The 115,343-nt window shown below is 62.0% G+C and carries 103 protein-coding genes and 1 pseudogene (1 of these 104 running past the window's edge); 69 read left to right on the forward strand and 35 right to left on the reverse strand.

Annotation, left to right across the window (positions count from 1 at the left end):
* From DMP11_RS00005 to DMP11_RS00065, 13 genes are all read left to right on the forward strand, one after another.
* Window positions 1-1,525 (forward strand): transcription antitermination factor NusB (locus DMP11_RS00005; protein WP_123184447.1); only part of this gene is annotated, 1,525 nt, incomplete at its 5' end.
* Window positions 1,526-1,657: 132 nt separating this feature from the next.
* Window positions 1,658-2,242 (forward strand): helix-turn-helix domain-containing protein, encoded by a 585-nt coding sequence (locus DMP11_RS00010; protein WP_123184448.1) that lies wholly within the window; start codon window positions 1,658-1,660, stop codon window positions 2,240-2,242.
* Window positions 2,243-2,350: 108 nt separating this feature from the next.
* Window positions 2,351-4,105: an AMP-binding protein gene (locus DMP11_RS00015; protein WP_123184449.1), complete on the forward strand. Its 1,755-nt coding sequence runs from the start codon at window positions 2,351-2,353 to the stop codon at window positions 4,103-4,105.
* Window positions 4,098-4,820 (forward strand): nucleotide-binding protein, encoded by a 723-nt coding sequence (locus DMP11_RS00020; RefSeq protein WP_123184450.1) that lies wholly within the window; start codon window positions 4,098-4,100, stop codon window positions 4,818-4,820. The genes DMP11_RS00015 and DMP11_RS00020 overlap by 8 nt, the downstream gene beginning before the upstream one ends.
* A gap of 43 nt (window positions 4,821-4,863) precedes the next feature.
* A complete protein-coding gene (locus DMP11_RS00025; protein WP_123184451.1) occupies window positions 4,864-5,070 on the forward strand; it encodes a 4Fe-4S binding protein in 207 nt (68 codons plus the stop codon).
* A 4-nt stretch (window positions 5,071-5,074) separates the two neighbouring features.
* On the forward strand, window positions 5,075-6,151 hold the full coding sequence (locus tag DMP11_RS00030; protein WP_123184452.1) for a 3-methyl-2-oxobutanoate dehydrogenase subunit VorB: 1,077 nt from the start codon (window positions 5,075-5,077) through the stop codon (window positions 6,149-6,151).
* A 2-nt stretch (window positions 6,152-6,153) separates the two neighbouring features.
* On the forward strand, window positions 6,154-6,984 hold the full coding sequence (locus DMP11_RS00035; RefSeq protein WP_123184453.1) for a thiamine pyrophosphate-dependent enzyme: 831 nt from the start codon (window positions 6,154-6,156) through the stop codon (window positions 6,982-6,984).
* 1 nt (window position 6,985) lies between these two features.
* Complete coding sequence (locus DMP11_RS00040) at window positions 6,986-7,522, forward strand: 2-oxoacid:ferredoxin oxidoreductase subunit gamma family protein (RefSeq protein WP_123184454.1); 537 nt, start codon at window positions 6,986-6,988, stop codon at window positions 7,520-7,522.
* A gap of 1 nt (window position 7,523) precedes the next feature.
* Window positions 7,524-8,075, forward strand: coding sequence for a helix-turn-helix domain-containing protein (locus DMP11_RS00045; RefSeq protein WP_123184455.1), 552 nt, complete (start codon window positions 7,524-7,526; stop codon window positions 8,073-8,075).
* A 126-nt stretch (window positions 8,076-8,201) separates the two neighbouring features.
* On the forward strand, window positions 8,202-9,875 hold the full coding sequence (locus DMP11_RS00050; protein ID WP_123184456.1) for an AMP-binding protein: 1,674 nt from the start codon (window positions 8,202-8,204) through the stop codon (window positions 9,873-9,875).
* A gap of 278 nt (window positions 9,876-10,153) precedes the next feature.
* On the forward strand, window positions 10,154-11,068 hold the full coding sequence (locus DMP11_RS00055; protein ID WP_235869340.1) for an EamA family transporter: 915 nt from the start codon (window positions 10,154-10,156) through the stop codon (window positions 11,066-11,068).
* A gap of 265 nt (window positions 11,069-11,333) precedes the next feature.
* The gene (locus DMP11_RS00060; protein ID WP_235869363.1) at window positions 11,334-12,143 is read left to right on the forward strand and encodes a SulP family inorganic anion transporter; all 810 of its coding nucleotides are present in this window, start codon (window positions 11,334-11,336) and stop codon (window positions 12,141-12,143) included.
* A gap of 133 nt (window positions 12,144-12,276) precedes the next feature.
* Window positions 12,277-13,338 (forward strand): nucleoid-associated protein, encoded by a 1,062-nt coding sequence (locus DMP11_RS00065; protein ID WP_123184458.1) that lies wholly within the window; start codon window positions 12,277-12,279, stop codon window positions 13,336-13,338.
* Window positions 13,339-13,344: 6 nt separating this feature from the next.
* Here DMP11_RS00065 and DMP11_RS00070 read toward each other — a convergent pair whose 3' ends face one another.
* Together DMP11_RS00070 and DMP11_RS00075 are read right to left on the reverse strand one after the other, a co-directional pair.
* Window positions 13,345-14,661, reverse strand: a complete 1,317-nt coding sequence (locus DMP11_RS00070) for an MFS transporter (RefSeq protein WP_123184459.1) — start codon at window positions 14,659-14,661, stop codon at window positions 13,345-13,347.
* Window positions 14,662-14,883: 222 nt separating this feature from the next.
* The gene (locus DMP11_RS00075) at window positions 14,884-15,927 is read right to left on the reverse strand and encodes a threonine aldolase family protein (protein ID WP_123184809.1); all 1,044 of its coding nucleotides are present in this window, start codon (window positions 15,925-15,927) and stop codon (window positions 14,884-14,886) included.
* Window positions 15,928-16,656: 729 nt separating this feature from the next.
* On the opposite strand from DMP11_RS00075, the gene DMP11_RS00080 reads away from it, so the two are divergent.
* The 17 genes from DMP11_RS00080 to holA all read left to right on the forward strand — a co-directional run bounded on the left by DMP11_RS00080 (window position 16,657) and on the right by holA (window position 34,981).
* Window positions 16,657-17,259: a hypothetical protein gene (locus DMP11_RS00080; RefSeq protein WP_123184460.1), complete on the forward strand. Its 603-nt coding sequence runs from the start codon at window positions 16,657-16,659 to the stop codon at window positions 17,257-17,259.
* A gap of 2 nt (window positions 17,260-17,261) precedes the next feature.
* Window positions 17,262-17,639 (forward strand): helix-turn-helix domain-containing protein, encoded by a 378-nt coding sequence (locus DMP11_RS00085; protein WP_123184461.1) that lies wholly within the window; start codon window positions 17,262-17,264, stop codon window positions 17,637-17,639.
* 219 nt (window positions 17,640-17,858) lie between these two features.
* Window positions 17,859-18,449, forward strand: coding sequence for a bifunctional pyr operon transcriptional regulator/uracil phosphoribosyltransferase PyrR (gene pyrR, locus DMP11_RS00090; protein ID WP_123184462.1), 591 nt, complete (start codon window positions 17,859-17,861; stop codon window positions 18,447-18,449).
* A gap of 3 nt (window positions 18,450-18,452) precedes the next feature.
* Window positions 18,453-19,397, forward strand: a complete 945-nt coding sequence (locus DMP11_RS00095; protein WP_123184810.1) for an aspartate carbamoyltransferase catalytic subunit — start codon at window positions 18,453-18,455, stop codon at window positions 19,395-19,397.
* Window positions 19,381-20,673, forward strand: coding sequence for a dihydroorotase (locus tag DMP11_RS00100; RefSeq protein ID WP_123184463.1), 1,293 nt, complete (start codon window positions 19,381-19,383; stop codon window positions 20,671-20,673). The genes DMP11_RS00095 and DMP11_RS00100 overlap by 17 nt, the downstream gene beginning before the upstream one ends.
* A 184-nt stretch (window positions 20,674-20,857) precedes the next feature.
* Window positions 20,858-22,231, forward strand: coding sequence for a glutamine-hydrolyzing carbamoyl-phosphate synthase small subunit (gene carA, locus DMP11_RS00105; RefSeq protein ID WP_123184464.1), 1,374 nt, complete (start codon window positions 20,858-20,860; stop codon window positions 22,229-22,231).
* On the forward strand, window positions 22,231-25,461 hold the full coding sequence (gene carB / locus DMP11_RS00110) for a carbamoyl-phosphate synthase large subunit (RefSeq protein WP_123184465.1): 3,231 nt from the start codon (window positions 22,231-22,233) through the stop codon (window positions 25,459-25,461). The genes carA and carB overlap by 1 nt, the downstream gene beginning before the upstream one ends.
* 75 nt (window positions 25,462-25,536) lie before the next feature.
* Window positions 25,537-26,328: a dihydroorotate dehydrogenase electron transfer subunit gene (locus DMP11_RS00115; RefSeq protein ID WP_123184466.1), complete on the forward strand. Its 792-nt coding sequence runs from the start codon at window positions 25,537-25,539 to the stop codon at window positions 26,326-26,328.
* Window positions 26,328-27,260 carry a dihydroorotate dehydrogenase gene (locus DMP11_RS00120; protein WP_123184467.1) on the forward strand — a complete coding sequence of 311 codons (933 nt, stop codon included), beginning with the start codon at window positions 26,328-26,330 and terminating at the stop codon, window positions 27,258-27,260. The genes DMP11_RS00115 and DMP11_RS00120 overlap by 1 nt, the downstream gene beginning before the upstream one ends.
* Window positions 27,254-27,994 carry an orotidine-5'-phosphate decarboxylase gene (pyrF, locus tag DMP11_RS00125; RefSeq protein WP_123184468.1) on the forward strand — a complete coding sequence of 247 codons (741 nt, stop codon included), beginning with the start codon at window positions 27,254-27,256 and terminating at the stop codon, window positions 27,992-27,994. Before DMP11_RS00120 ends, pyrF begins: the two co-directional genes overlap by 7 nt.
* Before the next feature lie 249 nt (window positions 27,995-28,243).
* On the forward strand, window positions 28,244-28,552 hold the full coding sequence (mihF, locus tag DMP11_RS00130; protein ID WP_123184469.1) for an integration host factor, actinobacterial type: 309 nt from the start codon (window positions 28,244-28,246) through the stop codon (window positions 28,550-28,552).
* A 6-nt stretch (window positions 28,553-28,558) separates the two neighbouring features.
* The gene (gene gmk, locus DMP11_RS00135) at window positions 28,559-29,134 is read left to right on the forward strand and encodes a guanylate kinase (protein ID WP_123184470.1); all 576 of its coding nucleotides are present in this window, start codon (window positions 28,559-28,561) and stop codon (window positions 29,132-29,134) included.
* 3 nt (window positions 29,135-29,137) lie between these two features.
* Complete coding sequence (locus DMP11_RS00140; RefSeq protein WP_123184471.1) at window positions 29,138-29,398, forward strand: DNA-directed RNA polymerase subunit omega; 261 nt, start codon at window positions 29,138-29,140, stop codon at window positions 29,396-29,398.
* Between the two features lie 2 nt (window positions 29,399-29,400).
* Complete coding sequence (gene thiI / locus DMP11_RS00145) at window positions 29,401-30,612, forward strand: tRNA uracil 4-sulfurtransferase ThiI (protein WP_123184472.1); 1,212 nt, start codon at window positions 29,401-29,403, stop codon at window positions 30,610-30,612.
* Window positions 30,613-30,921: 309 nt separating this feature from the next.
* On the forward strand, window positions 30,922-31,647 hold the full coding sequence (locus DMP11_RS10570) for a ComEA family DNA-binding protein (RefSeq protein ID WP_123184473.1): 726 nt from the start codon (window positions 30,922-30,924) through the stop codon (window positions 31,645-31,647).
* Window positions 31,634-33,964 (forward strand): DNA internalization-related competence protein ComEC/Rec2, encoded by a 2,331-nt coding sequence (locus DMP11_RS00155; RefSeq protein WP_123184474.1) that lies wholly within the window; start codon window positions 31,634-31,636, stop codon window positions 33,962-33,964. The genes DMP11_RS10570 and DMP11_RS00155 overlap by 14 nt, the downstream gene beginning before the upstream one ends.
* 45 nt (window positions 33,965-34,009) lie before the next feature.
* Entirely contained in the window at window positions 34,010-34,981 is a 972-nt protein-coding gene (holA, locus tag DMP11_RS00160) for a DNA polymerase III subunit delta (protein WP_214646976.1), read from the forward strand.
* Window positions 34,982-35,538: 557 nt separating this feature from the next.
* Here the strand turns inward: holA and rpsT are convergent.
* Window positions 35,539-35,796 (reverse strand): annotated as a pseudogene (gene rpsT / locus DMP11_RS10465) (30S ribosomal protein S20); the annotation flags it as partial.
* Window positions 35,797-36,212: 416 nt separating this feature from the next.
* On the opposite strand from rpsT, the gene DMP11_RS00170 reads away from it, so the two are divergent.
* The 8 genes from DMP11_RS00170 (at window position 36,213) to DMP11_RS00205 (ending at window position 45,894) form a co-directional block, all read left to right on the forward strand.
* Entirely contained in the window at window positions 36,213-36,653 is a 441-nt protein-coding gene (locus DMP11_RS00170) for a hypothetical protein (protein WP_123184477.1), read from the forward strand.
* A 26-nt stretch (window positions 36,654-36,679) separates the two neighbouring features.
* On the forward strand, window positions 36,680-38,482 hold the full coding sequence (gene lepA / locus DMP11_RS00175) for a translation elongation factor 4 (protein ID WP_123184478.1): 1,803 nt from the start codon (window positions 36,680-36,682) through the stop codon (window positions 38,480-38,482).
* Window positions 38,483-38,811: 329 nt separating this feature from the next.
* Window positions 38,812-39,819: a tRNA dihydrouridine synthase DusB gene (gene dusB, locus DMP11_RS00180; RefSeq protein WP_123184479.1), complete on the forward strand. Its 1,008-nt coding sequence runs from the start codon at window positions 38,812-38,814 to the stop codon at window positions 39,817-39,819.
* A 116-nt stretch (window positions 39,820-39,935) separates the two neighbouring features.
* Window positions 39,936-41,048, forward strand: coding sequence for a radical SAM family heme chaperone HemW (gene hemW, locus DMP11_RS00185; RefSeq protein ID WP_123184480.1), 1,113 nt, complete (start codon window positions 39,936-39,938; stop codon window positions 41,046-41,048).
* A 137-nt stretch (window positions 41,049-41,185) separates the two neighbouring features.
* Window positions 41,186-42,196: a heat-inducible transcriptional repressor HrcA gene (gene hrcA / locus DMP11_RS00190; RefSeq protein ID WP_123184481.1), complete on the forward strand. Its 1,011-nt coding sequence runs from the start codon at window positions 41,186-41,188 to the stop codon at window positions 42,194-42,196.
* A gap of 70 nt (window positions 42,197-42,266) precedes the next feature.
* On the forward strand, window positions 42,267-43,415 hold the full coding sequence (gene dnaJ / locus DMP11_RS00195; protein WP_123184482.1) for a molecular chaperone DnaJ: 1,149 nt from the start codon (window positions 42,267-42,269) through the stop codon (window positions 43,413-43,415).
* Window positions 43,416-43,712: 297 nt separating this feature from the next.
* On the forward strand, window positions 43,713-44,615 hold the full coding sequence (locus DMP11_RS00200) for an RsmE family RNA methyltransferase (protein WP_123184483.1): 903 nt from the start codon (window positions 43,713-43,715) through the stop codon (window positions 44,613-44,615).
* Window positions 44,608-45,894 carry a MiaB/RimO family radical SAM methylthiotransferase gene (locus DMP11_RS00205; protein ID WP_123184484.1) on the forward strand — a complete coding sequence of 429 codons (1,287 nt, stop codon included), beginning with the start codon at window positions 44,608-44,610 and terminating at the stop codon, window positions 45,892-45,894. The genes DMP11_RS00200 and DMP11_RS00205 overlap by 8 nt, the downstream gene beginning before the upstream one ends.
* Before the next feature lie 112 nt (window positions 45,895-46,006).
* Here DMP11_RS00205 and DMP11_RS00210 read toward each other — a convergent pair whose 3' ends face one another.
* Together DMP11_RS00210 and DMP11_RS00215 are read right to left on the reverse strand one after the other, a co-directional pair.
* Window positions 46,007-47,161 carry a toxic anion resistance protein gene (locus tag DMP11_RS00210; RefSeq protein ID WP_123184485.1) on the reverse strand — a complete coding sequence of 385 codons (1,155 nt, stop codon included), beginning with the start codon at window positions 47,159-47,161 and terminating at the stop codon, window positions 46,007-46,009.
* Window positions 47,162-47,199: 38 nt separating this feature from the next.
* Entirely contained in the window at window positions 47,200-48,525 is a 1,326-nt protein-coding gene (locus tag DMP11_RS00215; protein WP_123184486.1) for a 5-bromo-4-chloroindolyl phosphate hydrolysis family protein, read from the reverse strand.
* 227 nt (window positions 48,526-48,752) lie between these two features.
* Between DMP11_RS00215 and DMP11_RS00220 the strand changes: the two genes are divergently transcribed.
* The 26 genes from DMP11_RS00220 (at window position 48,753) to hflX (ending at window position 78,844) form a co-directional block, all read left to right on the forward strand.
* Window positions 48,753-49,691 (forward strand): hypothetical protein, encoded by a 939-nt coding sequence (locus DMP11_RS00220; protein WP_123184487.1) that lies wholly within the window; start codon window positions 48,753-48,755, stop codon window positions 49,689-49,691.
* 20 nt (window positions 49,692-49,711) lie between these two features.
* Window positions 49,712-50,674, forward strand: a complete 963-nt coding sequence (locus DMP11_RS00225) for a PhoH family protein (protein ID WP_123184488.1) — start codon at window positions 49,712-49,714, stop codon at window positions 50,672-50,674.
* Window positions 50,675-51,154 (forward strand): rRNA maturation RNase YbeY, encoded by a 480-nt coding sequence (gene ybeY, locus DMP11_RS00230; protein WP_123184489.1) that lies wholly within the window; start codon window positions 50,675-50,677, stop codon window positions 51,152-51,154.
* 6 nt (window positions 51,155-51,160) lie between these two features.
* The gene (locus DMP11_RS00235; protein WP_123184490.1) at window positions 51,161-51,550 is read left to right on the forward strand and encodes a diacylglycerol kinase family protein; all 390 of its coding nucleotides are present in this window, start codon (window positions 51,161-51,163) and stop codon (window positions 51,548-51,550) included.
* Between the two features lie 28 nt (window positions 51,551-51,578).
* Window positions 51,579-52,490: a GTPase Era gene (gene era, locus DMP11_RS00240; RefSeq protein WP_123184491.1), complete on the forward strand. Its 912-nt coding sequence runs from the start codon at window positions 51,579-51,581 to the stop codon at window positions 52,488-52,490.
* A 142-nt stretch (window positions 52,491-52,632) separates the two neighbouring features.
* Complete coding sequence (locus DMP11_RS00245) at window positions 52,633-54,543, forward strand: PASTA domain-containing protein (protein ID WP_123184492.1); 1,911 nt, start codon at window positions 52,633-52,635, stop codon at window positions 54,541-54,543.
* A gap of 8 nt (window positions 54,544-54,551) precedes the next feature.
* On the forward strand, window positions 54,552-55,289 hold the full coding sequence (gene recO, locus DMP11_RS00250) for a DNA repair protein RecO (RefSeq protein WP_123184493.1): 738 nt from the start codon (window positions 54,552-54,554) through the stop codon (window positions 55,287-55,289).
* A gap of 219 nt (window positions 55,290-55,508) precedes the next feature.
* Complete coding sequence (gene rpsO / locus DMP11_RS00255) at window positions 55,509-55,796, forward strand: 30S ribosomal protein S15 (protein WP_123184494.1); 288 nt, start codon at window positions 55,509-55,511, stop codon at window positions 55,794-55,796.
* A gap of 138 nt (window positions 55,797-55,934) precedes the next feature.
* Complete coding sequence (locus DMP11_RS00260; protein WP_123184495.1) at window positions 55,935-58,130, forward strand: polyribonucleotide nucleotidyltransferase; 2,196 nt, start codon at window positions 55,935-55,937, stop codon at window positions 58,128-58,130.
* An 11-nt stretch (window positions 58,131-58,141) separates the two neighbouring features.
* Entirely contained in the window at window positions 58,142-58,909 is a 768-nt protein-coding gene (gene dapB / locus DMP11_RS00265; RefSeq protein ID WP_123184496.1) for a 4-hydroxy-tetrahydrodipicolinate reductase, read from the forward strand.
* Window positions 58,910-58,983: 74 nt separating this feature from the next.
* Window positions 58,984-59,874, forward strand: coding sequence for a 4-hydroxy-tetrahydrodipicolinate synthase (gene dapA / locus DMP11_RS00270; RefSeq protein WP_123184497.1), 891 nt, complete (start codon window positions 58,984-58,986; stop codon window positions 59,872-59,874).
* A gap of 327 nt (window positions 59,875-60,201) precedes the next feature.
* Window positions 60,202-61,869, forward strand: coding sequence for a ribonuclease J (locus DMP11_RS00275; RefSeq protein ID WP_235869365.1), 1,668 nt, complete (start codon window positions 60,202-60,204; stop codon window positions 61,867-61,869).
* A 58-nt stretch (window positions 61,870-61,927) separates the two neighbouring features.
* Entirely contained in the window at window positions 61,928-64,402 is a 2,475-nt protein-coding gene (locus DMP11_RS00280) for an FtsK/SpoIIIE family DNA translocase (protein WP_170155470.1), read from the forward strand.
* Between the two features lies 1 nt (window position 64,403).
* On the forward strand, window positions 64,404-65,558 hold the full coding sequence (locus DMP11_RS00285; RefSeq protein WP_123184499.1) for a helix-turn-helix domain-containing protein: 1,155 nt from the start codon (window positions 64,404-64,406) through the stop codon (window positions 65,556-65,558).
* 35 nt (window positions 65,559-65,593) lie between these two features.
* Window positions 65,594-66,091 carry a YajQ family cyclic di-GMP-binding protein gene (locus DMP11_RS00290; protein ID WP_123184500.1) on the forward strand — a complete coding sequence of 166 codons (498 nt, stop codon included), beginning with the start codon at window positions 65,594-65,596 and terminating at the stop codon, window positions 66,089-66,091.
* A gap of 11 nt (window positions 66,092-66,102) precedes the next feature.
* Complete coding sequence (rimO, locus tag DMP11_RS00295) at window positions 66,103-67,434, forward strand: 30S ribosomal protein S12 methylthiotransferase RimO (RefSeq protein WP_123184501.1); 1,332 nt, start codon at window positions 66,103-66,105, stop codon at window positions 67,432-67,434.
* Window positions 67,435-67,438: 4 nt separating this feature from the next.
* A complete protein-coding gene (pgsA, locus tag DMP11_RS00300) occupies window positions 67,439-68,578 on the forward strand; it encodes a CDP-diacylglycerol--glycerol-3-phosphate 3-phosphatidyltransferase (RefSeq protein WP_123184502.1) in 1,140 nt (379 codons plus the stop codon).
* A 316-nt stretch (window positions 68,579-68,894) separates the two neighbouring features.
* Window positions 68,895-69,947: a recombinase RecA gene (gene recA / locus DMP11_RS00305; RefSeq protein ID WP_123184812.1), complete on the forward strand. Its 1,053-nt coding sequence runs from the start codon at window positions 68,895-68,897 to the stop codon at window positions 69,945-69,947.
* Window positions 69,948-70,634: a regulatory protein RecX gene (locus DMP11_RS00310; RefSeq protein ID WP_123184503.1), complete on the forward strand. Its 687-nt coding sequence runs from the start codon at window positions 69,948-69,950 to the stop codon at window positions 70,632-70,634.
* 242 nt (window positions 70,635-70,876) lie between these two features.
* Window positions 70,877-72,538 carry a ribonuclease Y gene (gene rny, locus DMP11_RS00315; protein ID WP_123184504.1) on the forward strand — a complete coding sequence of 554 codons (1,662 nt, stop codon included), beginning with the start codon at window positions 70,877-70,879 and terminating at the stop codon, window positions 72,536-72,538.
* A gap of 102 nt (window positions 72,539-72,640) precedes the next feature.
* On the forward strand, window positions 72,641-73,627 hold the full coding sequence (locus DMP11_RS00320; protein ID WP_235869341.1) for an ATP-binding protein: 987 nt from the start codon (window positions 72,641-72,643) through the stop codon (window positions 73,625-73,627).
* 115 nt (window positions 73,628-73,742) lie between these two features.
* The gene (locus DMP11_RS00325) at window positions 73,743-74,045 is read left to right on the forward strand and encodes a stage V sporulation protein S (protein WP_123184506.1); all 303 of its coding nucleotides are present in this window, start codon (window positions 73,743-73,745) and stop codon (window positions 74,043-74,045) included.
* A gap of 19 nt (window positions 74,046-74,064) precedes the next feature.
* Window positions 74,065-75,420, forward strand: a complete 1,356-nt coding sequence (miaB, locus tag DMP11_RS00330) for a tRNA (N6-isopentenyl adenosine(37)-C2)-methylthiotransferase MiaB (protein ID WP_123184507.1) — start codon at window positions 74,065-74,067, stop codon at window positions 75,418-75,420.
* Window positions 75,421-75,428: 8 nt separating this feature from the next.
* Entirely contained in the window at window positions 75,429-76,409 is a 981-nt protein-coding gene (miaA, locus tag DMP11_RS00335) for a tRNA (adenosine(37)-N6)-dimethylallyltransferase MiaA (protein ID WP_123184508.1), read from the forward strand.
* Between the two features lie 47 nt (window positions 76,410-76,456).
* Window positions 76,457-77,368, forward strand: coding sequence for a diaminopimelate epimerase (gene dapF / locus DMP11_RS00340; RefSeq protein WP_211329055.1), 912 nt, complete (start codon window positions 76,457-76,459; stop codon window positions 77,366-77,368).
* Window positions 77,369-77,530: 162 nt separating this feature from the next.
* On the forward strand, window positions 77,531-78,844 hold the full coding sequence (gene hflX / locus DMP11_RS00345; protein WP_123184509.1) for a GTPase HflX: 1,314 nt from the start codon (window positions 77,531-77,533) through the stop codon (window positions 78,842-78,844).
* A gap of 164 nt (window positions 78,845-79,008) precedes the next feature.
* Here hflX and lexA read toward each other — a convergent pair whose 3' ends face one another.
* Window positions 79,009-79,650, reverse strand: a complete 642-nt coding sequence (gene lexA, locus DMP11_RS00350; RefSeq protein WP_123184510.1) for a transcriptional repressor LexA — start codon at window positions 79,648-79,650, stop codon at window positions 79,009-79,011.
* 343 nt (window positions 79,651-79,993) lie between these two features.
* Between lexA and nrdR the strand changes: the two genes are divergently transcribed.
* From nrdR to DMP11_RS00365, 3 genes are all read left to right on the forward strand, one after another.
* On the forward strand, window positions 79,994-80,440 hold the full coding sequence (nrdR, locus tag DMP11_RS00355) for a transcriptional regulator NrdR (RefSeq protein ID WP_123184511.1): 447 nt from the start codon (window positions 79,994-79,996) through the stop codon (window positions 80,438-80,440).
* A gap of 12 nt (window positions 80,441-80,452) precedes the next feature.
* Window positions 80,453-80,890 carry a dUTP diphosphatase gene (dut, locus tag DMP11_RS00360; protein WP_123184512.1) on the forward strand — a complete coding sequence of 146 codons (438 nt, stop codon included), beginning with the start codon at window positions 80,453-80,455 and terminating at the stop codon, window positions 80,888-80,890.
* A gap of 188 nt (window positions 80,891-81,078) precedes the next feature.
* Window positions 81,079-81,402, forward strand: a complete 324-nt coding sequence (locus tag DMP11_RS00365; protein WP_148041071.1) for a hypothetical protein — start codon at window positions 81,079-81,081, stop codon at window positions 81,400-81,402.
* Window positions 81,403-82,103: 701 nt separating this feature from the next.
* On the opposite strand, the gene DMP11_RS00370 is transcribed toward DMP11_RS00365, so the two are convergent.
* The 8 genes from DMP11_RS00370 to DMP11_RS00405 all read right to left on the reverse strand — a co-directional run bounded on the left by DMP11_RS00370 (window position 82,104) and on the right by DMP11_RS00405 (window position 91,121).
* The gene (locus DMP11_RS00370; RefSeq protein ID WP_123184514.1) at window positions 82,104-83,672 is read right to left on the reverse strand and encodes a helix-turn-helix domain-containing protein; all 1,569 of its coding nucleotides are present in this window, start codon (window positions 83,670-83,672) and stop codon (window positions 82,104-82,106) included.
* A 95-nt stretch (window positions 83,673-83,767) separates the two neighbouring features.
* Window positions 83,768-84,673 carry a 4Fe-4S binding protein gene (locus tag DMP11_RS00375; protein WP_123184515.1) on the reverse strand — a complete coding sequence of 302 codons (906 nt, stop codon included), beginning with the start codon at window positions 84,671-84,673 and terminating at the stop codon, window positions 83,768-83,770.
* 3 nt (window positions 84,674-84,676) lie between these two features.
* The gene (locus DMP11_RS10655; RefSeq protein ID WP_123184516.1) at window positions 84,677-85,288 is read right to left on the reverse strand and encodes a 4Fe-4S dicluster domain-containing protein; all 612 of its coding nucleotides are present in this window, start codon (window positions 85,286-85,288) and stop codon (window positions 84,677-84,679) included.
* Window positions 85,288-86,001, reverse strand: a complete 714-nt coding sequence (locus tag DMP11_RS00385; protein ID WP_161555253.1) for a TorD/DmsD family molecular chaperone — start codon at window positions 85,999-86,001, stop codon at window positions 85,288-85,290. Before DMP11_RS00385 ends, DMP11_RS10655 begins: the two co-directional genes overlap by 1 nt.
* Before the next feature lie 166 nt (window positions 86,002-86,167).
* Window positions 86,168-86,980, reverse strand: a complete 813-nt coding sequence (locus tag DMP11_RS00390; RefSeq protein ID WP_123184518.1) for a dimethyl sulfoxide reductase anchor subunit family protein — start codon at window positions 86,978-86,980, stop codon at window positions 86,168-86,170.
* The gene (locus DMP11_RS00395) at window positions 86,981-87,568 is read right to left on the reverse strand and encodes a 4Fe-4S dicluster domain-containing protein (protein ID WP_123184519.1); all 588 of its coding nucleotides are present in this window, start codon (window positions 87,566-87,568) and stop codon (window positions 86,981-86,983) included.
* Window positions 87,565-90,360, reverse strand: coding sequence for a molybdopterin dinucleotide binding domain-containing protein (locus DMP11_RS00400; protein ID WP_123184520.1), 2,796 nt, complete (start codon window positions 90,358-90,360; stop codon window positions 87,565-87,567). Before DMP11_RS00400 ends, DMP11_RS00395 begins: the two co-directional genes overlap by 4 nt.
* 74 nt (window positions 90,361-90,434) lie before the next feature.
* Entirely contained in the window at window positions 90,435-91,121 is a 687-nt protein-coding gene (locus DMP11_RS00405) for a hypothetical protein (RefSeq protein ID WP_123184521.1), read from the reverse strand.
* A gap of 266 nt (window positions 91,122-91,387) precedes the next feature.
* On the opposite strand from DMP11_RS00405, the gene DMP11_RS00410 reads away from it, so the two are divergent.
* Window positions 91,388-92,344 carry a prenyltransferase gene (locus DMP11_RS00410; protein WP_214646975.1) on the forward strand — a complete coding sequence of 319 codons (957 nt, stop codon included), beginning with the start codon at window positions 91,388-91,390 and terminating at the stop codon, window positions 92,342-92,344.
* A gap of 11 nt (window positions 92,345-92,355) precedes the next feature.
* Here DMP11_RS00410 and gluQRS read toward each other — a convergent pair whose 3' ends face one another.
* The 20 genes from gluQRS to DMP11_RS00505 all read right to left on the reverse strand — a co-directional run bounded on the left by gluQRS (window position 92,356) and on the right by DMP11_RS00505 (window position 111,854).
* The gene (gene gluQRS / locus DMP11_RS00415; RefSeq protein WP_123184522.1) at window positions 92,356-93,309 is read right to left on the reverse strand and encodes a tRNA glutamyl-Q(34) synthetase GluQRS; all 954 of its coding nucleotides are present in this window, start codon (window positions 93,307-93,309) and stop codon (window positions 92,356-92,358) included.
* Window positions 93,293-94,639 (reverse strand): phenylacetate--CoA ligase family protein, encoded by a 1,347-nt coding sequence (locus tag DMP11_RS00420; protein WP_123184523.1) that lies wholly within the window; start codon window positions 94,637-94,639, stop codon window positions 93,293-93,295. The genes gluQRS and DMP11_RS00420 overlap by 17 nt, the downstream gene beginning before the upstream one ends.
* Window positions 94,640-95,074: an ACT domain-containing protein gene (locus tag DMP11_RS00425; RefSeq protein WP_123184524.1), complete on the reverse strand. Its 435-nt coding sequence runs from the start codon at window positions 95,072-95,074 to the stop codon at window positions 94,640-94,642.
* Window positions 95,075-95,659, reverse strand: a complete 585-nt coding sequence (locus DMP11_RS00430; RefSeq protein ID WP_123184525.1) for an indolepyruvate oxidoreductase subunit beta — start codon at window positions 95,657-95,659, stop codon at window positions 95,075-95,077.
* Window positions 95,659-97,398 carry a thiamine pyrophosphate-dependent enzyme gene (locus DMP11_RS00435; RefSeq protein WP_123184526.1) on the reverse strand — a complete coding sequence of 580 codons (1,740 nt, stop codon included), beginning with the start codon at window positions 97,396-97,398 and terminating at the stop codon, window positions 95,659-95,661. The genes DMP11_RS00430 and DMP11_RS00435 overlap by 1 nt, the downstream gene beginning before the upstream one ends.
* 4 nt (window positions 97,399-97,402) lie before the next feature.
* Window positions 97,403-97,849 carry an FHA domain-containing protein gene (locus tag DMP11_RS00440; protein WP_123184527.1) on the reverse strand — a complete coding sequence of 149 codons (447 nt, stop codon included), beginning with the start codon at window positions 97,847-97,849 and terminating at the stop codon, window positions 97,403-97,405.
* Window positions 97,850-97,876: 27 nt separating this feature from the next.
* The gene (locus DMP11_RS00445) at window positions 97,877-99,307 is read right to left on the reverse strand and encodes a D-alanyl-D-alanine carboxypeptidase family protein (RefSeq protein ID WP_123184528.1); all 1,431 of its coding nucleotides are present in this window, start codon (window positions 99,305-99,307) and stop codon (window positions 97,877-97,879) included.
* Window positions 99,297-99,719, reverse strand: a complete 423-nt coding sequence (locus DMP11_RS00450; RefSeq protein WP_123184529.1) for an ACT domain-containing protein — start codon at window positions 99,717-99,719, stop codon at window positions 99,297-99,299. Before DMP11_RS00450 ends, DMP11_RS00445 begins: the two co-directional genes overlap by 11 nt.
* On the reverse strand, window positions 99,720-101,027 hold the full coding sequence (locus DMP11_RS00455) for a phenylacetate--CoA ligase family protein (protein ID WP_123184530.1): 1,308 nt from the start codon (window positions 101,025-101,027) through the stop codon (window positions 99,720-99,722).
* An 87-nt stretch (window positions 101,028-101,114) separates the two neighbouring features.
* Window positions 101,115-101,756: a CDP-alcohol phosphatidyltransferase family protein gene (locus DMP11_RS00460; protein ID WP_123184531.1), complete on the reverse strand. Its 642-nt coding sequence runs from the start codon at window positions 101,754-101,756 to the stop codon at window positions 101,115-101,117.
* A gap of 143 nt (window positions 101,757-101,899) precedes the next feature.
* The gene (locus DMP11_RS00465; RefSeq protein WP_123184532.1) at window positions 101,900-102,259 is read right to left on the reverse strand and encodes a 4Fe-4S dicluster domain-containing protein; all 360 of its coding nucleotides are present in this window, start codon (window positions 102,257-102,259) and stop codon (window positions 101,900-101,902) included.
* Window positions 102,260-102,265: 6 nt separating this feature from the next.
* The gene (locus tag DMP11_RS00470) at window positions 102,266-103,354 is read right to left on the reverse strand and encodes a hydrogenase large subunit (protein WP_123184533.1); all 1,089 of its coding nucleotides are present in this window, start codon (window positions 103,352-103,354) and stop codon (window positions 102,266-102,268) included.
* Window positions 103,354-103,908 (reverse strand): NADH-quinone oxidoreductase subunit C, encoded by a 555-nt coding sequence (locus DMP11_RS00475; RefSeq protein ID WP_123184534.1) that lies wholly within the window; start codon window positions 103,906-103,908, stop codon window positions 103,354-103,356. The genes DMP11_RS00470 and DMP11_RS00475 overlap by 1 nt, the downstream gene beginning before the upstream one ends.
* 8 nt (window positions 103,909-103,916) lie before the next feature.
* Complete coding sequence (locus tag DMP11_RS00480) at window positions 103,917-104,360, reverse strand: NADH-quinone oxidoreductase subunit B family protein (protein WP_123184535.1); 444 nt, start codon at window positions 104,358-104,360, stop codon at window positions 103,917-103,919.
* A gap of 10 nt (window positions 104,361-104,370) precedes the next feature.
* Window positions 104,371-105,243, reverse strand: coding sequence for a complex I subunit 1 family protein (locus tag DMP11_RS10470; protein ID WP_183621450.1), 873 nt, complete (start codon window positions 105,241-105,243; stop codon window positions 104,371-104,373).
* 12 nt (window positions 105,244-105,255) lie between these two features.
* Window positions 105,256-107,178, reverse strand: coding sequence for an NADH-quinone oxidoreductase subunit 5 family protein (locus DMP11_RS00485; RefSeq protein WP_183621449.1), 1,923 nt, complete (start codon window positions 107,176-107,178; stop codon window positions 105,256-105,258).
* A 268-nt stretch (window positions 107,179-107,446) separates the two neighbouring features.
* A complete protein-coding gene (gene nrfD, locus DMP11_RS00490; RefSeq protein WP_123184536.1) occupies window positions 107,447-108,340 on the reverse strand; it encodes an NrfD/PsrC family molybdoenzyme membrane anchor subunit in 894 nt (297 codons plus the stop codon).
* A gap of 5 nt (window positions 108,341-108,345) precedes the next feature.
* On the reverse strand, window positions 108,346-108,888 hold the full coding sequence (locus DMP11_RS00495; protein ID WP_214646974.1) for a 4Fe-4S dicluster domain-containing protein: 543 nt from the start codon (window positions 108,886-108,888) through the stop codon (window positions 108,346-108,348).
* Window positions 108,885-111,062: a molybdopterin-containing oxidoreductase family protein gene (locus DMP11_RS00500; RefSeq protein ID WP_123184537.1), complete on the reverse strand. Its 2,178-nt coding sequence runs from the start codon at window positions 111,060-111,062 to the stop codon at window positions 108,885-108,887. The genes DMP11_RS00495 and DMP11_RS00500 overlap by 4 nt, the downstream gene beginning before the upstream one ends.
* A 51-nt stretch (window positions 111,063-111,113) precedes the next feature.
* Window positions 111,114-111,854, reverse strand: a complete 741-nt coding sequence (locus DMP11_RS00505; RefSeq protein ID WP_123184538.1) for a 4Fe-4S binding protein — start codon at window positions 111,852-111,854, stop codon at window positions 111,114-111,116.
* 371 nt (window positions 111,855-112,225) lie between these two features.
* On the opposite strand from DMP11_RS00505, the gene DMP11_RS00510 reads away from it, so the two are divergent.
* Window positions 112,226-114,364, forward strand: coding sequence for an aldehyde ferredoxin oxidoreductase (locus DMP11_RS00510; protein ID WP_123184539.1), 2,139 nt, complete (start codon window positions 112,226-112,228; stop codon window positions 114,362-114,364).
* Between the two features lie 125 nt (window positions 114,365-114,489).
* On the opposite strand, the gene DMP11_RS00515 is transcribed toward DMP11_RS00510, so the two are convergent.
* A protein-coding gene (locus DMP11_RS00515) for a YdhW C-terminal domain-containing protein (protein ID WP_123184816.1) crosses the window boundary here: on the reverse strand, window positions 114,490-115,343 show its 3' portion. 826 nt of this gene lie beyond the right edge of the window; only the last 854 of its 1,680 coding nucleotides appear in the window; its start codon lies off the right edge, out of view — the gene reads right to left on this strand; its stop codon occupies window positions 114,490-114,492.

The raw sequence follows: 115,343 nt of genomic DNA on the forward strand, positions 1-115,343 counted from the left end.
GCCCAAGAAACCCCCCCGCCCCATCGCGGAGGGGCAGGAGGGCTATTACCGCGGCCCTGAAGAGCCCATTCGCCCCGGCGGCGCCAATGCGCGGCCCCATCAGCCGCGCATGACCGGCAAGCCGCCGGCCGCCCGGCCTCCGCGGCGCGACGGCAAAACGCCGCCCCGCCCCGTGCGTCACGCCACGCCGGCCCGCCGCGTGGCGCTGCAGGCGCTGGAGCGCATCCGCACCCGCGATGCCTTCGCCCAGGAAGTGGTGGATACGGTGGTGGACCGCAGCCAGCTGACCCCCGAGGACAAGGCCTTCGCCACCCGGCTGGTGCTGGGAGTGGTTTCCACCCGCGGGGTGTTGGACGAGATGCTTTACCGCTGCATGCGCACCCCCGACGACGCCCAGCCGGACGTTATGAGCGCCCTGCGCATCAGTGCCTACGAGATACTTTTCTTGGGCAAAGCCGACCATGCGGCGGTGGACCAAGGGGTGGAGCTGGCCCGGGATGTGGCCCCGCGCGCCGGCGGCCTGGCCAATGCGGTGCTGCGGCGCCTGGCCACCGTGGCTAAGGCCTTCCCCTTCGGCGACCCGAAAACCGACGACAGCGCCTTCGCCTTTTCCCAGGGCTTTCCGAAATGGCTGCTGGATGAAGTGCAGCAGTCCATCGGGGAGCAGGAAGGGCGCGTGTTCGCCCTGGCCAGCAACGAACCGGCGCCGGTGTACGTGGCGGTGAACGCCCTGAAGGCCACCGACGAGGAGATGTTCGCGCTGCTTGCCGCCGCGAAGGGCAACCCCCAGCAGGCATCGGCCGGCGGCATCACCCCGCCCGGCTGCTACCTGCTGGAAACCGGCCGCGTGCTGCAGGACGGCCGCGTGTCCCGCGCCCTCAACTTGGGCCACATCATCGTGTCCGACGCCTCTGCCCAGGCGGTGGCAACCTTGTGCCTGCCTGAGCAGCGCCCCGCCAGTTTGCTGGAGGTGGGATCGGGCCGGGCCACGAAAACCACCCTCATCCAAAGCGGCGCGAAGCGCAAGTACGGTCAGCAGATTGAGCGTTACGTGGCGGTGGACAGCTTCGCCTTCAAGGGGCGCATCTTGAAGGAACGGGCGGAAACCTGCGGATTCACCGTGAGCGACATGGTGGTGGGGGACGGCCGTCATCTGGAGGAGCTTCTGGGGGATGAAACCTTCGACGTGGTGTTCTTGGACGCCCCTTGTTCTGGTCTGGGCACCTTGCGGCGCCATCAGGACATCCGCTGGCGCATCAAGCCGGAAACCATCGAGGAAGACGCCCAGCTGGCTTCCGAGCTGCTGCAGAGCGCCGCGTCCAAGGTGGCCCCGGGCGGCCTTTTGGTGTTTTCCACCTGCACGGTAACCCGGCAGGAGAACGTGGCCCAAGTGGCCCGGTTCCTGGAATCGGAGGCGGGGCGGGGCTTTCGCATCGAGGAAGTGGAGGGGAAGGCCGGTTTCGCCAGCGAGCTGGTGCCCGGCGGCCCCGACGCTCACTTCGCCGTGAAGCTGCGCCGCGCCTGAGGTTTCCCTGCAAAAGCCCCGCGTGCGCCACTTCTCGCCGAAACGTTAACTGTTTTGAAATATAGTCCTCCTTTTCGGTAGGTAAAATAACCAACCCAGCTGAGACGAGTTGACGGGAAGGAGGCGCCGCTCATGGAGCCGAATATCAAAGAGGTGGCGGGGCGCATTCGCGTTCTGCGGGAAGATTTGGATTTGTCCATGCAGGAGATGGCCGACATCACCGGCCGCTCGGTGGCGGAGTACGCCGCTCAGGAATCCGGCGAACAGGACCTGTCCTTCACGTTCCTCTACAAATGCGCCGAGGCCTTCGGCGTGGATGTGATTGAGCTGCTCACCGGCGAGAACCCCCACCTGTCCGGCTATTCGCTGGTGCGGGCCGGGGAAGGGCTGTCCATCAAGCGTCGTGCCGGCTTCGAGTATCTGCACAAGGCCCCTCATTTCAAGAACAAGCTGGCGGAACCGTTCCTGGTCACCGCCCCTTACCTGCCCGAAGAGCAGGATGCGCCCATCCACCTGTCCCATCATGCGGGGCAGGAAATCGACTACATCATCTCCGGCCGCATGCGCTTTGCCTACGGCGACCACGTGGAAGAGCTGGAGGCCGGCGACATGCTGATGTACGACTCCGGCAAGGGTCACGGCATGATCGCTATCGGCGGCGAGCCCTGCGTTTTCATGGCCATAGTCATCAAGGCCCCCGATTCCAAAATTAGCTAGGCGCATTGGCGGTACTTCCGGCTCTGCGCCTTATAAGCGTCAACTTCCCCGGCCGCCTCGTTGCGGCCATTGCCCTATAGCCCAACTGATAAAGGAATCGAAACACCCATGAGAAAGATAAACGAGCGCTACGTGGACGAGGCCTATACCGAAGACGGGGTGCTTACCAAATTCGACATCAAAGCGCCCGAGAGCTTCAACTTCGCCTACGACGTGGTGGACGACATCGCCGTGAACGACCCCGAGCGCCGCGCCATGGTGTGGTGCAACCCGGAAGGGGAGCAGCACACCTTCACTTTCGCGGACATGAAGCGCTGGTCGGACAAAACCGCCAACTACCTGGCGGAAATCGGCGTGAAGAAAGGCGATTTCGTGCTGGTCATCCTGCGGCGCCACTACCAGTTCTGGTTCGTGGCCACGGCCCTGGCGAAGCTGGGGGCGGTGATGGTGCCCGCCACCTTCATGCTGAAGGAGCACGATCTGGTCTACCGGCTGCAAGGGGCCGACATTTCCACGGTGATTGCCACCGACGCCGGCGACATCGCCCAGGTGATCGACAACGTGGTGGACGAGTGCCCCAGCGTGAAACGGCTGGTGCTGGTGAACGCCGCCGGCGGTGGCCTCACTCCGCGCGACGAGGCGGGCCAGCTGCTGCCGCCAGAGGGCCAGATGGCCGGCCCGCAGCTTTCCGGCCCCGATGGGGTGTGCGCCCTGAGCGCGCCCCGGGAAGGCTGGCTGGACTTCAACGGCGGCGTGCGGGCCGCCTCCGAGCAGTTCGCCCCTGTGGCCACTTCCGTGTATGACCCCATGCTGATGTACTTCTCTTCGGGCACGTCGGGCAACCCCAAGATGGTGCTGCACGACGGCACCTACGCCCTGGGGCACCTGATAACCGCCAAGCACTGGCACAACGTGAACCCCGAGGGCATTCACTTCACCATCGCCGACACCGGCTGGGGCAAAGCGGTGTGGGGCAAGTTCTACGGCCAGTGGCTGATGGAAGCCTGCGTGTTCACCTACGACTTCGACCGCTTCGTGCCCGCCGACATCTTGGACCTGGTGAAGGAACACTCCATCACCACCCTGTGCTGCCCGCCCACCATGTACCGGCTGATGATGCAAGAGGACGTGGATTCCTTCGATTTGTCGTCGCTGGAATACTGCACCACTGCCGGCGAGGCGCTGAACCCGGATCTGTTCGACTTCTGGAAAGAGCACACGGGGCTCACCATCTTCGAGGGCTTCGGCCAAACGGAAACGCCGCTCACCATCGGCAACCTTACCAACACCACTCCGCGTTCTGGCTCGATGGGCCGTCCGGTGCCGCTGTACAAGGTGGAAATTCAGCGGGAGGACGGCAGCCGCTGCGATCCGGGCGAAACCGGTGAAATCTGCATCTGCATAAACCCCCATCCGGCCGGCATCATGAAAGAGTACTACCGCGACGCCGGGAAAACCGCCGCCGCCATGCACGATGGCTGGTACCACACCGGCGACACCGCTTGGTGCGACGAGGACGGCTATTTCTGGTACGTGGGCCGCAACGACGACGTGATAAAGTCCAGCGGCTACCGCATCGGCCCCTTCGAGATCGAATCGGTGATGCTGGAGCATGACGCCGTACGGGAAGTGGCCGTGACCGGCGTGCCCGACCCGGTGCGCAACATGGTGGTGAAAGCCACGGTGGTGCTGGCGGAAGGTTGGAAAGGGGACGAAGCCCTTACCCGCGAACTGCAGAAATGGGTGAAGAACAAGACGGCCCCCTACAAGTACCCGCGCATCGTGGAGTACGTGGACGAGCTGCCCCGCACCGTGAACGGGAAGATTCGCCGCGTGGCCATCCGAGAGGCGGACAATGGCTAGCCCTTCGGCTCCGGGGGCCCTGGCGGCCCTTCTGCCGGCGCCGGTCACGGTGGTGGCCGGCCATTACGGCGTGGGGAAGACCAGCTTCTGCCTGAACCTGGCGCTGCAGGCTGCCCGCGCGGGGTTTCGCACCGTGCTGGCCGATTTGGATGTGGTGAACCCTTATTTCCGCGCCACCGAGTACCGCGCCTTTCTGGAAGAGGCCGGCGTGGAAGTGGTGGCGCCGGTGTTCTCGGAGCGGGGGAGCAACTTGGACGTGCCCTCCCTGAACGGCGCGGTGGTGCCCGCCATCCAGGCGGCCCAGGCGGCGCCCGACCGGGTGCGCCTCATCATCGACGCCGGCGGCGACGACGCAGGGGCCACGGCGCTGGGCCGCTTCGCCCCGCTCATAGCCGCAGCGCCCTACCAGATGCTCTACGTGGTGAACAGCCGCCGCCTTCTCACGTCTTCGGCGCCGGAGGCGGTGGGCATTCTGCGGGAGATAGAGGCCAAGGCGCGCCTTTCCGCCACTGCCGTTGTATCGAACGCCCATCTGAAGGAAGCCACCGATGAAGATGTGGTAAAACAGGGATTGGATATGGCGGCGGCGGTGGCCCGGGAAGGGGGCCTTCCGCTTTTGGCCTACACGGTGCCGCCGGGGCTGGAAATGCTCCCCGTTGCGGGAGAGGCGCAGCCCTTTCCTTTGACCGTGACTGTTCGCGCCCCGTGGGAGTAGCGGGGCTTTCGGGAAAACTGGAAAGAGAGAGGAATCTTGCTTTATGGCACGAGTCGTCATTGACGAGGGCTTTTGCAAAGGATGCGGGCTGTGCACCGACGTGTGCCCTACGCGCATCTTGATGCTGGACCCTCACCGCATCACCCCCAAAGGTTACCATCCGGCCATCTGCACCGATGAGGAGAAGTGCACCGGCTGCTGCAGCTGCGCCCTCATGTGCCCCGATTGCGCCATAACCGTGGAAAGGTAGGGCAATGGAAAAAGTTTTGATGAAGGGCAACGAGGCCCTGGCGGAAAGCGCCATGCGCGCCGGCTGCCGGTTCTTCTTCGGGTACCCCATCACCCCCCAAACCGAGCTGGCCGCCTATATGTCCAAGAAGATGCCCAAGGTGGGGGGCACCTACCTGCAGGCGGAAAGCGAGGTGGCCGCCATTAACATGGTGTACGGCGCCAGCGCCGCTGGGGCCCGCGTGATGACCTCCTCCTCTTCGCCGGGGATTTCGCTTAAAGGGGAGGGCATTTCCTACATGGCCGGCGCCGATTTGCCCGGCGTCATCATCAACGTGCAGCGAGGGGGCCCGGGGCTGGGCGGCATCCAACCTTCCCAGTCCGACTACTTCCAGGCCACCAAGGCCACCGGCCACGGCGATTTCCAGGTGGTGGTGTACGCGCCTTCCACCGTGCAAGAGATGTCCGATATCGTGTACGAGGCCTTCGACGTGGCCGATAAGTACCGCACGCCGGTGATGATTCTGGCCGACGGCATGTTGGGCCAGATGATGGAGCCGGTGGTGCTGCCCGAGCCCAAGAATCCGGAGGATTTGCCCGCAAAGCCCTGGGCCTGCACGGGCCACGAGGGCAAGCGGGCCCACAACGTGGTGAACTCGCTGTACCTCACCGCCGAGGCTCTGGAGCAGCTGAACGTGGAGCGCTACCAGCGCTACGACCAGATAAAGGCCACCGAACAGCGGGCCGAGGCCTATCTCACCGAAGACGCCGACATCGTGCTGGTGGCCTTCGGCGCCAGCGCCCGCGTGGCCCGTTCCGCTGTGAACGCCGCCCGCGCCGAGGGCATCAAGGCGGGGCTTTTGCGCCCCATCACCTTGTGGCCGTTCCCGGCTGAGGCCATGGAGGCCACCATCGACAGCGCCAAGGAGTACCTGGTGGTGGAGATGAACATGGGGCAGATGGTGGAAGACGTGCGGCTGTGCGTGGAGGGGCGCCGCCCCGTTGGATTCTTCGGCCGTTGCGGCGGCATCATCCCCACGCCGGCCGAAGTGCTGGGCCAGATTCGCCAGATTCACGAGCGCCTTGCGGCGGAAGGGGAGTAGCCATGAGCGATAAGGAAACGAAAGTGGTGTTCGAGCGCCCCCATGCGCTGCTGCCCGTGGTGACCAACTACTGCCCCGGCTGCACCCACGGCATCGTGCACCGGCTGGTGGCGGAGAGCCTGGACGAGCTGGAAGTGGAAGGGCGCACCGTGGGGGTTGCCCCAGTGGGCTGTTCGGTTACCTCCTACGACTTCTTCGGCTGCGACATGATCGAGGCGGCCCACGGCCGGGCGCCGGCGGTGGCCACTGCGGTTAAGCGGGTGCATCCCGATCATGTGGTGTTCGCCTACCAGGGCGACGGCGATTTGGCCTCCATCGGCATGGCGGAAACGGTGCACGCCGCCACTCGCGGTGAGAACCTCACCATCATCTTCATCAACAACGCCATCTACGGCATGACCGGCGGCCAGATGGCCCCCACCTCCCTGCCCAACCAGGTTACCCAAACCTCTCCCTACGGGCGCGATGTGGCCACGGCCGGCTACCCCATCCGCGTGTGCGAGCTGCTCAGCTCCCTGGATGGCGTGGCCTACCTTGAACGGGTGACGGTGGACAGTCCCAAGAACATCCGCAAGGCCAAGAAGGCCATCAAGCGGGCTTTCCAAAACCAGATAGACAAGAAGGGCTATTCGCTGGTGGAAGTGGTGTCCACCTGCCCCACCAACTGGGGCATGACGCCGCAGGAATCCTTCGAGTGGATGCGCGAGAACATGCTGCCCTACTACCCGCTGGGCGTTTACAAAGACGTGGAGGCGGAGGGCTTTGCCAATGTGGCCGAAGCGGCGGCGGCCCGGGCGGAAGGCTGCCCCATCGCCCAGAAAGGACGGGAGTAACATGGAGCGCGAACTGCAAATACTCCTGGCGGGCTTCGGCGGCCAGGGCGTCCTGTTCGCCGGCAAGTGCATCGCCTATGCCGGATTGATGGACGGCCGCGAGGTGTCGTGGCTGCCCTCCTACGGCCCCGAGATGCGCGGCGGCACCGCCAACTGCTCGGTGACGCTCTCCGACGCTCCCATCGGAAGCCCGCTCATCACCGCCCCCAACGTGCTAGTGGCGCTGAACCAGCCCTCTTACGACAAGTTCGTGGACGAGGTGCAGCCGGGAGGCGTGATTATCGCCGACACCTCCATGATCGCCGATCTGCGCTTGCGCGACGATGTGGAGTGCTTCGGGGTTCCCGCTACCAAGATCGCCGAGGAAAACGGCCTGGGCAAAGGCGGCAACATGGTGCTTCTGGGCAAGCTGTTCGAGGTGACCAAGTTCTGCGATTGGGACACCCTCATGGAGGGGCTGCGCCACTGCATCCCCGCAAGCAAGGCTCACCTGCTGGACAACAACATCAAGGCCATCAAACTGGGAATGGAGGCATAGCATGGACAGCGATCTGCGCGAGATAGGCCTGCGCATCCAGGGGTTGCGGGACGCTTGCGACGTTACCGAACAGGAGATGGCCGACGAGCTGAAAGTGAGCCTGGAAACCTACCGCACCTGGGAGCAGACGGGGGCCGATGTGCCCATCTCCGCCATCTTCCACATGGCCCACAAATTCGGCGTGGACTTCAACGAGATTCTCACCGGCACCGCCGCCAAGCTGGACACCTACCATGTGGTGCGCCGGGGCCAGGGCAAAGAGGTGGACCGTTACCCCGGGTATTCCTACGATGATTTGGCCTGGCGTTACCAGAACAAGATCATGCAGCCGCTTTTGGTGGTGCTTGACCCGTCGGATGAGCCCGCGAAGCTGGTCACCCACGAGGGGCAGGAGTTCAACTTCGTGCTGGAAGGGTCGCTCACCCTCACCTTCGGCACGCAGGAGATAGTGCTGAACCAATGGGACAGCATTTACTTCAACCCCCAGTACCCCCATGGGCAGCGCTGCCATGGCGATGCCCCCTGCAAGTTCATCACCATAATCGCAGAGTGATCTGTTCCGCTGTTCTAGCGAACAGCGGAACAGCCCGGCGCTGCGAAGGCGCCGGGCGCCTTCTCGCTCGCTTGGCCGGGCCTGATGGGCGCTAAGATTTCAAAGGTTTAGGAAGTAACGTAGAAAATGGATCACATTCTTAAGAAATACTGCCCTCGCATCGAGTTCGATTCTTACGAGGATTTCCGGGACAATTTCCGCATCGAGGTGCCGGAGGCGTTCAACTTCGGCTACGATGTGGTGGACGAATGGGCCCGGGTAGAGCCGGAGAAGCGAGCGCTTCTGTGGTGCAACGACGCCGGGGAAGAGCGCACCTTCACCTTCACCGACCTCTCGCGCCTGTCGAACCAAACCGCCAACGCGTTCTCGAAGCTGGGCATCGGCAAAGGCGACGTGGTGATGTGCATCCTGCGGCGCCGGTGGGAGTACTGGGTAGTGGCGGCGGCCCTGTGCAAGCTGGGGGCCACTATCATCCCGGCATCGTTGCAGCTCACTAAAAAGGACATCGCCTACCGCGCCAACAGCGCCGACGTGAAGATGCTGGTGTGCGTGAACGACGACTACGTGTGCACCCAGGCCGAGCAGGCGCTGCCGGATTCCCCCACGGTGCAGAACCTGGTGATCGTGGACGGCCGGCGGGAGGGGTGGCTGACCTTCGGCGAGCTGATCGAGGGGGAGAGCGACCAATGGCAGCGCCCTACCGGAGAGGCGGGCGTCACCTCCAAGGACATCATGCTCATCTACTTCACCTCCGGCACCACCGGCAACCCCAAAGCGGTGTGCCACAACTTCGCCCATCCGCTGGGGCACATCATCACTGCCAAGTACTGGCAGCAGGTGAAGGAGAACCAGCTGCACATGTCGGTGACCGATTCCGGTTGGGCGAAATTCGGCTGGGGCAAGATTTACGGCCAGTGGATTGCCGGCGCCACCATTTTCGCCTACGACATGGACAAGTTCGTGCCCACCAAGCTGCTGCAGAAGATCCAGGATTACCGCCTGACCACCTTCTGCGCCCCGCCCACTATGTACCGTTTCATGCTGCAGGAGGACGTGGCCTCCTACGACCTTTCCTGCGTGGAGAACTTCGCCACCGCCGGCGAGCCGCTGAACGCCGAGGTGACCATCCAATGGGAGAAGCTGACCGGCAAGAAGATTCGCGAAGGCTTCGGCCAAACGGAGGGGCCGGTGCTGCTGGCCACCTTCCCGTGGGTGGAGCCGCGCCCCGGTTCGATGGGCAAGCCGTCGCCGCTGCTCAACATCAAGCTTTTGGACGACGAGGGCATTGAGGTGGAAGACGGCGAAGAGGGGGCCATCTGCGTGACCGGCCTGAAGGAGGCCTATCCGCCGGGGCTGTTCGTGGGGTATTTCCACGATGAGGAGAAGACCCGTGAGAGCGTGGGGGGCGAATACTATAACCTCCACGACATGGCCTGGCGCGATTCCGACGGTTACTGCTTCTTCGTAGGGCGCAACGATGACGTGATCAAGTGCTCTGGCTACCGCATCGGCCCCTTCGAGGTGGAAAGCGCCCTGGTGGAGCATCCGGCCGTAGTGGAGTGCGCCGTCACCGCCGCCCCCGACCCGGTGCGCGGCAACGTGGTGAAGGCCACCATCGTGCTGGCGCGCGGCTACGAGCCCTCCGGTGATCTTACCCGCGAGCTGCAGAATCACGTGAAGAAGACCACCGCCCCCTACAAGTACCCCCGCATCGTGGAGTACGTGGAGGAGCTGCCGAAGACCATCGGCGGCAAGATCAAGCGCAAGCTCATTCGCACGCAGGACGGCGCGGTAGACTAGGTTGGTTCCGGCGTTCTGCGAACGCCGGAACCCCTCGTCCGCTGAGGATTTCTGCGGCACCCGCCCTTGTCGTTCAGCGCTTTCCCTCACGGCCCCAAGGCCGCTCGGCCGCGCTTCGCGCCAATTGCGGGCACCGCAGAAACCCTCAGCTGCTGGCGTGGGCAGGGGTGTTTTGTGGGGGCTCTCGATTGCTGGCGTGGATCTGCGATGGGGGCTTTTGGTTGGCTTTTCGTAGGGCAGAGATTCTATCTCTGCCTTCTGGTTTTGGAAGGGGAACGGTGGAGCGCGGGCGGTTTTTGCGGGGGTGCTTGCTCTCACTTTCCGGGGCTGCCTTGTGGGGGCTTTCGGGGGCGTGCGCCCAGATGCTCTTCACCGATTACGGCGCAATCCCTGCCTTCGTCACCGGTTTTCGCACCCTGGCCACGGGGCTGCTGTTCCTGGCGCTCATCTTAGTGCGCTCTCGCCATAAACTGAAGCAGCTGCTCGCTGCGCCCCGCGATATGGGGTGGTTCGCCCTCTTCGGGCTGGGGCTTTTCGGCAGCCAGTTCTTCTTTGCGTTCTCGGTGGCCGCCACCGATGCCGGCACCGCTTGCGTTCTGCAGATGTTGAATTCCGTGTTCGTGCTGGCGTTCGTGTGCGCCGCCACCTGCAAGGCCCCCACGCTGCGGGAAGGGGCGGGCTTGGCTTTGGCCCTGGCCGCCACCGTGCTCATTGCCACCCAGGGCAGCTTTTCAAGCCTGGCCATCTCGCCTGCGGGGCTTGGGTGGGGGTTGGCCAACGCGCTGGCGGTGGCGGTGTACATCGTGGTGCCCCGACAGGTGGGGCTGTTCCAGCGCTACGGCAGCTTGTTCTCGGTGGGCATCGCCATGCTGCTGGCGGCCCTTCCCGCCAACGGGGCCATGGCGGTGCAGGCGGCGGCCGACCCATCGGTCTTCGGTTGCGTTGCCGCGTTCGACGGGCGGGCGTGGCTGGTGCTGGTGGCGGGCGTGACGCTGCTGGGCACTTTCGCCGCTTTCGCCCTGTACCTCACTGGCATCGCGAAAGCGGGCTCGGTGGCTGGCAGCCTTCTAGGCGCGGCCGAGCCGGTGAGCGCCAGCGCCATCGCGGCCCTGTGGCTGGGCACCGCGTTCACCGGCTGGGATTGGGGCGGCCTGGCGCTGATGCTGGCCATGTTGGCCTGCATGACCGTTTAGCGGTCCAGCGGGCGCGCGGTTCGCAGCTCGCCGACTGCCAGGGGCTTTTTCGCTGGTGGGCGCAGTGGCTGCCCTATAATCCATCTTCGTCTTTCGCGCCCCCGTCTCATCGTTTTTCGAATTGCGCGGCCCTTCGGCCCTGGCACGTTGCTGCCTGGGGCAAGGTGCGCTGCCGGGGCGTGGCAGCAAAAGGCGACGAGGAGATTCAACTGCGCAGGGAGAAGCATGCAGCGCGACAAGATAAAACCGTTACTGTTTGGAGCTGGTGGCCCAGGGCACCGGCAACATCGCGTCGGTGCTGTTCGGCGGCATTCCCGCCACCGGGGCCATCGCCCGCACGGCCGCCAATGTGAAAAACGGCGGCCGCACCCCCATTGCCGGCATCACCCATTCGCTGGTGCTTCTGCTGGTGCTGGCCTTTCTCATGCCCTATGCGGCCCTCATCCCCATGCCCACCATCGCCGCCATTCTGGTGCAGGTGGCCTACAACATGTCCGGCTGGCGCAACTTCGGCCACCTGTGCAAAACCGCCTCGAAAGGAGCGGTGGCCACGCTGCTCATCACCTTTGGCCTCACGGTGGCGGTGGGTTTGGTGGCGGCCATCGCCGTGGGCATGACCATCACCATCGTGCTGTTCCTGAAGATGCTCAGCGAGGAGACCGAGGTGAGCGGCTGGCAGTACTACTGCGACCAGAACTCCGAAGTCACCCACTTGCGCGAGCTGCCCAAGAGCGTGCGGGTGTACGAGATAAACGGCCCCATGTTCTTTGGCATGACCGACCGCATCACCGACATTTCCGTGAAATCCTTCACGAAGTACCTCATCATCCGCATGCGGGGCGTGCCGTCGCTGGATTCCACTGGCATGAATGCGCTGGAAAACCTGTATTCCTATTGTCGCAGCAACGGGGTTAACCTCATCTTCTCCCACGTGAACGAGCAGCCGATGAAAACCATGCGCCACGCCGGCTTCGTGGATTTGGTGGGGGAGGAGCATTTTTGCGCCAGCATCGACGACGCCATTGCCCATGCCCGTCAGCTTCTGGGGGAAGAGGAAGCGGGGCGCGAGGCTTAAGGATGCACGCGGCGGTTGCGGAGATTCGGCGGTTCGGCCGATTGCCGGGACGTGGGTCTTCGCGGAAGCGGACGGCCATTGGCTATAATGATTCGCCGTGTCTTTCGGCCAGGCTTTACGGAAAGGTATTCCCATGCGCATCAACAATGCGATTCTGCACGTGTTCGACTTTGTGTCGTGTGTGAACGTGTTTGCCCAGGTGGAAATGGATTTGGGCGACAAAACGGCGAAGCGCTACGTCACATCGCAGGCCCGTAAGGCCGTATCTAATTTGGAGAGCCATCGGGGCACCTTCGCCGAAAACAGCCTGTTCGCCCAAGAGCTGCGGGCCTACTTTCGGGGCGAGCGCGATTTCGTGGGCCTGTCCCAGCAGATCGGCGAGTTTTTGCTGGGAGAGCTGTCCCGCATGGAAAAAACCCCTTCCTGCGATTTGCTGGTGGTGGACTTCGAAGGGGACGTGGAGCAGGCGGTGCGGCCGATGACCGACGAGGAGGCAGAGGCGGCGTTTGAGGCCCAAGGCCAGCGTTACCTGGCCGTTTTGCTGCTGGAGAGCCGGCCGGTCTACATGCACGAAGTGGGCGCCACCGATTTCGGCGACACCGCCACCACTGTGAGCCGCCATCACGCCATCTTGCCCAACCCTTCCCAGAAAGTGGCTTCGTTCGCCCTGATAGAGGCCGACACCCTGGCGGTGCGCTTCTGTGACAAAGAGCGGGAGATCGCCGGCGAGAAGCGGCTGATCATCCCCGAAGGGCTGCTGCAATGCTCCATCGAGGCCTCCAGCAAGGAAGTTTTCGAGGCGGTGGCCACCGTGGTGGAGGAGGTGGCCGAAGAGTACGGCGCCAACAGCGCCGTTGCCGTGGCGAAGGCGAAGTCCTACGTGGCGGAGCGGGCCGGGGAAGAGGAGCGCATCGACGCCGCCGAGCTGGGGCGCGAGGTGTTCGCCGACGAGCCGGTGTGCCAGGAGCATTTCGCCCGCGCCGTGAACGAGGGGACTATCCCCGAGCAAGTGGTGGTGGAAAAAGCGGTGGCGAAGCGGGTGGCCAAGAGCCACAAGATTCGCACCGACACCGGCATCGAGCTCACCTTCCCTGTGGAATACGGCGAAAACCCGGAGTTCATCGAGTTCTTCAGCACCCCCGACGGCCGCATCGAGATCGCCCTCAAGAACATCGGCTCCATCGAGAACCGTTAGCGGCGCCTAGGGGCGGTCGAGTTTGCGAATGGAGGGCGGCAGATAGGCCACCAGGCCCAGGGCCAGGCACGCGAGGCCGTCCATCACGAAGAAGGGGGCGATGCCCACTGCCTCCGCCAAAATGCCGCCCAGCACCACGCCCACCGGCGTTGCGATGCCCATCATGGCCGTGAGCAGCCCCATGGCCCGCCCCATTTTCTCATCCGGCACATGGCGCTGGATGAGGGTCATGATGGGACCGTTGTACCAGGCGCAGGCCACCGCCATCGTTGCCACCAGCCCCACGAACACCGGAAATGCGCTTGGAGGCAGAAGGCCTATGATCGCCGTAACGGCGCCGGTGACCACACAAGCCACCGCTATCAGGGCCGCCAGTCGCTTTCCGCCGCCCCAGGCCATGAGCGCCGCAGACCCCACCACCATCCCAATGCCGAAGGCGGCTTCTGCGATGGAGGCCATGTAGCCGTCGCCGCCGAAGTGGCTGTAGGTGATGAGGGGGAACACCGCCGACAGGGGGCCGAAGATTACCATCGCCAGAGTTACCACTGCCATCAGCAGCCCTAGTCCGCGGGTTTTGCCGATTTCCCGCCAGCCGTCGAGCAGGTTTGCCAATGCACGCTGTCCTTCGACGGCGGGATCCACCACGGTGGGCACCTTCGCCAGCGCGAGCCCCAGTATGGCCGCGCAGGCGCCGGCGAAGTCCAGCAGCATGACGGAGGGGAAGCCCAGCGTAGTGTAGAGGAGAATGCCGAAAGCGGGGGCGCCGATGCTGGCCACCGAGTTCAGCAGCTGGTCAAGAGTGTTGATACGCAGCAAGTGCTCGTCAGGCACCAGCATGGGCATGGTGGCCATCATGGCGGGGCCGTGAAACGCCTGGCCTACGGCCCGGGCGAGGCAAATCGACAGCAACAGCGGCAACGACACTTCGCCGGCCATAATGAGAAGGGCGGCGGCAAGCGAAACCAGCCCTACGGCGCCATCGGCGACAATCATGATCAGCTTCCGGTTGTGCCTGTCGGCCACTAGACCGCCGAAGGGGGAGATGAGCCCGATGGGCAGCATCACGCAGGCGGTCATGATTGACAGCATGAGGGCGCTTTCGGTGGTCTCGGTGACGTACCACACCACCGCGTAGCCGGCGGCGTAGCTGGTAATCATGGAGACTGCTTGTCCGGCCCATATCACTGCGATGATGGAGAGCCATCGTTTTTGCAGTGGCAATCCGGCGGCGCTCAGCCTCTCAGCCGCGGGGGCTGAATGTGGAGTGCTAGACGCGGCGTGGCAGGTGCTGTCGGGCGAGGCATTGTGATTTGCATCGGGCATGGGTTCTCCGTAGTACAGGTGCGCTGGCAGATTCGCCGTATATTATCTGGTTGCATGCCCAGTTGCAAAAGCGCACTGCCGTGGCAAATGCGATTGCAACTGAAAGAATCCCCGCGCCTGTTGGTTGCGAAGGCGCGCGTCTGCAGCGCGTCGGTTGCTTTGCGGGTGGCGGGTATGATGCGGCGCAGTGACGACCCTTCGCGATGGGTGCTTCCTCGAACGCTAGCGGCGCCCAAGCTTTGCGACGGCCGTCACCAGGGCGTCCACTTCGCCGTCGGTGGTGCTCCAGCTGGTGCAGAAGCGGGCGATGCGTCCCCCTTGCGCGGTGGTGCCTTCAGGCTCGAACAGGAACCGCTCCCCGAGGGCCGCAGCCTCGCCCTCGGTCAGCACGGCGAACTGCTGGTTGGTGGGGCTGTCCACCAAGAGGGGGATGCCCACAGCCGCGAAGGCCCCCTTGATGCGCATCGCCTGCTCATCGGCTTTGCGCCCCAGGGCGAAGTACAGGCCGTTTTCCAGTAGTGCCTTGAACTGCACCCCCAGAAGCCATCCCTTCGCCAAAAGCGCCCCGTTCTGCTTGATGCTGGCGCGAAAGCCCTCGTCGAGGGCGGGGTTCGACACCACAAGCGCCTCCCCGAACAGCGCGCCGCACTTGGTGCCGCCGATCCAAAAGGCGTCGGTGAGTTCGGCGAAATCGGCAAGCGTCACGTCCGCCGTGCCCGCCCCCAGCCCGTAGGCCATGCGGGCGCCGTCCGCCACCAGGTACATCCCGAACTGGTCACAGACGGCCCGCAGCTCTTCCAGCTCGGATCTGCGGTAAATAGTGCCGTATTCGCTGGGGGAGGAGATGAAGGCCAGCCGCGGTTTGGTGATGTGCTCCTGCACGCCGCTGTCGCGGTAAGCCTCGGCGATTTCCCGCAGGGTGTCGGCAGTCAGCTTGCCCTGCACGTCGCAAGTGGTTTCTATCTTATGGCCGGTGCGTTCCACCGCGCCGGTTTCGTGAACGTTGATGTGGGCGCAGGTGGCGCTGACGGCGCTTTCCCACGGCCGCAGTCCGTGGCCGATGAGGGTGCAGTTGGTTTGCGTGCCGCCCACCAGGAAGTGCACGGCGGCATCGGGGGCGCTCGTCAGTTCGCGAATGAGACCTGCGGCTTCCCGGCAGGCATCGTCGGTTCCGTAGCCGGGGAAGCTCTCGCTGTTCGATTGCGCGATGGCTTCCAGCACCGCCGGATGCGCCCCCTGGTTGTAGTCGTTGTTGAACCGAATCACTGCTCCGCCTTTCTCATCCGCTTCGTTCGCCTTTTCTCGGCAGTTTTTGCCCGCCTCTTTGCGCGCAATCCACCGCAGCCGCAACGTCGTATCGCATAATAGCGCCCCCATACGCCCTCGCGTCCCACTATCCCGCATCTCTGCCCGTCCTTCCGCCTGGCGCATCGCTCTTCCGGCTAGCATATTGCTCCCCCCGTCTGGCGCCTCGCTCCTTTGGCCGCTATCCGACCAACTGGTAGCTGCGCGCTCCTTCGGATGGCAGATCGGATGGCGCCTCATCCGCTTCCTCCGTAAAATGGCTGGAATTGCCGCCAATTCCAGCCATTTTCGGTCTCAGGCTCGGAAAAAGGGACTGTTTTGCCAAACGTGAGCGCAATCATGGGGCGTTTTTTTGCAAAGTAATTCCGATTATTGTCGAAATATGATATAACCAATTTCATCATGGTTGGAATTGCCGTCACTTCCGACCATTTCAACATTTTACGAATTGAGCCGTGAATGCTAGGTATAGAGGCTTAAGGGATGGCTGTACGTGCCAAAGCCTTGAGAGCGTGGGCAGAACGAAAAAACACTCTCCTTCGACGTGCAACCAAATCTGTATCGAAATTCAATATATGTATTGATATTCGGTACATATGATGGTAGAGTGTTTTGTGCTTTAACCCTTCGGTTGTCGTAACTACGTCTTCAGGAGATGTGTTTACCATTAGGGCTTAAAAGGAGAAGCGAATGGCCTATTGCGCAGATACACGAAGCCGGCAATACGAGTGGGGCCCTGCCCAGAAGAGGCTTTGGCGATTCATCTATTTGGTATTGGGCACGGTAAAGTATTTCATGCTTTTGGTGAGTGTATCTTGCGCAATAGCCGTACTATATCTGTCTTTTTTCGCGGATGGTCAGATGGCAACAATCGCGCAATTTGCGGAATGGGGGATTATCGGGGCCTTGTATTCATCAATTGCGGGAGTTGTTGCCGGGCTTTTTTCCCGTGCGGAAACTTCTGGCGCCTTGTCGTTTCGGGATTGTGAGATTGCGCTCCGAAAGCTGGCCGCAGCCTTCATGATTTTGTTTGTGGCCGGGGTTGGATTTTCTCTCTGCGTGGCCGCCCTCTCCCCACAGGGGTTTCTTGGTCTGACAATCAGCATGCCCCTGATGGGGTTTCCCAGTAACGCGGTTTGGAGTGCCGTAATGGACCCGCTTCGAGGTGTTGAGGCGCCTGGACTTGCAGCAGTCGATTTATCTCCGCTTTGCATAGCTCTGGTATTATGGGCCCTGGCTTCGGTTTTTCGCTATGGGGCTTATCTGCAGATGGAGAAAGATTCGGTGGTTTAGCGGTGGCGATTGTGCTCTGCATCGATGAGATTATGGACGCCAAGGGCATTTCGGTAAGCGAACTCGCCCGCGAAGTGGGCATTTCTCGTGCAAATATGTCCAACCTCAAGTTCGGCCATGTTAAAGCCATCCGCTTCTCGACGTTGGATAGAATCTGCGATGTTCTGGATTGTCAGCCTGGGGAAATAATCAAGTTTGAAAAGAGCGAACCAGAAGCACCTCGGCTGCAAGATGGTTCGGCGCTGGACTTGGCTTTTGCTCCTCAGGGAGGGACGGGCGGTGACCTGCCCGCTGCATCTGAAGTTCCGATTTCGATGCTTGTTCCCGATGCTCAGTCTTCCGTTCGCCTTTGCGGGGAGCCTTTTGAAAATGGGGGTTGAAGCTGCGGGAAATGAGCGTATACTAGGCGCCGTCCTTTAAAAGCGGTACAGAGAGACCGACAAGGTAAGCGCCCAAGTGGCCCGAAGTCTATCTGCCTTGTCGTGTGCGACAGGGCTTTTTTATTGCCTGGATCGCAGCGGCGAGCGGGGCGGAAGCAACGGGGCCAAAGGCGCAAACGCGGTTTCGTCTGTACGCACTCGAACGTGAAAGGAGTGTGTATGAAAGACGGAAGGGTCAAATCCACGTGCATGGATTCTGACGAGATCGAGCGCGCCCTGACGCGCATGGCGCACCAGATTCTTGAAGCGAATCACGGCGCCGACAACATCGCCCTGGTGGGCATCGTCACCCGTGGCGACTTGCTGGCGGACAAGCTGGCGGAGCGCATCGAGGCCATCGAGGGGGTGAGCGTTCCCCACGGCAAGCTGGACATCAGCTTCTACCGGGACGACTTCGCCACCCACTTTGCCCCCGAGGTGCATTCCACCGACATCCCCTTCGACATCGACGGCATGACCATCGTGCTGGTGGACGACGTGCTGTACACCGGCCGCACCATCCGCGCGGCGCTGGACGCCCTCATGGACAACGGCCGCCCCGCCTCGGTGCAGCTGGCGGTGCTGGTGGACCGCGGCCATCGCGAGCTGCCCATCCGCGCCGACTACGTGGGCAAGAACGTGCCTTCCGCATCCGACGAGAACGTGCGCCTCTTCCTGGAGGAAGTGGACGGCTTCTCGGCGGTGGAGATTTTGGAAATGGCGCAGGGCCAGCGGGCCGGCGCCGCACCGGTTACCAACGGAGGTGAGTAGGGCATGGCCTTCAACCACAAGCATTTGATCGACATCACCCAGTATTCCGCAGACGACATCATGCTGCTGCTGGAAACTGCCAAGAACTTCAAGCAGGTGAACGAGCGCCGCGTGAAGAAGGTGCCCACGCTGAAGGGCTTCACCGTGGTCAACATGTTCAACGAGCCTTCCACCCGCACCCGCTCGTCGTTCGAGATCGCCGAAAAGCGCCTCTCGGCCGACAGCCTGAACTTCGGCGGCAGCTCCACCTCCACCGTGAAGGGCGAGAGCCTGGTGGACACCGTGGAAACCCTGTGCTCCTACAAGATCGACCTCATCGTGGTGCGCGACAAGCACGCCGGCGTGCCCCGCAAGATCGCCGACGTGTCCGGGGTTTCCGTGATCGATGCCGGCGACGGCAAGCACCAGCACCCCACCCAGGCGCTGCTGGACCTGTACTCCATCTGGGAGCGCAAGGGCAGCTTCGACAACCTGAAGGTTGCGGTGGTGGGAGACATCGGCCACTCCCGCGTGTGCGGCAGCCTCATCCCCGCGCTCAAGATCATGGGCTGCGATGTCACCGTGGTGGCGCCGCCCACGCTGCTGCCGGCCCGTCCCGACATCCTGGGAGCCGACCACGTGTCCAGCAACCTGGACGAGGTGCTGCCGGAGATGGACGTGGTATACATGCTGCGCATCCAGCGGGAGCGGCTGGAGGGCGCCCCGTACCCCAGCCTGCGGGAGTACAACATGCTCTACGGCCTCACCCAAAAACGCGACAAGCTGATGAAGCCGGACGCCTGCGTGTGCCACCCGGGCCCCATCAACCGCGGCGTGGAGCTGGACAGCTTCATGGCCGACCACCCGGAGCGCTCTATCATCCTCGACCAAGTTTACGCCGGCGTGCTGGTGCGCATGGCTGCCCTGTACCTGTTGCTAGGAGGTTCCAACGATGGCTTTGATGCTTAAGAACGCCCGTGTGATCGACCCCCAGGTGGGGCTGGACGAAGTGTGCGATATCCTGGTGCGCGACGGCCGCATCGTGGAAGTGGGCCACAACCTGACCATGGAGAAAGGCGTGGAGCGCGACCTTTCCGGAAAAGTGCTGGTGCCGGGCCTGGTGGACATCCATGTGCACCTGCGCGAGCCGGGCGGGGAGCAGAAGGAAGACATCGCTTCCGGCACCCGCGCGGCGGCCCACGGCGGATTCACGGCCGTGTGCGCCATGCCCAACACCGCTCCGGTAATCGACAACGCCATGGGCGTGGAATACGTGAAGGCGGTGGCGGCCGCCAAGGGCAAGGCCCGCGTGTACGTGGCCGGCGCCTGCAGCCAGGGGCTCAAAGGGGAGACCCTCTCCGAGATGGGCGACATGGTGGCCCACGGCGCCAGCGCCTTCACCGATGACGGCAAGGGCATCCAGGACGCCGGCATGATGCGCCGCGTGATGGATTACGCCTCCCAGTTCAACCGCGTGGTGATGGTGCACGCCCAGGACAACGGCCTGGTGGGGGACGGCCAGGTGAACGAAGGGGTGGCCTCCACCCGCCTGGGGATGCTGGGCTGGCCCGCCGAGGGCGAGGAGATTGAAATCGCCCGCGACATCGCCCTTTGCCGCCTCACCGGTTGCCCGCTGCACATCCAGCACGTGACCACCGCCCGCGGCCTGGATCTGGTGCGCGCCGCCAAGGCTGAGGGGCTGCCGGTTACCTGCGAGGTCACCCCGCACCATATGTTCCTCACCGAGGACGCCATCACCGACGAGTACCAAACCTGCTTCAAGGTGAACCCGCCGCTGCGCACCGCCGAAGACGCCGCCGCCCTGGTGGCCGGCGTGGCCGACGGCACGGTGGACTGCATCGTCACCGACCACGCCCCCCACACCGACTGGGAGAAGGACCGCGAGTTCGAACTGGCCCCCTTCGGCATGACCGGGCTGGAAACCTCGCTGGGCCTGGTGCTCACCCACCTGGTGAACGAGGGCGTCATCGACTTCAACCGCATGGTGGAGCTGATGGCGGTGAACCCCCGTCAGCTGATGCGGGACGAGCCGGTGAAAATCGAGGCCGGCTGCGTGGCCGACTTCACGGTGATCGATCCCGAGGCCAGCTGGACGGTGGAGGCGGGCGACTTCTATTCCCGCGCCAACAACTCCGGCTTTATCGGCGCGCAGCTGAAGGGCCGCGCCACCGACACCTACGTGGGCGGTTACGCCACCATGGAAGACGGCGTGGTCGTAGAGTAGGAAATTGGGCTCGCTGGCGGAAACCTCATCGGCGGGCCCTGCTTTTTTCCTATCATGTTTCCAGACCTTTTAAGGGCGGTACAGAGAGACCGACAAGGGAAGCACTTAGGATTTCAGGCTACTCGAACGCCCCGGTTTTCGGGGCGTTTTTTTTGCGGCTTGATCCTTGGGGAAAGGAAATGCATTGAGCGAAGTCTCGGAGCAACTGCTGAAGGGCACCACCAAAGAAGGGCAGCAACCGGCGGCCCTCATGTTGGAGGACGGTACCTTCTTCACCGGCACGGCCTGCGGAGCGACGGGGGAGGTGTACGGGGAGATTTGCTTCAACACCTCGCTGGAGGGGTACCTGGAAGTGCTCACCGACCCCTCTTACGCCGGCCAGATTGTAACCATGACCTACCCGCAGATCGGCAACTACGGCGTGAACCCGGAAGACGTGCAAGCGGCGCGGCCGGCCCTGTCCGGTCTGGTGGCCCGCGATGTGTGCGCTCATCCTTCCAATTGGCGCAGCACCGTGAGCCTGCCGGAGTTCTTGCGCCGCAGCAACGTGGTGGCCCTTGAGGGCGTGGACACCCGTGCCCTGGTGCGCCACGTGCGCGATAACGGCGCCATGCGGGCGGTGCTCTCCACCGACGACGTGAACCCGGAAAGCCTGCTGGCCAAGGTGCGCGCCAGTGCGCAGCTGGTGGGGGAGAATCACGTGCAGCGGGTGTCGGTGGCGGAAAAGCGCCAGGTGGGAGCCGAGCAACTGCCCAAGGGCCATGGCTTCGCCGTTGCCCCGGCCGCAAAGCCCCGCTACAAGGTGGTGGCCTACGATTGCGGCGCCAAGGAATCCATCCTGCACAACCTGGTGCGCTGCGGCTGCGACCTCATGGTGGTGCCCTGGGACACCCCGGCCGAAGACGTGCTGGCCATGCAGCCCGACGGCGTGTTCCTCTCCAACGGCCCCGGCGATCCGGAGGCGGTGGAGGGCACCTACAGCCAGGTGGAGAAGCTGCTGGGCAAGGTGCCGGTGTTCGGCATCTGCCTGGGGCATCAGATGATCGCCAAGGCGTCCGGCGCTGAAATCGAGAAGTTGAAGTACGGCCACCGCGGCGGCAACCACCCGGTGATGAACCTGCGCACCGGCCGCGTGGAGATTACCGCCCAGAACCACGGCTTCGGGTTGGTATGGCCCTCTTTGGGGCCGCTGGTGCCTGCTCTTTCCGGCGGCTTCCGCAACCATCAGCCCGACCTGCGCTTCTGGGCCCGCTCCCGCAAGGCGCCGGTGGTGGACAACCCTCGCTTTGGCCGCATCCAGCTCACCCATGTGAACTTGAACGACGGCACGCCGGAGGGCATCGCCTTCTTGGACATCCCCGCCTTCTCGGTGCAGTACCACCCGGAGGCATCCCCGGGGCCCACCGACGCCCATTACCTGTTCACCGCCTTCACGCGCCTAATGGACGGCCGCGAGGATTACCTGGACATCGACATCGCCGACGACCGCCTGGCCGGATGGGGCTTTGGCTCGGCCGACGGGGTGGACGAAGCCGCAGCCGTTGAAGGGAGGGCCTAATGCCCAAGCGCACTGACATCAAAACCATCTTGGTCATCGGCAGCGGTCCCATTGTGATCGGGCAGGCCTGCGAGTTCGACTATTCCGGTGCCCAGGCCTGCAAGGTGCTGAAGGCCGACGGCTACCGCGTGGTGCTGGTGAACAGCAACCCCGCCACCATCATGACCGATCCCGGTTTGGCCGACCGCACTTATGTGGAGCCCATCACCGCCCAGTTCGTGGAGCAGGTAATCGAGAAAGAGCGCCCCGATGCGCTGCTGCCCACGCTGGGGGGCCAAACTGGTCTGAACACCGCCGTCGAGCTGGCCCGCAGCGGCGTGCTGGAGAAGTACGGCGTGGAGATGATCGGCTGCGACCTGGCCGCCATCGAGCGGGGCGAAGACCGCAAGCTATTCAACGACTGCATGGCCGATCTGGGCATCGAAACGGCTCGCAGCGGCTATGCCTATTCGGTGGAAGACGCCCTGGGCATCGTGGCCCAGCTGGGGTACCCGGTGGTGCTGCGACCGTCGTTCACCCTGGGCGGCGCCGGCGGCGGCATCGCCCACAGCGAAGAAGAGCTGATCACCATCGTCTCCCAGGGCATCGAGCTGTCCCCGGCCGGCGAGGTGCTGGTAGAGGAGTCCATCGAGGGCTGGAAGGAATACGAGATGGAGGTGATGCGCGACCGCGCCGGCAACGGCATCATCGTGTGCTCCATCGAGAATCTTGACCCCATGGGCATCCACACGGGCGACTCCATCACGGTGGCCCCAGCCCAAACCCTCTCCGATGTGGAGTATCAGCGGATGCGCGTGGCTTCGCTGGCTATCCTGGAGAAGATCGGGGTGGAAACCGGTGGCTCCAATGTGCAGTTTGCCGTAAACCCCGACAACGGCCGCATGATCGTGATTGAGATGAACCCCCGTGTTTCCCGCTCTTCGGCGCTGGCGTCGAAGGCCACCGGTTTCCCCATCGCCAAGGCGGCGGCGAAGCTGGCGGTGGGCTATACGCTGGACGAGATCGTGAACGACATCACCAAAGCCACCCCCGCCTGCTTCGAGCCCTCCATCGACTACTGCGTGGTGAAGGTGCCGCGCTTCGCCTTCGAGAAGTTCCAGGGCACCGACGACACCCTCTCCACCCGCATGAAGGCGGTGGGGGAGGTGATGGCCATCGGCCGCACCTTTGAAGAGGCGCTGGGCAAGGCGCTGCGCAGCCTGGAGAACGGCCGCGAGGGCTTCGGGGCCGACAAGGCCTTCTCCCCCGAGCGCAGCGTGCCGGACGGGGAGGAGTTCTGCCGGCTGGTTGCCCGTCCCACCGCTGATCGCATCTTCTACCTGGCCGAGGCGCTGCGGCGCGGCTGGACGGTGGAGCAGCTGTTCGAGGCCACCCGCATCGACGAGTTCTTCCTCTCCCGCATGGCCGACGTGGTGGCGATCGAAGAGAACCTGCGGGGCCTGCGGCTGGAGCAGCTGGACGCTGACGCGCTGCGCCTGTGCAAGCGCTACGGCCTCTCCGATGCCCAGATAGCGCGCCTCACCGGCAGCGACGAGGCCACGGTGCGCACCTGCCGCAAGATGCTGGGGGTGGTGCCGGCGTTCAAGACGGTGGACACCTGCGCCGCCGAATTCGCCAGTTCTACCGCCTATCATTACAAAACCTACGATGCGGATGAAACCGAAGTGGCGCCGAAAGCGCGCCGCCGCGCCATGATCTTGGGGGCCGGCCCCAACCGCATTGGCCAGGGCATCGAGTTCGACTACTGCTGCGTGCACGCTTCCTACGCGTTGGCGGAAGCCGGTTTCGAGACCATCATGGTGAACTGCAACCCGGAAACCGTGTCCACCGATTACGACACCTCCGACAAGCTGTTCTTCGAACCGCTCACCTTCGAGGACGTGATGGACATCGTGGATGCGGAGCAGCCGGACGGCGTGGTGGTGACGCTGGGGGGCCAGACGCCGCTCAAGCTGGCGCACCAGTTGGCCCAGGCGGGGGTGCCCATCATGGGCACCAGCCCCGAGGCCATCGACCTGGCGGAAGACCGCGACCGCTTCTCCGCCATTTTGGACGAGCTGTCCATCACCTACCCGGCCGCCGGCATGGCCTCCACCTTCGAAGAAGCCTGCATCGTGGCCGACCAACTGGGCTTTCCGCTTCTGGTGCGCCCCAGCTACGTGCTGGGGGGCCGCGGCATGGGCATCGTTTACGACGGCGCCCAGCTGGAGAAGTACATGGCCGAAGCCGCCCGCATCACCCCCGACCATCCGGTTTACCTCGACCGCTTTCTGGAAGGGGCCGTGGAAGTGGACCTGGACGCCTTGTGCGACGGCGAGGAGGTGTACGTGGGCGGCATTCTGGAGCACATCGAGATGGCCGGCATCCACTCCGGCGACTCCGCCTGCTGCACGCCGCCTTTCGCCTTGTCCGAGGCGGTGCAGGACCAGCTGCGCTCCATCGCCCGCAGGCTGGCGCTGCGGCTGGGGGTGGTGGGCCTCATCAACATCCAGTTCGCCATCAAAGACCAGGTGATCTACATCATCGAGGCCAATCCGCGCGCCAGCCGCACGGTGCCGTTCGTGTCGAAGGCCACCGGCGTGCCGCTGGCGAAGGCGGCCGCCCGCATCATGGCGGGGGAGAAGATCGCCGACCTGAACCTGCCGCCGGACGACAGGCGCCTCGACCACTTCTCCGTGAAGGAGGCGGTGATGCCCTTCGGGCGTTTCCCCGGTTCCGATACCGTGCTGGGCCCCGAGATGAAATCCACCGGCGAGGTGATGGGCATTGCCCGCAACTTCCCCAGCGCCTTCGCCAAAACCCAGCTGGCCATCAGCTATGCGCTGCCGGAGCAGGGAAAAGTGTTCGTTTCGGTGTGCGACCGCGACAAGCGCGCCATCGCCTCCATCGTGCGGGACATCCAGCGGATGGGCTTCGACATCGTGTCCACCTCCGGCACCGCCCGCACGCTGGCGGCGGCCGGCATCGACTGCGAAGTGGTGAAGAAGGTGAGCGAGGGCGCCCCCAACGTGCGGGACATGATCGCCGGCGGCGAGATATGCCTGATGGTGAACACGCCTTTCGGCAACGCCACCCGTTCCGACGGTTACGAGCTGCGCACCGAGGCGGTGAAGCACGGCATCACCCAGGTGACCAACCTGGCCGGTGCCCAGGCCATGGTGGCGGGCATGGAGGCCGCCCGCGCCCGAAAGCTGAACGTAGTGGCCCTGCAGGATCTGCCCCAGTGGTAGCGGGCGCTTGGGCCAACCGGGCGACGGAGCGTGGTAGAATCGCCGCAACGGCGAAGAGAGGGGCGGAAGGCGAAGATGCTCTATAACGAAAGCGCGCCGATTCTGGCGAACGAGGAAGCGGGGTGCAACATCTGGCTCATGACCGTGGCGGCGCCCCAGATTGCGGCGGCGGCCCGGCCGGGGCAGTTCGTGCACGTGAAGGTGCCCGGCATGGAGGGGCACATCCTGCGGCGCCCCTTCGGGGTGTACGCGGCCGACGCGCAAGCGGGCACGGTGGACATGATGTACCAGGTGCTGGGGTTCGGCACCAACCACATGACCTCGCTTGCGCCAGGGGACGCGGTGGAGATGATAGGCCCGGTGGGGCGTGGCTGGCAACCGTCGGCCAACTGCAAAAAGGCGCTGTTGGTGGCCGGCGGGGTGGGCAGCGCCCCCATCCACCCGCTGGCATGCCAGTTGGCGGCTAAGGGGGCGGAGGTGGTGTCCATCTTGGGGGCCCAAACCGCCGAGGCCCTGGTGGCGCGGCAACGGTTCGAGGCGGCGCTGGGATGCGCCCCCCGCTGCTCCACCGACGACGGCAGCTTCGGCCGCGCCGGTTTCTGCACCCCGCTTGTGCAGGAGGCGCTGGATGAGGCGGCGGCTGCCGGTGCCCCCTTCGATTACGTGGCCTGCTGCGGCCCCGAGCCGTTGATGAAGCTGGTGGCTGCCATGGCCGAGAGGGCCGGCGTCATGTGCGAGGTGTCGCTGGAGCGGCGCATGGCCTGCGGCGTGGGGGCGTGCCTGTCGTGCGTGGTGGACACCACGGCCGGCAAGAAGCGGGCCTGCGTGGACGGGCCGGTGTTCCCTTCGACGGAGGTGGTGTGGTAATGGCGCGCAAACCGCGGCACACGAACGTGAATTTGGCCGTCAACCTGGGCGGGCTTCCCATGAAAAACCCGGTTACGGTGGGTTCTGGCACCTTTGGCGCCGGCATGGAGTACGCCGACTTCGTGGATGTGGCAGCGCTTGGGGCCGTCACCACCAAGGGCGTTTCCCTGAACGGCTGGGAGGGCAACGCAACCCCTCGCATCGCCGAGACGGCTTCCGGTCTGCTGAACTCCATCGGCCTGCAGAACCCCGGCGTGGCCCATCTGAAGGAAGTGGAATTGCCGTGGCTGGCGGCCCAAGGGGCCACTGCCATGGTGAACGTGTCGGGCCACAGCTTCGACGAGTACGTGGCGGTGATCGAGGCGTTGGAAGATGCGCCGGTGGCCGCCTACGAGGTGAACATATCGTGCCCCAACGTGGACGCCGGCGGCATGACCATGGGCTGCCACGTGCCCAGCGTGGAAAAGGTGGTGAGGCTGTGCCGCGCCGCCACCAAACGGCCGCTTATCGTGAAGCTCACCCCCAACGTCACCGACATCACCGAAATTGCTCGCGCCGCCGAAGCGGCCGGCGCCGACGGGGTGTCCCTTATCAACACGCTATTGGGGATGGCCATCGACGCCCGCACCCGTCGCCCTCAGCTGGCGCGCGTGGTAGGCGGCTATTCGGGCCCGGCGGTGAAGCCGGTGGCGCTTCGCATGGTGTGGCAGGTGGCCAATGCCGTCTCCGTGCCAGTGCTGGGCATGGGGGGCGTATCCTGCGGCACCGATGCGGTGGAGTTCATGCTGGCGGGCGCCACGGCGGTGGCAGTGGGCACCGCCAACTTCGCCAACCCCACCGCCACGGTGGACGTGATTGACGGCATCATTGATTACTGTGAGCAATACGGTGTGACCGACGTGAACGAGCTGATAGGAGCCTTGGAATGCTAACTGCCTTCGATTCCATTCCCGCCAAAGACCGCGTGATGGTGGCGCTTGACTGCGACTCTTGGGAGGCCATCGCGCTGGCCAACCAGCTGGAAGACCACGCCACGTGGCTTAAAATTGGCATGACGCTGTACTACGCCGAGGGCCCGGCCATCGTGAAGATGTTCAAGCGCCGCGGCTTCAAGGTGTTCCTGGACCTCAAATTCCACGACATCCCCCATCAGGTGGAAGGCGCCGCCCGCTCCGCCGCCGCTTCCGGGGCCGACATGATAACCATGCACACGGTGGGGGGCCGCGCCATGATGGAGGCGGCCCAGCGGGGAGCCGTGGCCGGGGCTGCCGAGTACGGCGGGGAAGTGCCGGCCACCGTGGGCATCACGGTGCTCACGTCCATGAGCCAGGAGATGCTTACCGAAGTGGGCATTCAGCGGCCCATGAATCAGCAGGTGGCCGCCATGGCCGTGCTGGCCCAGGATTCCGGCATCTCCGGCGTGGTGGCCTCGCCGCAAGAGGCGGCCGAGCTGCGGCAGATCTTGGGGCCGGACGCCTACATCGTAACCCCCGGCGTGCGCCCTGCCGGCGCCGCGTTGGGAGACCAGAGCCGCGTGGCCACTCCCGCCGAAGCGTTCCAGCGGGGCGCTTCCCACATCGTCATCGGCCGCCCCATCGTGCAGGCGCCCAACCCGGTTGCCGCCTTCGACGCCATCGCCGCCGAGCTTGAGGCCTGTGGCCTGTAAGTTGATACCGCTTATCCGATAGCCCCGCAGCCCTCTCGGGCGCCCGTGTGGGGCTATCGGCATTTGGGGTTACTTTGGCGCGTTTTGCCTGATGAGCGCTGGCCTTGCCGCAGCCGTTTTCCAGCGCCGCCGCGCAAGGGCGGGCGTCTATAATTTGGCTCGGAAACCGGGAAAAGGGCAAAATGAGGGCTGACGCTGGGAACTTTCGTGGTATCATCCCTGCTGCCGATGCGATAGAAGGAGAAATAAATGGCCATACCTCAACTCAGCGCCGAAGACCGCGCGCAAGCCCTGGAAAAAGCCAAGGCGGCTCGTATCAAGAGGGCTCAGGTTCGCGAGGACCTCAAGAACGAGAAGGTCACCCTTGCTGACGTCATTGCCATGAAAGACGATCCGGTTGTGGGCCGCATGAAGGTTTCCGCCCTCATCGAAACCATGCCCGGTTACGGCAAGGCCCGCGCCGAGAAGCTTATGAAAGAGCTGCAAATTGCGGAAAGCCGCCGTCTTCGCGGCTTGGGCGAGCGCCAGACCGAGGCTCTTCTCAGCCGTCTGGGCTAATCGTTCATGAGAACTGGCAATCTATTTGTCGTCTCGGGGCCATCAGGGGCCGGTAAGGGCACCCTGGTGGCCCGTCTTTTGGAGGCGGTGCCCGACAGCTGGGTATCCGTTTCCGCCACCACGCGCGCACCGCGGGCGGGGGAGGTGGACGGCGTTTCCTACTATTTCCTCGATCGCGACGAGTTCCTGCGCCGCGCCGAAACGGACGGCTTTCTGGAATGGGCCGAGTACGCGGGCAACTGCTACGGCACCCCCCGTTCCTCTGTGGAGCAGAAGATAGCCGAAGGCAAGCAGGTCATTTTGGAAATCGACGTGCAGGGGGCCTTTCAGATCAAGGATAAGATTCCCGAAGCGCACTTGGTTTTCATCGAGCCTCCTTCCATGGAAGTGCTGGAGGCGCGCCTGCGCGGCCGGGGCACCGAAGCCGATGACGTGATTGAAAAGCGCATGCAGGCGGCGAGGCTGGAGCTTTTCCAGAAAATGCGCTATGATAAGCGGCTGGTAAATGACGACCTGGATTCTGCTGTGGCGGAACTGGTCGATTACGTGAATGCCCAAGCCGAGAAACCGCAAGGATTGTAGAACATGAGTATCATCGAACCGAAGATCGACGAGTTGTTGGAGCGCTCCGACAACGACCGTTTCCTGCTGTGCGCCCTGGCCTCCAAGCGCGCCCACGACATCAACGACATGATGCGCGGTCAGCGCGATCGCGCCATCCAGCTGCAGACGGCAGTGGAGATTGCCCGCGCCGCCGATAAGAAGCCCCTTTCCATGGCGTTCACCGAAGTGGTGCGCGGTGAGGTTTCCTACGATCCTGCTTCCATCGACGTGAAGAATCACTAGGAATGGAAGCGTTCCAGCGAATTATCCTGGTTCACTACCACGAGATTGGGCTGAAGGGCCACAATCGCTCAACATTCGAGAAGCGCCTCCAGAAGAATCTTGAGGCGCTGCTTGTGTTATGGCCCGTTGTCACCGTCCATCGGGTGGCCGGGCGCCTGGTGGTGTTCCTGAAAGAGGGCACATCCTTTGAGGAGGCCTGCGCGGTAACCGACGCTTTGGTGCTCACCCCGGGGGTGGCGCGGGTGTCGTGCGGCTTCAAGTGCGCCCGCGACATGGAGGTTATCGGACGGGCGGCTCTGGATGCCCTGGCGGATGCCGGCCCGTTTGAGACCTTCAAGGTGCACGGCCGCCGCAACCATACCGACTTTCCGGTGGACTCCATGGCCATCAACCGTCAAATCGGCGAAGTGCTGTGCTTGGCCCATCCGGACAAGCGGGTGCGCATGAAAGACCCGGATGTCACCGTGAACGTGGAAGTGGTGCAGAACGCCGCCTACGTATATGCCCGGTCGGTGCGGGGCATCGGCGGTTTGCCGGTGGGCAGCTCCGGCAAAGCGATGTGCCTGCTGTCTTCCGGCATCGATTCGCCGGTGGCGCTGTGGCGCACCGCCCGGCGCGGGGCCACCTGCGTGGCCGTTACTTTTTCGGGGCGCCCCCAGACGTCGGACGCCGCCGAGTACCTGGTGGACGAGATTTGCCAAGTGCTGCAGAAAAACGGTTGCGTGGGGCGCCTGTACGTGGTGCCCTTCGGCGATTACCAGCGGGAGATTTCCCTCATGGCGCCCCCGGCTCTGCGCATCATCTTGTACCGGCGCCTTATGTTTCGGGTGGCGCAGGCGCTGGCCCGCAAAGAACGGGCCGGGGCGCTGGTGACCGGCGAGAGCCTGGGGCAGGTGGCCTCTCAGACCATGGAGAACATCGCCTGCACCAATGCCGTGGTGGACCTGCCGGTGTTCCGGCCGCTCATCGGCATGGACAAGTTGGAGATAATCGGCGATGCCCAGCGGTTGGGTACGTTCGAGATTTCCTCTCAGGACGCGCCGGACTGCTGCACGCTGTTCATGCCCCGGTCTCCGGAAACCCATGCGAAACTGTCCGTGGTGGAAGAGGCCGAGGCGCAGTTTCCCATCGATGAGTGGGTGGAAGAGCTGGTGGCCTCCGCCGAGCCCCATGATTACGCTTGCCCATCCTACAAGCCACCGAAAAGCCGATAGCGCCGATCAAGCCATTGATTTGCCCACCGCCCGCTGCTCTTGGGAGCGCGGGCGGTTTTTGTTGCGGCCGTCTGCCGGCCCCGTTTCGGCGCCTTGGCGTCGAGCAGGGGTGGAACGGCCGTTGAATATCCGGCGAATCGGGGCGGCGCCCATGGCGTCCGGCCGCAGCGCGGGCGCGTCTTTCGTGGCACGGATTCCGGGAAGGCAGGGGGCGCTTTTGCGGTTGCGCTGCAACCAGGCTGATGGCCGTTTGGCGCCCGGTTGGCGATTGCGGGCGCTAGCCTTTTCCCAAACGGGAAAGGAGCGGCTGTGGGTTTCATCGACGAAGTCAACCAGATGGATTTGGACAAGCGCCTGCGGGCCAGAGCGCCGCTGGTGGCAGTGGCGGCGATAGCGGCGATGCTGGTGGCCGCGGTCGGCTTGATGGGGGCCCTGCAGCCGCCGGTGGCGGTGGTGGGGGACGGGGATTTGGCGGCATCTGCGCCGGATTCTTCGGCGCCGCCCTCTGGCGATGCGCTGCCCGAGGGCGGGCAGGCGCAAGGGGAGGGGGCGGACGGTTCCGACGGCGCCGAGGATTCGCCCTCCATTATGGTGCACGTGGGGGGATGCGTGGCGGTGCCGGGAGTGTACGAGCTTGCGCCCGATGCGCGCCTGGACGATGCGGTGCGGGCGGCCGGCGGCATGACGGAGGAGGCCGCGCCGGATTCCGTGAACTTGGCGGCGCTTTTGCAGGACGGGCAGCAGGTGATAGTGCCCAGCGCCCGACAGGTAGAGGAGGGGCAGTGGGCCCAGGGGGGCGCCCCGGGCCAAGGGGAAGGCGGGGAGGCGGGCGGCGCTTCTTCGGGCCCCTTGAACGTCAATCGCGCCACCGCCGAGCAGCTGACGCAGCTCAACGGCATAGGGGACGCGCTGGCCCGGCGCATCGTGGCCGACCGCGACAAAAACGGGCCGTTCTCAAGCGTTGACGACCTTACGCGGGTTTCCGGAATTGGGGAGAAGAAGCTGGAGGGCTTCCGGGACGATGTGTGCGTTTGAGCTTACGGCCGACCTTCGCCGCCGTCCGCTGCGCCCCGCCCTTCCCCCCTTGCTGCTGATGGCCCTGGGCTTATGGGCCGCTGCCGCGGCAGCCTTCTCTGCGGGGCAGGAAACCGCGCCGCCGCTTGCCCCGCCCTTTGCGGCGGGCACGGCGCTGGCCGTTAGCGCTGCGGTTTTCGCCGCGAAGTTCCGCCGAATGTGGCCCTGGGCGCTGGTGGGTGCCGGTTTGGGGCTGATGCTGGGCTGTGCGGGGGCGGTGCAGGTGCATGGGGCGGCGGATTGGCTGGACGGGGAGACGGTTGCCTGCGAAGTGGAGCTTTTGGGGGACGCGACGGAGGGCGGTTACGGTTACAGCGCTCCGGCGGCGGCGACGGTGGAGGGACGCACGGTGAAGGTGCGCCTCACTGGCTTGGAGGAGCCGGTTTTCTGCGGCCAGCGGCTCTGCGGCCATTTCTCGTTCGCCCGGCCTTCCCCTGCAGCGGCCGCCTTCTATTGGCAAAACGGCTTCGCCCTGCGGGCGTTGGCCGACGATTTCCAGCCAAGCGAGGCCCCGGCGCCGAAAGGGTGGCTCATGGCGTTGCGCCAACGGGCCATCGAGGGCATCAGCGGCAGCGGCGCCCCCGGCGCCTCCCTCATTGTGGCGCTGGCCTGCGGGTGGCGGCCGGGCATCGCGGCAGAGGGGGCCTACGACCAGTTCAAATGGTCGGGCACTGCCCACTTGGTAGCGGTTTCGGGGGCCCATCTGGCTTTGGTGGCATTTGCCGTCGAGGCGCTGGCGAAGCGGGCCCGTTTGGGGCGGAAGGCGCGCACGGCCCTTCTATGCCTTTTGGTTGCGGTGTACGTGCTGTTCGCCGGCATGCCGGTTTCGGCGCTGCGATCGGCCTTCATGGTGGTGGCCGCCCTGCTGGCGGCCCTCGCCAAGCGGCGCGGCGCATCCCTCAACGCGCTGGGGATATGCGTTCTGGCCTTTGTGGCGCTGGAGCCCTCTTGCGCGCTTTCGGTGTCCTTCGCGCTCTCGGCCGGCTCCACGCTGGGCATCTTGCTGTTCTCCCAGAAGATTGCCTCCTGGTTCTGGTTCGTGCCGGAGCGCTTCTCCGAGGTGCTGGTGGCTCCGGTGGCTCTCACCCTGTCGTCCCAAATTGCAACCTTGCCTCTTGGATGCGCCTTGTTCTCCCAGTTCAGCACAGTGGCGCTGCCCTGCAACGTGTTGGCGGCTCCCTTGTTCGCGCCCGCGGTGATGGGCAGTTTGGCCTGCGCTGTGGCGGTGGCGCTGGCGCCGGCCGCAGCGCCGCTGTGCTGGTTGGCGGCTGCGGCCTGCACTCCGCTGCGGTGGCTGGTGGGGCTCTTCTCCGCTGTGCCGGGGGCCTGCGTTGCGGTTGACGTGGCGGTAGTGCCGGCGCTCGCCCTGTCGCTGTGCCTGGCCGCGATCCTTTACGGCTGCTGGCGCTGGGTAACGGGGCGGGTCGCCCTTGCGGCTGCAGCGGGTGCTTCCTTGGCGGTTGGGGCGGTTCTCTTCGCTCTTCCCCTGTTTACGCCCCCGCAGCTGGCAATGCTGGACGTGGGGCAGGGGGATGCGCTGCTTGTGGCAAGCCGGGGCCGCAACGTGCTGGTGGACACGGGCCAGGAAGACCGAATGCTGTTGGCCGCCCTGGCCCGCCACAACGTGCGGCATTTGGATGCGGTGGTGGTAACCCACAGCGACCGGGATCATTACGGGTCGCTGCCCGCCTTGCACCCCTATGTGGCCGTGGAAGCGGTGTACGCCCACGAAGGGGTGCTTGCCTGCCCGTGCGAAAACTGTGGGCTTTTCCGCGAGGCCGCTCAACAGCTGGGTTGCGAGGTGCGGGGGCTCAAGGCGGGGGACGCGATGCAGGTGGGGGATGTGACGCTCGAGGTGGTGGGGCCGCTGGAGTTTGCCAGCAGCGGGGGAAACGACGACAGCCTGTGCCTTTTGGGCACCGCCCCTGCGCGCCGAGCAGACGGCTGGCGCTTCCTTCTTACCGGGGACGCGGAGGCCCAGCCGCTCGCCAAGGCGCTTGCGGCCTTCGACGTCGGGAATCTGGACCTGGTGAAAGTGGGCCACCATGGCTCGAAGAACGCCCTTTCCGCGCCCATTCTGGAAGCGACGGCGCCAGAAGTGGGCCTTATCAGCGTGGGCGAGGGCAACAGCTACGGCCATCCGCACCCCTCCACTCTTCAGCTGCTGGAAGAAGCGGGGGCGCAGGTGCTGCGCACCGATGTGTGCGGAGACGTGACCGCTTCGTTTTCGCCGCAGCGCATCGAGCTGCGCATCCAGCAAGCCGGCGGCCCGGAATAGGTTTCCCCGCCGTCCTTAGGCCCCGATAGCGCTAAAATGACCGTCATGGCAAATGCGAAACAAACACAACCGCTCCTTCCGGCTTACCTGCTGGTGGGGGAAGACGCCCTGAAACGGGAAGCGGTGCTGAAGCGCCTCACTGTGCGCTGCGCCCAGCTGGGGGACCTCTCGTTCAATTCCGACGATTTGGACGGCGCCACCGCGAGCGGCGAGGCCATTGTGGCCTCCTGCAACACGGTGCCCTTCGCCAGCGACATCCGCATGGTGGTGGTGAAAAACGCCGGCAAGTTGCGCGCGGCGGACGCCGAGAAGGTGGTGGCTTACCTCAAATCCCCCAGCCCCACCACGGTGTTGGCGATGGATGCCGAAAAGCTTGCCAAGAACACCAAGCTGTACAAGGCCTTCGCGGCGGTGGGAAAGGACGCGGTAATCGACTGCGCCCCGCCCAAGCGCAAAGATCTGCCGGCAAAAGTGAGGGCCATGGCCATGAACCACGGCGCCACCATCACCCCCGGTGCCGCCAACGCATTGGTGGATTTGGTGGGCGAGGACACGGTGCGGCTGGACGGCGAGCTGAAGAAGATTGCGCTGGCCCATCGCGGCACCGAGCCCATTGGCGAAAACGAAGTGCTCTCCATGGTGGCCCGTACCTCCGAGGTGAAGCCGTGGGAATTCGACGGCGCCTTCATGGCGCGCGACTTGAAGCGGGCCATGCTGCTGCTTTCCCGCATGCCCTCCGTTTCCCCCCATGCGCTGCTGCCCCGCTGCGTGAATTGCCTGCGGGAGCTGATGGCCACCCAAGCGGTGATGGGCCGCGGCGGCGCGGCCGCCGTGGCGGCCGCCCTTAAGAAACAGGAGTGGCAGGTGAAAAGCCACCCTCAGTACGCCCGCCGCTTCACCCCCGAAGAGTTACGCCACGCGGTGCAAACCTCCTGCGAAGCAGAACGGCGCATGAAAAGCGGCGCCGATGCCATGGGCGCCTTCGTGGAGTGGCTCACCCAAACCCTGAGCCGCTAAAGCGCGTCGAAGGAGGCGTTCGTTTTTTGGCATGCGGCACTGTATATCTTTGCCGCGACCCCGCTGAGCTCTTGGGTGGTCGGGCATGCTCCCACCGAGCGAGTTCCGCACGACGCGAAAGTGCCCGTGGCACTTTCGCCAAAGCAGGACTGTTTGAGCGAATGGGGGGTATGCCCGACCACCCCACCCGGAGAGCTACAACTTTGCACGCGCTAAAGATAAACGTCCCCTCGGCACAAAAAAAACGACCCGCCGGTTGGCGGGTCGTTTGTGTTCGTTGGAGGCGAAAGCTATTCAGCGGCTTCCTCGGCAGGGGCCTCGGTCTCTTCAGCAGCGGCAGCCTCCGCCTCGGCCTTGGCGGCGGCAGCGGCTTCCTTGGCCTTGCGGTCGGCGGCCTTCTTCTCTTCCTTCAGCTGCTTCTCGCGGCGCTTGGCCTTCTCGGCGGAAGCCTTCTCCAGGGCGGCCTTGCGCTCGGCCTTGGCAGCGGCCTTCTTCGAGCCGGTCTTCTGGGCCTTGGGCTCGGCCTTCTTGTAGGCGGCGATGTCCTCGGCGGTGGCAACGGTGTTGGCCAGGGCCATGATGCCGCTTTTGCGGTTGGCGGCCTGGTTCTTGTGGATGACGCCCTTGCTGGCGGCCTTGTCCATCAGGCGGCAAGCGTGGCAGGCGGCGGCGTAAGCCTCGGCGCCGTTGCCCTCGGCCACCGCTTCGCGCACGCGGCGCACGGCGGTCTTCAGCTCGCTCTTCACCGCGCGGTTTCGCATGCGGCGCTTCTCATTGGTGATGATGCGCTTCTTCTGAGATTTGATGTTAGCCATTTCTCTTCCTTTTCTTGCGGGCCCTCGCGGGCGGGTTGGTCATCGTTGGCACGATGGGGCATGCTCGCGATTCCGCGCGAGACGCATGAGCGATGATTTCGTGGAAGGAAAAGAGACGAAGGCGAAGCGGTGTCTGCTTTGGCCCGGTTGGGCACTGCGGCCGCGGCCCGGAGGCAGGCGAACCTTGCAGGTGGAAGCGGTCAGGATTTTTCCGCCTCAGCGAGCGCCTTCACGCTCTTTTCCAGCCGTCCCATCTTTCGCGCAGCCTTGTCTGCAGATTGGCGATGAATTCATCGCGCATACGTACCGCTGGAATCACAATGCGATAGAATACCAAAGATTCGCGCTGCTGCGCAAAGTTTTTTCCAAACCTCCTTAAACGGGGGTTTGATTTCGCGAAAGGGAAGGAGCCTTTTGTGGCACCACTCAAGAAACTCATCGCCGCATCCGCCGTGTGCGCCCTGGCCGCACTGACCTTGGCCGGTTGCGGCAGCGGCGGCCATCAGGTAATCGCCTCGAACGAGGCCTGCTCCAACTGCCACTCTAGCGAGAAACCCCAGTTCGATGTGGCCCGGCCCACTGCTGGCGAAATCGTGGAATGCGCTCCGGGCACTCAGGTGAACGTGGCTACCGGCGGTAATACGGCGGTGCTCTGCAGCGTCATCTTCACCTCTGAAGACGGCGGCAGCTTCGTGCCGGTGATGGCCTCGAACCTTGGCAGCGCCGACACCTCCTTCACGGCCCAGGAGGGCGTGTGGGCGGTAGTGGCCGACGAGGGCGACGCCTCCCATGGCGTGGTTCTGGTGGTGAATCCCGGCACCGCTGCAGACGGCGCCGAAGTGAACATTCAGCTGTAACTGAGCCAGGAGCATTGCATTTACCTATGACCGATCTTTCCCATATCCGCAATTTTTCGATTATCGCCCACATCGACCACGGTAAGTCCACCATTTCCGATCGCATTTTGGAAATGACCGGCACGGTGGCCAAGCGCGACATGCAGGCGCAGCTGTTGGACTCCATGGACATCGAACGCGAACGCGGCATCACCATCAAAAGCCAGGCGGTGCGGGTGAACTATACCGCCGACGATGGGGAGACCTACCAGTTCAACCTCATCGACACCCCCGGCCATGTGGACTTCACCTACGAGGTGTCCCGCAGCCTGGCCGCTTGCGACGGGGCAGTGCTGGTGGTGGATGCCACCCAGGGGGTGGAGGCGCAGACGGTGGCCAACGCCATGCTGGCCATGAACGCCAACCTGGAGATCATTCCCTTCATCAACAAGATAGATCTGCCGGCCGCCGAGCCGGAACGCGTCAAGGGCGAGATCGAGGACGGCCTGGCCATTCCCGCCGATGATGCGGTGCTGGGTTCGGGCAAGACCGGCGATGGCATCCACGAGCTGCTGGAGGCGGTGGTGTACAACATCCCGGCTCCCACTGGCAACACGGAAGCCCCGTTGCGGGCGCTCATTTTCGACAGCTACTTCGACGCCTACCGCGGTGTGGTGGCCCTGGTGCGCGTGGTGGACGGTTGCATGAAGAAGGGCGACCGCATCCGCATGATAGCCACCAAGACCGAAACCCAGGTGGAGGAAGTGGGGGCGCGCCACCCGCAGGAGACGGCGCTGCCGTCGCTTTCCACCGGCGAGGTGGGGTATCTGGTGACCGGCCTCAAGGATGTGAGCCAGGTGAAGGTGGGCGACACCATTACGCTGGCGCAAGGGGGCGTGGACGAGCCGCTTCCCGGTTACCGCGAGGCCAAGCCCATGGTGTTCACCGGCCTGTTTCCCATCGAGGGCGATCAGTACGAGCCCCTGAAAGAGGCGTTGGAGAAGCTGTCGCTGAACGACCCGGCCCTGGTGTGGGAGCCGGAAACCTCCCATGCGCTGGGGTTCGGCTTCCGTGTGGGCTTCTTGGGGCTTTTGCACATGGAGGTGATCAAGGAGCGGCTTGAACGGGAGTTCGGCCTGGACCTTCTGGCCACTGCCCCTTCGGTGGAATACCACGTGTACATGAAGGGCGGCGCCATGGTGTCGCTCCATTCGCCCCAGGAAATGCCCGATCCCGGCTCCATCGAGCGGGTGGAGGAGCCCTACTTGAAGGCGAAGATCCTCATTCCCCCCGATTACGTGGGGGCGGTGATGGACCTCACGGTGGCCCGCCGCGGCACCTTCGTCACCATGAACTACCTCTCCCAGACCACCGTCGAGATGTTGTGGGAGATTCCGCTTTCCGAGTTGATCATGGACTTCTTCGACAAGCTGAAGTCCAACACCAAAGGCTATGCCAGCCTGGATTACGATTTCCTGGGCTATAAGCCTTCCGACCTGGTGAAACTGGATATCCTGCTGTCCGGCAAGCCCATCGACGCGCTCTCGTTCATCGTGCACAAAGACAAGGCCTACGACCGCGGCCGCGTGCTGTGCGACAAGCTGAAGGAGATCATTCCGCGCCAGATGTTCGAGGTGCCCATTCAGGCGGCCATCGGCGGGCGTGTGCTGGCGCGGCAAACGGTGAAGGCGAAGCGTAAGGATGTACTGGCGAAGTGCTACGGCGGCGATATCACCCGCAAGCGCAAGCTTTTGGAGAAGCAGAAGGCGGGCAAGAAGCGCATGAAGGCCATCGGTAACGTTGAAGTGCCGCAGGAGGCATTTATGGCGATTTTGAAAGTTGATGAGTAGCGGGTCACCCGATGGCTCTTCGCGGGGAGGGCGGTCGGGCACAGCCGCATTCGCTCAGACAGTCCTGCTTTGGCGAAAGCGCCACTGGCGCTTTCGCGTCGTGCGGAACTCGCTCGGTGCGGCCGCGCCCGACCGCCTGCCGCTTCTTTGGCGGGTGACCCGTTTGTCACCGCAGGGTTTTTCTCGCTCGCTTTGCTGGACCTAAGGAATTTCGCTATTCTGGTTTGGTGGTTGGCTCGCTCGGTGCGACCGCGCCCGACCGCGTGTCGCGTTTTGGCGGGTGAGCTGGGTGGATTGCCGGTTTTTCGGTTTCTAAGGACTGGAGGAATATGTCCTTTCTCGGATACGACGTTATTCTTGCCCCTATGGCGGGGGTGACCGATGTGGCCCTGCGGGCCCTTTGCCGCGAGCAGGGGGCCGATATATGCTTCACGGAAATGGTGTCCGCCAAAGGGCTTTCCTTCGCCAATGAAAAGACGCGGCACCTCTTGGCTCTGGCGCCGGGGGAGGACAAGGTAGCGGTGCAGCTGTTTGGCCACGAGCCGGAGGTGATGGCCTCCCAGGCGGCGTGGATAGAACAGGAGATGGGGGAGAGCCTGGCCTACTTGGACATCAACATGGGTTGTCCGGCCCGCAAGATCGTTTCCAAGGGAGACGGCAGCGCCCTCATGAAAACGCCGGATTTAGCGGCGGCCATCGTGGGCGCGGTGAAGGGTGCCGTGCAGCACCCGGTAACGGTGAAGTTCCGTCGCGGCTGGGGGCCCGACGAGGAGACGGCCCCCCAATTCGCGCGGCAGATGGAGGCAGCCGGCGCCGACGGCGTTACGGTGCACGGGCGCTTCGCGCTGCAGATGTACCACGGCAGCGCCGATTGGGACTGCATCCGCCGGGTGAAGGAGGCTGTGCAAGTGCCCGTATGCGGCAACGGCGATGTGAGAAGCGGTGCCGATGCGGTGGCCATGCGGCAGCGCACCGGCTGTGACGCTATGATGATAGCCCGCGGCGCGGAAGGGAACCCGTGGGTATTCTCCCAGGTGAAGGCCTCATTGGCGGGGAATCCCCAGCCAGCGCCCCCTACAGTGGTGGAGCGCATCGCCATGGCGCGGCGCCATGCCCAGCTGCTGCAGCAGCGGGAAGGGCGCAACATCGTGCGCATGCGTAAGCACGCCATGTGGTACGTGGCGGGGCTTCCCGGGGCCGCCAACGCCCGCGGCCGCCTGAACTATTGCTCTTCGCTTGAGGACTTCGATGCCGTTTTCGATGAGCTTCTGGAGGAAGCGCGCCTGCATGGGGCATACGGACAGCCCGATGCTTGCGCTGCCATGGGGAAGAGGTAGAATCTCTTCCTTGCATTTCCACCGTAGCAAACTTGGTTTGCGCGAATGGGCGCGCAGCTGGTTCTCGTAGGGCAGAGATTCTATCTCTGCCTGGCTCTCGACTGGGAAGGAGCCCCATGCCCCACGACCCTTACAAGGCCCTCTACATCCATATCCCCTTCTGCGTGAAGCGCTGCGGCTACTGCGATTTCTGCACCAGTGCCGTTGCCCGGGACGCCCCGGAAATGGACGATTACGTGGAGGACTTGGTGATGCAAATTTGCCGTAAGTCGAAAGAAGGGGAGCTGGGGGCGCTGAAGACGGTTTACATCGGCGGCGGAACCCCGTCCCACTTAGGCCTCTCCCGGCTCTCCAGCCTGCTGTACGCCCTTGCCCTCTCGATGCACCTCACGCCGGAAGTGGAGTGCACCATGGAAGCCAACCCCGAGAGCCTCACCGAGCGCATGGTGAACGACATCTGGGCCATGGGGGTGAACCGGCTTTCCCTGGGCGTGCAGTCCTTCGACGACGATGTGCTGGCCATCCTTGGGCGCGCCCATACGGCCCAAGAAGCCATCGATGCCGTCAAGATGGCGAAGGGGCGCTTCGAGAACGTGTCGGTGGATCTTATGGCAGGCATCCCCGGGCAGAGCGCCGAGAGCTTCATCCGCTCGGTTGAAACCGCCATTGAGCTGGGGGTCAAGCACGTGAGCGTGTATCCGCTGGCCATCGAGCCGGGCACCCCGTTTGACCGCGCTATCATGCGGGGGCAGATGGAAGAGCCGGACGAAGACGTTGAAGCGGACATGATGGAGGCGGCCAGGCGCATCTTGCAAAGCGCCGGGTTCCACCGCTACGAGGTGGCCAACTACGCGCTTCCCGGTTTTGAGTCGCGCCACAACAGTGCTTATTGGAGCGGCGTGCCCTACCTGGGGCTGGGCCGCAGCGCCACCACCATGACCCAGAACCGCGAGCGGCGCATGCGGGTGTGCGATGGCCAGGTGGTCGACGACCTGAATCCGGCCCAGATGCGGGCGGAGGACCTGATGCTGGCCATGCGGATGGCGCAGGGGGTGTCCTGTGGGCAATTGCAGGAGGCGGCGGAGCTGTTGCCGCAGGTGCCGCAGGTGTTCCAGCAGTTGCAAGAGCTGGGGCTGGTGGCGTGCGAAGAAGGGCGCTTCCGGCCCACCGAGCGGGGCTGGCTGTGTGGCAACGAGCTGTACGGCCGCATTCTCGACCTGGCGCCGTAGGGTTTCGCTGAGCGGATTGGGTGGAGTATTTCCAAAGCATTAGCACTCTTGGCCTAAGGCTGCTAAAATCACCTTCCAGAGAGGCGGCCCGGGCGGGCCGCGTTCATGCAGGCTTTTCGGAAGGCAAGGTGTTTCCCATGCTGTCAGACAGGCGCCAGCGAGTGCTGTGCGCGCTCATCGAGGAGTACATCCGCCATGCCATGCCCGTGGGCTCGCGCACCCTTACGGAACGTTATTCGCTGGGAGTGAGCCCTGCTACCGTGCGCAACGATTTGTCGGCGCTCGAAGAGGGTGGTTTCATTTTCCAGCCCCATACCTCCGCCGGCCGCGTTCCCACGGACTTCGGCTATCGCGCCTTTGTGGATGACTTGCTGGAGAACGATCTGCTGCAGGAGGAGAATCCGTATCCGGAGGTGGTGAGCCAGCTGCGCCAGAGGGCGCAGGAGCTGGACGAGCTGATGGAGCAGACCTCCGAGGCCCTAATGCGCCTCACCAACTGCCTGTCCATTGTGGTGGCACCTTCGCTGCTTTCCGCCCGCATTCGCCAGATATCCCTCATCTCCCTAAGTCCGCGCCGCGTTTTGCTGGTGGTGGTGAGCCAGGACGGCGAAGTGCTCAATCGCCAAATCGGCTTCGAGGAAGACGTGGATGCCCAGGATTTGGCCAAGGTGCAGAACCTCATGAACATGACGTTTTCGGGCAAGACCATCGACGACATGGGAACCGGGGCGCAGGAGGACATGTTCGCCTCGGTGCACAACCCCTTGTTTCAGGTGCTGCTGGAAGAGCTCATCGTTTGCGTTCGGGAATCCGACGATGGCCGGTCGCGGCGCACGGGGCTCTCTTCGCTCATGGCCATGCCGGAGTTCAGCAGCTCGTCTTCGCTTATGCCCCTCATGCGGCTGATGGAGCACGAGGACGTGCTGTGGTCGGCGTTGGACGGGGCCGAGGGGGAGGACGACCAATGCCTGGTGCGCATTGGCACGGAGAACCCCGTTCCCGAATTGTCAGACGTATCGGTGGTGGCCGGCCGCTACGGCCGCGGCGAATCGGCCGGCATCGTGGCGGTGATAGGCCCCACCCGTATGGACTACGGTTCGGTCATTCGCGCCGTTCGCGCCGCTCAGCAGGCGCTTGCGGACGGATAGGGGCCGAAAGCTATAATTGTCGGTCGGTCAAAGATAAGCGCAACAGCGACGAGAGAAGGTTTTAAGCCCCATGGCTAAAGATTTGTACGAAGTACTCGGCGTGGACAGGAACGCGTCGGAAGCGGACATCAAGAAGGCGTTTCGCCACAAGGCGCGCGAGCTGCACCCCGATGTGAACAAGGCTCCCGATGCGGAAGACCAGTTCAAAGAGCTGAACGAGGCCTACGATGTGCTGTCCGATGCCCAAAAGCGGGCCCAGTACGACCGCTTCGGCACCATTCCCGGAGCCGCTTCGGGCCCCGGTGCTGGCGGCTACGGCGGCGGCTACGTGGATTTCGAAGACCTGTTCGGCGGCGGTTTCGGCGGCATGGGCGACATCTTCTCCACCTTCTTCGGCGGCGCGGGGACCCAAGGGCGCCAGGTGCGCAAGAATGGTCGCGACATGAGCATCGGCCTGCGCATCACTTTGGAAGAAGCGGCTTCCGGCATCACCAAGGAAGTGGTGTACGACCGCCTGGCCCCGTGCCCCGACTGCGATGGCACTGGTTTGGGCGAAGACGGCAAGGAGGTTACGTGCAGCCGCTGCAACGGTCAGGGACGCATCGTCACGGTGCAGCACACCTTCTTGGGCGATATGCAATCGGCGTCCACCTGCCCCGAGTGCGGCGGCACCGGCACCACCATCGAGAACCCGTGCCCCGAGTGCAACGGGCAAGGCCGCGTTCCCGATCGCACCAAGCTTTCCGTGGACGTGCCCCAAGGGGTGCGTGACGGCCAGAAGATGCGCTTTTCCGGTTACGGCGAGGCGGGCATCCAGGGGGCGCCGGCCGGTGATCTGCTGGTCACCTTCCGGGTGCTGCCCCATGAGTTCTTCGAGCGGGACGGCGACGATCTGCACGCTCGGGTGACCATTGCCATGGTGCAGGCGGCGCTGGGGGCCGAAATCGAAGTGGACGGCATCCTGGAGGGCGAGACGGTGACGGTGCGCATCCCCGAGGGTTGCCAGCCCGGTCAAGTGGTGCGGGTGAAAGGCTGCGGCATGCCCCGCTTCAAGAGCGCTAGCAGTCGCGGGGATTTGTACGTGCACGTGAGCGTCCAGATTCCGAAGAAGCTGAACAAGAAGGAACGGGAGATTTTGGAAAAGTTCGCTCGGGAAACCGGCGACGAGGTGAGCGAAGGCCGCACCGCCTTCGAAAAGCTGCGGGACATCTTTAACTAGGCTTGGTTCCGCCGTCCTGGCGGACAGCGGAACTGCTCGTCCGCCGAGGCTCGCCCCTGTCGCCCCATCTTGACGCTCAGGCCTTTCCCTCGCGCACCAAAGTGCGCTCGGCCGGCCTTCGGGCCAATTTGGGGCACCTGGGAAACCCTCGGCTGCTGGTGTGGACCCGTGGTGTGCGGCGGCAGGATGGATGGACATGGCGGCGTTTAATTGGATTTCGTAGGGCAGAGATTCTATCTCTGCCTGATTTGCGGCATGATGTGGTTTCTTGCGGTCGTTGCGGTTAAGGGGGTTGCGGTGTCGCTTCCGCGGTTTTTCTTGGAGCAGCAGGTGGTTGCCGCTGAAGAGGATGCGGTGTTTCCGTTGCGGCTTGCCGCGGATGACGCCCGCCACGCGCGGGTGCTGCGGCTGGCGCCCGACGAGCACATTGCGGTGGTGGACGCCGACAGCGATTATTTCGAGTGCGAGATAGTTTCCTTCGATGATGCGCTGCCCCTGGTGCGCATAGCCCGTCATTTGGAAGCTCCCGAGGAGGGCCCCCTGGTGATGCTCTGCCAAGGGCTTGCCAAGGGCGACAAGATGGACGATGTGGTGCGCCACGCCACGGAGGTGGGGGTGAGCGCTTTCGTGCCTTTGGCATGCGAACGCTCGGTGATGAAGCTGGACGCCAAGAAGGCGGCATCCCGAACCGAGCGCTGGCGCTCCATTGCCAAGAGCGCGGCCATGCAGGCGGGGCGCCATCGGGTGCCCGAGGTGGCGACGCCGGCCACGGTGACCGAGTGCGCTGCCATGTTGGCGGGCGCCACGGCGGTGCTGGTGTGCTGGGAAGAAGCGCCTTCCACCTGCCGGCTTGCCGATGCCGTGCACGATGCGCTGGCGCAAACTCGCACTCCTGCCGCTGACGCCCGCATCGCGGTGGTGGTGGGGCCGGAAGGGGGGCTGACCCAGAAGGAAGTGGACCGGTTGCTGGCGGCCAACCCTCATGCGTCTTTGGTGACATTGGGTCCTTCCATCCTGCGCACCGAAACTGCCGGCGTAGTGGCCCCGGCCCTGGTGATCTATGAACTGGGCGGTTTGGGGAACGGGCCTGTCGCGGTGGAAGAAGATGTGCAGCTTGCTCCCGTGCCCGTGGCGGAGCCGCCGCTGGCGGCCCAGGGGTTCGCGGCCATGTTCGCCGCTCCGGGAGACTGCGATGACTGAGGCCGCCATCGATGTGCCGGGTTTGACCGGCACCACTTACGCCCTGGTTAACCTCGGGTGCAAGGTGAACCGGGTTGAATCAGACGGTTTCGAGCGTCTGCTGCAGCGGACTGGCTTTCGTCCCGTCGAAGACGGTGTGCCGGCCTCATTGGTGGTGGTGAACACCTGCACGGTTACCGGAGAGGCGGAGAAGAAGACGCGCAAGGCAGTGCGCCAGGCGCTGCGCAGCCATCCGGGGGCGCTGGTGATGGTAACCGGTTGCGCCGCTGCCATCTCCCCTGAAGTGTTCTCCCTGATGGACGGTCGGGTGCAGGTGGTGCCGAAAGCGGAAGCGGATTTGTTTTTGGGAAAGCTGTCCGCCGTTTCGGGCCATAAAGCTGCTTCGGCCGTTGCCCCTGCAGAGGGGCTGGCCGGGGCTTTCGACGGCCCTGCCGAGTTGTCCCGCACCCGCCGCGGCGTGAAAGTGCAGGACGGCTGCAACAACGCGTGCACTTATTGCATCGTGCACGTGGCCCGGGGCAAGGCCACCAGCCGCCCGGCCGATGAGGTGCTTCGCGATTCGCTGGCGTTGGCGGAAGGGGGCGCCGGGGAAGTGGTGCTTTCCGGCATCAACCTGGGGTCCTACGATTGGGAAGGCATGAAGCTTGCAGACCTGCTGTTGCGGCTCCTGGCCGCCACTGAGGGGCAATCGGTGCGTTTCCGCATCTCTTCCATCGAGCCCATGGACGTTGACGATGCCCTTGTCGAGCTTTTGGCCAATTCCGATGGCCGGGTGTGCCGCCATTTGCATCTGCCCTTGCAATCCGGCAGCAGCAAGGTACTTGGCGAAATGGAGCGCCCTTATTGCGCCGATGAATTCCTGCACCTGGTGGAACGGCTCTACCGGGCGTGCCCGACGCTTTCCCTGTCAACCGACATCATCGCTGGGTTTCCAGGGGAGACGGAGGCCGAGTTCCAGGAAACGCTGGAGATGGCTCGCGCCTGCCGCTTCTCGAAGATTCATGCGTTTCCCTATTCGCAACGGGAGGGCACGCCGGCCGCCGTCCGAGCCGACCAGGTGGCCCCAGAGGTGAAGACCGCCCGCGCCCGGCAATTGCGCCAGTTGGCCGCCCAGCTGCGGCGCGAGGACTTCGCCCGCCGCATCGGCACCGAGGAGTTGGCCGTTGTGGAAGAGCCCGGCCGCGCCTGCACCGAAAGCTACTACGAAATAGCAGTTCCCCAAGGCCTCAACCCCGGGGAACTGGCAAAAACAACAATCCCAGCAACCTTCCTGGCCTAGTCAGCCTGCCGCCCTAGGGGAATGCCTCCATGGGTGGAGGCATTCTTCGCGTTCTGTCTCATTCGCAGCAAATGTGGGAGGTTGTGTTCACGTAGCCTGAAAGCATCAAAGCTTAAGCGTTCACCTGCAGCAGTTTTTGCTTCAGTTCGGCTTCCATCTGCCGCAGCTGCACTTCGGCTTCGGCGCGTTTGGCGCGGCCGTCCTCCTGGATCTTCATCACTTCGTCGAAGGTCTGAATCAGGTTCTCGTTGGTGGCCTTCAAGGTTTCGATATCCACCACGCCCCGTTCGCTCTCGCGGGCCACTTCGATAGTGGACTGCTTCAGCTTCTCGGCGTTTTTCTTCAGAAGCTCGTTGGTCATGTCGGTCACAGCGGTTTGGGCCTTCAGAGCCGCTTCGTTGTTGGCCATGCCCAGCGCCAGCACCATTTGGCTTTTCCACAGCGGGATGGTGTTCACAAGCGTGGTCTGGATCTTCTCAATCATAAGCATCTCGTTGCTCTGCACCAGGCGAATCTGGGGTGCCATCTGCATGGCCACGGTGCGGGTGAGGTCCAAATCAGCCAGCTTCTTCTCGAAGCGATTGCAGGAGGCCTCCAGCTTCTGCACCGCCTCCGCATCCTCGGTGCGGCCGCTTTCCTTCGCCTTGGCCAGCAGTTCCTTCAAATCGGTGTTGCGCACTTCCTCAAGCCGCTTGCGGCCCGCCAGCAGGTACATGGTCAGCTCTTTGAAGTAGGCGAGGTTCAAATCATAGAGCTGGTCCAGCATCGCGGCGTCTTTCAGCAGCGTAACCTGATGGCCTTCCAGCGCCTTCACGATTTTGTCCACATTGGCCTCGGCCTTGTCGTAGCGGGCCTTCAGGGCGGTGAGGTTGTTGGCCTGCTTCTTGAAGAAGCCGAAGATGCCCTTCTCCTCCTCAAGGTCGAAGCTCTTGAGCTCGGTCACTACGCCGGCGATCAAGTCGCCCGCTTCCCCCAAATCCTGGGTGCGCACCTTCTCAAGGGCGGTTTCCGAGAAGCCGGCCATCTTCTGCTGCGCGCCGGCGCCGTATTGCAGGATCTGGGTGGTGTTGGACACGTCGATCTGCTGGGAGAAGGCGTCCACCTGGGCACGCTCTTCGGCGGACAGGGAGTCCTCCAGGGCGGGGGCCGCCAGCTCTTGCGGCTCCAGCACCACTGCCTCCACCGTGGCGGCGGCAGGCGGGGTGGAGGTGAGCTCCAGAGTAAGGGTGGGGGCGGGGATGGTGCTCACTTTCGTTTCGTCAGCCATAGGGATTCCTTTCTATGAGGCCGATGGGTGGTGCTCTTTTACTTGTCGGTGGGCTTGAACGGGCTTTCGGTGAGGCCCTCTTGGGCCAGCATCGCTTTCAGCACCGAGATGTCGGAGGAGACGTCCATCGACATGTCCTGGAACATCTCGTCCAGCTGCTTTTCGTAGGCCGCCTGCAGCACGTCTAAGGTCTGTTCGATTTCCTGGCGGGAAGAGGCGATGTTGCTCCCTTGCACCGGCTGCTCTTCCAGCGCATCGTAGGCGGTGAGCAGTTTGATGGTGGTGGGAAGGTAGATGTTGGTGAAGCGGGTCATGCCGTCGATGAGGGAGGGCTCTTCGGCGGCGCGGGCCAGAATGCGGCTCACCAGCTCTTCGATGGCCACGATTTTTCGGCTCACTTCCTCGTCGTCAATGGCCGCGTCCAGGTCTTTCATCTGCTGCACGTAGTGCTCGCCCTCCTTGAGGAAGGTCTTTTGGGCGTCGGTAAGCCGCGAGGGCTCACCGGTTTTGCGGGATGATGGGCGCGTCTGCTCTTCTTCCAGGCTCTTCTTGCGCCTCTGCGCCTCGTCCGCCTGCGCCTGCCGGTAGTAGTGGTAGGCATTGTCGGTGACCATGAGGCAGGTGGCGTTGTCGTCCAGGTGCCCTTGGGGCAAGCTGCCGTTTTTGATGAGCTTGCGGCAAAGTGCCGTAAGCTTGGCGGGGCTCTTCTGCATTTGGGCGGAGAGCTCTTGGATGGTTACCACCTCGCGGCTGCCGGTGATGCGCTTGATGGATTTCAGGGCGCTGCCGGCCCGCAGGCGATTGATGCCCGCCGCCAGCAGCCAAATGGAAAGCCCCAGGGCGATGAGCGGCGGCAGCAGGTAGTCGAAGAAATACTCGGGGGATTGCACGGCAATCACGGACATCAGCTCCTCCATCGCCACATTGGCGAAGCTGACAGTGAAGATGCCGCCCAGCGCCGACATCCACACCCCGGCGTTGCTCTTGCCCTTGACAGGGGTAAACCGGGCGTTGATGGCGCGGGTGCGGGCCGCTTTCGCGCGCTTTTCGGCGGCGGCCGCCTGCTGCTGGGCCGCAAGTTCCTGCTGATGGGCCAGCGCTTGGCGCATTTTCTCGGCCTTCTTGGCGCTGTGCTGCTGGTAGCTGCCCACTGCTTGGCCGATGGCACTGCCCAGCGCGCTGCCGCCGGCGGCCAGGCCTTTGCCCACCGTGTCGCCGATGCTGCGGCAAAGCTGCTCGAATTCCTCCGGGGTCATGCTGCCCGCGGGAGAGCCTTTCGGCTGCTCCGGTGCGAAGGGGGGCACCTCGTAGGTCCCCGACTCTTGCTGTTGGTTTCCGTTGGTTCCGTTTGCGGGTGAAGTCATGGGCGTCCTTTAATGCCATAGATGTGCGAAGAATTGCGTCCACTGCTGTGTTGGGGCACAGTCAGCCATCATACCATAGACCGATGGGGCTAATTCCGCGGCGGCCCGCTTGAACCGGCGCCGTTGCGACCGTTTTTGGTGGTTTGGGGGCGATGGCGCTTCCTTGCTGCAATCGGGGCCCTTAACGGGTAGAATTTCCCTACATATTATATAGCAAGGAGGGTGTTGTGATTACTTTCAGCTTCAAGCAGCTGCGCCAAGTGCGCAGTGGGTGCAACTCTGTCGCAGGACGTCTCGCCTGCGCGGTGGCGCTGGTGGCCGTTGCCATGGTGGCGGGGTGCTCGTCGCCGGAGGTGCCGGAAGCGCAGCCGGCCACGGAACAGGGGCAGCCCATGAGCCGCGACGGCGCTGCGCCCGAAGAGCACGTGGGGGAAACCAGCCGAGCCATGGTGATTGCCGTGGGGGAGCAGGTGCTGTTGGTGAACACTGAAACCCAGGCCCCCTATTACCCCACCATTCCCGAAGGCGGCCTGACCGACGTCGAGGGCGGGCCCATCTCCCCCGACCAACTGGCGGTGGGCAACGTGGTCGAGGTGACCGGCAACGGCATCATGCTGGAAAGCTATCCGGGGCAGTACCCCGGTGTCACGGCCATTCGGGTGGTGGAGCAGGGCAAGCCCGAAGACGCCCAGAAGTACCAGGCCCTCATCGATGAGCTGGCGGCGTCCGGCGCCACCGAGGGGGCGGTGCCCTTCGCTTCGGCCGCCTACCGCACCGAGACCGCCGACGCTTCGCTTCTGCTCGAGCCCGCGGGCTACACCTGGGAAATGCCGGACGGCACGGTGGACAGCCAAGAGCTCAATCTCACGGAGGCCGACGGCAGCGTCACCACCTCCTTAAACGATGCCCGCATTTCCGACAAGACCGACGTGACGGTGATGTTTGACGTTCCCGCCCAGGGGGTGGCGGTCACCCGCATGCCCCTGGCCGCCACCGCTTCCGGCCACGCGGTTGACGCCACGGCCGCTGAAGAGGCGGTGGAGTGCTTGCTCTCCGGTTCCGATGCGGCGTTTTCCATTCAACCGGACAGCCTGTACGTGGTGTCCGCCAACTTCGAGGCCGGTCAGGTGATATACGCTTTCGTAGCGCTGCCGCCCCGCTCCTAGCCTTGTGATACCATGGATTCATGACCAATACCACGCAAATCCTCATAACCGTGCCCCCCGAAGCGCCCATGGCGTCTGTGGTGGGGCAGGCCGATTGCCTCCTGCATCAGCTGCAGGAGGCTTTTAACGCTCGCATCACCGTGCGGGGCAACCAGATTGCCATCGATGGCGACGAGGTGGAATTGCAGCAGCTCACCGCCCTGTTCAGCGAGCTGATCAAGATGGCGCAGGAAGGGGAGGGGCCCACGGTGGATCATCTGGCCCATTCCATCGACCTGCTGCGCCGCGCCGAGTATTCCCCCTCGCTTCTGCGGGAGGACATCCTGCTCACTTACCGGGGCCGGGCCATTCGCCCCAAAACCGCCGGCCAGAAGCGCTACGTGGACGCCATTCGCCAAAACACCGTGACGTTTGGCGTCGGTCCGGCCGGCACCGGCAAAACCTACCTGGCCATGGCCATGGCGGTGGCGGCCCTGAAGCGCAAAGAGGTGGGGCGCATCATCCTCACCCGTCCCATCATCGAAGCGGGGGAGAACCTGGGCTTTCTCCCCGGCACTCTTACCGAGAAGGTGGACCCCTACATCCGCCCCCTTTACGATGCCCTCTACGACATGACCGACAGCGAGCGGGCCAACCAGCTCATCGAGTGCGGCACCATCGAGATAGCCCCGCTGGCCTTCATGCGCGGCCGCACCTTGAACGACAGCTTCATTATTTTGGACGAGGCCCAGAACACCAAGCCGGAGCAGATGAAGATGTTCCTCACAAGGCTGGGCTTCGGGTCGAAGATGGTCATCACAGGGGACATCTCTCAAACCGACCTCACCTTCGGTACTTCCGGGTTGGTGCACGTGCGCCCCATTTTGGAGGGCATGGGCGATATCGCCTTCTGTGATTTCACCGGCAAAGACGTTGTGCGTCATTCCCTGGTGGCCCGCATCGTGGCCGCCTACGAGGGCGCCCGCGGAAAGGAAACCGCTTAAATGGACATTCTGATCAGCTACGATTACCGCGAGGAAGACCTCAAGCCGTTGCCGCTGCGCGAGCTCACCCAGTTCGTGCTGGCCAGCGAAGGGAAGCCCTTCAACACCGAGGTGTCGGTGAGCTTCGTGGACAATCCGTCCATCGCGGTGCTAAACGAGCGGTTCCGCGGCATCGCGGGGCCCACCGACGTGCTGTCCTTCGAATGCGACAACGTTGAGGACGAGTGCTCTTGCCAGGAGCGGGAAGACCCCATCTACGAGCTGGGCGACGTGGTGATTGCGGCCGACGTGGCCGAAGCGCAAACCCACGAGTACGGCACCTCCTTCGAGGAAGAGGTGTCGCTTTTGCTGGTGCACGGGCTTTTGCACCTGTGCGGCTACGACCATATCGAAGACGACGACGCCGTTGTGATGGAGGGGCGCGAGAAGGAGCTGCTGGGGGCCTGGGCCGAACGGCGCCGCGCCGAGGCGGCGGAATAGGGCCGCATGGAGCAGCAGCCGTCCCCGAAAACGAAGATCACCCTTTCGCAGGCCTTCCGGTGCGCCGGCAGCGGCGTAATCGGTTGCGTGCGCACCCAGCGCAACATGAAGATCCACGTTGCGGCGGCCGTTGCCGTGGTGGTGGCCGGCCTGCTGTGCCGTCTTGCCCCCCTTGAGTGGTGCGCCGTGGCGCTGTGCATCGGCGCGGTTTGCACGCTGGAGTGCGTGAACACGGCCGTGGAGGCGGCGGTCGATTTGGTGACGGAGGAATACCACCCGTTGGCCAAAGTGGCGAAAGATTGCGCCGCTGGCGCGGTGCTGGTGGCTGCGGCGGCCTCGGTGGCGGTGGGGATGCTGGTGTTTGTCCCGGCTATTTGCCGGTTGTTAGGGCAGTAGCGGCGCGTTGGCGCCGAGGAGGAAGGGCATGCTTGTGACCGAGGAGTTTCGTTCCGGGTTCGTCACCCTGGTGGGGCGCCCCAATGCGGGGAAATCCACCCTGATCAACGCCATTATGGGCAAGAAGATCGCCATCACCTCTTCCACGGTGCAAACCACCCGTCATCGGTTCCGCGCGGTGCTGAACTGCCCCGACTTCCAAATGATCATGGTGGACACCCCCGGCCTGCACAAGCCGAAGGACGCGCTGGGGGAAGAGCTGAACACCTCCGCCCTCAAAGCGCTGGAGGATGTGGACGTGGCGGCGTTTCTAGTGGACGCCTCCAAGCCCATCGGCAAGGGGGACCGCTGGATTGCCGAGCAGCTGCAGCGCAGCTGCGCCAAGAAGATATGCGTGCTGTCCAAGATAGACCTCGCCGACGACCGGCAGATTTCCGCCCAGCGGGAGGCGGCCGAGCAGTTGGGGCAGTGGGATGCGATGGTAGCGCTGTCGGCGGTGACTGGCTACAACGTGGAGGCCTTCGTGGAGGAGGCGGAGCAGCTGCTGCCGCCGGGGCCGGCGTGGTTCCCCCGCGACATGGAAACCGACCAGCCGCTTGAGGTGATGATCGCCGAGTTCATCCGCGAGAAGATACTGCGCAGCTTCAACGACGAGATTCCCCATGCCATCGGCGTGGCGGTGGACGAGTTCGAATACGATCGCAGGAAAGACCTGTACCGCATCTTCGCCATCATCTACGTGGAGCGCGACAGCCAGAAGGGCATCATCATCGGGAAGAAGGGGCAGGCCATCAAGGCTATCGGCATCGAGGCGCGGGAAGATTTGGAACACCTGCTGGGGTGCAGGGTTTTCCTGGACCTGTCGGTGAAGGTGCGCAAGAACTGGCGCCGCGACGCGAACCAGATTCGCCGTTTCGGTTACGGGGACGGTGTGGCTTAGCTGCGCTGCCCTGGTGGCCATCGCAACAGCTCGGCGCTGCGGCGCACAGAGGTAAATTTTCGCTTTCGGTATACAGCGGCCCTTCAAGTGCGCGATTTTTCTCGTACAATATGAGCGACCATGCCAAGAGACGGGATGCTTCATGATCTGCCCCCAGTGCCATCAAGAAAACGAAGACAACGCTGCGGAATGCGCTCATTGCGGCGCCCCTTTGAGCGACGAGGGCTCCAAAGGGGCATCTCCCAGCGCGCTGATTTCCGAGTCGCTTGAGGAAGTGCGCTCCATGGCCGCGGTGCCGGAAGTGCTTGCGGCCGAAAAGATTCTAGGCGCTCAGGACAGCGGTGCCGAAGCCGCCGTTCGCAAGGAGAAGCTGGCCGAGGTGGTGCCCGAGCCGGTGGTGCCCTCTAAGGCTGGGCTTGCCACGCAGGTGCCGGTGCCCGAACCTCCGTCCAAAACAGGGCTTTCCGACAAGATTCCCGTTGTGGATGACGTTCCGGCGGTTTCCGAGGCCGCCCGCCTGAAGAGCAGCGGCCCCGTTCCGGCAGTGTACGTTGAAGAGTCCATGGCGCCATCGGTGGCCAAAGAGGCCGCCGAGCTGTTCGAGGGCTCCGATTACGATGAGCTTTCCGCCCCCGCCCTGGATTTTTCCGGACTGGAGACCATCGTGGATTCCAGCTACGTGCCGCCGGCCCCCAGCCGCACGGGTGACACCATGGAGATACCCGTTATCGAAGACGACGCTGCCCCCCGTGCCCGCCAGTTCGTGGGCGGAGACGACCCCAAACTGGCGAAGCAGCGCTCGAAAGAGCAGAAGAAGATAGACCGGGCCCTGGCCAAAGAGAAGAAAAAGAACGCCAAGGCCGCGAAGAAGGCGGCCGGCGCTGCGGCGGCCGGAGCGGTGGCTGCAACGGCGGTGGCGGCCGAGGCGGCCCATGCAGCTGAGGCGCCGGCTGCTGCAGCCGCTGCCGAGGGTGCCGCGCCCTCGCCCTGCGCGGCGCAGGCGGTCGAGAAGAAGGGCGATTCTGCTCCCAAGGCTTCTGCGGCTCCTCAAAAACCCGTTAGCGAGAAGGTCGCCTCAAAAGCGGCAGAGCCGGCGGCTCCCCGCAAGAAGTCGAAGGCGAAAGTAGTGGTGGTCTGCATTGTGCTGGTGGCCGTTGCCGCTGCAGCCGCCGCCGGGCTCACCTACCATTACGAGCTTTGGGGCGGCAGAACCATCCCCAGCGTGATGGGGCAGCCGGCGGCCGAGGCCCAGCAAACGCTGGAAGCGGCCGGTTTCGCCGTTACGGTGCAGCAGGAAAAGAGCGACGAGCCCGAGGGCATCGTGCTGGCCCAAAGCCCTGAGGGCCGCAGGGCCGAAGCGGGATCGCTCGTCACTCTCACGGTGTCGGTGAGTCGCACCGTCCCCGCCGTGGTGGGTATGAGCGCCGATAACGCCTTGGCGGCGCTGGCGGCCGAGGGCTACAGTGCCGTTTCCCAAACTGAGCAGAAATCTAACGAGGCCGCCGGCACGGTGCTGGCCGTTACCCCTGAGGCGGGCACCAAGGCTCCTACCACACAGGAAATCGCCCTTACGGTGGCCGTGCCCTTCACTGTGCCCGATGTGGTTGGCATGGACGGCGACCAGGCAAAAGAGGCGCTGTCGGCGGACTACGAGGTGGAGGTGCGCTACACCTACACCGAAGACGTGCAGCCGGGGTATGCGGTGAGCACCGAGCCTGAGGCAGGCTCCCAGTTGAATTCCGGCGAGACGGTGGTTCTGTACCTGGCGAAGTCTCGCGCCGCCGAGTGCGTGGCCTACGCCCAGGCCTACTTCAATTCCACCGACAAGTTCGTCATCGGCGGTGCCAATTACCGTATTGATCCGGCGAAGTTGACCATCGAGTACATCGGCGACGACACCATTCGCTACACCGTGTCTGCCATCGAGTACGGCAGCATTTTCGGCATCGTGGTGGAGAACAACGCCGCCGGTTGGCAGAACCTCACCGGCACCATTCGCTGGGACGATCAGGGCAACAACGTGGCCTCCGACCCCAGCATCAAGCGCGCCTAGGATAGGTTTTGGCGGGCCAGTCGTTTTGGGTGCGGGGGTTAGTGCTCCGCAAAACCAAGCTGGGGGAGTCCGACCTCATCGTTGAGCTTTTGAACGATGAGGGCTGCTTGGTGCGGGCCGTGGCCAAAGGCGCCCGCAAGCCCAAGAGCAGCTTCGCCAGCCGCCTGGAGCTGGGCAACTCGGTGGAGCTTCTGTGCGCTTCGGGGCGCGGCCTGGCTATCGTGCAGGAGTGCCGCCTGGTGAGCGCCCGCATGGGGCTGCGGCAAGATTACGACCGGTTGGTTTGCACCGAAGTGCTGTTGGAGCTTTTGTCCAAGTGCGCCCAGGAGGATTTGCCCCAGCCGAAGCTGCTGGCGATGGCTGAGGCGGCGCTGGATGCGCTCGCAGCGGCGCCGGCAGCGGCGGCTCTGGGGCTTTTGGCGGCCGCATTTTTGAAGGTGCTGGCCTTCGTGGGCCTGCGCCCCGAGCTACGCCGTTGCGTGGTGTGCGGGCGCCCTGCCGCCGGTGCCACCCGCTTTTCCGACTTCGAGGGGGGCGTGGTGTGCGCCGAGTGCGGTTCGCGGGTGGAGGCCCGCTTCTACCCGGCCGAGGTGCTCTCTGCCGCTGCCTTTTTGCTCCATACGCCGTTTGCCCAGATTGCCGAAGCACCGGTTGCCTCCGAGGCTGCCCGTGAAGTGCTGCAGATGGCCGCCTCCCTTGCCCAAGTGCACCTGGATTTCACCCTCCGCAGCCTGCGCATGCTGTGACCTTGCCTTAGCGGCCAGGGGCAAGTTGTGACCGGTTCGGGGAGATTTTTGCCGGTGGGAAACTTTTTCTTGTGGCTTTATGGGGGCGTCCCTATACTTTAACGGCTGCCCATTTGGCAGTGCGTCGATGCTTGGCTTTCACGGGCCACCCCATGAGGGCCCAGCTCTGACGATTTTGACATAAGGGCCACGGGCCCGGCATAGTTGAAAGGTGGAACAATGGCCAACAAAGACAGCATCAGCAAAGAGCGCACCGCTGAGCTCATCCGCGAATTCGGCAAGGACGAGCACGACTCCGGCAGCGCCGAGGTGCAGGTGGCGATCCTCTCCGAGCGCATCCGCAACCTCACCGAGCACCTGAAGGTGCACAAGAAGGACAACCACACCCGCCGCGGTCTGATGATGCTCATCGGTAAGCGTCGCGGCCTGCTGAAGTACATTAAAGAGCGCGACATCGACAACTACCGCGCCCTCATCAAGAAGCTCGGCATTCGCGACAACATCTAAGTTGAAACCGTCAAGGCCCGCAGGTAAGCGGGCCTTGCGTTTAGGGGGCCGAAACCTCCTGCGCCGGGCATCCGGTGCGAAGCAGTGAAGAAGCTCGGCGGCAATAGGGCCGGCGAGGCGAAGAGAAAGAAAAAGCATATGGAAAAAATCGTCGAATCCTTCGAGCTGTACGGCAAGGAATATCGACTGGAAACCGGCGAGCTGGCCAAGCAGGCCACGGGCGCTGTACTGGTTACCTGCGGAGAGACCTCCGTTCTGGTGACCGCGGTGGTTTCCAAACAGGAGAAAGACTACGACTTCTTCCCGCTCACCGTGGACTTCATGGAGAAGATGTACGCGGTGGGACGCATCCCCGGCGGCTACCTGAAGCGCGAGGCGAAGCCCTCCGACAAGGGCACCCTCACTGCCCGCATGATCGACCGCCCCATCCGCCCCGGCTTCCCCGACGGCTTCAAGCAAGAAGTGCACGTGGTGGCCACCACCTTCGTGGTGGACGGCCAGAACCCGCCCGATACCATCTGCGTCGCCGGCGCCAGCGCCGCGCTGCTGGTGGGCGGCGCCCCCTTCGACGGCCCTGCCGCCTGCGTGCGCATCGGCCGTAACAAGGAAACCGGCGAATTCATCGTGAACCCCACCTACGCCGAGCAGGAGAACTCCGACCTGGAGCTCACCATCGCCGGCACCGCCGACTACATCTCCATGGTGGAGGCCGGCGCCCATGAGATTTCCGAAGAGGACATGCTGGCCGCCATGACCTTCGGCCAAGAGGCCATCGCCGCCTTCTGCGAGAAGCAGGCTGCCTTCCTGGCGAAAGTGAACCCCGAGCCCATGGACTACACCATCCACGTGGCCGACCCTTGCGTGGCCGAGCGGGTGGGCGAGTACTACGACGCCATGGCCGCCGCCCTGAAAGACCCCGACAAGCTTTCCCGCATGCAGAAGGTGGAAGAGCTGAAGGCCGCCATCAAGGCCGACAGCTTCACCGAGGAAGAGCAAGCGGCCTGGGGCAGCGACATCGCCGCCGCCTGCAAGGCGCTGGAGAAGCGCGCCATGCGCCGCATGATCATCGAAACTGGCGAGCGCGTTGACGGCCGCACCCCCGAGGAGATTCGCCCCCTGTACATCCGCCCCGGCTATCTGCCCCGCGTGCACGGCTCCGGCCTGTTCCAGCGCGGCCAGACCCAGGTGATGTCGGTGTGCACCCTTGGCATGCTGAACGAATGGCAGCGCCTGGACACCATCGACCCCGCCGAGGGCAAGCGCTACATGCACCAGTACAACTTCCCGCCCTACTGCACTGGCGAGGTGGGCCGCATGGGCGCCCCGAAGCGCCGCGAAATCGGCCACGGCGCGCTGGCGGAGCGGGCGCTTCTGCCGGTGCTGCCCAACGAGGACGACTTCCCCTACGCCATTCGCGTGGTTTCCGAGGTGCTGGAATCCAACGGTTCTTCTTCCATGGCTTCCACCTGCGGTTCCACCCTGTGCCTGATGGATGCCGGCGTGCCGATTTCCGCCCCGGTTTCCGGTGTGGCCATGGGCCTTATCAAAGAGGGCGACGACGTGGTGGTGCTCACCGACATCCAGGGCATCGAGGACTTCCTGGGTGACATGGACTTCAAGGTGTGCGGCACCCCCAACGGCATTACCGCCCTGCAGATGGACAACAAGGCCAAGGGGCTTTCCGTTGAAATTCTGGCCCGTGCCCTGAAGCAGGCCCACGAAGGCCGCGCCTTCATTTTGGATGCCATGCTGGAGCAAATCCCGGCGCCCCGCGAGGAGATGCGCGAAACCGCTCCCCGCATCGAGACCATCAAGATCCCGGTGGACAAGATCCGCGACGTCATCGGCTCCGGCGGCAAGGTGGTGCGCGGCATCCAGGAGGAAACCGGCGTTTCCATCGACATCCAGGAAGACGGCACCATCCATGTGGGCGCCACCGACGGCAACGCCATGGAGGCAGCCAAGGCCATCATCCTGGGCATTGTGAAAGAACCCGAAGTGGGCGAGGAGTTCGACGGCGAAGTGGTGGGCATCAAGGACTTCGGCGCCTTTGTGAAGCTCACTCCCTCCAAGGACGGCCTCTTGCACATCTCCCGCGTGGCCCAAGGGCGCGTGGGCAAGGTGGAAGACGTGCTGAACATCGGCGATGTGGTGAAGGTGAAGGTCATCGAGGTGGACCCGAAGACCGGCAAGATTTCGCTGGATCGCCTGGACAAGCCCGAGGCCCCCAAAACCGAGGGCGGCGAGAAGCGCGAGCGCAAGGGCGATGAGGGCAAGGGCGAGCGCCGTCCCGGCATGGGCAGCCGCACCCCCCGTCGTTCCCATCGCGGTTAAGAGCGAAAGCGATGATTTCCGTTGCCGTAGCCGGATGCGCCGGGCGCATGGGCCAGCAAGTGGTAGCGGCGGTGAACGGGGCCGATGACATGCAGCTGGCCTGCGGCATCGACCCGGCGCTGCCCGCCGAGGACTTCCCAGTGTTCGCCACGGTGACCGAGGCCTTGGACGCATGTGCGGTGGACGTGCTGGTAGACTTCACCCGCCCCGACGTTGTGGCCGCCAATTTGGCGGAGGCGCTGCCGCGCGGCGTTGACTGCGTGGTGGGCACCACCGGCCTTTCCACGGAGAAGCTGGAGGAGCTCGCGGCGCTGGCCCCTGCCGGCACCGCGCTGTTCTACGCCCCCAACTTCACTACTGGCGCTGTGCTAATGATGGAGTTTTCCCAGGTGGCCGCCAAGTACTTCCCGCAAGTGGAAGTGATCGAGTACCACCACGAGAAGAAGTTGGACGCTCCGTCGGGCACGGCGGTGCGCACGGCGCAGCTGATTGCCGCCGCCCGCGAGGGGCAGCCCAGCGAGGCCCCCGGGCGCGAGACCGAAATCGCCGGGGCCGAGGGTGCCCGCGGCGCCCTTATCGATGGCATCCCGGTGCATTCGGTGCGCTCGGCCGGCTTTTCCGCCAGCCAAGAGGTGATTTTCGGGTCTTTCGGCCAAACGCTCACTTTGCGCCACGATTCGTGGGACCGCGGCTCGTACATGCCCGGTGTTCTGCTGGGCATCCGCTCGGTGGGGGAGCGGGAAGGGCTCGTGGTGGGGCTCGAAACCTTCATGGGTTAGCCCGCCGCACAAGGTATGGCATAATTTCCCGGGCAACCCCTGCCCGAGATTTCTCATATGAACAAGGAGCAACCATGGAAAACCTGCCCTTTGGCCGCATGATTACGGCGATGGTGACCCCCTTCGACGAGGCGGGCGAGTTGGACGTGCCGCGGGTCAAGCAATTGGCGGATCGGTTGGTGGTGGGCGGCAACGATGCCCTTATCATCAACGGCACCACCGGCGAGAGCCCCACGGTTTTCTATCCTCAGAAAATGGAGCTGTTCCGCGCCGTGCTGGAAGCGGTGGACGGTCGCGTTCCCGTGATTGCCAATGTGGGGGACAACTGTACCGCCGATACCATCGACTTCGCCCTCAAGGTGCAAGAGCTGGGCGTGGACGGGTTCATGTGCGTGGTTCCCTATTACAACAAGCCGCCCCAAGAGGGCATGTACCAGCACTTCGCCGCCATTGCCCGTGCGGTAAAGCTGCCCATCGTGCTGTACAACATCCCCGGCCGCTGCGTGGTGAACATGGAGGCGGAAACCACATTGCGCCTTGCGCGCGACTTTGAAAATATCGTGGCCATCAAGGAGGCATCGGGGCGCATGGAGCAAGTGGAGGCCATTGTGGCCGGCGCTCCTGAGGGCTTCGCGGTGTATTCGGGCGACGACTCCGCCACCTTGCCCATTATGGAGCGGGGCGGCGTGGGGGTCATCTCCACCATCGGCAACGTGGCGCCCGAGCGCATGCGGCAGCTGGTGTACCTGGCGGCGGAGGGCAATTTTGCCGAGGCGCAGCGGGCCCATGACCAGCTGCTCCCCCTGATGGAAGGGCTTTTCACCACTTCCAACCCCATCCTGGTGAAAGAGGCCCTGAAGCTGGTGGGCTTCCCGGTGGGGGGCGTGCGCCTGCCGCTGGTGAGCGCCACGCCGCAGCAATCGGCCGAGCTCAAGGCCATTATGGAGGCGGTGGGGGTTCTGTAGCCCCGCCGGCCGTCTGGCCTGACAACAGACACGAACATGGGGGAGCTGGGGCCGCATTTGCGCGGCCGGCTCCCGCATCCATATATAAGAGAGGACACTTCTGTGACCGAAGAGAACAAGAATGCCCCTGAAGAGGGGGGCAAGAACCTGCAGCGGCGCACTAAACGCCGCACCAGCACCTACAAGCACGTGAACATCGACCGGCAACGGCCCAAGCTCACCCGCGAAGGGGAGGGGGCCTCGACGAAAGAGGGGGCGCCGGCCCCGAAGAAGGAAGGTTCCGGCCAGCGCCAGAAGGGGCAGCAAAAGCCCAAGCGGCGGGCCAGTGTGAAGAAGGACCCCAATTCCGTGCTGCGGGTTATTCCCCTGGGCGGCCTGGACGCCATCGGCAAGAACATGACCGCCTTCGAGTGCGACGGCGACATGATCTTGGACGATGCGGGCCTGATGTTTCCCGACGACGACCATCCGGGCATCGACCTCATCCTGCCCGATTACACCTACGTGCTGGAAAACGCCGAGAAGCTGAAGGGCATCGTGGTCACCCACGGCCATGAGGACCACACCGGTTCGCTGCCCTACCTGCTGAAGGACCTGGGCGTTACCGTGCCCATTTACGCCACTAAACTCACCTTGGGGCTCATCGAGGGCAAGTTGGCCGAGCACCGCATCAAAAACGCCAAGTTGGTGGAGATCAAGCCGGGCGACCAGATTCGCCTCGGCTGCTTCGTGGTGGATTTCTTCGCTGTGAACCACTCCATCCCTGGTGCCGTGGGGGTGTTCCTGCAATCGCCCGCCGGCAATGTGCTGCACACCGGCGATTTCAAACTGGACCAAACCCCCATCGACGGGGTGCACACCGACTTCGGTGCCTTGGCGGAGTTCTCGAAGAAGGGCGTCGATCTGATGCTCTCCGACTCCACCAACGCCACCAACCCCAACTTCACGCCGTCGGAGGCGGAGGTGGGCAAAACTCTGTCCCAAATCATCTCCCAGGCGAAGGGGCGCGTCATCATCGCGTCGTTCGCCAGCCACATCCACCGCATGCAGCAGATTTGCGATGCGGCGGTGGCCAGCGGTCGCAAGGTGGTGGTGACGGGCCGTTCCATGATCCAGAACACCGACATCGCCCGCAAGCTGGGCTATCTCAATATTTCCGATAACGACCTCATCGACGCCTACGATTTGAAGGGCATCCCGTCGGACCAGGTGGTAATCATGTGCACCGGTTCGCAAGGAGAGCCGCTTTCGGCCCTGGCCCGCATCGCCAACGGCGAGCATCGCACCATCGACATCGAGCCGGGCGACACGGTTATCATCTCTGCCACGCCGGTGCCCGGCAACGAGAAGGCGGTCACCCGCGTCATCAATTCGCTGGCGAAAATCGGGGCCGATGTGTATGACAAGTCCCGCGCCCGCGTGCACGTGTCCGGCCATGCCGGTGCCGAAGAGCTGAAGATTATGCTGTCCATCGTGGCGCCGAAGGCCTTCATGCCGGTACATGGCGAGGCCACCCACTTGCGGGCCCATGCGGGCTTGGCCGAGGCCACCGGCGTGGCGCCCGAGAACATCTTCGTGCTGGAGAACGGCGAATCGCTGGAGCTCACCTCGAAGGGAGTGCGCTTGGGCGAGCCGGTGGAAAGCGGCGTGGTGTACGTGGACGGCCTTTCGGTGGGCGACACTTCCCAGGACGTGCTGGACGAGCGCACTAAGTTGGGCAATCAGGGCTTCGCCTCCATTGCCGCGGCCGTGAACCTGAAAACCTGCAAAACGGTGGGGGAGGTGCAGCTGGAGATGCACGGCATCACTGGCGGCGATGACTACTACCTGGCAGACGAGGCAGTGTCGGCCGTAAGGAACGCGCTGGGGCGCCAGCTGGCCAAGGGCGGCGGCGTGAAAGAGCTGCGCAAAGTGGCCCGCGATGCTCTGCTGTCCGTCCTTTGGGACCGTGCAAAGCAGCGCCCGATGGCCTGTGTGAGCATCATCGAAGTATAAGGTGTAGAATATCCCCTGCAAAACACAGCCCTAAACGTACTACTGCAAAGGAACTACCGTGGCTCGAAAAACAGCCTCCTCAAATGCCAAGAAGCCGGCTACGCGCAAGCCTTCCCAGAAGGCGCGCGCGGCGGCGCCGGCCAGCAACCAAGGCCCCCTCTTCGATCAGAAAACCCGCACCGACATCGGCGGCGTGGTGCTGATCGCGCTGGGGGTCATTCTTTTCATCGCCGCCATCATGCCCACTGAGGGGCTGGTGAGCGACTTTGCCGGCAACGCGCTGCGTATGTTGTTCGGCACCGGCGCCTATTTCGTGCCGCTTTTCCTGGTGGCCATCGGCTTTACCTTCGTGTGGCGCTTCGACAAGCAGCGCATGTCCATCCGGGTTTCGCTGGGGCTGGTGATCATCTTGGTGGCGGTGCTGTCGCTGTGCGCCCTTGCCACCCCCATCCCCACCGCTTCCTATGACGATTTCTTCCAAGTGGCCGCCCTGCAGTACCACGGCGGCTACTTGGGCGCGGCGGTGGCCTGGGTGCTCTGCGTGCTGTTCGGCCCCGTCATCAGCGCCATCATCTTGGTTGCCCTCATTGTTGTGGGGGTGATTGTCATCGGGTTTTCCCTCACCGACTTGCTGGAGCGCATCCGCGCGTACCGCGATGCCCGGACTGAAGCGCGGGAGCAGGAATTGGATCAGCAGGTGCCGGAATTCGCCCGCATCCGCCGCGGCCGCGACGGGCGCACCTTGCGCAGCCTGGACACCGAGCTTCCCATGCCTGCCGGCCAGGCCACCATGGTGGTGGGGGCCCCGGCACAGGAGTGCGCTGCCCGTGGCCGCCACAGCGGTGCCGCCCTGAAGACGGCGGTGCTGCCGCCTCAGAACTTCGAGCAGTCGCCGGTGGAGCAGCCGGCCCTTACCCGCCGTTTGAAGAAGGCCGACGACCCGGCGCCGCCGCGCAAGAAGGCGTCCGCCAAGAAGGCGGCCCCTGCCCCCGCTCCCGAGGCGGAAGCGTCCGGCGACGGGTTCCAGCTGCCCTCCATGAGCCTTTTGGAGTCGGGGGTTGGCAAACGTGGCGGTTCAACCCCTGAAGAGCTGGCGGAAGTGGGGGCCGAGCTGCAGGGCACCCTTGAGGATTTCGGGGTGATGGCCAGCGTTGTGGGCTGGGTGGAAGGCCCCACGGTAACCCTGTTCAAAGTGGATTTGCCCTCCGGCGTGCGGGTGAGCAAGGTAACCAACCTCACCGACGACATCGCCCTCGCGCTTGCCGCCCCCGGCGTGCGCATCTTCGCTCCCATCCCCGGTACCAACTACGTGGGCATCGAGGTGCCCAACCGCAAGCGCCAAACGGTGTACCTGCCCGACGTGCTGGCCGCCGCCGGCCCCGGCCCCTTGCAGGTGGCCATCGGCGAGGACGTGGAAGGCCATTCCATCGTGCACGACCTGGCCAAGATGCCCCACGTGCTCATCGCCGGCACCACCGGTTCGGGCAAGTCGGTGGAAGTGAACGCCATGATCATGTCCATCCTGCTGCGGGCCACGCCGTCGGAAGTGCGCTTCATCATGATCGACCCCAAGCGGGTGGAGTTCGCCCCCTACGAGGGCATTCCCCATCTGTACGTGCCGGTGGTAACCGAATGCCGCGAAGCTTCCAGCGCCCTTTCCTGGGCAGTGGCGGAAATGGAGCGGCGCCTGAAGCTGTTCTCCAAGTGCGGCGTGCGCAACATCATCTCCTTCAACGAGAAGGCCAAGGCGGCCCAAGCGGCCGATGAAGAGGCCCAGGCCAAGGGGGAGGAAGCTTCCGAGAATCCCTACGGCGAGCCGATTCCCTACATCGTCATCGTCATCGACGAGCTGGCCGACCTCATGATGAACGTGGGCAAGGAAGTGGAGTTCTCCATCAGCCGCCTGGCCCAGCTGGCCCGCGCCGCCGGCATCCACCTCATCATTGCCACCCAGCGTCCCTCCACCAACGTGGTCACCGGTCTCATCAAGGCGAACATCACCTGCCGCATTGGCCTTACGGTGGCCTCTGGCATCGACTCCCGCGTTATCCTCGACTCCACTGGCGCCGAGAACCTCATCGGCATGGGCGATTTGCTCATTTCCAAGCCGGAATACCCCAAGCCGGTGCGCGTGCAGGGGCCCTACGTGCCCGATGAGGAGATAGCCGCCGTGGTGGAGCACCTGAAGTTGCAAGGGGAGCCAGAGTACCACACTGAGATCCTTTCCACCAACGTCATGTCCGTGGGGGACACCTCCACCATGCCCGGAGGCGGCGGGGAAGACGACGATCCGCTGCTGTGGGAAGCCGCCGAAGTGGTTGTTTCCAGCAATTTGGGCTCAACTTCTGCCCTGCAGCGCCGTCTTAAAGTAGGCTATGCACGAGCGGGTCGCATTATGGACCAACTGGAAGAGAAGGGCGTGGTGGGCCCGGGCAACGGGTCGAAGCCGCGAGAAGTGTTGGTAGACGAATTGGAACTGGAAACGCTGAAGGCCTTCGAGGCGGGCGATTCCATGGCAGACGAGGAGTACTGACATGGGCAGGCAAGTGCCTTTTGGGGACATTCTCCGCGATGCGCGCGAACGTGAGGGGCTGGATTTGAACACGGCGGCGCGCAAGCTGCACATCCGCCCCGACATCCTGCGCGCCATCGAGGACAGCGATTTCGCCCGCATGCCCCCGCGCGGCTACACCCGCAACATGGTGAACGCCTACGCGCGGCTGGTGGGGCTGAACGCTTCCCAGATGTCCTCCCTTTACGCCGATCAGGCCTATGCTTTCGAGGTGGGCCGCAGCCGTTCCGACGAGCTGCGCCTTGACAGCCGTTCCCGTAGCGGCGCTTCCGGGCGGCCCTCGTCGAACCGCCCCCGCTCCGCGGCGTCTTCTTCTCGCTCCCAAGGGGGCTACAACGGCCGCACCGCATCGGGCCGGGGCATTTACGACGACCGTACCGACATGCAAGGGCGGGCCTATTCAACCCGTTTCTCCGGGGGGTCGCAAGGGCGCAGCGCCGGCTCTTGCCGCAATGTGTACGCCGGCGGTTCTGCGGCGTCGACTGCATCTAAACTGCCCTTCATCCTCATCGGCATCATTGTTTTGCTGATTCTCATCATCGTGTTGGTGCTGCTGTTCGGCAACAAGGGGCAGGCGGAAACGGACGTGCCCGAGAACATGCCCATCGCCGGCCTCACCAACACCGCCAACCCCACTCAAGGGGAAGCCGACCCCGCCCAGGCGGCACAACAGGCGGCCCAGGCGGCGCAGCCCAAAGTGGAAGAGCCGCCCACCAAGGCGGTGTTCACCTACGAGGTGCCCGAGGGGCAGTCCGCCTACATCGAGATTAAGGTGGGGGACACCACCAGTTACGATACCGCGTCCATTATTGAGGGACCCAAGGAAAAGTCCTACGATGTCACCGACACCCTTACCTTTGCCACTACCAGCCCCGATTCGGTGGTGCTCACCCTCGACGGCGAAGTGGTGAAGCCCACGGAGGCCCGCCAGGGCACCGGGGTGTACAACTACACCGTGAACTTCTCCGATATCCTGGCCCAATGGAAGGCGGACCATCCGGAGGCCGAGGACAACACCAAGAAGGACGACGACGCGGCGGCGGATGACACTGCCCCTGGCGGGGAGGGCTCCGGCTCTTCCGGTTCATCTGGCGACGGGTCCGCCTCCGCTCAGTAATTTGACGTTTACCAAGAGGAAGGTGCTGCATCGTCATGGCAAAAGAAGCAAGCTTCGACATTGTGTCCACCGTGGACATGCAAGAGGTTGATAATGCGTTCCAGCAGGCTAAAAAGGAAATAGCCCAGCGCTACGATTTGAAGGACTCCGGCGCTGAGATCACGCTCGACAAGGCCAAGGGGCAGGTGGGCATTGCCGCGCCGGCCGATTTCGTGGCCAAGCAGGTGATGGACGTGTTCGGTTCGAAGCTGGTCAAGCGTGGTATCGCGCTTTCGGCCCTCAGCTGGGGCGAGCCAGTGGCCGCTACCGGCGGCAGTGTTCGTCGCACCGGCACCGTCATCAACGGCATCGAGAAGGAAACCGCTTCCAAGATTTCCAAGGACATCCGCGACACCAAGCTGAAGTGCAAGGTGCAGATAGAGGGAGATAAGCTGCGGGTAACTTCCGCGTCTCGCGATACCCTGCAGGAGGTCATTGCCTTCGTGAAGGGCCGGGATTACGGCCAGCCGCTGCAGTTCACCAACTACCGCTAAGGCGCGCGTTCATGGCCGTTGAAATCGACGGGGGCGTCCGCGGCAAAGCGGTGGCGCTGATTACCATGGGCTGCGCCAAAAACGAGGTGGACAGTCAGCACATGACGCGGCGCCTCATGGCGGCCGGCTACCGCATGGAGGAAGACCCTTCCCGCGCCGACTGCATTATCGTTAACACCTGTTCCTTCATCCAAAGCGCCACCGAGGAATCGCTTGAGACGGTGTTCGAAGTGCTGGGGCTGGATAACGTGGCGGCCGGCGCTGCGAAGGTGGTGGTGGCCGGGTGCATGCCGGCCCGTTACGGCGCGCAGCTGGAAGAGTCGCTGCCGGAGGCCAACAGCTTCGTGCCCTGCAGCAAAGAAGACGATATCGCTGCCGTTGTGGACGGGCTTTTGGGGGTTGTGCGTGGCGAGGGAGACGAGCAGCCCCGCTACCAAGCCGCCGGGGCGCTTCCGGGCGAATACGGCACCTATGCCTACGTGAAGATTTCCGACGGCTGCGACCGCCGCTGCGCCTACTGCGCCATCCCCGCCATCCGCGGCGCTTATCACAGCTTTCCCTTCGCTGCAATCGATGGTGAAGTGAAGAGGGCCGTTGAGGGAGGGGCGGGGGAAATCTGCCTCATTGCCCAAGACACCGGCCGGTGGGGGCAGGATTTCGAGGAGCCGCTCTCGCTTGCCTGGCTGATGGACGAGTTGGCGGCCCGTTATCCGCAAACCTGGTTCCGCGTGCTGTACTTGCAGCCGGAGGGGGTTACCGACCAGTTGCTGGCGGTGATGGCGGCCCGCGACAACGTGTGCTCGTATCTGGACATTCCCCTCCAGCATGTGGACAAGGCCGTTTTGCGCTCCATGAACCGCGCCGGAAGCCGGGAGGCGTTCGAGGCGCTGGTGGAGCGCGTCCAGGCGGCAGTGCCCGATGTCACACTGCGCACCACGCTCATCGCCGGCTACCCCGGCGAGACGGAGGAGCAGTTCGAGGAACTGCTCGATTTCGCCGCCGCGGGGCTGTTCGATTACGTTGGGGTGTTCCCCTTTTCGCCGGAGGAGGGCACGACTGCGTGCGATTTGCCCGACCAATGGGAAGAGGCGGTGCGAATGGAGCGCGCCCAAGAGCTGCGCGACGTGGCCGACAGCGCCAGCTGCGCCAAGGTGGCCGAGCGCGTGGGGCGCAGCTTCCCCGTTTTGGTGGAAGGGCGCGAAGAGGACGGCCAGCTTTTCGGCCGCGCCATGTGCCAGGCGCCCGAAGTGGACGGGTGCACCTACCTCGTTTCGGGCGAGGTGGGGGAGAAGCGTACGGTGACCATCGGCGACACGCTTTTCTACGAGATGGAGGAAGAGTAATCTCATGGCCGGTTCCGCATCCGAAAAGCTCTGGACCCCTTCCAACATCATCACCGTGGCCCGCATTTGCCTGGTGCCGTTGTTCGTCATCGTCCTCATCACCCCTTGGCCGGAGTGGATGGGGCTCGAATTCATCACCGCGCAGCAGCAGAGCCTGCTTGCGGCGGCTATTTTCATTGTCATTTCCTGCACCGATTGGCTTGACGGCTATTTGGCCCGCAAGCGCAACGAGGTGACCGATTTCGGCAAGTTCATGGACCCCCTTGCCGACAAGATCCTCACCACGGCGGCGCTGTTGGCCCTGGTGGAGCTGAAAGTGCTTCCTTCTTGGCCCGTCCTCATCATCCTCACCCGCGAGTTCATCGTGGCCGGCGTGCGCATGGTGGCGGCCTCGAAGGGCGTGGTAATCGCCGCCAGCTGGTACGGAAAGGCCAAAACCGTCTTTCAGATCATCGCCATCGTGATGTTCCTCATCAAAGACGTGATGGTGTTTCCCAACGTTGCCGATTTCAACTACTTCTACGTGCTCTCATGGATCGTCATGGTGGTGGCGCTGGTGCTCACCATCGTGTCTATGATGGATTATCTGGTGAAGTCCCGCAGCCTGCTGGGTTTCAGTGACGGCGCCCAAAGCGCCCCTGGCCCTTCTGTGGCCCTGCTTCAGGAGCGCATTCGCGAGAAAGCGGCCGAGGTGGTGCGGATGGCGAGCGCAAGCGGCGTTACCGTTGCCACTGCCGAGAGCTGCACCGGCGGCTTGATTGCCGGGGCCCTCACCGAGGTGCCGGGCAGTTCGGAAGCGGTGCTAGGCGGCATCGTGAGCTATGCGAACTCGGTGAAAGAGGGGCAGCTGGGGGTGAGCGCCGAGGCGCTGGCCAGCGATGGCGCGGTCAGCGAGGCCTGTGCGCTGCAGATGTGCCAAGGGGCCCGAAACCAGCTGGGCAGCAGCTGCGCAGTGGCGGTAACCGGCATCGCCGGCCCGGGAGGCGCGGTGCCGGGAAAGCCGGTGGGAACCGTGTGGGTGGGCTATGCCGACGCTACCGGTGCTCGGGCCCAGCTGTGCCATTTCGAGGGGGACCGTCAGCAGGTGCGGCTGCAGACGGTGGAATTTGCCCTTGACTGCTTCTTGCGGCATCTTTCGTCTTAAGGCGGGTTTTTGGGGAAAATTTGGCGCACCGGCGCGGCACATCTGATGGGGCTACGGCGAATCGGCGGAGAACTCTTTTGGCGAGGGCGCCGAGAATCCGGCGAATAGCTTGGTGAGTTTTCCTTCCCGCGTGATGCATTCGGCGGGTTTTCCCGTGGGCGCGTTGATAGCCGTTTGGCGCCCTATTGGCGATTGCGGAACCTATCCTGAACCTATGACGGGCGTTGGGGAGAAATAGGAAGTTTCTTCTTGACTCCCAAACATGTGTTCGTATAATAGGAAAGGAATTTCAGTGAACGCGCAAGAAGGGATCCCCATGACATCCGACAAGGCAACCGCCCTGAAAATGACCACCGATCAAATCGAGTCGAAGTTCGGCAAGGGCTCTATTATGAAGTACGGTGACGGCGGGGTGGACCTGGCCGTGGCCGCCATTCCCACCGGTGCCCTTCCGTTGGATGCCGCTTTGGGCATCGGGGGCGTTCCGCGCGGCCGCATCATCGAGATATATGGCCCTGAATCCAGCGGCAAAACCACTCTGGCGCTGCAAATCTGCGCCGAAGCCCAGGCGGCTGGCGGCATCGTTGCCTACATCGACGCCGAACATGCCCTTGACCCGGTGTACGCGGCCCGTTTGGGGTTGGATATCAACGAAGTGCTCATCTCTCAGCCTGACACTGGCGAACAGGCGCTGGAGATTTGCGACATGCTGGTGCGCTCCGGCGCCATCGACTGCGTGGTCATCGACTCTGTGGCCGCCCTTGTGCCCCGTGCCGAAATCGAAGGGGAAATCGGCGACACCACCGTGGGCCTGCAGGCGCGCCTCATGTCCCAGGCCTTGCGCAAGTTGGCAGGCTCTCTGTCCAAATCCAACACCACCTGCATCTTCATCAACCAGCTGCGCGAGAAAATCGGCGTCATGTTTGGCAACCCGGAAACCACCACCGGCGGCCGCGCCCTCAAGTTCTTCTCCAGCGTGCGCATCGATATCCGCAAGTTCGATACGTTGAAAATCGGCCAGGACGCCGTAGGCATCCGCGTGCGTGCCAAGGTGGTGAAGAACAAAGTTGCCCCTCCTTTCCGCCAGGCGGAGTTCGACCTCATCTACGGCGAGGGCATTTCGAAGGAGGGCTGCGTGCTCGACATGGCGGTAGAGTGCAAGGTGGCCAAAAAGAGCGGTGCCTGGTACACCTACGGTGAGCAGCGGCTGGGCCAGGGGCGCGAAGCGGCGAAGCTAACCTTGAAGGAAAACCCCGAGCTTCGAGACGAGCTGGAGGCCAAGGTGCGGGAGGCTTACAACATCCCCATCATCGCGCCTGCGGCGGATGGCGAAATTAACGCCGTGCCCAAGCCGGCAAAGAAAAAGTAAATGGCCCAACTGTCTCAAATCAAGGAGCTTAAGGCCCGCATCGCTGAAATTGAAGCGGGCCGCACTTCCGCTTCTGCCGATGAGCGCGGTGGCTCCCTTGCCGGTGGCGCTGCGGCTGCAGCAGGGCTTTGCTCGCCTGCCCCGGGCGGGTGCCCTTCGGCGACCAAGGGGCAGGGCGGCGAGGGTTCGCCTTCCAAGTTGGCGGCGCAAGACGGAAAAGCCGAGAAGCTCAAAGATGCCGCCGGCGCCTATCAGCGCATCCTTCGCATTGTGGCAACTCGCGAGCAGTCCTCCGCCAAGGTGCGGGAGAAGCTGATTCGCGCAGAATTTCCGGCCGATGCGGCAGAAGAGGCGATAGAGAGGGCCCAGCGCCTCGGCGTGATCGACGATGCGCGCTACTGCGACGCCCTTATCCGCAGTGCCCTGCGAAACGACAAGGGCGTAGAGGGGGTGCTGCGGGAGGCCGCCTTCCTCGGGGTGAACCTCGAGGCCCTTGATTCCTACCAAGCCTATCTGGAAGATGGGGAGGAGGGGCAGCTGTCCCGCGCTCGTGCCTATCTGGAGGCTCATCCAGTGCGGTCGAAAAACCAGCGGGACGGGGCCTTCCGAAAGCTGGTGTCTCGGGGTTTTTCGGTTTCCGTTGCCTCGGCGGCCGCCCGTTCGGTTTACCCTTTTCAGCCAAGCTAGCTGAAGACACCGTCCTTCTGCGGTTGTTTGGTGTCTGCTGCGGCTCGGCAATGGACTCGCGAGCTCAAAGTGGGTTATACTGGTTCCGCTATGCTTTGAGCGCGCTATACCATATGGTATTTCATATATTTATTTTGAATATGGGATTTCTGCGGTTACCCGTGCTTGGAGCTGGCCTTTGGCCGGCTCTTTTTCGTATAGCCCAAATGAAATGACGAAAGCCCATTGAAAGGGGAAGCAAGGTGGAAATCGTTATTGCCGCCGTCCTCTGCCTCATTGTTGGTCTTGCTGGTGGTTTTGCTGTGTTTCGCCTGGTGGCCGGCAATTCTGCCAAGCAGGCATCCTCAGAAGCCTCTTCTCTGGTGGAGAAGGCCAAGTTGCAGGCAGAAACCATGCGCCGTGAGGCCAGTTTGGAAGCTGATTCACTGCGCCGCGAGGCCAGCTTGGAAGCCGAGACCATGCGCCGCGAGGCCAGCATCGTGGCCAAGGACCAAGCACTGAAGTACAAAGAGGAAATTGAAGCTGAGAACAAAGGGCGCCTAAAGGAAGCCCAAGATCGCATGCACGAGGCTCAGGAGCGCATGAAGGAAGCCCAAGAGCGCATGCGCGAAGTGCGTGATGCTGAGAACCGCGCCAATCAACGCGAAGAGTCCCTGGAGCGCCGCAGCGAATCGCTGGACGGCCGAGAGCGCCAGATTGACTCCATGCAGAGCCAAATTGAGAGTCGTGAGCGCGAACTCACCGTTGCCGAAGAGGAGATGGTGCGCCGTCTTGAATCGGTGGCCGGTATGTCGCCGCAGGAGGCCAAAGAGGAGATGCTTGAGGGCCTCCGCGACGAGCTCACCCATGAGTCGGCGGCTATCATCCGCGAGTCGGAAACCCGCACCCGCGCCGAGGCCGACAAGAAGGCCCGCATGATTCTGTCGCTGGCCATCCAACGGGTTGCTGCCGACCATTCCGCCGAGAACACGGTTTCGGCCATACACATTCCTTCTGACGACCTGAAGGGCCGCATCATCGGCCGCGAGGGCCGCAACATCCGCTCGTTCGAGCAACTCACCGGCACCAACCTGATCATCGATGACACGCCCGAATGCGTCACCATTTCCTGTTTTGATCCGGTGCGTCGTGAAATCGGGCGCGTGACCATGGAGAACCTTGTGGCTGACGGCCGTATCCATCCTGCCCGTATCGAGGAAATGTACGCCAAGGCAGTGGATTTGGTGGAGCAGCGTGTTGTCGAAGCCGGCGAGCAGGCTACTTTCGACACCGGCATCCATGATTTGCATCCCGATTTGGTGCACACCTTGGGCCGTTTGCGCTATCGCACTTCCTATGGGCAAAACGTTCTCAATCACTCGCTCGAGGTGGCTTACCTCAGCGGTGTGATGGCTTCCGAGCTGGGCCTCGACCCGGTTCCTGCCAAGCGCGCCGGCCTGTTGCACGATTTGGGCAAGGCGGTGGACCATGAGGTAGAGGGCTCCCACGCTGTCATCGGCGCCGATTTGGCCCGTCGTTTCGGAGAGCGTCCGGAAATTGTCCACGCCATCGAGGCCCATCACGGTGATGTGGAGGCCAACACCGTCTTGGATGTGCTGGTGCAGGCGGCCGATGCCATTTCTGCAGCCCGCCCCGGCGCACGCAAGGAAACTTTGGACGCCTACATCAAGCGCCTTGAGAAGTTGGAGGAGATTGCTAACTCCTATAAGGGCGTTGAGCGCACCTATGCCATCCAGGCGGGCCGCGAAGTGCGCGTCATGGTGGAGCCGGAAGTGGTGGACGAGGCCCAGTCGGTGGTACTTGCCCATGACATCGCCCATCAAATCGAAAGCGAGATGCAGTACCCCGGTCAGGTTAAAGTGGTGGTCATCCGCGAGAGCCGCGCGGTGGATTACGCCAAGTAGTTTTCCGGAATGGCACAGGGCAACCTCGAAAACTTCATTGCAGATGTAATGGGAGACGGCCACCTCCGAGTCGAACAGGACTTCGGAGGTGGCTTCGTTCGTTTGAAGACCTCCGAAGCGGAACGGCGCCAGGCGGTGCAGGACATCCGTTCTTCAGAGGACATTCTCATCGAAGTGCTGCGCAACAGCCGCGATGCCGGGGCAACGCGCATTTTCGTCGCCACCGGCAAGGAGGGCCCCCGGCGCTGCTTGCAGGTGATAGACGATGGCGCTGGTATTCCCGCCGCAATGCACCAGCGCGTTTTCGAGCCGCGCGTCACCTCGAAGCTGGAAAGCGCCCACTTGGACAAGTGGGGCATGCACGGCAGGGGCATGGCCCTTTATTCCATTGCCGTGAACAGCCAACTGGCTGAAATAACCGTTTCGCAGCCGCAGATGGGCACCTCGCTTCGAGTAGTTACCGACACTGCGGTTTTGGGGGAGAAGGTGGATCAGTCGGCCTTTCCGATGTTCGAGAAGCAGGAGAGCGGGGCCTATTCCATGAGGGGGCCTAAGAACCTGCTGCGCACCGCGGCGGAATTTGCACTGGAGCATCGCGGACAGGTGGAGGTGTATCTGGGCTCGCCGGCGGAAGTGTGTGCCACCTTGTACGCCTATGGGCTTGCGGCCGCCTCGCCGTCCGAGCGGGCCTTCGGCCGTCCGGAAGAGCGGCCCTACGTGGAGCGTCTGGGTTTTTGCGCCGATTCCGGCGATTTCGCGCGGGTGGCCTCTCAGATCGGGTTGGAAGTGTCCGAGAGAACCGCCCGCCGCGTGATGGACGGCGAGGTTCCCCCGCTGCCTTCTCTTTTGACGCGACTTCAGAGCGAGAGCTTCGCTTCTAAAGAGAAGCGGCCCGTTTCCCGCGCCTTCCGCAGAGATGCCCGCCGTCTGAAATTGGAATCCGAAGACCTTGCCATGTTGGCCCAGAAAGCGCGGGAGGCTTACCGGGAACTCGCGCCCCGCTACTTCCTGAACGAAGAGGTGGAGCCATCGGTGGCCTACGGCCCTCAAGCCATAACCATCACCATCCCCATTGAAAAAATGCTCTAGGGCGTCGCCGTTGTTGCCAGCGGCAGGGGCTAGTTTTACAATCGGGACAAGCAGAAAATACACTAAGCAATGCACTAGCAATTAAGCGTTAAACGAACTACGAAAAGGACTATTCATGGCCGAATCGCCTGCGGTTTCCGTTGAAACCGGTTGCCTTAAGGTTTCCTCTAAATCCTCTCCGGCTTCGGTGGCCGGTGCCATTGCCGGCATGATAAAGGACGGCAACACGGTGGATATTCAGGCGGTTGGCGCCGGTGCCGTCAACCAGGCGGTTAAGGCGGTTGCCATTTCCCGCGGTTTTCTTTCCCCGTGCGGCATCGAAGTGGTGTGCATCCCCTCGTTCGCCGACATCGTGATCGACGGCGAGTACCGAACCGCCATCCGCTTTTCCGTTGAGCCGCGCACGCGTCCGCTGTAGCGCGCCCGAGGAGCATACCGTGAATTCTCCGCTGAACAACACCACTTTTTGCCTGCACACCTTTGGCTGCCAGATGAACAAGCACGACTCGGAGCGGGTAGAGGGAATGCTGGAAGCGCTGGGCTCCCTGCCGGTTCAGTCGGTGGAAGAGGCCGACATCGTCGTCTTCCTCACCTGCTGTGTTCGCGAGGCGGCCGATACGCGCCTTTATGGGCAGGTGTCTTCGTTGAAAAACCTTCCGCTTCGCGATGGCTCGCCTCTGCGGCAGCGCATTGTTGCGGTGGGGGGGTGCATCGGGCAGCGGGACGGCGAGAAGCTGGTGCAGCAAATGCCCCACTTGAACGTGGTGTTCGGCACCCACAACCTGGCTTCTCTGCCCGGCCTGCTGGAGGTGGCCGCTTCCCAGGGCGGCCATCAGGTGGAAGTGCTGGAGGCTTCCGAGAACTTCAACGACCAACTTCCCTCCGTGCGCGAACAGGCCTGGGCCGCGTGGCTTCCCATCACCATCGGGTGCAACAATTTCTGCACCTACTGCATCGTTCCCTATGTGCGGGGGCGCGAGAAGTCGCGGCCGCTGGAGGACATTCAAGCGGAAGCGCAGGAGCTGGTGGGCCAAGGAGTGAAGGAAATCACCCTTCTGGGGCAGAACGTCAACTCCTATGGGCGCGACCTCTATGGCCGCCCCCGGTTCGTGGATGTGCTGGATGCTGTGGCCGAAACCGGCATAGAGCGCATTCGGTTTGCCACCAGCCATCCCAAAGACCTCACCGACGAGGTAATCGAGCGCTTTGCCACGCTGGAAAACCTCATGCCCTACCTGCACCTGCCGGCGCAATCGGGGTCGAACCGCATTTTGAAGGCCATGAACCGCCGCTATACCCGCGAGCATTATCTGGATTTGGTGCGCAAGGTGCGGGAAGCCTGTCCGGGCATCGCCCTTTCCACCGACATCATCGTCGGTTTTCCCGGCGAGACCGAGGAGGATTTCCTGGATACGCTGGCTCTGGTGCGGGAGGTGGGCTACAACCAGGCCTTCACCTTCATCTATTCGAAGCGCGAAGGCACTCCTGCGGCGGCGATGGAAGACGATACGCCGCGCGAGGTGATACAGGAGCGCTTCGACCGTTTGGTGGAGGCGGTGCAGGAGGGCGCTTACGCGGCCAATCAGGCTTTTCTGGGGACGGTGCAGCCAGTGCTGGTGGAGGGGTCCTCTAAGCGCGATGAGCGTCTCTTGGTGGGCAAAAGCCCCCACAATGTGACGGTGCACGCGCCGTTGCCGGAAGGGGTGAGCGCCGAGCAGCTGGCCGGCTCTACGGTGAACGTGCGCATCGACGAGGCCCGCACCTGGTATTTGTCCGGCAAGTTGGCAGAGTAGGCCTCGCGATGGCTGTCAGCGACGCAGGGGTGTCTGCGGGCTTCGGGGAACCGCTTCCGAAGCCGGTAGTGGTGATTGTGGGGCCCACCGCTTCGGGCAAGTCCGCTTGCGCCATCGAGGCGGCGAAACTGCTGGACGGTGAGGTGATCAGCGCCGACTCCATGCAGGTGTACCGGGGCATGGACATCGGCACCGGCAAAGTGGCTGTCGAAGAGCGGGAGGTGCCCCATTGGGGGCTTGATTTGGTGAACCCCGGCAAACCTTATTCGGCCGCCTTGTTCCAGGAATACGCCCGCCGTTGCATTCGCGATATTGTCGACAGGGGCAAAACCCCGATCCTCTGCGGCGGAACCGGTTTCTATGTGCGCGCAGTGATAGACGACTACCGTTTCCCCGCTGGCGAGCAGGTGGATAACCCGGTGCGGGAGCGCTACAACCGCCTTCTGGAGGCTCAGGGACCCCAGGCGGTTTGGAACCTGCTGCAGCAGAAAGACCCGGGCAGCGCGGCCCTCATCCACCCCAACAACAGCAAGCGAGTGGTGCGGGCGTTGGAGCTTTTGGAGGAGGGCGGTTCCTATCAAGAGCAAAAAGAAGGGCTGGCTCATATTCCGCAGGCGATTCCCGCAGTTCAAGTGGGGCTTTCGGTGGAGCGGCCTGTGCTGTACCAGCGCATTGACCAGCGGGTGCTGCAGATGCTCGAACAAGGTTTGGCGGAGGAAGTGAAGGGGCTTTTGGCTTCTGGCTTCCGCGAGGGGCTGTGCGCTCCGCAGGCCATCGGGTACAAGGAAATCGTGGAGGCCCTCGAGGGGCGCGCCACGATGGACGAGGCCGTTGCCGCCATTCAGCAGGCGACGCGGCGCTATGCCAAGCGCCAGGGCACGTGGTTTCGCCGCGACGGGCGCATTAACTGGATTGACGCTACGGCGGCCTCGCCTTCGCAATTAGCCCTCCAGGTGGCGGACATCGTTTCCGCTCATTCACACGCCTGAAACACAGCACTCCTATACTTGCCGAAAACGGCAGCAGGGAGGCGACTGTGGTAATCGAATTTGAAAAGTACAACGGCTTGGGCAACGATTTCATTTTCATCGACGGCACCGGGGAAGCGGTGGAATTGACCCCGCAGCAGGTGGGTTTTTTGTGCGACCGTCACTTCGGCATCGGCGCCGATGGGGTAATAGTGGTCCGGAAAGCGGACGGCGCCGACGGCTATATGCACTACATCAACAGCGACGGCTCTTTGGCCCAGATGTGCGGCAACGGGGTTCGCTGTTTTGCCAAGTACCTGGTGGATCACGGGATGGTGGATGCTTCCAGCGGTCGATTGCTGGCCATGACGTTGGCCGGGCCGCGCCCCATCGCCTTCGACGTTGACGACGAGGGAAAGATGACGGTGGCCGCGGTGGAAATGGGCCAGCCGATTCTCGAACCGGCCGAGGTGCCCTGCCTTTTGCCCGGCGCCTCGCTCGGCCGTTTGGGAACCGTCGCTTGCGAACAGGCCATCGACAGCCCGTGGGGACCGTTTGCTTTCACCGCCGTTTCGATGGGTAACCCTCATGCGGTGTGCTTCGTTGACGATTGGCAGGCGCTTGACGATGGCCTGTTCACCGATGCGGAGCGCAAGGGCTTGGACACGCTGCGCATTGACGAGGTGGGAGCATGGTATGAGTCCCATGGGGCCTTTCCCCAAAAGACGAATGTGGAGTTTGCCGAAGTGATCCCCGAGGGCGTGCGCATGCGCGTCTTCGAGCGTGGTTGCGGCGAAACGCTGGCTTGCGGCACTGGAGCTTGCGCGACGGCGGTGGCCGCCTGTCTCACGGGCAGGGCCGAACGTTCCGTAGTGGTAAGCCTTAAAGGGGGAGCGCTGGCCATCGAATGGGGAGAGGACGGCGTTGTGCGCATGACCGGCCCCGCAGCGTTTGTGTTCTCGGGCACAATCCAGCTTTAGGCGCCGCCCGAGGCAAGGGCTGTGCTATTATTGCCCCCGGTTGTTCGCGGAGGTTCAGAAAGGGGCTGTTGCTCATGCGCTTTGTCGACTAAGCGGGCCATTGTTTTGGCGCGCAGATGCCTGAACATTTCCACTAGTCGTCCCATGTAAGGAGCATGCCCCATGACTGAATATCAATCCGTTATCCAGAAGGGACCGGCCACTTCCGCCGCCGAACAGCGAGAGCGAGCCGTGCTGGTGGGGGTCGATCGCCCCGGCCTCTCTTGGCCCCTGGATTCCTCTTTGGCGGAGCTGGCCCGTTTGGCCGATACCGCCGGCGCCGAAGCGGTGGCGGTTACCACTCAAAAGCTCTCTTCCCCCAACCCGCGCACCTTCGTGGGAAGCGGCAAGGCGGAAGAGATTGCGCAGTTGGCCCGCGAGAACGATGCCGATGTGGTCATTTTCGACGATGAGCTTACCCCTTCGCAGCAGTCCAACTTGGAAAAGGTGATGGACAAAGACGTAAAGGTCATCGATCGGACGGCCTTGATCCTTGATATCTTCGCCCTTCATGCCACTTCCCGCGAAGGGCGGCTGCAGGTTCGCTTGGCGCAGAACCAGTACCTTTACCCCCGTTTGCGCGGCATGTGGGCCCACTTGGCGTCTAACCGCATGGGCGGCGGCGTGGGTTCCCGCTTTGGCGAAGGCGAAAGCCAGCTGGAGGTGGACCGCCGCATGGTGCGCAACCGCATCACTTCGATTCGGCGTGAGCTGGCCCATTTGTCGGAGGTGCGCGCCGTGCAGCGGGAGACCCGCTACGGCAGCGGCATGTTCAAGGTGGCGCTGGCCGGATACACCAACGCGGGGAAAAGCTCCCTGCTCAACCGCCTGACCGGAGCGGGCGTGCTCAGCTATGACAAGCTGTTCGCTACGCTCGATTCCACCACCCGGAAGTTCGAGCTTCCCGAAGGACGCGAGATCACCCTCACCGACACGGTGGGGTTCATCCAAAAGCTGCCCACAACGCTGGTGGAGGCGTTCAAGTCCACTCTTGACGAGATAAACGGCGCCGATTTGATTCTGCATGTGGTAGATGCCTCTTCCGATGAGTTCGAGTCGCAAATCGAGGCAGTGGAAGAGGTGCTCGGGCAGATCGAGGCCCAATCCATTCCTTCTGTGCTCATCTTCAATAAGTGCGACCTGCTTGCGGAAGACCAGTTGGCGGGCTTGCGCAACCGGTTTCCCCACGCGCAGTTCGTTTCGGCGGAAACCGGCTTTGGCATTGATGACTTGGTGGCGGTCATATCGAAGGCGGCCTCTGCCACCGAGGTGCTGATGAGTGTTCTGGTGCCCTACAGTCGCGGGGATTTGGTGTCGCTCGCCCATGGCCGTTGCACGGTGGTGACGGAAACCCATGAGGAGCAGGGCACGCGAATGCAGCTGAGGGTGGCGCCGGCCTTTACCAGCCAATTCAAGCCGTTCGAGGTTGCCGAATAGGGAAGCGGCAGGGCCGTTATGGCGCAGGGGGCGCATGTGGCTTGGCATTGTTGACGCCTCGCTTTACTTGGCGCGGCCAAGGAGGGAAGCGCTAGAGGGCCCCGCTCGCCGTAAGTGAGCGGGGCCCTCTCATGGTGCGCCTAGCTGCCAGACGGGATGCGGAACTAAAGGCGGCGGAACACCGCGACAACTTTGCCGCAAATGGAGCAGTTGGTGGTGATGATAGGCTCCATGGTGGAGTTTTCCGGTTGCAGCCGAATGTGGTCGGCTTCGCGGTAGTAGGTTTTAACAGTGGCCCCGTCATCGATGAGGGCCACCACGATATCGCCGTTGTTGGCCACCGGCTGCTCCTTCACCACCACGAAGTCGCCATCGTTGATGCCGGCTTCGATCATGGATTCGCCATGAACCGAGAGCATGAAGGAAGGGGCATCCCCCACGATGTCGGTGGGCAGCAGCAGGGTGTCGGTGATGTTCTCCTGCGCAAGAATGGGGGTACCGGCGGCCACATCCCCCACAAGGGGAACTGAAATGACCTTCTCGAAATTGGGTTCGTCCACATTCACCACCGATTCCTCATCGAAATCAAGCGGGTAGGTGAGGGCGATGGAGCGGGACTTCAGCGGATCGCGCTTGATAAAGCCCTTCTCTTCCAGCGCCCGCAGATGCACGTGGACGGTGGAAGGGGAGGAGAGCCCCAAAGCCTGACACACTTCGCGGACGGTGGGGCCGTAACCCTTTTCGCGAATGCAGTCTTCGATAGCGGACAGCACTGCCTGTTGACGCTTGGTGATTTTCTCGCTCATGGGCCGTACCTCCAAAATAAGAACAAATGTTTTAATTTCTGTTGACATGAACTTTTGTTCGTTCTATTATATATGCGAACAAAGGTTCTATGCAAGAGAAAAGGGGATAAAAATGGAGAATGGAAAAGAGTTGTTCGGTTTTTCCCGCCTGGAAGTTCTCGTTTGCTCCGTGGTGAGCATCGCCATCTCTTTCGGCCCGCTGCTGTTTCTCTGCTAACTAGGCCATTTCCGGGGTGTCGTCTGGCTGCGTTGACGGCACCGGGCGCGCCACCTTGAAGTTTTTCCTTGGTGGCGCGCCTTCCTTTCTATATTATGGGAAACGCACCCCATTGAAAGGAATGCCATGCGTTGCCCTTCTTGCAGCTTTCCCGACACTAAAGTCGTGGATTCCCGTTCGGCCGAGGATGGCGCCGCCATTCGCCGTCGCCGTGAGTGCCTCTCGTGCGGGTTTCGCTTCACGACCTACGAGCGCATTGGCGAAGCTCCCTTGATTGTCATCAAGAGGGACGGTTCGTCTGAGGTCTTCGACCATGAAAAACTGTTGCGGGGTTTGCTCAGCGCCTGCACGAAACGTCCCGTTTCCCATGATCAGTTGGAAGCTCTTATCAATTCCATCGAGATCGATCTCGCCGCTTCCCAACAGAGGGAAATCACGTCTTCGGAGCTCGGCAACAAGGTTATGGCAAAACTTTCCTCCATCGACGAAGTGGCTTATATTCGCTTCATGAGCGTTTACAAAGATTTCGGCAGCGTGGATGAATTCGCCTCCGCGCTCAAGGACATTTCGTAAAGGACCACCTCTGTGACTTTGACTCTTCCCTTGGTTGCAGCCGATTCGCTGCTTGTGCCCGGTTATGCCCATGCCTCCGATGCAGCGATGGATTTGCGCGCGGCCAAAAGCGTGGTTGTGGAACCCTTGGGGAGGGCCCTCGTGCCTTGCGGCATTTCCATCGCGATTCCCGAGGGTTATGCGGGATTGGTCATTCCCCGCAGCGGCCTGGCTGCCAAGAACGGGGTTACGGTTCTGAACGGGCCAGGGCTCATAGACAGCGGGTATCGCGGGGAAGTGTGCGTGAGCCTTGCTAATCTCGACAAGGAAGCCTCCTTTACGATTGAGCCGGGGGACCGCATTGCCCAGTTGATGATAGTTGCTGCTCCCAAGGTGGAAGTGACCGTTGTTCAGTCCCTCGACGAAACCGACAGGGGAGCAGGCGGCTTTGGCAGCAGTGGCGTAAAGTGAGCAGGCAGGGGATGGTCATGGCTCATAGTTTTGACGAGGGAAGCAAAGACGCCTCGCGGCTTTCAGCCGCGGACGGTTCCCGTGGTGGTTCCTCGCCAATCTCAAACGGGAAAGGGGAGGGGTCTCACGGTGGCGGGAACGCTCCTGGGGCTCCCAGCCCAGATAGCGAGCTAAAGAACCTGCGTACCTTGATGATGATTGCCGGAATAGGGGGGCCGTTCTCTTTTGTGATCGGCGGTGTGGTTCTGAGCACCGTGGCGCTTGTGTGCGCCATCATCGCTTTTGGGAAGTTCAAGCGATTGAGTTCGATGCCCGGTATTCTCAGGGATGCGCGCCGTATTAAGCGGGCCGTTGTGTTCAGCGTCGTAATCAGTTCCGCTGCGCTGGTGTGGAATGTCGTTTGGTTTGCCATCGTGCTTCCGGAAATGTGGCAAACGCTGCTCAGCCAAGACTTCTCAAGTCTGTACGGCGATTCGCCAAGTACGGCGCCGGGAAAGACCATTTGGGATTAGTCCTCATATTGTCATATGACAATATGATTTGATGAATAGCAGCAAGGACTGCTGTATTTCTCAAACGACGGCTGTTCGTGTTGCAAGTCCCTTGGGATTTCCGGTCTTCACATTGATCATACGCTGCGTTGTCGCGCTGGTTGCCGCGTCGGGCTTCGCGAATTGCGCTGTTAGGCTTTGGCCATAATCTGCAGTTTGCGCCCGTGGTCTGGTCGGCGCTTTTCCTGATTCGGGTTGATTTCAAGGTGCTTTTACCTAAAAACCCACGGACCATCGATTTGGTGTAAATGCGAGGATGAATAAATACTCGAATGATTTTTTAGAAGGGCCTTAGAACGGCTTAGAATCGGTCGTAATTTTGAGCTTGAGCGCAAGCCTGCGCATGAGGGTAAAACTGAGGCATAAAGGAACGGCAAACACAAGACGACGTCAATGAAGGTTGGCAAAATCAGCCGGTCGTCAAAACCCAATGCGAGCAACGAATGCGGACAACAGCACGAACCGTGAAATTGAAAAACGCCAATGGGCAAGCGACGCATAGGAGCCGGCTTGAACCCCGATGGTTTCCCTGAACCCCGAAATCTCTGCGATGATATAAAAATGGTGGATAATGTATGTTATGTAAAGTAGAATAGTCCATTATTTGTACTATTCGGTTTTAGGATTGGCAGTTGGTTTGGGTCTGGATTGGTTCCAACCAATTATTGTGCTATGTCGATAAGGTCCATTAGTTCTTGTCGGGAATGAACATTCAGTTTTGTATAAACATTTCTCGAATGGGTGCGGATAGTGTTGTCGGATATGCCCAGCCTCTCCGAAATTGCATTTTTGGTATACCCCATGGCCAAAAGCCGCATGATCTCTTTTTCGCGTGGAGAAAGGCTGTATTCCTCGGCAATCCTGTCAACAACCACATCGAAACGACGAGGCATCTTTTCCTGTGTTTTCACCTTGGCCTGAGGCCTTTTCTCAAAGATGCCCGACAATGGAGCCATTGCAGCTTCCTCCCCCATCATAAGGCCCTTTAAATCTCGTTCGGAAAACAATAGGAAGTTTATCATCAGCGCTATAGATGCGGCGCTGATGCAGACGATCATTTGCATGTCGTAAGGCAATGAAATCAGGACATTTCCACCACCGAAAACCAATCCCACGATTTCGCCCAGAGAGAACATGGCAAAACCGTACCCGAACACCAGAACCGAAGATGCGTTTCGTCTGCGCGCGACAACGGCTAAGATGCACCAGAGGAAAAGAGAAACGATCTTTGCGAAGAAAGATATCACCGACCCCCAGCTTGTATTGCCAATGCCCACTATAGGTGCTAGGGCCACGGTGCCGACGACGATAATCACCAATGCGGTATAAAGTAGATACATGCGGTTCATTTTCAGCGAAGAATGGCCAGGGATCGCCATGGCGAATCCCAGGCAAACTAACATTACCAAGAGTGTGACAATATCGCTATCTTGGGCGAAACCGAATCCACCTGAAGAAGGACTTGTTGCCCGTGCCATAGATTCAATCAGGGCAAATGCGAAAAATGCGATGCCCATGCGGATAAGGGCACGTTCATCATACTTTGAAAAATCGGTTGTGGGGGCATCTTCCGAAGACTCCCCCGTCACCTGCTTTTGCACGGGTAAGATCATAAGAAATGAAGCGGCTAATGGAAGAAGAAGCAAGAAAATGGTTCCCGCAAGATTGAACCAAGGGAACATAGTTGGTGCTATTACGGGGATTCCGCGAGCGATGAAGTAGAGCGCTCCCATGAGCAGGCGAGAAATAAGTGAGTAAAGAAGAATATGCCAGGGCGTAATGCGCGAAAACAATTCGCCGCAGCGAAGCATGAAAACCGTCGTGCCTATACCCGTCAGCGCAGCGCCGCTCAAGGGAATCAGCATGGTGAGTTGGGAATTATAGTACGAGTTGATACCCGTACCCACAATGGCCACCAAAGTGCCAATGCAAACTATAGCCCCACCGGCAAGCACAACCTTGCGGCTTGAGAAAAGATGTGCAACCCTCTTGTGCATCAGCGCTGCAGCAAGTGCGATGATAACAAGCAGAGTGCGAGAGACGCGGAACAGATCCGACAACGGCGCACTCACGCCAAAGCCGGCGATAAACCACAGTGGTGGACCAGTGAACAAATTAGCCCAGGTCAACCAAAGGGCGAGGCCCATAAACGGCAGAATCGGCGCATTGGCCGCGATGTTGTTCCCAAATCTAGCCACAATGCCCTCGGCATTGTTCTCATCTGTTGTCAAAGTATCCCCTCAAATACTCTCTCCGTTGTTTGCGAAGGCCGGTTCTAAACGGCATTGAACATTACAGCGAACCCTATTATATCTTGATTCAACACCTATTCCTTCGTCCCCTCTTTGCCGCCGTTCTTAGCAAAAAGAGGAAACGTAATGGCGCCAACGGGGCAAACGTCGGAACAGCTTTTGCAGCGGATGCATTCATTTAACGACCGATCACCTAAATTGTTTATAGGGTCAATGCGCTCGGGGCATGCGCTTATGCAGGCTTTACAGGAAGAGCCCTTGCTATGAAGGCAGGTTTCGATGTCGACTTGCGGCCTAAGGGTCTTGTTAGCCTTGGAAACAAGTGACATCAGGGCACCTAAGGGGCAAATAGCGCCGCACCAGCGCTTGAACACAAGCAGTTCAGTAATAAGTATCGCCGGAAAGACAATCAAGCCGATGGTTGGTTCGTTGAACTGCACCAATCGCCAGAACAAGATAAAGGTGGCGAAAATCAAACCCACCGGGCAAACTAAGCAAAAAACGGGAAAACCAAAAATCGCCGTAGAGAGCAGGGCGCCTCCAAGCACCGCGTGGCGGGAGTCAATGGGTTCATGTATGACGCTTTCACCCCTCTCCCACCGTTTTAGGGATCGATCAGCGGCTTTACTGCGGGCTTGTGCTTCATTTTGCTTGTCTTTTCTGCTCTTGAAGATGTTCTGGAGATGAGGCACAGGGCAAACCCAGGAACAAAATGCCTTTCCCACCAGGAGTGCAATAATGACAAAGCCCACTAGGGCAATCAATGCGCGTACCGCGATTGTCTTGGCGCCCAGCATGGACTCGAGCGCGCCCAAGGGGCAGATGGCGGCTACCGAGTTCCATCCGATGGCAGAGAGTGTTCCAGTGCCGGTAGCGAATGCCAAGCCGATTCCAACTACTACAAAGACAGAGGCGGCGGTAAGTGCGCGGAGCGTAGATGTCCTCATCTTCTTGCGAGGTTCCTTTTCTGCATTCGCCATGATTTACGCCTCCTTGAAAGGGACAATTTCTATGCCGCGTTTATTAGACCCGGTGTAGGTGCCGTATGAAGCGGAAGGGCACGCGAAGGTGCAGGCACCGCAACCGTTGCACCTGTTCTGGTCGACAAAGAGTTTTCCGTTTTCTATCGACAGCGCTTCGTATGGACAGGCGTCAACGCATTGGCGAGAGCATTTTTTGGAGCCAGCGCGATACAGCATGCACTCCTCTGTGACCACTTGGGCTAAGCCGATCTTATCCTTCTGGGGATCAAAGCCTGCTTTCAACGCCCCGGTGGGGCATGATTCTACACAGGCCATGACTCCCCTATCGGAACAAAAGTCGCATGCTCCGCGATGGAAGTTCAGTTTGGGGAGGCGTGCGTTGAGAAGACCGTCTTCCAAAAGGCTTACCGAGATGGCGCCGTGGGGGCATGCGCTGCGACAGCGATCGCATTTGATGCACGCGCCAAACAGGTTGTCCCCATCTTGGCCCCCAGGTGGACGCAAGAGCCTGTTTTGGCTGCTAGTTCCAAAAGCAAAACCGCCCACTGCGAAGCATCCTATGATGCCTGCTGCGCTTGTGATAAACGTGCGGCGCGAAACCCCTTGGATCATTACCCCTCCTCGGAACCTTCAATCGCCTCAATGGCGGCATCGAGTACATCGATGTCGTCTTCCAGGTACCCCTGTGTCATTTTTAGGATGCCTTTATAAAATCTAGTGGTCATAAATATTTCGGCCCGCTGGGAAAACGCCGGGAACCAAGATAGGATTTGCTTCTCCAGGAACTCACGAGCGGCTTTTAAGTCGGCCAGAGCGCCATCGATGTCTCTTCTTGACAGAAGCTCGTCAGCGCGTTCGGACAAAAGAGCCATGAACTGGAACATGAACATCAGATGATCTTCGGGGTAATCAACGCCCTCTGCTTTTTTTACGCAGCTCTGCTTATAGGCGGCAAAGGCCTCGCGATATCCTTCTGCAAAAAAAGCATGATCGCTTTCAGACATAAACAACGAGCGTATGGGCAGAGCATTCTTTTCATTGAGATTGCCCATACCCCCAAATGACATGGTGAAATCAACGGCAAGCTCGCGACGAGTGCCAGAATTTCGTCTGCGCAGATAGCAAGCCATGTCATTGATGCCCCTGCTCATAAGCCCCTCGCCCTTGCCGTATTCGATCAAGTCAGATGTGGCCATAGCCTCGATCTGCTCTTCGGATAGAGGCTCGTGGTAAAGCGAGGAAAGCATTCGATAGAATACTGTGCGATTTCGAAGAAGCTGTTTCACGTCAGCTGTAGACAGATGAATGGTCTCATCGTTTTCCATGAAGGCTCCCTTCATTTGGGGGCACCCTGTTCCCTCTCTGCCGACAAGGCTGAATTTTGGCTGAGAGGGAACAGGGTGCCCATGTTTCCCCGCGGAGCATAAGGGTGGCTGCGCTTCGCGAGAGTGTGGCACCGTAAGATGACGGCACCACACCAAGAGAACGGTTTTACGCACCCAAGAGCATGCGAGAGGATGCCGTGGCGAAGAAGGACAGAAAACCAGTGCCTAGCAGCCACATAGTTGCACGCAGGCATACTCCGCCGACAATGGTGCAGACGAAGGCGGCCCATAAGGCCAGAGGATGCTTTTGAGAGAACCAAACGCATGCGCCCGAGCCCACGCAGCCGACCACAACGGCTCCAACCCAGAACAAGACGACGGTGTTTTCGGTAAGGCTTGTGGTAACGGCATAGGCAACGAAGGTTACCAGGGCGATGGCAATGGAACCCAGCACCAGGTTGCGCATTTTGGTTTGACCCTCTTCGTCCTTGCCTACCAAGGCGGCAAACAGGGTTGCGCCGCAAGCCAGGCCACTGCCTAGATAAGCGAGGGGAAGCGCAACGTTGTTCCAGCTGGGCTGCGATTCCATAACGTAGCCGTTGCCTACGAAGAAGGTCAAAATCAGGCCGGTTGCGATACCTATAATCGCAACAACCTTTGCCGCTGCCTCGCTACCGCCGCGAGCGAGCAGCAGGTAAACAAGCGCAACGATTACGTTCACGCCCAGAGCGATCAACTCGAGGGAAATGCCTGAGAAGGAGAAAATGTTAGAAGCAGCTGCCATGATATTGGCGGGCTGGCCTAGATGCAGCACGGACGCGCAGCCGCCGACAATCAGCAGGGCGATCGCCGTGATTGCGGCGGGGATGCGAGCCTTTTTGCCAACACCCAAGATTTCAGAAACGCCGATGAAGGCAATAGTGGCACCACCGCAGCCTGCCAGCAGGCTGAAGATGACCAAGGGCCATTGAATTTCCATTTACTTCAGCTCCTTCCAGGTTGCAACGCTGCTATGCAGGATATAGGCCGTGGTTGGTTTGGAGTTGCCAGGGTCGGGTAAATGATGGACGTTTTCAGCACCTGCTTCGGCTATCTTCTTGGAAACAATGGATTCGGGGTCGTCCAGGTCGCCAAAGAAGCGTGCGCCAGCACAGCAATTGTGAACGCATGCGGGTTCGCCCTTGCCATCGGCTGTGAGGTGAGAGCACAGAGTGCATTTCTCAACAACTTTCTCATTCTTGTTGAATGAGCGAACGCCGTAGGGGCACGCCATCATGCAGTATTGGCAGCCAATGCACTTCGACTTGTCTACCAGCACAACGCTCGTGTCGGGATCGCGGTAAGAGGCACCCGTTGGACATACGTGCACGCACTGGGGATTCTCGCACTGCTGGCACTGGGCTGGCAGCCAGTACAGCTCCATGTTGGGGAAATCGCCGCTCGGACCAACAGGGACAACGCGGTTCCAGTACTCGCCCAAGGCAATATTGTTCTCAAGCTTGCAGGCCACAACGCAGGAGTCGCAGCCGGTGCAGCGGTCGAGGTCAATTACGAGGCATTTTCTCATTGGAACTTAACCCCCTCGGTAACGGGCTCCTCTTGGAGCGTGGGCAGGAATGGAGCAAACTCTTCCGGTTCGACCCAGCAGCCATCGGGCTTATCGGATTTCTCGATTTTTACGGCAAAGCCACGCAGTGTGTAAGAACCGTACACTTCATTGAATGGGCCGTCAGCCTTGGTGATGCAGTTGATGTTCTGTTCGCGCCAACCAGCCGAAACCATCTTCTTCTGGCTTGGATCGTAGCACTCGGGGTTCCAGAAGCGCTCCATCCATAGCTGACCAGGCTGAACGTACTTTGCCACAACAGCGCGGGCGTGAATGGAGTTTCGCCGGCTGGTGATTTTGATCCAGTCCTGATGCTCAATGCCCAGTTTCGCGGCATCCTCGGGGTTGATGCGGCATTCGGCTGTGGGGCACAGCTCACGGGCATAGGCGGCATGGCGCATGGTGGAATGGTGGAAATAGGGCAAGCGGCCAGAGGTGATTGTAAAAGGATATTCCTCATCGGGCACTTCGGCTGCTTCGACGTAATGGCTGATGGGGCTGTAGTCTCCATCTTTCACCGGAGGAAGCTCTCGGGGGAAAGAATACGGATAACCGGTGCGAGACATATGCAGCAAGAGGGTGCAGTAAGGCTCGCATTTGCGGGAAATGGTGCCAAAGCCTGCGGGCAAACCATCGTTTACGATGGCCTCGTGCTGATGGTACACCCAGAACTTTTCGGGCTCTTTGATCAAGGGCACGTATTTATCTTGGTTCGCAACCAAATCGTCCCAGTCTTTGGCGCCAAACGTCTTAACTTGACTTGCCTTTTGATCCTCTTCTGAGGTGCCGGAGCACAGTTCGGGCGCGACGCAAGACGGATCCTTGTCCTTCAGCCTGCTCAAAATTTGAACGATGGTATCGCCGGGGTTAACAGATTCTCCCAGATGGGTAACGCCTGTGCGCATGAAAGTGTAGTTCAGCTGGTTCATGCGATCGCTGCCAGAGTATTCCAGCCATTCCTGAGTGGGAAATACCAGATCGCAGCATTCAACGTGGAAGGATGTAAGCATGGGGTACTGGCCAATGACGAAATCCATGGAGCGAGCGGTGCTCAGCCAAGATTCCGCATCGGCCAAAGCGGCAAGTTTATTGCCAGAGTGGTCGATCCACACGCGGGGACGATAAGGCTCTCCCGTATCGATAGCTTCGTGAACTGCAGGAATAGTGGCCATGCCATTCCAGTACAGACCACGGTGCCTGTCCATGCCAAGGCGATCCTTCATAAGCTGCCAAACCATTTCCTGGTTTTCTTTGTTGGGGAACTCATTGAAGGCCTTCATGTTTTGTTCGTAGGAGAAGCCGACGGTGGCAACATTGCCGGCAATGCCCTTGCGCGAAAGGGGCGCGCACATATTGAAGTTGGCACGGGCTTTGGGAGGAGGGGTGTTTTGGGTTAGGGTTGCGCCGGGCTTGTTCACATAGCCCATAATGCAGTCGAGGCCCAAGCAGCCCAAGGTCTGCTCAGAGGCGATGCGGCTCTGATCGGAGAACACGCCGTTGGAGATACCGGCAACCTCGGTGTCGGTATAGATTCGAATCGCTTCCTCGATCTTCTTGGGATCCAGATGGCAGATTTCGCCGGTTTTTTCAAGGGTGAAGTCTTGGCACGCCTCCCAATAAATTTGACCAGCGGTCTTATAAGTCTTTCCTTCGTATTCAACAGTCGTGATGACCTCGGGATCAACGACGGCATCGGCTGGAGCGGTATATGGGAAAGGCTGGACAGAGTTGGTCTTCAAGTCGAAGCACACATAGTCGGGAGTGTTGTCGGGGGTAGTGGACTCGAAGCTGGGGAACAGCTCCTGGGCCTCAACGGGCATTTTGGTGTCCGGATCGATTAGGAAAGGCAGGTTGGTCCAGTACTTGGTGAATTCCTTGTCGTAGAGTTCGTTGTCAAAAATGTACCGATACCAACCCATGAGCAACGCGGTGTCGGTGCCCGAGCGAACCGGTAGCCAAACATCGGCCTTGGCGGCATCTGCGGAAAGGTTCGGGTCGATGACGACCGTCTTGCAGCCGCGAGCGCGAAGCTCAACCATGGCGCGACCAGCTTGAGCGGTCTGGGAGGCGGAAGGCTGAGTGCCCCACAGAACTAAAGCCTTGGTGGTCGGCTTCCACTCATTGAAGGGTTCGAGAACAGCGCCGTCGGCGATGGATTGATCGGAGCCACCGTACACGTACTTCGCCATGGAGTTGCGAGGGATGTAGCACTGTGCGCAACCAGGTTCGAAAGAGTTAGGGGTTTTAAGGGCCCATGCCATGGTGATGGTTTCGCCGAACAAATAGGCACCGCCACCACCGGTGGAAGTCATCAGGGAGTAGTTGCCGTATTTCTGCATGGACTCGTAGATCTTGTCTACCGCCAGGGTTAGGGCTTCTTCCCAGCTGATCTGCTCCCACTTGTTTTCTCCGCGTTCGCCTGCTCGCTTCATGGGATGCAGGATGCGGCGGGGGCTGTAGCACGTGTGCAGCTGATTGAGGCCTTTCATGCACAGGGAGCCTTTGCTCATGGGGGCATCGGGATCGCCCTCCAGCTTTACGACTACGCCGTTCTCGACATAGGCGCGGCAGGGGCAAACCAAAATGCATCCATGGCAGCACGTTTTCACCACCTTGGTCTCAACTGGCTCGTCGGCATAAGCCTTGCCCGCATCGATAAGGGAGCCCGACATGGACACGCCAACCGCGGCGGCAACGCCAGCAAGTGTGCTGGTCTGCACAAACTGGCGCCTTGTCATGGCTGATTTTGCCATACTTCCTCCTTCTCTTCCTTCCTTCTTTTCTCTCTCTTGTACAACCTGCGCTATGCTGCAGGAAGTAGCCGCAATTACTCTTCCGTCACTTGAGCTGTGAGGGATTGCTTGATCTCGGTCAGGATGTCATTGCCTTCTTGGCTCAGTTTCCAGCCGTTGTTCCATTGGATAACGCCTGTTTGCTCCAGCTTGTCTATGAACACGCTTGGCTGTATCTTGTCCTGGTAAAACGGATCAAGAACAAGAATGGGGTTGTCCTTGAGCAGGTTGTGAAGCTCTGTGTATTGGCGAGGGGTTTCTTTAACGTAGTCGAGAACTTTGAGGTATGTCTCCAGGCGGGCAGGAACCTGCTCGAGCAGTTTGGTCAGACGAACACGAGGGCTGTATTCCTCGGCAACCATGCGACCGATTTCAGTGGTGAGGAACGCCTCGTCCTCAATCTCTGCGAAGAAATCGTCTTCGCAGAGATCTTCAACTTGCTCTTTGCCGTAGACGTCTCCATCAATGCCCAGGTACAGGCGCTCAAGGCCCCCGTGCTCTACCATGCACTCAATAAGCCATGCCTGATCATGAACGGCTGTGGCAAATTCAGGCCATGAGGCGATCTCCTTCTCAAGGGCGCTCATGGCTTTGGGCTCACTGCAAGTAGTTAAAATTCGTAGCAGAATTTCACGATGCAGAGGTGACTTGTGGATGGCAGATGCAAGCTCGAACAGAGATTCCTCTTGGCATTGCCCATGATTGGCTGTCTCGACTTCCACTTTCCCTTCCCCTTTCCTTTTGGCAGTCGCAAGAGTGAAATTTGCTTATGGCCAGATAGTAGAAGCGGGGAAAATGGTCGACAAACCATATTTAGTGCGAAATTCACCCTCGCATGCTGCAAAAACTCACCCCCAGTTGCCTAGCATAAAAAGTGTGAGTTGGGCATTTGTCCCTCGTGGCGAACTGGGCATCCTGTCGCTGAATAACAATGCCGCTTGCTCCAAGAAATGGCTAAGATATTCCTTGCCGTTTACGACAGGATTGGATGATTCGCGTGATAGACACTGAACTGAAATCGAAATCTTATGGGCGCATTACGCCTCTAATGGCGTTGCAGTTGGCGGCGCCCCATACGTGGCCGGCGGCCATACTCCCCTGCCTTTTGGCGGTAGCTTGCGCGATGGCCAATTGCTGGGCTGTTTCATTTTCCCTTTCGCTCACGTTGCTTGTGATTTGCGTGCTCATGCAGGCGGCGGTGAACACCTTCAACGACTACTTTGACTACGTAAAGGGAAATGACTCTGCCGAGGATAACGTTGAGGTTTCGGACGCTGTGCTCGTTTACAATAACGTGAACCCTCGCCATGCGCTTTATTTGGCTATTGGGTTTCTTGCTGTGGCTTTTCTGCTCGGCATCTACCCTATTGTGGTGGCGGGCGTCATTCCCCTTGCGATTGCCGCTATCGCTGCAGTGATAGTCGTGCTGTACTCTGGCGGGAAAACCCCTATCTCCTACCTCCCTATCGGCGAGGCGGTCAGTGGCATCGTTATGGGCGGACTCATTCCTCTGGCCTGTTATCAGGTGCTTACGGGCATCCTTGAGCCGATGATGCTGCTGTGGGCTGTTCCTACTATCATTAACGTGGGACTCATTATGATGACCAACAATACATGTGATATCGAAAAAGATATTCAGGCGGGTCGGAAGACGCTTCCAGTGCTCCTGGGGCGAAAACGTGCCGTTTCCCTGTACCATGGCCTCATGGTGGCCAGCTTGGCGGTGATAGCGGTTGTTGTGATTGTCTTCTTCTATAAGGGTATTGTGGTGCTTCCCTTCATGGCGTTGGGTTTGTGGGGCAATTTTAAGGCCCTGTGGGGCAACCCGCTGATGAATCCCAGTCGCATCGGGGCAATGGCCCAAGTGGGGGCGTTCAATGTTATTGTGGGCGCATTTTATGCCGCGGCTATTCTTGCCAGCAGTTGGGCCAGCCTTGTGCCATAGCCCTTTTCCGGTTACTGCCAGGTGATGGCGTAACGGGCCTTGGCTTTGGCGGCGAACTTCTCCAGGTTGAAAGCCTGCAGCAATTGTTGGGGCGAAGCGGGTTGGTCCTCCTCTTGCAGGCCGCCGATGTACGCTATATGGCCTACGAGAGCTTCTGGTGTTTGGTGAGCGGCTAACAGGGCATCAAGGGCCGCATCCTTGTCCCGTTTCGCCAGGCGCTTTCCTTTGACGTTCACCAACAGCGGAATATGGCCGTAGGAAGGGGTTTCAAGCCCCAGTAATCTTTGCAGGTAAATCTGCTGGGGTGTGGAGGACAGAAGGTCGATGCCGCGCACAACGCAATTGATGCCTTGTTCAGCATCGTCCACAACAGTGGCCAAATGGTAGCCGAAGGCGTGGTCGGCGCGGCGTATGACGAAATCGCCGCAGTCGCAGGCAAGGTTGGAAGTTTGAGGGCCTTGGAGAAGATCCTGAAAACTCAAGGGCCCATCGGGCACCTGAACGCGCCAGGCGCATGACTTCCCTTCCTGCTGCCGCTCCGTGCGCTGCGCGGCAGTAAGATGGCGGCAGGTGCCCTGATAGACGTTGCGTTCCCCAAGATGCGGAGCCGATGAGGCATGAAGGTCGGCACGGGTGCAGAAGCAGGGGTAGACCGGCGCCTTCTCCGATATCCTCTCAAAGGCGGCCCGATAGGCCTCTTCTCTTCTTTGCTGGTAGAACGGCCCCTCGTCCCAGAACAGCCCCAGTTGCTCGAAGTCGCGCATCACCTGGTCGGCAAAGGCCGGTTTCGAACGGTCGGGGTCTAAGTCATCGATGCGCAGTACTATAGAGCCGCCGGTGGATTTGGCAATGAGCCAAGAGCACAGCGCCGCATAGATATTGCCAGCGTGCATACGTCCGGTGGGCGAAGGAGCAAAGCGCCCCTTGAGGAGCGCTTTGACAATGGAGCTATTTCCGCAGGTCATCGACATGTTTCGCCTTGCCCATAGTGCGGGTAAGACCGCCGGGCTCCACCAGCTTCACTACCGGCGTCACCAGAAGGACGCTGCGTAGCTTATCGCGCACCTCGCCCGCAAAGCCTTTCATCTCCTCGTAAGAGTCGCTGAAGGCCTCGGGCTTGATCTCTACTTCCACTGTCATGCGGTCAAGGCCGGTCTCGTTGTCCACCACGATGTGGTAGTGGGGCGCCAGTAGGTCGATTTCGGAAATAACGTCCTCCACCTGGCTGGGGAACACGTTGGTGCCGCGAATGATGAGCATGTCGTCGCAGCGGCTGCGCACTTTCTGCATGCGGGCAAGGGTGCGACCGCACTCGCATTTGTCGGTGACCACGCGGGTGAGATCATGGGTGCGATAGCGCAGCACAGGGATGCCCTTCTTGTCCAGCGGGGTGAGCACCAGCTCCCCCATTTCGCCCTCGGCTACCGGCTCGCCGGTTTCGGGGTCCACAACTTCCCAAAGGAAATGGTCCTCGGCGATGTGCTGCTGGTCGCGGTGGGCCAAACATTCGCCCGACACACCGGGGCCCATCACCTCAGTGAGACCGTAGTTGTCGGTGCAGGTGATGTGCATGCGCGACTCTATTTCGGTCTTCAGTCCCGGCGGGCACGGCTCGCCGCCGAAAAGTCCCACCTGCAGCGTAGAGGAGGCCCAGTCGAAGCCCATCGACTCCCCCACCTCGCAGATGTGCATCGCGTAGGAGGGCGTGGCGATGAGCACGGTGGTGCCGTAGTCCTCGATCATCTGGATGTGGCGCTCGGTGTTGCCGGCACCGGCGGGTATCATGGTGCCGCCGATGCGCTGCACGCCGTAGTGCAGGCCGAACCCGCCGGTGAACATGCCGTAACCGAAGGCCATCTGCACCCGGTCGGCAGCCGTGACGCCGGCCATCTGTGCCAGGCGAGCGATGCACTCGCTCCACACGTCCATGTCTTCCTTGGTATAACCCACCACGATGGGCTTTCCGGTGGTGCCGGAAGAGGAGTGCAGTTCCACTATCTCGTCCAGCGGAGTGGCGAACATACCGAAGGGGAAGGTTTCCCGCAGCGCTGCCTTGTCGGTGAAGGGCAGCAGGCGCACGTCCTCAAGGGTCTTTATGTCGGCGGGCGACACCCCCATCTCATCCATTTGGGAGCGATACCACGGCACGCGGGCGTAGGTGTACTCCACCTGCTGGATGAGCCGTGCCAGTTGGATGGCACGGATGCGCTCGCGGCTGGCGCATTCCACTTCTGGCTTGTAGATAGGAAGTTTGGTGAAGTCGATCTTGTCGGGGGTTGGCATTGGGGTTCCCATTTACATCGTCTCCCCTACCATGAATTCGGCCAGATCCTCATCGCTTACCACTGCCATGCCGGCGCTCTGCAGCGCTGCCTCGGCAGATGGTATGTCTCGCACCGAGATGGCGATATAGGTGGAGGCCAGGGAATAGCAATAGGCCACGTTCAGCTGCGCTGCGGCCAACGTCTCCATGGCCTTTTGCAGCTGGCCAACGGAATCGTCCAGCTTCAGGCACAGCACATCGGCGGTGCGGGCAGCCGCTCCCATGGTCTTCAGCACTTCAAGGGCGCGCTGGGTGTCATCCACCACGAAACGCACGATACCGTACTCGCCGGTATCGCTGGCGGAAAAGCCGTGCACGTTGATGTCGTTTTCTGCGAAAGCACCCAGCACACGGCCCATGTGGCCGGGCTTGCTCTCTACGAAAACGCTTATCTGGGTAATGCTCATCTACTCTCCCCTCTCCATGGCGGCACGCCCCGCGCTGAAGGCGCCAAGGTTGGCCTCTACCGTTTTAGCTGGCACGCGACCGGCGATAACGTCAGTCCAGATTTCCTCCGGAATGTCCAGGGTGGCAGAAAGTGCGCCCAGCAGCGCCACATTGGCGCACTTGGCGTTTCCTGCCTGACGGGCGATGCGGGATGCCCCGATGAAGCGCCCCCCGGCCGCCTGCAGCCGCTTCTTGGCGTCGCGGGGCATGGAGGAGCGGCCGGTGAGCACCGGCAGCGGTTTGATGGTCTCGTCGTTCACGATGAGCGCGCCGCCTTCGGCCAGCTGCGGCAGGTTGCGCAGCGCCTCGGTGGTTTCAAAGGCCATCACGATGTCGGCGCAGCCCAGGTCCGAAACCATGGAGTGCACCTCTTCGCCGACTCGCACCACCGTGGTGACGGCGCCGCCCCGCTGGGCCATGCCGTGAATTTCCGAAACCTTCACATCGCGGCCGGCGGCCAGCGCCACGCGGGCCAGCAAATCGGCGGCAAGGATGGTGCCCTGCCCTCCCACTCCGCAGAGGAGCACTGTTTTTGTCTGGGCCATTATCGGCTCCCTTCGCTCACAATTGCCCCGAACCCGCAGTACTGGGCGCATTGGCCGCAGCCGATGCAAAGGGTTTGGTCGATGGATGCGAGCCCCATTTCCGGATCGCGGGCGATGGCGGGGCAGCCCAAGGTGGCGCACACCCCGCAGCCGGTGCACTTTGCGCTCACCGCGTAGGGCGCCTTCGAGGCGCGCTCCAGCAGTACGCAGGGGGCGCGGAACACCAGCACCGTGAGTTCGGGGCTGGCAAAGGCCTCCTTCAGCGCCGTGCGCACCTCAAGGGCGTTATGAGGGTTCACGGTGCGAATGTCTTCCACCCCCAGCGCGGCCACGATGGCCTCGATGTTCATTTCGCGGCTTGGGCGGTTCTGCAGGGTGACCCCGTTAAAGGGGTTGCCCTGGCGGCCGGTCATGGCGGTGGTGCGGTTGTCCAGGATGCACACAACGCCGTTGCCCTGGTTGTACACGGTGGATACCAGCGAGCTGAGGCCGGAATGGCCGAAGGTGGAGTCGCCGATGACGGCGGCTATGGGGCGATGCTCCGCCTCTCCGAAGCCCAGCTGCATCCCATGGGCCATGGAGATGGAAGCGCCCATGTCGAGGCAGGTGTCCATGGCCGACAGCGGCGGCAACGCCCCTAAGGTGTAGCAGCCGATGTCGCCGGTGACGATGGCGCGGGCGCGGGAAAGCTCCCGGAACACCAAACGATGGGGGCAGCCGGGGCACAGGGCCGGAGGCCGGGCGGGAAGGTCGGCGGCGGCGTCTGCATGGGGCGGTGTCGCTTGGCCGAAAGCCTGGCGGATGAGGCCGGGGGACATCTCGCCGTCCTCCGGCAGCGGATGGGGCGGGTTGTCCGGGGTCACCCCCGCTGCCCGCACCGCGCTGCTCAGGTAAGTGGAACCCTCTTCCACCACGTAGCAGCTCTCAACCGAATTGGCGAAACGGAGGAGCAGTTCCGGCGACAAAGGCCAGGTGACCCCCAGCTTCAATATGGAAGCATCCGGGAGTGCGTCCCTCACATGCTGGTACACCGCCCCCGAGCAGATGACGCCCATGCGGGCGCTGCGACGCTCGATGCGGTTGAACGGGCAGCTGCCGGCCCACTGCGTAAGCTGGCTCACCCGCTCTACTTGCACCTTCCGGCGCCCTTTGGCGAAAGCGGGCATCATCACCCATTTCACTGGGTTGCTCTCGTACTCCTTGCGGACGATTTGGTCCCTTTCCCCCACTTCGACGGGGGTGCGGGTGTGGGAGATGCGCACGGTAGAACGAAGGAACACCGGCACGTCGAACTGTTCGGACAAGGAAAAGGCCTCGCGGGCGAAGACCAGCGCTTCGGCCGAGTCGGACGGTTCCAGCATGGGGATCTTGGTCGCTTGTGCGTAGTAGCGGGAGTCCTGCTCGTTCTGGGAGGAGTACATGCCCGGGTCGTCGGCGGCCAGCACCACCAGGCCGCCCCCCACGCCGGTGTAGGCGGCGGTGAACAGCGGATCGGCCGCCACGTTCACCCCCACGTGCTTCATGGTCACCAGCACGCGGGCGCCGGCGGCACTGGCCCCCACCCCCACCTCGGCGGCCACTTTCTCGTTGGTGCACCACTCGGCGTACACGCCCTCTTTGGCGGCGAAGGCCTCCATGGTTTCAGTGGAAGGGGTGCCCGGATAGGCCGCGCCCACCGTGCAGCCGGCCTCCCATGCCCCTTGGGCTATGGCTTCGTTTCCCGAAAGCAGTTGCTTCATGGGCCTATACCTCCTCTTCTTCGTACTGGAGGCTGTAAGAGCCGATCTGGATCATGTCGCCGGGCCTGAGCACCTTCATGTCCACGTTGGCGTTGTTCACCCAAACGCCGTTGTAGGAGTTCTCGTCGCGGATGGTGTAGGCGCCCCCCAGCTTTTCCACGGTGGCGTGCAGGCGCGATACCGTCATGTCGTTGAGGAAGATGCCACTGTTGGGATGGCGGCCGATGGTGAGGGGCTCCTCCCCCAGCGGATACGCGGTGCCGGCGCGGCGGCCGCGCATGATGCGCAGCACGCCTTGGAACTGCTGCGGGGTTTCGGCGGCCGTTGCTTGCGGCTGCACCGGCACAGGGGTGAATTTCTGGGTGGCCCCTTGGAATTTGAAGCCGCACACGGGGCAGCTCTCGGCTCCCTCCGGCACGGCGGATTGGCATACGGGACAGGTTTGGGTCATGGCGGCCTCCTTATGGGGTTGCGGGCTTTAAGCCGCGGCTGCGGCGGGGGTTACGGGCTTGATTTGGTTGATTACCGAGGCGCTGGCCTCAAGGGTGGTGCCGGTGAAGCCGGCGATGAAGCGCTGGAACCAAATGCCCAGCCCCTCGAAGAAATCCGGGGCGGGAACGCTCTCGCAGGCGATGAGATCCTGCTTGGCCAGCAGTTCCCCGTTTTGGTAGAAGATGGCCTGCCCCACCACTTGCCCGGCGGTCACTTCGCCTTCTATGTCGTCGAAGGTGAAGGTTTGCTCTATTTCGCCGTCGAAGGCGAAAACGTCTACGGCGGCGGCCGGGTCGGCGAAGGTGACGGGCACTGTCTTGTCGATCCAGGCGGCCAGCGGCGCGTAGGCCACCACCGGCACGGTGGCCGTCTCGCCGCTCAGGGTGGCGGTAGTGGTGGTGTTCGACTGGGCCAGCGTGTAGGAAACGATGTGGGAGGAGTACCAGTCGTAGAGGTTCACCACGTCGTCGAAGCGCTGTTCTTCCGAAGCGGAATCCAGCACGATGCCCAAAAGCAGCGTGTCCGGCTTCTGGCAGGCGCCGGCAAAGCAGGGGCCTGCCGCCGAGGTGTAGCCGGTTTTGATGCCGCAGGCCCCTTCGTACACCCCCAGCAGCAAATCGGTGCTCTGGAGGGTGATGGTGGCTGGGGAGCCGTTGCGGGTGACGGCCACGTTGGCCGTGGCCTGGTCCACCGCGGTGCGGAAGGTTTCGTTTTTCATGGCCGCTTGGCACAGAAGGGCCACGTCGCGAGCGCTGCAGTGCATCTCGTCAGAGAAGTCCCCCATGTCAAGCCCATGGGGATTGGCGAAAACCGATTCGGTCATGCCCAGCTGCTGCGCCTTTTCGTTCATGGCGTTCACGAAGGCGGCGAAGGGCGTGCCCTCGTCGCTGTTGGCGGACCCGTCCGCCCCTCCTGCCGCTGCGCCGTTTTGCAGCAGCACCCCCCCCACTGATTCGGCGATGGCCACTGCGGCGTCGTTGCCCGAGGGCACCAGCAAGGCGCTCAAGGCTTGGTCGAGCGTCATCACGTCCCCCGCTTGCAGCCCAGCGGTAGACTCCCCCACCGAGGCGGCGTAGCGGCTCACTTCGACGCGGGTATCCAACGGCGCGTTCTCCAGTGCCACCAGCGCGGTCATCACTTTGGTAATGGAGGCGATGGGAACCTGTTCGTCGGCTTTGCGTTCGAACAGCACAGTGCCGTCTTCTGCCATCAGACAGGCGTACTCGGCATCGATGGAGGGGCACTCGTCCTCCGGCAGGCCGCGCATCTCCACGGTGGCTCCCGTGATGACGTCGCTGGAGCGCACGTCGGCCCATGCCGTGCCAGGGCACAGGGCCACCGCGAGCATAAGGGCAAGGGCGCCCGCAAAAAAGCGCGCGCCCTTGGCAGAAACATTGTCAGAAAGGTTACAGGTCATAGACTTCTTCCGGGGAGACAAGGGCGAAGCCCTCCTCCACCAGGGCCTCCTCAACTTCGGGGTTGTTGATTTTCAGCACGTCGATGGCGCTTCCGTCATCCACAGTGAAACAATAGCCGTACTCTATGGAGAAATGGCGGCTGTCACAGAATTCCAACAGATGGGCCAGGGCGCCCGGCTGGTCGGGAAGACGCACCGCCACTACCGAGGTGGCCGAGGCGCGCAGGCCGGCGGCCGTCAGCTGCTCCACTGCCACCTGGGGCTTGTCGCAGAAGATGCGGGCCAGGCCGAACGTGGCGGTGTCTGCCAGGAACAGGGCGCGCATGTTCAGGCCGGCGTCGGAGATGACCCGTACCGCTTCGGCCAGTCGGCCGTTGTCGTTTTCGAGGAAAATGGTGACTTGGGTAATCATTTAGTTCTTCGCCTCCCGAAGGTCGATGACGCGCTTCGCCTTGCCCTCCGACCGCTCGATGGTCTTGGGCTCCACCAGTTTGATATCCACGTTCACTTGCAGGTTGCTCTTCAGTTCCGCCGCCAGGCGATTGCGCAGATCTTCTAGGCGCCGCACCTCGTCGATGGGGAAATCCGGCTCGGTTTCCACGCGCAGCTCCACGTGGTCGAGCGGGCCCTTGGTAGTGAGGATGATCTGGTACTGAGTGGCGATCTCGGGGAACGTGGTGATAACTTGCTCGATTTGCGAGGGGAACACGTTCACGCCGCGGATGATGAGCATGTCGTCGGTGCGGCCGCGGAAGCGGTCGATCTTGCGATGGGTGCGCCCGCACGCGCAGGGCTCCGAAACGATGCGGGTGACGTCGCGGGTGCGGTAGCGCACCAACGGGGTGCACTCGCGGGTAAGGGTGGTGATCACCAGCTCGCCCCACTCTCCGTCCGGCAGCGGCTCAAGGGTTTCGGGGTCGATGATCTCGCAGTAGAAGTGGTCTTCGGCCACGTGCAGGCCGCCTCGTTCGGCGCACTCCATGGCAACGCCGGGCCCCATCACTTCCGAAAGGCCGTACACGTCGCAGTACTGGATGCCCAGCTTGTCGGCGATTTCCTGGCGCATGTTCTCGGAAGCCGGTTCGGCGCCGAAGATGCCGGCGGAGATTTGGAACTCTTCTGCCGGGTTGTAACCCATCTCGATGGCGGTGTCGGCTATGAGCAGCGCATAGGAAGGGGTGCAGGCCAGAATATCGGTGCCGCAGTCCTTCATCATCTGCACCTGGCGCTTGGTGTTGCCCGAAGAGGTGGGGATGACGGTGCAGCCCATCGCCTCGCCGCCCGCATGGGCCCCCAAACCTCCGGTGAACAGACCGTAGCCATAGGAAACCTGGATGGTGGAATTGGCATCGCCGTTCACCATGGCAATGCCGCGGGCGAAGCAATCGCCCCAGTTCTCCAGGTCGGCGGCGGTATGCCCCACTACCGTGGCCTGCCCAGTGGTGCCAGACGAGGCGTGGATGCGGGCTACGTCCTTGTTCTTTCGGGCAAACATGCCGAAGGGGTAGGCATCCCGCAAATCCTGTTTAATCGTGAAGGGGAACTTGGTAAGGTCCTCCAGGGAGGCCAAATCTTGCGGTTTCACCCCCAGCTCGTCGAAACGGCGGCGATACAGCTCCACGTTCTGGTAGCAATTCTCGAATGACTCCCTCATGCGCTGCAGTTGCAGCTGGGCGAGTTCGTCCCGGGGCATGGTTTCAATTTCGGGTTGGTAGTACACCTGGGGGCATCCTTCCGTGAGGTGATGGCAACTGCTGCCGAGCGCAGGGAAAACCCTGAATTTCGGCACAGGGAAAGACTATCCCATTTACGGGCGATTGGAGCCGGCGTTGGGCTGCTTTTGGGCGAGGGCCGCAAGAGCAGCCCTCGCGTAGTAGACGGTGGTGCCGATAGACAGCGCCAGGCCGGCGTAAATAAACCAAATGCCCCAACAAACCGCCTCCCCGTTAAAGCCGGGCAGCCAGGAGAGGTCGCACAGCCCCAGCCCCGGCACCAAGGGCCAATTGAGAATGAGGGCCGCAAATCCGATGAAAAGGAAGGTGGTGGCGAACTTGCCGGGGTAAATGACAGGGATTCGGATGGACTTCTTGAACAGGAGCCAAGCCCCTCCCCCCACCACCAGGGCGTCCCGGGCCACGATGAGCACGATGACCCATAAAGGAACGCGTCCCACCAGGAAAACCCCCAAAACGCCCACCACCATGAGGGCGCGGTCCACTACGGGGTCGAGCAGTTGCCCCAGCTTGGAAACCGTATGGGTGCGCCGCGCTATCTGGCCGTCCAAGAAATCGGTGGTGGCGGCCGCGGCGAACACTGCAGCAGCGGCGATGTTTTGGCCGTTCAGCAGCAGTACCAGGTACACGGGCACCATGCAAAGGCGAATAAAGGATATAACGTTGGGGATGGTGAGAACTTTATTGGTGACAATTTCTTGGCTGTGTTCGCTCATACGAAAAGAATCTCGCTCCTTGGTCCCCCCATTACATGCAAAAGGGCATTTTAACAGTGAATCGCCCATATTAGGGGCGATTCACTGTTCATTACAAAACTGTAGCGAAGCTTAAGGGCGGACGGGACGGGCCGCAATTGCCTTTACGCTTTGTCGACCTTGGGGTCAGGGATGAAGGACACGCTCTCGAACTTGCCGGTAGTCACGGACTTGAGGTCGGGAGAGGTGGACAGCGCCTGCCTTGGGCACGCCCGCACGCAAGAGTCGCACAGGATGCAGTGGAAGGAGTAGATGGCCCAGATGCGCCCCTTGCGGTCCACGTTGATGGCGTCGCACGGGCAGGCCTTCTGGCAGATGCCGCAGAGAATGCACTTGTCCTCGTCTATGACGATGTGGCCGCGCAAGCCGACCGGTGCCTCTTTTTTCTCGGCCGGGTACTGGCAGGTTTCCGGCTTTTTGAACAGCGATCCAAAGGTCATACCCCCCAGCTTGAAGGAAGTCACAGAAACCTACCTTTCGGTGCAGCTGATGCACGGGTCGATGGTGAGCACAATCATGTTGACGTCGGCGAAATCGCAGCCATCCAGCGCCTTCACCATGCCAGCAATGTTTTGGCTGGTGGGCGTGCGCATGCGCATGCGCTCCAGGTACTTACTGCCGTTGCCGCGGGCGTAGTAGTAGCACTCGCCGCGGGGCTGCTCCAGTACGTTGCAAGCTTCCGCATCGGCGGCAGGGGCTCCCTTCACCGGCACGGCGATGTCGCCGGCGGGCATCTTCGCCGCCAGCTCTTTGATGATGTCGATGGATTGAAGCACCTCTTTGCAGCGCACCACCACGCGGCCGTAGCAGTCTCCCTCGTTGGAAAGGATGGGCTGGAAATCGGAGAGGTCGCCGTAAGCGCCCTTGCCGAATTGGCGCACGTCGTAGTTCACATTGGAAGCGCGAGCGAAGGGGCCCACCATGGAGAGCTCCAGGGCGTCTTCGTGGGAAAGGTAGCCCACTCCCACCGTGCGGTTTTTCACCGAGTAGTCGGAAATGAGGGTGTTCATGATCTGCAGGTACTCGTCGGTGATGCCTTCCAGCACCGAGATCACCTCGGCCATCTGGGCATCGTCGATGTCACGCACCACGCCGCCCACGCACACCACCGAAAGGATGACGCGGCCGCCGGTGGTTTTCTCGAACAGGGTGAGCACCCGCTCCCGCAGGCGCCAGCAGTGCATGAACATACTCTCGAAGCCGAAGGCGTCCGCTGCCAGGCCCAGCCACAGGATGTGAGAATGGATACGGGACAACTCGTGCCAGATGACGCGCAGGTACTGGGCGCGCTTGGGAACTTCTACCCCCATCAGCTGCTCTACCGTCTCGGCATAGCCCAGCGAGTGGCCCATGGCGCAGATGCCGCAGATGCGCTCGGCCACGTAAACGAACTGGTTGTAGTCCTTGGTTTCCACCAGTTTCTCAAGGCCGCGGTGCACGAACCCGATCTGAGGGATGGCCTCCACTACCTTCTCGTCTTCCACCACAAGGTCGAGGTGAAGGGGCTCGGGCAGCACAGGGTGCTGCGGGCCGAAGGGAATTACCGTTGCCTTTCCCATTACTTCTCCTCCTTTTCAGCCTTGGCCGCTTTGACCTCCATGGCGGCGCGCACTTTGGCGGCCTTTTCCGGGTCCATGCCCGCCAGCTTCGCCTCCATGTCGTCGGCGGCAGCGCCCTGTCCTACTTTGGCCTTGGCCTCTTTTGCCGCCTTGGCCGCAGCCACCTTGGCCGCCTTTTCGCGGGCCGCTTTCTGGGCGGGGGAAATCACCGTCATGGGCTCGGGGGTGGCCAGCGCGTAGAAGGCGCCGTGGAAATCGATGGCGATGCCGTCGAAGTTGATGCCGAAAAGGTCGTGGATCTCGTTTTCCCACACGAAGGCCTCAAGGAAGTCGCCGGTGATGGAGGGCATATGGGTGCCCTTCGCCAGCTTCTCCACCTTGTAGTTCTCCAGAAGGCCGGTTGCCATGTCCATGAACGAGTAGATGAGGTCGATGCCCTCTTCCCCGTTCACGGCAAGCGTTTGCACGTAGCGCCATTGCCGCTGCTTGCAGGCGGCCACGGTCTCGCTGAGGCTGTCTGCGGGGATGGTCGTAAATTGAGTGGTGTATTTCATGGGCGCTCTCACTTTCCTTTCTTCGCCTCGGCCAGCGCTTTGGACTTTTGGTCCAGCACTTCCACGCCGGCCACGATGGCGTCGATGAGGGTTTCGGGGCGCACAGCGCAGCCCGGTGCGTACACGTCAACCGGAATGGCCTGGTCAACGCCGCCGATGACGTTGTAGCAGTCGCTGAAGATGCCGCCGGTACAGGCGCAAATGCCGCAGGCCACCACAACTTTGGGCTCCAGCATTTGGTTGTAAATCTCCCGCACCACCTCGATGTTGCGTTCGTTCACCGAGCCGGTTACCAGGAATATGTCGGCATGTTTGGGGTTGCCGGTGTTCACCACGCCGAAACGCTCGCCGTCGAAGCCGGGGCACAAGGTGGCCAGCACCTCGATGTCGCAGCCGTTGCAGCTGGAGCCGTCGTAGTGGATCACCCAGGGGGATTTGGAAGCAAAAGCCATGGGGTACCTCCTATACCAGCATGAGGAAGGCCATGTTGATGCCGCCGCCCAGCAGGGCCACCAGCCAAGAGGATTTCAACATGAACTGCCATTTTACGCGGGCGAAATTGTTGTCGATGTAAATCTCGGCAAAAAACACGAGCGCCACCACCACCAGGGCCAAAATCCACGAAGCCGGATTGCCCCACAGGAAGAACAGGCCGGTCCATCCCAAGAACAGCACCGTCTCGCACCAGTGCATGATCTCCACAAGCCCCAGGGTGGGGCCGCTCATCTCGGTGGTCATGCCCCGCACGATTTCCTGATGGGCGTGGTGCGACATGGAAAGGTCGAAGGGAGACTTGCGCAGCTTGATGGTGAGGATGAAAAGCACGCCCAAGAAGATGAGGATAATCTTACCGATGGCCGGCCCGCCGGGGGCGGCGGCGATGGCACTCACATCGAAGCTGCCGGTGGCCAGGAAGAAGCCCACCGCCATGAACAGCACCATGGGCTCGTAGCTCATCACCTGGATGGTCTCGCGGGCAGCCCCCATCTCGGCGTAGGGAGACCGGGTGCAATAGGCGGCCATGATGAAGAACAGGCTGGAAAGGGTGATGGTGAACACGTCCAGCAGCAGGTTGCCGCCGCCGAAGAAGATGCCGCCGGAGAGCACGGCGAAGATGAGGGCGCACACCACGTACACTCGCTCGGAGGTGTTAACCGCCGCATCTTCTTTTTCGAACAGCTTGCGCACGTCGTAGTAGGGCTGCAGCAGCGGCGGCCCTACGCGCCCCTGCATGCGGGCGGAGATGATGCGGTCGAGCCCCGCCAGAAAGCAGCCGATCACCGGTGCCAGCACGGCGAATACGACGGTGGCAATGAGGATTTGAATCAAGGTCATCGTTGTTCCCTCCTACATCACGCCAACGCCGAGCAGCACCATGATGAATGCTGCGGCCATGAGCACCGAATTGAACACCGTGCCAATGGGGGCGATGCGCTTCTCGCCGAACACCGCCTCCAGGTACCAGTTGCGGGTGACCGCCTCGCTCGAGCCGGAAAGCGCGTTCTGGAAGGCGCGGGTATCGTCGTTTCGGCTGACGCCGGCCAGGTACACCGGCACTTTCTTCTGTTTAGAGTTGCTGCGGCCGGCCCCGGCGAACAGGGCGATGAACACCACGGCCGCGCAGATGGCCGCCAGCCACAGGTTGTCAGTGGAGATGTCCTGCCCCAGCACGCCGAACACCGAAACGATGTAGGGCTCGACGGAAACGGCGGAAATGAGCGGCAGCGCCACGCAGCCGCAGATGAGCAGCACTACCATCAGCAGAAGCGACGCCCACTCGCTTTTGTGAACGGTGAGCTCGACGTTTTCCGGCTGACCGGCGATGCCCGCCAGCTTGCCCAGCCATTTGGCCCAGAACATGAACGTGGCGGCCGAACCGAAGCCCAGTATGAGGATGAGGGCCACTTGGTCTGCCTGAGCAAAGGACACGAGTGCCCCCCATTTTGCGATCAGCATGCCGAAGGGGGCGATGAACATGCCCATGATGCCCACCATCATGAAGCGGGCCAGCCGTGGCATGCGCTCGAACAGCAGGTCCATGTCCTCGATGTCGCGGGAGCCGATGTGATGCTCGGCGGTGCCCACGCACAAAAACAGCAGGCTCTTGGCCAGCGCGTGGAACAGGATGAGGAAACAGGCGGCCCATACCGCTTCAGGGCTGCCCACGCCGGCGCAGGCGGTAACCAGGCCAAGGTTGGCGATGGTGGAGTAAGCCAGCACCCGCTTGGCGTTGGATTGGGAGATGGCCATGAACGAGCACAGCAAGAACGTGATGGCCCCCACCATGATAACCATGAGGGAGGGCACCGGGCACACCATGAAGATGGGCGCCAGCTTTACCAGCAGAAACACGCCCGCCTTCACCATGGTGGAGGAATGCAGCAAGGCGCTGGTGGGGGTAGGCGCCACCATGGCCCCCAAAAGCCAGGTGTGGAAGGGCATTTGGGCCGCTTTGGTTATGCCGGCGAAGGCCAGGGCCGTGACGGCCGCGGCTGCGATGGCGGGGTTCTGGCAGCCGATGACCAAAAAGTCGTAGAAGGAGAAAGTGCCCACCATGAACGCGCAGCAGTACAGGGCCACCACGAAACCGATGCCGCCGGCCAAGTTCATGACAATCTGGCGGAAGGCGTTGGTGATGGCTTCGGGAGTGCGGGTGAAGCCGATGAGCAAAAACGAGCAGAGGGTGGTGATTTCCCAGCCAGTGAACAGCCATTCCATGTTGTTGGAGAAAACGATGACGAACATGGCGGAGAGGAAAAGGAACATCAGCCCGAAGAACAGAGGCCGCCGGTCGGCCTCCCCTTCCGGTTGATGGGTCTGGAAGTCTTCCATGTAGCCGATGGCGTACACACAGATGCCCGAGCCCACCACGCCGATGATGAAGGTCATCAACAGCGAGAGGGAGTCGAAGTACAGGCCATAGGGCACTTCTATCTCCAGCGGGAAGGCGAACTCAAGCGCCAGCACTGCCACCAGCTGCACGCAGGCGAGCACCGCGGCCAGAACGTTCTTGTACTTCCAAGAGAAAGCCAAGATGATGGCCACGATGGCCGTGCTGATGCCGGTGCACACGAAATCCAGCGCTTCCGAGCTGAACTCGAAGGGGGTGAAGCCCGCTCCGAGGTTGGAAACGACGAAGATTACCGAAGCCACAGCGATGACGGCGGCGGAAGCAACGACGATGACGTTTCGCGCTTCGTTGTTCCGGACGCAGAACAGCGCCACGGCTGCCAAAAGCGGGAACAGGATGAGAAATCCGATAAAAGCCACGGCCCCTCCTTTCCTTACATATATATGCCTTCAGGTTGGGAGTGGCCAGATGCAAAACCTGGCGAAAACCGGGCGAATCCGGCAGTCGAGAAGGCCATCCCTGGCCTCAACTCTAGCAAAAGGGGGGCCGCCCGAGCGTTCGGGCCTGCGGCGTTACTTTGGTTTGCTCGGTAAGAGGGTAAACAAAAGCGGCTCCCCTGCCGTCTGTCTGGCAAAGGGAGCCGCTCGCGGTGGGGGGCATACGACGGGGCGTTGTGCGCGAAGGCCGCTACAGCATGGGCACCACCATGGTCAGCGGAAGCGCCGCCACGATGACCAAGTAGCGCAGCAGGAAGCCGCCCACCAGCACGCCGGCGTCAGAGGCAAAGGAAAGCCAACGGGCCGTCGCCCCCTCCTCGAACTGCGGCGAGGAGAAGAACAGCGTAACGGTTTCGATGATGGTGGGGGCCAAGAGGCCAACGATCACGAAGCCGATCCAGAACCAGGCGCCCCACTGGCCGCCGATGAGGTTCATGATGGAGTTGAAACCGGCTTGGTTGGTGTGGGCGGTGATGAACACCAGCGAGGCCGCCAGCAAAATCTCAATGGCGGGCAGGGCGTAGTGGGTCTTCTTCAGCAGGCCGATCTCGTTGAATTCCTGCGGCTTCACCAGGATGCCGATGGCGATGACCGCCGCGGCGCCGGTGGAAAGGGCCGACACCAAGAACAGGATGGGCAGCAGGGCGTTGTTCCACAGCGGGAAGGTTTGGCACACGCCCAAAAGCACGCCGGTGTAGATGGCCACGCACACGCCGGCCACTACGCCCACGATGTCGAGCCAGTTGGGAACGGACTTCTTCATGAGGTCCAGCACCAGCACGATGAGGGCGATGATGGTGAAGGCGGCCAGGAACACCACGCCCCAGGTCATGACCGACCCGAAGTTGCTGAGCAGCAGCGCGAAGCGCAGCGGGTTCAGAAAGCCCGCCTTGGCGTCGAACATCAGCAGCACCAGGCCGATGCACACCGCCACCGGCGCTACGATGTGGCCGATGCGGCGCATCGTGGTGGCCTCCGGCTTGGTCCACTTCAGAAACGCGGAGGTGATGAAGGCACCGCCGCCCAAACCGGCCAGGAACAGATACCAGGCGATGATACCGCCCCAAATGGGTTCATAAGTCATCTCTCTCACCTCGCGTAATAGATGGCGGCCTCGGTAAGGCCTTCGACTAGGGGTTTTGCCCCGGTGGCGCGGATTTCCCGGGAAACATTGGATTCCGGATCGTCCAGGTCGCCGAAGGTGCGCACCCCCATGGGGCAGGCGGACACGCAGTTGGACGCGGCCTCTCCCGGCTTCACAGCCGCAACGCAGAAGCGGCACTTGTCAACGGCGCCGGTTTCCTCGTTGCGCACGCGCAGCTGGTAGGGGCAGGCGGCCATGCAGTACAGGCAGCCGATGCAGCGGCCATGGTCGATGACCACGATGCCGTCGGGGCCGATGTGGGAGGCTCCGGTGGGGCACACGCTGACGCAGGGGGCGTCGGTGCACTGCATGCACTGCATGGGCACCATTTCCACATCGGTGGTGGGGAACTTGCCAGTTACCCGCTCTTCGTAGCGGATGAAGGGCTCGTTGTCCAACAGCTTGTTCTGGTGCTGGCAAGCCTCGCGGCAGGCGTAGCACCCAATGCATTTCCTCGTGTTAACGAGCATTCCGTAACGGGTCATCATGCACCCACTTTCTTCAGGGTGACTGCAGTTTCATTCATCATCCCCGCGCCGGTGCCCGGTTCAAGCTGCCAGGCGATCAGGGGTTTGGGGGCGGCGCCGAACAGCGGGGTGCCTTCCGCTTGGCCGTAGATGGAGCCGAAATGGGCCGGCATCCAGACCACGTTGGGGGCAATCAGCTCGGTAACCTTTGCCGGCACCGTGAGCGAACCTTGGGGTGAGGAAACCTCCACTGTGTCGCCATCGGCGATGCCCAGCGCCGCGGCCGTGTCGCTGTTTACCCAGGCCTGCTGCAGTTGGTACTTCTCGGCCAGGGTCATCAGGTAGGGGCTGGCGTCGCAGAAGGTGTCTTGGAATACCACTTCCTGGCCCACCATCAGCCGCAGCGATCCGTTTACCGCTTCCACTGCTGGAGAGGTCCAGGTGGGAACGGCGGAAAGTCCGGCCGCCTCGAAGGTGGGGCTGGCGAAGTCGATCTTGCCGGAGGCGGTGCGCAGGTGGGGCATGGTGCCCAGTTGCGCGTCGCTTCCGGGGATGGCCGAGATGCCTTCCCGCAGAAGGCCCTCGTAGCTGATGCCCATCAGCTCGGCGTTGGCGCGGTTGTAGTCGTCCAAAGTGAAGGGGAACGCGGCTTCCAGGCCGGCGCCGGCGGCCAGGGCGCAAATGGCGTCGGGAATGGACTTGCCGTCAACTTCGGTATTGGTCAGCACCGGCGTGCGCAAGCCCGCAACGGCGTTGGCGCCAGAGGCGGTGACGATGGTGTCGGTGCGCTCCAGGAAGGTGGAAAGCGGCAGCACATAATCGGCCAGAAGGGCAGTCTCGGTCATGAAGGAATCGAGCACCACCAGCAAATCCAGCTTGCCCAGCGCCTCTTTCACGCCGTTGCCGTTGGAAACGTCCAGCACCGGGTTGCCCTCCACCACGATCATCTGGGTGAGGTTGCCCGCCTGCATCTGCTCGAAAGCGGCGATGATGCTGTCGCCCCATACCAGCGGAGCGTCGGCGTAGGTGATAATGGGGGCGTCGGTGGTCAGTTGCGGAATGCCCTTCTCCGCCAGCATCTCGTCGGAGACGAAGGGGGCGTCGGGGAACAGCCAGCCGCCTTTTTGATTGAAGCAGCCCAGCATGGCGTTGATCAGGTAGATCATGCGCACCGTGTCGGCGCTGTTGGCAAAGCCGCTGCCCAGCGTGCCGGCCCAGGGCATGTCCACGAAAGCCGCGGGGGCATTGGCCCACAGGTTTGCGGCCACCTGAGAAATCTGGGTGGTTTCGGCGCCGGTCGTCTCGGCTGCCCAATCAAGGGTGTAGCCCTTCATGGCGGCGGCAAATTGGTCGAAGCCGTTTGCGTTGGCGGCTACGAAGTCTTTGTTGTAGTGACCGGTGCGTACCAGCTCGCCGGCAACGCCCAGCAGAAATGCCAGCTCGGTGCCGGGCTTCACGCCAATCCACTCGTCGCAAATGCGGCCGAAGGAAGTTTCGCGGGAGTCCACCAGCACCACATGGCCGCCGTTTTCCACCATCTTGGCGAACTCGGCCATTTCAGCCGGCCGCATGCCGTCGTAGGTGGACTTGTCCAGCATCACCATGTACTTCGCGTTGGCCACGTCCGGTGCCGGATACGCGCCGGAGATGCCCTCGATGGTGGCGGTGATTCCGGCATCGCGGATGGCGGCGTCGGAATAGCAGTTAGCCGATCCCAGGGCGGCCATCAGCCGCTTGGGGTAGAAGGTGGAGTTGCCGCGGCTTTGGTACAGGGCAATTTTGCCAGGGTCTGCAGCGGTGAGCCTCTGGCCGATTTCCTGGCACGCCTGATCCCAGGAAATTTCCTCGAAGTCGCCGCTGCCGTTTTTCTTCAGGGGCGTTTTCACGCGGTTTTCGTTGGCGTACAGGAAGGCGTAGCCCTGGCCGCGGCCGCACAAAAAGCCGTGGGAGGTGGGATAGCCCACGCACCCGATGGCGCGCCAGAACTTCTCGTTGACGGTGTAGGCGGTGAACGCGCACTTGTTGCCGCAGCCGTCGCAGAGGGTTATCTTTTGGACGGCGTTCGCCGGCGCGTCGTCTTCGCCGAAGGCCGGGGACCAGCTTCCCAAGCTAAGGGCGCCCGCGCCGCCGGCGATGGCGGCGCATGCAGCGCCTGCGGCTACGAAATCGCGCCGCGTAAGTGTGTTCTGTGACATGATTTTTCCTCTCAACTGGTAGGTTCGCGATGTTTCAGGGACACAAGCGGCCTACACGAGGGTCACGGTGCGCACGACGCCCTGGTCAATGGCCTTCTGGGCGATGTCTTGCCAGTCAACGAACTGGATGGCGCCGTTGGGGCACTGCACGGCGCAGCGGCCGCAGGCGACGCACTTGGTGGAGGTGCCGGTTTGAGAGTTGATGCGCGGCATGTTCCAGGGGCACGCCTGGGCGCACAGGCCGCAGCCGATGCAGGCTTTTTCGTTCACGACGCGGGCGCCGGTGTCCTCGTCGCAGTAGATGGCGTGCACGGGACAGTTGTTCATGCAAGCGGCGTCGTCGCACTGCTTGCAGTGCTCAACGGTGAACTCGCAGGCCCCGGTGCCATCGCCCAGGGCGCCATCGCCGGTATCGGCGCCTTCGCCCCAGTAATAGTTGTCCCACACGCGCACGCGGGCGATGGACTGGTCAACGTAACCGTCGTTCTTCAGCGTGCACATCATTTCGCAGCGCTGGCAGCCCGAGCAACGGGCGCGATCGGTCACGATCATCTTGGTGGGTGTGGTGCGTATGTCAATGCGTCCGGCAGCAATTGATCTCTCGGTTACGCCCCAGCTGGCCAGGACCCCGCCAGCAATCAGGCCGGCAACGCCGCAGCCGCACATGGCGAGTACTTGGCGACGGGTCACTTGATGCTTCGGTTTCTGCTCGGCGGGAGTGCTTTCGGCAGCGGCCGTCTCGGGCTCGTCCTTCGGCTCGAAGGGCTTGTTGTCTAAGGTGTTCTCGGACATGTTAGTTGCTCCCCTCACTAATTGGATTTGTGAGAATAGTTGATCCTTTGGTTCGGCTCCCCGAAAGCAACTGTCCTTTATTCAGTTCACGCAACGATAAATATTATGAAGATGGCATAGAGAAGCACCATCCCCTTTTTCAGGGGGTTTTCCCCTCTCGTTAACTTCTTGAAAGATACCACTGCATTTTCGTTGACTGCGAAACATGCTGGTAACACGATTACCCTCAAGGAGGGTACAAGGGCTTAGCTGCCAGGGGCATGATGGCTCGGTAGCCTTCAGTTGTTACCTCCGCTGAAGTAGCGTCCTTTAAGGAAAGAGTTCACGCAACGAATTATTTCCAAGGCAAAAAGCCAATGAGGAGGCAAATCATGGCTGACGAGAAATCATTTGGATGGGCGGGAAAGATTCTCCGCGTCAACCTTACTACGGGCTCCATTACCACTGAGCCCACTGAGCCCTATAAAAGCTATATCGGCGGCATGGGGCTTTCCAATAAGATCATGTACGACGAGGTGCCCGCTGGCACCGATCCGCTTTCCCCGGAAAACAAAGTGGTATTTGCCGTAGGGCCCCTGACTGCAACCGGTGTGCCGCTGGCTGGGCGCACCACCATTTCCTCTCTGTCCACCTTCAGCAAAGACCATCAAATTGTAGACGCCCACACTGGCGGCATGCTGGGGGCCAACGTCAAAAAGGCCGGCTACGATGCGGTAGTGATTGAAGGAAAGGCCGATACGCCGGTATACCTATATATAAGTGATGATACTGTGGCCCTCAAGCCCGCCGGCCAGCTGTGGGGACAGGGGACCCGCGCCACCACCGAAGCGCTCAACCGCATGGAGGGCAATGATTTCTGCATTGCCGCCATTGGCCCCGCGGGCGAGAACCTACTCCCCTATGCCTGCATCATCAACTCCCGCAACCACTCTGCCGGCGCCGGCGTTGGTGCTGTGCTGGGATCCAAGAACCTCAAGGCTCTTGCGGTGCGCGGCACGAAACCGGTGTATGTGGCCGACCCTCAGGCGGTAGCGGACCTTTCGGACTATATGTTGCGAGAAGTGGTGGGCTCCAACAACAACCATGTGGTGCCCTCCACTCAGCAGGAATGGGCCGAGTACTTTGACAAGGGCAGTCGTTGGACCGCCAAAAAGGATCTTTATTGGGCGCTGGCAGAAGGCGGGCCCATCGAAACCGGCGAGCCCAAACCCGGAGAGATAAACACCGTGGGTTACCGCTGCATGAAAACCACCAAGGACGATGGTCCTGAGGCGGAGAAGTACACCATTAAGATGGACGGTTGCCACAGTTGTCCCATCCATTGTTACTCCGACATGCGCGTGCCCGCCAGCAAGGATGCCGGCGGCTATGAGATAACCGGCAACACCTGCGTGCCTAATTTCCCCTTTAAGTACATGATTAAAATCCTCGGTGAGGAAAACACGCCCGTGAAGGACAACACCGAGGAAAGCTTGCGTTGGAACCAGGTGATGGGTTCGGTGGTGGACGATTTGGGGCTGTGGTGCAACTATGCCCAGCTGTACCGCGACATTGCCCACTGCTATGCCGCCGGCGTGTTCGAGCGGGTGCTGCCGGCCGAAGAGTACGCCGCCATTCCCTGGGAAAAATTCAAAAACAATGACCCTTCCCTCATGCCTCAGTTGCTTACCATGATTGCCATGAACAATTCCGAACTGTCCTACATTGGCCACGGCACCTATGTGTGGACGGAGCGCTGGAATGACAAGGGGTGGATGGATGAGACGCCCTCGTGCATGATTAGCCCGCGCGGTTGGCCGGTGCATCATTCCCAGGAGTGCTTCGGACAGGTGGGTATGTTGTACAACGTGATGTTCAACCGCGACGACATGATTCACTCCGCGGTCAATTTGCAAGGGTGCGGTTTGCCCATCGAGATAAAAAAGCAGATTGCCGCAGAGGTGTTCGGCGATGAAAGCGCATTGGATCCGGACAAGAATTACACCCCCATGAACGAATACAAGGCCAACTTCGCCTGGTGGTCCATTGTCACCGACGTGCTGCATGACTCTTTGACGCTGTGCAACTGGGTGTGGCCCATGACCATGAGCCCCACCGCCGCCCGCGACTACCGCGGCGACCTGGACCTGGAGGCCAAGTTCTTCAAAGCCGTGACCGGCCAGGACGTCACCACCGACGACCTCTACAAGGCGGGCGCCAAGATCATGACCCTGCAGCGCGCCAACACCGTGCGCTCCATGAAGGGCGCCGACGGCCAGATGGGCAGCATCGAGATGCGCGCCATCCACGATGTGTACACCGAGTGGCCTTTTACGAAAGACCCTGACATGGCAGTGTTCACCGAGGGCACCGACAAAATGGATAAAGACGATATCCAAATCGGCCTCACCATGCTGTACCGCTGCTTCGGATGGGACGAGGAGAAGGGATGCCCCACTGCAGATTGTCTGGATTACTACGAAATGCCCGATGTTAAGGAGGAGCTTGCTGGTTTGAATCTGCTGCCTTGAGGCGGGACTTTTGCCTCTTGACGCATACCCTTAGCGGTTGTTCCCCTCTGCAGAGCTGCCCCGCACCCGTTGGCGGGGCAGCTCTTTTTCTGTTTGGAGGATGGGGGGCTTTCTGCGGAAGGGCTTTACACGCTGGCGGGGCGCTCCACGCCGTAGAATTCCGCCAGGCTTTCGGCCATTTCCCGTGACATAAGGTCGCGGGAATAATAGTAAGTTTCCCCGATAGAGTTTTTCACTTGTCCGATATCGGAGAAATCCTCAAACTCTTGCATTTGCTGAAAAGCGGTGGCCACTGTGTTGGCGTCCATGCGGAAGGGGGCGTTGGCTAGCGTATCTGCCGCTAACGGCCTGGGGTAGGTGCGGCACTCTTCACGCGTACATTCCGCCAAGGTGACAAGAGGATCGTTTTCGGCCGCCAGGAACGCCCATCGGGCGAAGGCGTCCGTCATGCGGGTTCGGTCGTACAGATAGTAGCTATGGCGACCCACTAATGCGCGAATACCGTTGCAGTCTATTTCCATTGCCTGTGACGCTTCGGCGCCCTCTACGGCTACCAGTGCAAGTTCGCCCTCGATTTCCTTCAACTGGTAGCCTTGGGGAATTTCCAGGCCAGTGTCGGGGTCTACGACGTAGCCCTCCCGTGTCTTCGGCTTCTCATTTTCTGGCATCAAGGCGCTTTCAAAAAGCGGTTCTTCTTCTGTTTTGCCTGCTGCGATGGGCGGGTGCTCCTCGTTTGGCCGATTTGTCATGGCAAGATGTATCTTTGGAATCCCTACAGCGGACTTCGCAGTGCGGAATCGCGATTTCACATGGGGGTTTTCCGGTGCCTTTTGCCCTCTTTGCACCGGTTGGAGGATGTCGTGGGGCTCGCCGTGTTCTTCCAAGTACTCGTAAACCATCATTTCGAACTCCTCTGAAGAGAGGTGTTCGGGGAAGAAATCGAGAAGCGGCCACTCGTTTGGTGCCGACAGGCGGGAGT

Origin of the sequence: Parvibacter caecicola, assembly GCF_003725335.1 — a bacterium.
Taxonomy (GTDB): Bacteria; Actinomycetota; Coriobacteriia; order Coriobacteriales; family Eggerthellaceae; genus Parvibacter; species Parvibacter caecicola.

Excerpts from the sequence above, each read along its gene's own strand:
- DMP11_RS00325 (WP_123184506.1), top strand. The coding sequence starts at position 73,743 with ATGGCCGAATCGCCTGCGGTTTCCGTTGAAACCGGTTGCCTTAAGGTT.
- DMP11_RS00495 (WP_214646974.1), bottom strand. The coding sequence starts at position 108,888 with ATGATGACCCGTTACGGAATGCTCGTTAACACGAGGAAATGCATTGGG.
- DMP11_RS00290 (WP_123184500.1), top strand. The coding sequence starts at position 65,594 with ATGGCAAAAGAAGCAAGCTTCGACATTGTGTCCACCGTGGACATGCAA.
- lepA (WP_123184478.1), top strand. The coding sequence starts at position 36,680 with ATGACCGATCTTTCCCATATCCGCAATTTTTCGATTATCGCCCACATC.
- DMP11_RS00205 (WP_123184484.1), top strand. The coding sequence starts at position 44,608 with ATGACTGAGGCCGCCATCGATGTGCCGGGTTTGACCGGCACCACTTAC.
- carB (WP_123184465.1), top strand. The coding sequence starts at position 22,231 with ATGCCCAAGCGCACTGACATCAAAACCATCTTGGTCATCGGCAGCGGT.
- DMP11_RS00215 (WP_123184486.1), bottom strand. The coding sequence starts at position 48,525 with ATGACTTCACCCGCAAACGGAACCAACGGAAACCAACAGCAAGAGTCG.
- DMP11_RS00470 (WP_123184533.1), bottom strand. The coding sequence starts at position 103,354 with ATGGGAAAGGCAACGGTAATTCCCTTCGGCCCGCAGCACCCTGTGCTG.
- DMP11_RS00050 (WP_123184456.1), top strand. The coding sequence starts at position 8,202 with ATGGATCACATTCTTAAGAAATACTGCCCTCGCATCGAGTTCGATTCT.
- DMP11_RS00045 (WP_123184455.1), top strand. The coding sequence starts at position 7,524 with ATGGACAGCGATCTGCGCGAGATAGGCCTGCGCATCCAGGGGTTGCGG.
- DMP11_RS00010 (WP_123184448.1), top strand. The coding sequence starts at position 1,658 with ATGGAGCCGAATATCAAAGAGGTGGCGGGGCGCATTCGCGTTCTGCGG.
- gmk (WP_123184470.1), top strand. The coding sequence starts at position 28,559 with ATGAGAACTGGCAATCTATTTGTCGTCTCGGGGCCATCAGGGGCCGGT.
- pyrR (WP_123184462.1), top strand. The coding sequence starts at position 17,859 with ATGAAAGACGGAAGGGTCAAATCCACGTGCATGGATTCTGACGAGATC.
- pgsA (WP_123184502.1), top strand. The coding sequence starts at position 67,439 with ATGGCCGGTTCCGCATCCGAAAAGCTCTGGACCCCTTCCAACATCATC.
- DMP11_RS00040 (WP_123184454.1), top strand. The coding sequence starts at position 6,986 with ATGGAGCGCGAACTGCAAATACTCCTGGCGGGCTTCGGCGGCCAGGGC.
- DMP11_RS00225 (WP_123184488.1), top strand. The coding sequence starts at position 49,712 with ATGACCAATACCACGCAAATCCTCATAACCGTGCCCCCCGAAGCGCCC.
- recA (WP_123184812.1), top strand. The coding sequence starts at position 68,895 with ATGACATCCGACAAGGCAACCGCCCTGAAAATGACCACCGATCAAATC.
- DMP11_RS00100 (WP_123184463.1), top strand. The coding sequence starts at position 19,381 with ATGGCTTTGATGCTTAAGAACGCCCGTGTGATCGACCCCCAGGTGGGG.
- DMP11_RS00460 (WP_123184531.1), bottom strand. The coding sequence starts at position 101,756 with ATGAGCGAACACAGCCAAGAAATTGTCACCAATAAAGTTCTCACCATC.
- DMP11_RS10470 (WP_183621450.1), bottom strand. The coding sequence starts at position 105,243 with ATGACCTTGATTCAAATCCTCATTGCCACCGTCGTATTCGCCGTGCTG.
- DMP11_RS00375 (WP_123184515.1), bottom strand. The coding sequence starts at position 84,673 with ATGGCGAATGCAGAAAAGGAACCTCGCAAGAAGATGAGGACATCTACG.
- DMP11_RS00155 (WP_123184474.1), top strand. The coding sequence starts at position 31,634 with ATGTGTGCGTTTGAGCTTACGGCCGACCTTCGCCGCCGTCCGCTGCGC.
- thiI (WP_123184472.1), top strand. The coding sequence starts at position 29,401 with ATGGAAGCGTTCCAGCGAATTATCCTGGTTCACTACCACGAGATTGGG.
- gluQRS (WP_123184522.1), bottom strand. The coding sequence starts at position 93,309 with ATGACCTGCGGAAATAGCTCCATTGTCAAAGCGCTCCTCAAGGGGCGC.
- DMP11_RS00070 (WP_123184459.1), bottom strand. The coding sequence starts at position 14,661 with ATGCCCGATGCAAATCACAATGCCTCGCCCGACAGCACCTGCCACGCC.
- era (WP_123184491.1), top strand. The coding sequence starts at position 51,579 with ATGCTTGTGACCGAGGAGTTTCGTTCCGGGTTCGTCACCCTGGTGGGG.
- DMP11_RS00500 (WP_123184537.1), bottom strand. The coding sequence starts at position 111,062 with ATGTCACAGAACACACTTACGCGGCGCGATTTCGTAGCCGCAGGCGCT.
- DMP11_RS00400 (WP_123184520.1), bottom strand. The coding sequence starts at position 90,360 with ATGGCAAAATCAGCCATGACAAGGCGCCAGTTTGTGCAGACCAGCACA.
- DMP11_RS00140 (WP_123184471.1), top strand. The coding sequence starts at position 29,138 with ATGAGTATCATCGAACCGAAGATCGACGAGTTGTTGGAGCGCTCCGAC.
- nrdR (WP_123184511.1), top strand. The coding sequence starts at position 79,994 with ATGCGTTGCCCTTCTTGCAGCTTTCCCGACACTAAAGTCGTGGATTCC.
- DMP11_RS00260 (WP_123184495.1), top strand. The coding sequence starts at position 55,935 with ATGGAAAAAATCGTCGAATCCTTCGAGCTGTACGGCAAGGAATATCGA.
- dnaJ (WP_123184482.1), top strand. The coding sequence starts at position 42,267 with ATGGCTAAAGATTTGTACGAAGTACTCGGCGTGGACAGGAACGCGTCG.
- nrfD (WP_123184536.1), bottom strand. The coding sequence starts at position 108,340 with ATGACTTATGAACCCATTTGGGGCGGTATCATCGCCTGGTATCTGTTC.
- DMP11_RS00390 (WP_123184518.1), bottom strand. The coding sequence starts at position 86,980 with ATGGAAATTCAATGGCCCTTGGTCATCTTCAGCCTGCTGGCAGGCTGC.
- DMP11_RS00095 (WP_123184810.1), top strand. The coding sequence starts at position 18,453 with ATGGCCTTCAACCACAAGCATTTGATCGACATCACCCAGTATTCCGCA.
- DMP11_RS10655 (WP_123184516.1), bottom strand. The coding sequence starts at position 85,288 with ATGATCCAAGGGGTTTCGCGCCGCACGTTTATCACAAGCGCAGCAGGC.
- DMP11_RS00395 (WP_123184519.1), bottom strand. The coding sequence starts at position 87,568 with ATGAGAAAATGCCTCGTAATTGACCTCGACCGCTGCACCGGCTGCGAC.
- DMP11_RS00510 (WP_123184539.1), top strand. The coding sequence starts at position 112,226 with ATGGCTGACGAGAAATCATTTGGATGGGCGGGAAAGATTCTCCGCGTC.
- DMP11_RS00035 (WP_123184453.1), top strand. The coding sequence starts at position 6,154 with ATGAGCGATAAGGAAACGAAAGTGGTGTTCGAGCGCCCCCATGCGCTG.
- DMP11_RS00030 (WP_123184452.1), top strand. The coding sequence starts at position 5,075 with ATGGAAAAAGTTTTGATGAAGGGCAACGAGGCCCTGGCGGAAAGCGCC.
- DMP11_RS00015 (WP_123184449.1), top strand. The coding sequence starts at position 2,351 with ATGAGAAAGATAAACGAGCGCTACGTGGACGAGGCCTATACCGAAGAC.
- DMP11_RS00235 (WP_123184490.1), top strand. The coding sequence starts at position 51,161 with ATGGAGCAGCAGCCGTCCCCGAAAACGAAGATCACCCTTTCGCAGGCC.
- dapB (WP_123184496.1), top strand. The coding sequence starts at position 58,142 with ATGATTTCCGTTGCCGTAGCCGGATGCGCCGGGCGCATGGGCCAGCAA.
- DMP11_RS00475 (WP_123184534.1), bottom strand. The coding sequence starts at position 103,908 with ATGAAATACACCACTCAATTTACGACCATCCCCGCAGACAGCCTCAGC.
- DMP11_RS00450 (WP_123184529.1), bottom strand. The coding sequence starts at position 99,719 with ATGATTACCCAAGTCACCATTTTCCTCGAAAACGACAACGGCCGACTG.
- DMP11_RS00065 (WP_123184458.1), top strand. The coding sequence starts at position 12,277 with ATGCGCATCAACAATGCGATTCTGCACGTGTTCGACTTTGTGTCGTGT.
- DMP11_RS00435 (WP_123184526.1), bottom strand. The coding sequence starts at position 97,398 with ATGAAGCAACTGCTTTCGGGAAACGAAGCCATAGCCCAAGGGGCATGG.
- DMP11_RS00120 (WP_123184467.1), top strand. The coding sequence starts at position 26,328 with ATGGCGCGCAAACCGCGGCACACGAACGTGAATTTGGCCGTCAACCTG.
- rpsO (WP_123184494.1), top strand. The coding sequence starts at position 55,509 with ATGGCCAACAAAGACAGCATCAGCAAAGAGCGCACCGCTGAGCTCATC.
- miaA (WP_123184508.1), top strand. The coding sequence starts at position 75,429 with ATGGCTGTCAGCGACGCAGGGGTGTCTGCGGGCTTCGGGGAACCGCTT.
- DMP11_RS00410 (WP_214646975.1), top strand. The coding sequence starts at position 91,388 with ATGATTCGCGTGATAGACACTGAACTGAAATCGAAATCTTATGGGCGC.
- ybeY (WP_123184489.1), top strand. The coding sequence starts at position 50,675 with ATGGACATTCTGATCAGCTACGATTACCGCGAGGAAGACCTCAAGCCG.
- hrcA (WP_123184481.1), top strand. The coding sequence starts at position 41,186 with ATGCTGTCAGACAGGCGCCAGCGAGTGCTGTGCGCGCTCATCGAGGAG.
- DMP11_RS00505 (WP_123184538.1), bottom strand. The coding sequence starts at position 111,854 with ATGTCCGAGAACACCTTAGACAACAAGCCCTTCGAGCCGAAGGACGAG.
- DMP11_RS00385 (WP_161555253.1), bottom strand. The coding sequence starts at position 86,001 with ATGGAAAACGATGAGACCATTCATCTGTCTACAGCTGACGTGAAACAG.
- DMP11_RS00445 (WP_123184528.1), bottom strand. The coding sequence starts at position 99,307 with ATGACCTGTAACCTTTCTGACAATGTTTCTGCCAAGGGCGCGCGCTTT.
- DMP11_RS00425 (WP_123184524.1), bottom strand. The coding sequence starts at position 95,074 with ATGAGCATTACCCAGATAAGCGTTTTCGTAGAGAGCAAGCCCGGCCAC.
- hemW (WP_123184480.1), top strand. The coding sequence starts at position 39,936 with ATGCCCCACGACCCTTACAAGGCCCTCTACATCCATATCCCCTTCTGC.
- DMP11_RS00480 (WP_123184535.1), bottom strand. The coding sequence starts at position 104,360 with ATGGCTTTTGCTTCCAAATCCCCCTGGGTGATCCACTACGACGGCTCC.
- dapA (WP_123184497.1), top strand. The coding sequence starts at position 58,984 with ATGGAAAACCTGCCCTTTGGCCGCATGATTACGGCGATGGTGACCCCC.
- dusB (WP_123184479.1), top strand. The coding sequence starts at position 38,812 with ATGTCCTTTCTCGGATACGACGTTATTCTTGCCCCTATGGCGGGGGTG.
- DMP11_RS00115 (WP_123184466.1), top strand. The coding sequence starts at position 25,537 with ATGCTCTATAACGAAAGCGCGCCGATTCTGGCGAACGAGGAAGCGGGG.
- DMP11_RS00440 (WP_123184527.1), bottom strand. The coding sequence starts at position 97,849 with ATGACCCAAACCTGTCCCGTATGCCAATCCGCCGTGCCGGAGGGAGCC.
- mihF (WP_123184469.1), top strand. The coding sequence starts at position 28,244 with ATGGCCATACCTCAACTCAGCGCCGAAGACCGCGCGCAAGCCCTGGAA.
- DMP11_RS00285 (WP_123184499.1), top strand. The coding sequence starts at position 64,404 with ATGGGCAGGCAAGTGCCTTTTGGGGACATTCTCCGCGATGCGCGCGAA.
- DMP11_RS00245 (WP_123184492.1), top strand. The coding sequence starts at position 52,633 with ATGATCTGCCCCCAGTGCCATCAAGAAAACGAAGACAACGCTGCGGAA.
- DMP11_RS00020 (WP_123184450.1), top strand. The coding sequence starts at position 4,098 with ATGGCTAGCCCTTCGGCTCCGGGGGCCCTGGCGGCCCTTCTGCCGGCG.
- holA (WP_214646976.1), top strand. The coding sequence starts at position 34,010 with ATGGCAAATGCGAAACAAACACAACCGCTCCTTCCGGCTTACCTGCTG.
- DMP11_RS00420 (WP_123184523.1), bottom strand. The coding sequence starts at position 94,639 with ATGGGAACCCCAATGCCAACCCCCGACAAGATCGACTTCACCAAACTT.
- rimO (WP_123184501.1), top strand. The coding sequence starts at position 66,103 with ATGGCCGTTGAAATCGACGGGGGCGTCCGCGGCAAAGCGGTGGCGCTG.
- DMP11_RS00210 (WP_123184485.1), bottom strand. The coding sequence starts at position 47,161 with ATGGCTGACGAAACGAAAGTGAGCACCATCCCCGCCCCCACCCTTACT.
- DMP11_RS00430 (WP_123184525.1), bottom strand. The coding sequence starts at position 95,659 with ATGGCCCAGACAAAAACAGTGCTCCTCTGCGGAGTGGGAGGGCAGGGC.
- DMP11_RS00310 (WP_123184503.1), top strand. The coding sequence starts at position 69,948 with ATGGCCCAACTGTCTCAAATCAAGGAGCTTAAGGCCCGCATCGCTGAA.
- DMP11_RS00025 (WP_123184451.1), top strand. The coding sequence starts at position 4,864 with ATGGCACGAGTCGTCATTGACGAGGGCTTTTGCAAAGGATGCGGGCTG.
- DMP11_RS00080 (WP_123184460.1), top strand. The coding sequence starts at position 16,657 with ATGGCCTATTGCGCAGATACACGAAGCCGGCAATACGAGTGGGGCCCT.
- hflX (WP_123184509.1), top strand. The coding sequence starts at position 77,531 with ATGACTGAATATCAATCCGTTATCCAGAAGGGACCGGCCACTTCCGCC.
- pyrF (WP_123184468.1), top strand. The coding sequence starts at position 27,254 with ATGCTAACTGCCTTCGATTCCATTCCCGCCAAAGACCGCGTGATGGTG.
- lexA (WP_123184510.1), bottom strand. The coding sequence starts at position 79,650 with ATGAGCGAGAAAATCACCAAGCGTCAACAGGCAGTGCTGTCCGCTATC.